100 protein-coding genes, 3 tRNA genes and 1 riboswitch (2 of these 104 only partly in view) are annotated in these 113,543 nt (G+C 71.0%); of the genes, 42 read left to right on the forward strand and 61 right to left on the reverse strand.

Annotation, left to right across the window (positions count from 1 at the left end):
* Positions 1-921, reverse strand: partial view of a peptidoglycan-binding protein gene (locus ACZ4TO_RS14205; protein ID WP_468024268.1) — the 5' portion only. It extends 417 nt beyond the left edge of the window; only the first 921 of its 1,338 coding nucleotides appear in the window; it begins with the start codon at positions 919-921; its stop codon lies off the left edge, out of view.
* 183 nt (positions 922-1,104) lie between these two features.
* Between ACZ4TO_RS14205 and ACZ4TO_RS14210 the strand changes: the two genes are divergently transcribed.
* Positions 1,105-1,178, forward strand: a tRNA-Lys gene (locus tag ACZ4TO_RS14210).
* 430 nt (positions 1,179-1,608) lie between these two features.
* Here the strand turns inward: ACZ4TO_RS14210 and ACZ4TO_RS14215 are convergent.
* The 13 genes from ACZ4TO_RS14215 to ACZ4TO_RS14275 form a co-directional block, all read right to left on the reverse strand.
* Positions 1,609-2,274: a class F sortase gene (locus ACZ4TO_RS14215; protein ID WP_382790010.1), complete on the reverse strand. Its 666-nt coding sequence runs from the start codon at positions 2,272-2,274 to the stop codon at positions 1,609-1,611.
* 1 nt (position 2,275) lies between these two features.
* Positions 2,276-2,833, reverse strand: coding sequence for a hypothetical protein (locus tag ACZ4TO_RS14220; RefSeq protein WP_468024269.1), 558 nt, complete (start codon positions 2,831-2,833; stop codon positions 2,276-2,278).
* Between the two features lie 144 nt (positions 2,834-2,977).
* Entirely contained in the window at positions 2,978-3,757 is a 780-nt protein-coding gene (locus ACZ4TO_RS14225; RefSeq protein WP_355771953.1) for an HAD-IIA family hydrolase, read from the reverse strand.
* A 110-nt stretch (positions 3,758-3,867) separates the two neighbouring features.
* Positions 3,868-5,349: an alkaline phosphatase family protein gene (locus ACZ4TO_RS14230; RefSeq protein WP_385043721.1), complete on the reverse strand. Its 1,482-nt coding sequence runs from the start codon at positions 5,347-5,349 to the stop codon at positions 3,868-3,870.
* A gap of 139 nt (positions 5,350-5,488) precedes the next feature.
* Positions 5,489-6,580 carry a 2-aminoethylphosphonate ABC transporter substrate-binding protein gene (locus ACZ4TO_RS14235; protein WP_385043723.1) on the reverse strand — a complete coding sequence of 364 codons (1,092 nt, stop codon included), beginning with the start codon at positions 6,578-6,580 and terminating at the stop codon, positions 5,489-5,491.
* 56 nt (positions 6,581-6,636) lie between these two features.
* The gene (locus tag ACZ4TO_RS14240; protein WP_385043725.1) at positions 6,637-7,434 is read right to left on the reverse strand and encodes an ABC transporter permease; all 798 of its coding nucleotides are present in this window, start codon (positions 7,432-7,434) and stop codon (positions 6,637-6,639) included.
* Complete coding sequence (locus ACZ4TO_RS14245; RefSeq protein ID WP_468024270.1) at positions 7,421-8,266, reverse strand: 2-aminoethylphosphonate ABC transporter permease subunit; 846 nt, start codon at positions 8,264-8,266, stop codon at positions 7,421-7,423. The genes ACZ4TO_RS14240 and ACZ4TO_RS14245 overlap by 14 nt, the downstream gene beginning before the upstream one ends.
* Before the next feature lie 124 nt (positions 8,267-8,390).
* The gene (locus ACZ4TO_RS14250; protein ID WP_385043727.1) at positions 8,391-9,443 is read right to left on the reverse strand and encodes an ABC transporter ATP-binding protein; all 1,053 of its coding nucleotides are present in this window, start codon (positions 9,441-9,443) and stop codon (positions 8,391-8,393) included.
* The gene (locus ACZ4TO_RS14255; protein WP_468024271.1) at positions 9,440-10,153 is read right to left on the reverse strand and encodes an HAD family hydrolase; all 714 of its coding nucleotides are present in this window, start codon (positions 10,151-10,153) and stop codon (positions 9,440-9,442) included. Before ACZ4TO_RS14255 ends, ACZ4TO_RS14250 begins: the two co-directional genes overlap by 4 nt.
* Positions 10,147-11,271, reverse strand: a complete 1,125-nt coding sequence (locus ACZ4TO_RS14260; RefSeq protein ID WP_382790032.1) for a TIGR03364 family FAD-dependent oxidoreductase — start codon at positions 11,269-11,271, stop codon at positions 10,147-10,149. Before ACZ4TO_RS14260 ends, ACZ4TO_RS14255 begins: the two co-directional genes overlap by 7 nt.
* Before the next feature lie 141 nt (positions 11,272-11,412).
* Entirely contained in the window at positions 11,413-12,171 is a 759-nt protein-coding gene (locus ACZ4TO_RS14265) for a GntR family transcriptional regulator (protein WP_382790034.1), read from the reverse strand.
* Positions 12,172-12,296: 125 nt separating this feature from the next.
* A complete protein-coding gene (locus ACZ4TO_RS14270) occupies positions 12,297-13,184 on the reverse strand; it encodes a hypothetical protein (protein ID WP_468024272.1) in 888 nt (295 codons plus the stop codon).
* Positions 13,185-13,793: 609 nt separating this feature from the next.
* Positions 13,794-14,876 (reverse strand): ROK family transcriptional regulator, encoded by a 1,083-nt coding sequence (locus tag ACZ4TO_RS14275; protein ID WP_382790460.1) that lies wholly within the window; start codon positions 14,874-14,876, stop codon positions 13,794-13,796.
* 294 nt (positions 14,877-15,170) lie between these two features.
* Here ACZ4TO_RS14275 and ACZ4TO_RS14280 point away from each other — a divergent pair, with 294 nt between their 5' ends.
* Positions 15,171-16,262, forward strand: coding sequence for a Gfo/Idh/MocA family oxidoreductase (locus tag ACZ4TO_RS14280; RefSeq protein WP_382790040.1), 1,092 nt, complete (start codon positions 15,171-15,173; stop codon positions 16,260-16,262).
* Positions 16,259-16,732, forward strand: coding sequence for a heme-degrading domain-containing protein (locus tag ACZ4TO_RS14285; RefSeq protein WP_468024273.1), 474 nt, complete (start codon positions 16,259-16,261; stop codon positions 16,730-16,732). Before ACZ4TO_RS14280 ends, ACZ4TO_RS14285 begins: the two co-directional genes overlap by 4 nt.
* Before the next feature lie 279 nt (positions 16,733-17,011).
* Here ACZ4TO_RS14285 and ACZ4TO_RS14290 read toward each other — a convergent pair whose 3' ends face one another.
* The 4 genes from ACZ4TO_RS14290 to ACZ4TO_RS14305 all read right to left on the reverse strand — a co-directional run bounded on the left by ACZ4TO_RS14290 (position 17,012) and on the right by ACZ4TO_RS14305 (position 20,122).
* On the reverse strand, positions 17,012-17,869 hold the full coding sequence (locus ACZ4TO_RS14290; RefSeq protein WP_468024274.1) for a fumarylacetoacetate hydrolase family protein: 858 nt from the start codon (positions 17,867-17,869) through the stop codon (positions 17,012-17,014).
* A gap of 171 nt (positions 17,870-18,040) precedes the next feature.
* Complete coding sequence (locus tag ACZ4TO_RS14295) at positions 18,041-18,817, reverse strand: YidC/Oxa1 family membrane protein insertase (RefSeq protein ID WP_468024376.1); 777 nt, start codon at positions 18,815-18,817, stop codon at positions 18,041-18,043.
* 168 nt (positions 18,818-18,985) lie between these two features.
* Positions 18,986-19,294: a DUF6412 domain-containing protein gene (locus ACZ4TO_RS14300; protein ID WP_382790052.1), complete on the reverse strand. Its 309-nt coding sequence runs from the start codon at positions 19,292-19,294 to the stop codon at positions 18,986-18,988.
* 255 nt (positions 19,295-19,549) lie between these two features.
* The gene (locus ACZ4TO_RS14305; protein WP_468024275.1) at positions 19,550-20,122 is read right to left on the reverse strand and encodes a winged helix-turn-helix transcriptional regulator; all 573 of its coding nucleotides are present in this window, start codon (positions 20,120-20,122) and stop codon (positions 19,550-19,552) included.
* A 266-nt stretch (positions 20,123-20,388) separates the two neighbouring features.
* Here ACZ4TO_RS14305 and ACZ4TO_RS14310 point away from each other — a divergent pair, with 266 nt between their 5' ends.
* Entirely contained in the window at positions 20,389-21,825 is a 1,437-nt protein-coding gene (locus tag ACZ4TO_RS14310) for an MFS transporter (protein ID WP_468024276.1), read from the forward strand.
* Between the two features lie 24 nt (positions 21,826-21,849).
* Here ACZ4TO_RS14310 and ACZ4TO_RS14315 read toward each other — a convergent pair whose 3' ends face one another.
* Positions 21,850-22,680: a class E sortase gene (locus ACZ4TO_RS14315; RefSeq protein ID WP_468024277.1), complete on the reverse strand. Its 831-nt coding sequence runs from the start codon at positions 22,678-22,680 to the stop codon at positions 21,850-21,852.
* 298 nt (positions 22,681-22,978) lie between these two features.
* Here ACZ4TO_RS14315 and ACZ4TO_RS14320 point away from each other — a divergent pair, with 298 nt between their 5' ends.
* From ACZ4TO_RS14320 to ACZ4TO_RS14350, 7 genes are all read left to right on the forward strand, one after another.
* Positions 22,979-24,454 carry a glycoside hydrolase gene (locus ACZ4TO_RS14320; RefSeq protein ID WP_468024278.1) on the forward strand — a complete coding sequence of 492 codons (1,476 nt, stop codon included), beginning with the start codon at positions 22,979-22,981 and terminating at the stop codon, positions 24,452-24,454.
* Positions 24,455-24,693: 239 nt separating this feature from the next.
* Entirely contained in the window at positions 24,694-25,713 is a 1,020-nt protein-coding gene (locus tag ACZ4TO_RS14325) for an SEC-C domain-containing protein (protein ID WP_468024279.1), read from the forward strand.
* Positions 25,714-25,889: 176 nt separating this feature from the next.
* Positions 25,890-27,470: an ATP-binding protein gene (locus ACZ4TO_RS14330; protein ID WP_468024280.1), complete on the forward strand. Its 1,581-nt coding sequence runs from the start codon at positions 25,890-25,892 to the stop codon at positions 27,468-27,470.
* 119 nt (positions 27,471-27,589) lie between these two features.
* Positions 27,590-30,472 carry a Z1 domain-containing protein gene (locus tag ACZ4TO_RS14335; RefSeq protein WP_468024377.1) on the forward strand — a complete coding sequence of 961 codons (2,883 nt, stop codon included), beginning with the start codon at positions 27,590-27,592 and terminating at the stop codon, positions 30,470-30,472.
* A 54-nt stretch (positions 30,473-30,526) separates the two neighbouring features.
* On the forward strand, positions 30,527-30,928 hold the full coding sequence (locus ACZ4TO_RS14340) for a very short patch repair endonuclease (protein WP_468024378.1): 402 nt from the start codon (positions 30,527-30,529) through the stop codon (positions 30,926-30,928).
* Positions 30,925-31,896 (forward strand): DNA cytosine methyltransferase, encoded by a 972-nt coding sequence (locus ACZ4TO_RS14345; protein ID WP_468024281.1) that lies wholly within the window; start codon positions 30,925-30,927, stop codon positions 31,894-31,896. Before ACZ4TO_RS14340 ends, ACZ4TO_RS14345 begins: the two co-directional genes overlap by 4 nt.
* A gap of 97 nt (positions 31,897-31,993) precedes the next feature.
* Entirely contained in the window at positions 31,994-33,235 is a 1,242-nt protein-coding gene (locus tag ACZ4TO_RS14350) for a DNA cytosine methyltransferase (protein ID WP_468024282.1), read from the forward strand.
* A 38-nt stretch (positions 33,236-33,273) separates the two neighbouring features.
* Here ACZ4TO_RS14350 and drmB read toward each other — a convergent pair whose 3' ends face one another.
* From drmB to ACZ4TO_RS14375, 5 genes are all read right to left on the reverse strand, one after another.
* Positions 33,274-35,130: a DrmB family protein gene (drmB, locus tag ACZ4TO_RS14355; RefSeq protein WP_468024283.1), complete on the reverse strand. Its 1,857-nt coding sequence runs from the start codon at positions 35,128-35,130 to the stop codon at positions 33,274-33,276.
* A gap of 3 nt (positions 35,131-35,133) precedes the next feature.
* Positions 35,134-38,388, reverse strand: a complete 3,255-nt coding sequence (locus ACZ4TO_RS14360; protein ID WP_468024284.1) for a helicase-related protein — start codon at positions 38,386-38,388, stop codon at positions 35,134-35,136.
* Positions 38,385-40,301 carry a UvrD-helicase domain-containing protein gene (locus ACZ4TO_RS14365; protein ID WP_468024285.1) on the reverse strand — a complete coding sequence of 639 codons (1,917 nt, stop codon included), beginning with the start codon at positions 40,299-40,301 and terminating at the stop codon, positions 38,385-38,387. The genes ACZ4TO_RS14360 and ACZ4TO_RS14365 overlap by 4 nt, the downstream gene beginning before the upstream one ends.
* The gene (locus tag ACZ4TO_RS14370) at positions 40,298-45,097 is read right to left on the reverse strand and encodes a DEAD/DEAH box helicase (RefSeq protein ID WP_468024286.1); all 4,800 of its coding nucleotides are present in this window, start codon (positions 45,095-45,097) and stop codon (positions 40,298-40,300) included. Before ACZ4TO_RS14370 ends, ACZ4TO_RS14365 begins: the two co-directional genes overlap by 4 nt.
* Before the next feature lie 127 nt (positions 45,098-45,224).
* Positions 45,225-45,608 (reverse strand): hypothetical protein, encoded by a 384-nt coding sequence (locus tag ACZ4TO_RS14375; RefSeq protein WP_468024287.1) that lies wholly within the window; start codon positions 45,606-45,608, stop codon positions 45,225-45,227.
* 322 nt (positions 45,609-45,930) lie between these two features.
* Here ACZ4TO_RS14375 and ACZ4TO_RS14380 point away from each other — a divergent pair, with 322 nt between their 5' ends.
* From ACZ4TO_RS14380 to ACZ4TO_RS14400, 5 genes are all read left to right on the forward strand, one after another.
* On the forward strand, positions 45,931-48,018 hold the full coding sequence (locus ACZ4TO_RS14380; protein WP_468024288.1) for a helix-turn-helix domain-containing protein: 2,088 nt from the start codon (positions 45,931-45,933) through the stop codon (positions 48,016-48,018).
* Positions 48,015-48,989 (forward strand): hypothetical protein, encoded by a 975-nt coding sequence (locus ACZ4TO_RS14385; RefSeq protein WP_468024289.1) that lies wholly within the window; start codon positions 48,015-48,017, stop codon positions 48,987-48,989. Before ACZ4TO_RS14380 ends, ACZ4TO_RS14385 begins: the two co-directional genes overlap by 4 nt.
* The gene (locus ACZ4TO_RS14390; protein WP_468024290.1) at positions 48,986-49,891 is read left to right on the forward strand and encodes a DUF6339 family protein; all 906 of its coding nucleotides are present in this window, start codon (positions 48,986-48,988) and stop codon (positions 49,889-49,891) included. Before ACZ4TO_RS14385 ends, ACZ4TO_RS14390 begins: the two co-directional genes overlap by 4 nt.
* A gap of 181 nt (positions 49,892-50,072) precedes the next feature.
* Positions 50,073-50,501 carry a deaminase gene (locus ACZ4TO_RS14395; RefSeq protein WP_468024291.1) on the forward strand — a complete coding sequence of 143 codons (429 nt, stop codon included), beginning with the start codon at positions 50,073-50,075 and terminating at the stop codon, positions 50,499-50,501.
* Between the two features lie 192 nt (positions 50,502-50,693).
* Complete coding sequence (locus ACZ4TO_RS14400) at positions 50,694-50,996, forward strand: hypothetical protein (RefSeq protein ID WP_385043760.1); 303 nt, start codon at positions 50,694-50,696, stop codon at positions 50,994-50,996.
* Between the two features lie 19 nt (positions 50,997-51,015).
* Here the strand turns inward: ACZ4TO_RS14400 and ACZ4TO_RS14405 are convergent, their stop codons facing one another.
* A complete protein-coding gene (locus ACZ4TO_RS14405) occupies positions 51,016-51,981 on the reverse strand; it encodes a GlxA family transcriptional regulator (protein WP_468024292.1) in 966 nt (321 codons plus the stop codon).
* 225 nt (positions 51,982-52,206) lie between these two features.
* On the opposite strand from ACZ4TO_RS14405, the gene ACZ4TO_RS14410 reads away from it, so the two are divergent.
* Together ACZ4TO_RS14410 and ACZ4TO_RS14415 are read left to right on the forward strand one after the other, a co-directional pair.
* Positions 52,207-52,671 carry a DUF2269 family protein gene (locus ACZ4TO_RS14410; RefSeq protein ID WP_468024293.1) on the forward strand — a complete coding sequence of 155 codons (465 nt, stop codon included), beginning with the start codon at positions 52,207-52,209 and terminating at the stop codon, positions 52,669-52,671.
* 97 nt (positions 52,672-52,768) lie between these two features.
* Positions 52,769-53,278 carry a levansucrase gene (locus ACZ4TO_RS14415; RefSeq protein ID WP_382790083.1) on the forward strand — a complete coding sequence of 170 codons (510 nt, stop codon included), beginning with the start codon at positions 52,769-52,771 and terminating at the stop codon, positions 53,276-53,278.
* Positions 53,279-53,359: 81 nt separating this feature from the next.
* Here ACZ4TO_RS14415 and ACZ4TO_RS14420 read toward each other — a convergent pair whose 3' ends face one another.
* The 3 genes from ACZ4TO_RS14420 to ACZ4TO_RS14430 form a co-directional block, all read right to left on the reverse strand.
* A complete protein-coding gene (locus ACZ4TO_RS14420; RefSeq protein WP_382790086.1) occupies positions 53,360-53,839 on the reverse strand; it encodes a hypothetical protein in 480 nt (159 codons plus the stop codon).
* A 222-nt stretch (positions 53,840-54,061) separates the two neighbouring features.
* Positions 54,062-55,570, reverse strand: a complete 1,509-nt coding sequence (locus ACZ4TO_RS14425; RefSeq protein WP_382790088.1) for an MFS transporter — start codon at positions 55,568-55,570, stop codon at positions 54,062-54,064.
* Between the two features lie 53 nt (positions 55,571-55,623).
* The gene (locus tag ACZ4TO_RS14430) at positions 55,624-57,186 is read right to left on the reverse strand and encodes a DUF445 domain-containing protein (RefSeq protein WP_468024294.1); all 1,563 of its coding nucleotides are present in this window, start codon (positions 57,184-57,186) and stop codon (positions 55,624-55,626) included.
* A gap of 261 nt (positions 57,187-57,447) precedes the next feature.
* Between ACZ4TO_RS14430 and ACZ4TO_RS14435 the strand changes: the two genes are divergently transcribed.
* Positions 57,448-58,776, forward strand: a complete 1,329-nt coding sequence (locus ACZ4TO_RS14435) for an SGNH/GDSL hydrolase family protein (protein ID WP_468024295.1) — start codon at positions 57,448-57,450, stop codon at positions 58,774-58,776.
* 88 nt (positions 58,777-58,864) lie between these two features.
* Here the strand turns inward: ACZ4TO_RS14435 and ACZ4TO_RS14440 are convergent, their stop codons facing one another.
* From ACZ4TO_RS14440 to ACZ4TO_RS14455, 4 genes are all read right to left on the reverse strand, one after another.
* Positions 58,865-59,737 carry a DUF1707 SHOCT-like domain-containing protein gene (locus ACZ4TO_RS14440; RefSeq protein ID WP_382790095.1) on the reverse strand — a complete coding sequence of 291 codons (873 nt, stop codon included), beginning with the start codon at positions 59,735-59,737 and terminating at the stop codon, positions 58,865-58,867.
* 62 nt (positions 59,738-59,799) lie between these two features.
* On the reverse strand, positions 59,800-60,807 hold the full coding sequence (locus ACZ4TO_RS14445) for an ABC transporter ATP-binding protein (protein WP_382790463.1): 1,008 nt from the start codon (positions 60,805-60,807) through the stop codon (positions 59,800-59,802).
* A 19-nt stretch (positions 60,808-60,826) separates the two neighbouring features.
* Entirely contained in the window at positions 60,827-61,681 is an 855-nt protein-coding gene (locus ACZ4TO_RS14450) for an ABC transporter permease (protein ID WP_382790467.1), read from the reverse strand.
* Positions 61,682-61,784: 103 nt separating this feature from the next.
* Complete coding sequence (locus ACZ4TO_RS14455; RefSeq protein WP_382790098.1) at positions 61,785-62,585, reverse strand: ABC transporter permease; 801 nt, start codon at positions 62,583-62,585, stop codon at positions 61,785-61,787.
* Positions 62,586-62,781: 196 nt separating this feature from the next.
* Here ACZ4TO_RS14455 and ACZ4TO_RS14460 point away from each other — a divergent pair, with 196 nt between their 5' ends.
* Positions 62,782-65,421, forward strand: a complete 2,640-nt coding sequence (locus tag ACZ4TO_RS14460; protein ID WP_468024296.1) for a transglycosylase domain-containing protein — start codon at positions 62,782-62,784, stop codon at positions 65,419-65,421.
* Between the two features lie 48 nt (positions 65,422-65,469).
* On the opposite strand, the gene bcp is transcribed toward ACZ4TO_RS14460, so the two are convergent.
* A complete protein-coding gene (gene bcp / locus ACZ4TO_RS14465; protein WP_467842303.1) occupies positions 65,470-65,937 on the reverse strand; it encodes a thioredoxin-dependent thiol peroxidase in 468 nt (155 codons plus the stop codon).
* 129 nt (positions 65,938-66,066) lie between these two features.
* Here bcp and ACZ4TO_RS14470 point away from each other — a divergent pair, with 129 nt between their 5' ends.
* The 6 genes from ACZ4TO_RS14470 (at position 66,067) to ACZ4TO_RS14495 (ending at position 68,805) form a co-directional block, all read left to right on the forward strand.
* The gene (locus ACZ4TO_RS14470; RefSeq protein ID WP_382790107.1) at positions 66,067-66,405 is read left to right on the forward strand and encodes a DUF3618 domain-containing protein; all 339 of its coding nucleotides are present in this window, start codon (positions 66,067-66,069) and stop codon (positions 66,403-66,405) included.
* 97 nt (positions 66,406-66,502) lie between these two features.
* Positions 66,503-66,805, forward strand: coding sequence for a GroES family chaperonin (locus tag ACZ4TO_RS14475; RefSeq protein WP_103554526.1), 303 nt, complete (start codon positions 66,503-66,505; stop codon positions 66,803-66,805).
* A gap of 49 nt (positions 66,806-66,854) precedes the next feature.
* Positions 66,855-66,924: riboswitch (guanidine-III (ykkC-III) riboswitch) on the forward strand.
* Between the two features lie 34 nt (positions 66,925-66,958).
* The gene (locus ACZ4TO_RS14480) at positions 66,959-67,279 is read left to right on the forward strand and encodes a DMT family transporter (protein ID WP_382790110.1); all 321 of its coding nucleotides are present in this window, start codon (positions 66,959-66,961) and stop codon (positions 67,277-67,279) included.
* A gap of 93 nt (positions 67,280-67,372) precedes the next feature.
* Positions 67,373-68,026, forward strand: coding sequence for an HNH endonuclease signature motif containing protein (locus tag ACZ4TO_RS14485; protein ID WP_468024297.1), 654 nt, complete (start codon positions 67,373-67,375; stop codon positions 68,024-68,026).
* A complete protein-coding gene (locus ACZ4TO_RS14490) occupies positions 68,023-68,685 on the forward strand; it encodes an HNH endonuclease signature motif containing protein (protein WP_468024298.1) in 663 nt (220 codons plus the stop codon). The genes ACZ4TO_RS14485 and ACZ4TO_RS14490 overlap by 4 nt, the downstream gene beginning before the upstream one ends.
* Before the next feature lie 35 nt (positions 68,686-68,720).
* Positions 68,721-68,805 (forward strand) — tRNA-Leu (locus ACZ4TO_RS14495).
* Positions 68,806-68,845: 40 nt separating this feature from the next.
* Here ACZ4TO_RS14495 and rdgB read toward each other — a convergent pair.
* The 4 genes from rdgB to ACZ4TO_RS14515 all read right to left on the reverse strand — a co-directional run bounded on the left by rdgB (position 68,846) and on the right by ACZ4TO_RS14515 (position 71,276).
* Positions 68,846-69,448 (reverse strand): RdgB/HAM1 family non-canonical purine NTP pyrophosphatase, encoded by a 603-nt coding sequence (rdgB, locus tag ACZ4TO_RS14500; RefSeq protein ID WP_339129568.1) that lies wholly within the window; start codon positions 69,446-69,448, stop codon positions 68,846-68,848.
* A 95-nt stretch (positions 69,449-69,543) separates the two neighbouring features.
* Positions 69,544-69,942, reverse strand: a complete 399-nt coding sequence (locus ACZ4TO_RS14505; RefSeq protein WP_382790116.1) for a hypothetical protein — start codon at positions 69,940-69,942, stop codon at positions 69,544-69,546.
* Between the two features lie 146 nt (positions 69,943-70,088).
* Positions 70,089-70,835, reverse strand: coding sequence for a ribonuclease PH (gene rph, locus ACZ4TO_RS14510; protein WP_385043779.1), 747 nt, complete (start codon positions 70,833-70,835; stop codon positions 70,089-70,091).
* A 138-nt stretch (positions 70,836-70,973) separates the two neighbouring features.
* Positions 70,974-71,276, reverse strand: a complete 303-nt coding sequence (locus ACZ4TO_RS14515) for a PTS sugar transporter subunit IIB (RefSeq protein ID WP_382790119.1) — start codon at positions 71,274-71,276, stop codon at positions 70,974-70,976.
* A gap of 104 nt (positions 71,277-71,380) precedes the next feature.
* On the opposite strand from ACZ4TO_RS14515, the gene ACZ4TO_RS14520 reads away from it, so the two are divergent.
* Together ACZ4TO_RS14520 and ACZ4TO_RS14525 are read left to right on the forward strand one after the other, a co-directional pair.
* The gene (locus ACZ4TO_RS14520; protein ID WP_382790122.1) at positions 71,381-72,667 is read left to right on the forward strand and encodes a PTS transporter subunit EIIC; all 1,287 of its coding nucleotides are present in this window, start codon (positions 71,381-71,383) and stop codon (positions 72,665-72,667) included.
* Between the two features lie 237 nt (positions 72,668-72,904).
* Positions 72,905-74,152 (forward strand): PTS transporter subunit EIIC, encoded by a 1,248-nt coding sequence (locus tag ACZ4TO_RS14525; protein WP_382790125.1) that lies wholly within the window; start codon positions 72,905-72,907, stop codon positions 74,150-74,152.
* 67 nt (positions 74,153-74,219) lie between these two features.
* Here the strand turns inward: ACZ4TO_RS14525 and ACZ4TO_RS14530 are convergent, their stop codons facing one another.
* On the reverse strand, positions 74,220-74,972 hold the full coding sequence (locus ACZ4TO_RS14530; RefSeq protein ID WP_382790128.1) for an MBL fold metallo-hydrolase: 753 nt from the start codon (positions 74,970-74,972) through the stop codon (positions 74,220-74,222).
* Between the two features lie 253 nt (positions 74,973-75,225).
* Here ACZ4TO_RS14530 and ACZ4TO_RS14535 point away from each other — a divergent pair, with 253 nt between their 5' ends.
* Positions 75,226-75,693, forward strand: coding sequence for a type II toxin-antitoxin system PemK/MazF family toxin (locus ACZ4TO_RS14535; protein WP_382790130.1), 468 nt, complete (start codon positions 75,226-75,228; stop codon positions 75,691-75,693).
* Between the two features lie 315 nt (positions 75,694-76,008).
* Here ACZ4TO_RS14535 and ACZ4TO_RS14540 read toward each other — a convergent pair whose 3' ends face one another.
* The 7 genes from ACZ4TO_RS14540 to clpS form a co-directional block, all read right to left on the reverse strand.
* Complete coding sequence (locus ACZ4TO_RS14540) at positions 76,009-76,959, reverse strand: PLP-dependent cysteine synthase family protein (RefSeq protein ID WP_351861836.1); 951 nt, start codon at positions 76,957-76,959, stop codon at positions 76,009-76,011.
* A gap of 16 nt (positions 76,960-76,975) precedes the next feature.
* A complete protein-coding gene (locus ACZ4TO_RS14545; RefSeq protein ID WP_382790133.1) occupies positions 76,976-77,254 on the reverse strand; it encodes a MoaD/ThiS family protein in 279 nt (92 codons plus the stop codon).
* A 115-nt stretch (positions 77,255-77,369) separates the two neighbouring features.
* Positions 77,370-77,471 carry a putative leader peptide gene (locus tag ACZ4TO_RS14550; RefSeq protein ID WP_339129578.1) on the reverse strand — a complete coding sequence of 34 codons (102 nt, stop codon included), beginning with the start codon at positions 77,469-77,471 and terminating at the stop codon, positions 77,370-77,372.
* A gap of 79 nt (positions 77,472-77,550) precedes the next feature.
* Positions 77,551-77,973, reverse strand: a complete 423-nt coding sequence (locus ACZ4TO_RS14555) for a M67 family metallopeptidase (RefSeq protein WP_382790137.1) — start codon at positions 77,971-77,973, stop codon at positions 77,551-77,553.
* Between the two features lie 109 nt (positions 77,974-78,082).
* Complete coding sequence (locus tag ACZ4TO_RS14560; protein WP_382790140.1) at positions 78,083-79,534, reverse strand: amino acid permease; 1,452 nt, start codon at positions 79,532-79,534, stop codon at positions 78,083-78,085.
* A 343-nt stretch (positions 79,535-79,877) separates the two neighbouring features.
* The gene (locus tag ACZ4TO_RS14565) at positions 79,878-80,483 is read right to left on the reverse strand and encodes a DUF2017 domain-containing protein (protein ID WP_382790143.1); all 606 of its coding nucleotides are present in this window, start codon (positions 80,481-80,483) and stop codon (positions 79,878-79,880) included.
* A gap of 53 nt (positions 80,484-80,536) precedes the next feature.
* Positions 80,537-80,854 carry an ATP-dependent Clp protease adapter ClpS gene (gene clpS, locus ACZ4TO_RS14570; protein WP_037619207.1) on the reverse strand — a complete coding sequence of 106 codons (318 nt, stop codon included), beginning with the start codon at positions 80,852-80,854 and terminating at the stop codon, positions 80,537-80,539.
* Between the two features lie 119 nt (positions 80,855-80,973).
* Here clpS and ACZ4TO_RS14575 point away from each other — a divergent pair, with 119 nt between their 5' ends.
* On the forward strand, positions 80,974-82,302 hold the full coding sequence (locus tag ACZ4TO_RS14575; protein ID WP_468024299.1) for a nicotinate phosphoribosyltransferase: 1,329 nt from the start codon (positions 80,974-80,976) through the stop codon (positions 82,300-82,302).
* A 207-nt stretch (positions 82,303-82,509) separates the two neighbouring features.
* Positions 82,510-83,094 carry an isochorismatase family protein gene (locus ACZ4TO_RS14580; RefSeq protein ID WP_382790149.1) on the forward strand — a complete coding sequence of 195 codons (585 nt, stop codon included), beginning with the start codon at positions 82,510-82,512 and terminating at the stop codon, positions 83,092-83,094.
* A 34-nt stretch (positions 83,095-83,128) separates the two neighbouring features.
* Here ACZ4TO_RS14580 and ACZ4TO_RS14585 read toward each other — a convergent pair whose 3' ends face one another.
* Together ACZ4TO_RS14585 and ACZ4TO_RS14590 are read right to left on the reverse strand one after the other, a co-directional pair.
* Positions 83,129-83,464 (reverse strand): hypothetical protein, encoded by a 336-nt coding sequence (locus ACZ4TO_RS14585; RefSeq protein WP_382790152.1) that lies wholly within the window; start codon positions 83,462-83,464, stop codon positions 83,129-83,131.
* 131 nt (positions 83,465-83,595) lie between these two features.
* Positions 83,596-85,950 (reverse strand): immune inhibitor A domain-containing protein, encoded by a 2,355-nt coding sequence (locus ACZ4TO_RS14590; RefSeq protein WP_385043787.1) that lies wholly within the window; start codon positions 85,948-85,950, stop codon positions 83,596-83,598.
* 438 nt (positions 85,951-86,388) lie between these two features.
* On the opposite strand from ACZ4TO_RS14590, the gene ACZ4TO_RS14595 reads away from it, so the two are divergent.
* Positions 86,389-86,679, forward strand: a complete 291-nt coding sequence (locus tag ACZ4TO_RS14595; protein WP_382790158.1) for a hypothetical protein — start codon at positions 86,389-86,391, stop codon at positions 86,677-86,679.
* Between the two features lie 157 nt (positions 86,680-86,836).
* Here the strand turns inward: ACZ4TO_RS14595 and ACZ4TO_RS14600 are convergent, their stop codons facing one another.
* Entirely contained in the window at positions 86,837-87,556 is a 720-nt protein-coding gene (locus tag ACZ4TO_RS14600) for an RDD family protein (RefSeq protein WP_468024300.1), read from the reverse strand.
* 63 nt (positions 87,557-87,619) lie between these two features.
* Complete coding sequence (locus tag ACZ4TO_RS14605) at positions 87,620-89,734, reverse strand: RDD family protein (RefSeq protein WP_468024301.1); 2,115 nt, start codon at positions 89,732-89,734, stop codon at positions 87,620-87,622.
* 279 nt (positions 89,735-90,013) lie between these two features.
* Between ACZ4TO_RS14605 and ACZ4TO_RS14610 the strand changes: the two genes are divergently transcribed.
* Positions 90,014-90,532, forward strand: coding sequence for an SsgA family sporulation/cell division regulator (locus ACZ4TO_RS14610; RefSeq protein WP_468024302.1), 519 nt, complete (start codon positions 90,014-90,016; stop codon positions 90,530-90,532).
* Between the two features lie 86 nt (positions 90,533-90,618).
* Here ACZ4TO_RS14610 and ACZ4TO_RS14615 read toward each other — a convergent pair whose 3' ends face one another.
* The gene (locus ACZ4TO_RS14615) at positions 90,619-92,034 is read right to left on the reverse strand and encodes an FAD-binding oxidoreductase (RefSeq protein WP_468024303.1); all 1,416 of its coding nucleotides are present in this window, start codon (positions 92,032-92,034) and stop codon (positions 90,619-90,621) included.
* A 92-nt stretch (positions 92,035-92,126) separates the two neighbouring features.
* Between ACZ4TO_RS14615 and ACZ4TO_RS14620 the strand changes: the two genes are divergently transcribed.
* Positions 92,127-93,710, forward strand: a complete 1,584-nt coding sequence (locus ACZ4TO_RS14620) for a tetratricopeptide repeat protein (RefSeq protein WP_468024304.1) — start codon at positions 92,127-92,129, stop codon at positions 93,708-93,710.
* Positions 93,711-94,029: 319 nt separating this feature from the next.
* On the opposite strand, the gene hppD is transcribed toward ACZ4TO_RS14620, so the two are convergent.
* On the reverse strand, positions 94,030-95,175 hold the full coding sequence (gene hppD, locus ACZ4TO_RS14625; RefSeq protein WP_382790176.1) for a 4-hydroxyphenylpyruvate dioxygenase: 1,146 nt from the start codon (positions 95,173-95,175) through the stop codon (positions 94,030-94,032).
* Between the two features lie 122 nt (positions 95,176-95,297).
* On the opposite strand from hppD, the gene ACZ4TO_RS14630 reads away from it, so the two are divergent.
* From ACZ4TO_RS14630 to ACZ4TO_RS14660, 7 genes are all read left to right on the forward strand, one after another.
* Positions 95,298-95,768, forward strand: coding sequence for an Lrp/AsnC family transcriptional regulator (locus ACZ4TO_RS14630; RefSeq protein ID WP_382790470.1), 471 nt, complete (start codon positions 95,298-95,300; stop codon positions 95,766-95,768).
* A gap of 23 nt (positions 95,769-95,791) precedes the next feature.
* Positions 95,792-96,439, forward strand: a complete 648-nt coding sequence (locus ACZ4TO_RS14635; RefSeq protein ID WP_382790179.1) for an ABC transporter permease — start codon at positions 95,792-95,794, stop codon at positions 96,437-96,439.
* Entirely contained in the window at positions 96,432-97,775 is a 1,344-nt protein-coding gene (locus ACZ4TO_RS14640) for a betaine/proline/choline family ABC transporter ATP-binding protein (protein WP_468024305.1), read from the forward strand. Before ACZ4TO_RS14635 ends, ACZ4TO_RS14640 begins: the two co-directional genes overlap by 8 nt.
* 50 nt (positions 97,776-97,825) lie before the next feature.
* Positions 97,826-98,638: an ABC transporter permease gene (locus tag ACZ4TO_RS14645; protein ID WP_382790473.1), complete on the forward strand. Its 813-nt coding sequence runs from the start codon at positions 97,826-97,828 to the stop codon at positions 98,636-98,638.
* Complete coding sequence (locus tag ACZ4TO_RS14650; RefSeq protein ID WP_382790185.1) at positions 98,635-99,603, forward strand: glycine betaine ABC transporter substrate-binding protein; 969 nt, start codon at positions 98,635-98,637, stop codon at positions 99,601-99,603. The genes ACZ4TO_RS14645 and ACZ4TO_RS14650 overlap by 4 nt, the downstream gene beginning before the upstream one ends.
* A 111-nt stretch (positions 99,604-99,714) precedes the next feature.
* Positions 99,715-100,350 (forward strand): ArsR/SmtB family transcription factor, encoded by a 636-nt coding sequence (locus ACZ4TO_RS14655; protein WP_382790188.1) that lies wholly within the window; start codon positions 99,715-99,717, stop codon positions 100,348-100,350.
* Positions 100,351-100,406: 56 nt separating this feature from the next.
* Positions 100,407-100,598 carry a hypothetical protein gene (locus ACZ4TO_RS14660; RefSeq protein WP_382790191.1) on the forward strand — a complete coding sequence of 64 codons (192 nt, stop codon included), beginning with the start codon at positions 100,407-100,409 and terminating at the stop codon, positions 100,596-100,598.
* A gap of 103 nt (positions 100,599-100,701) precedes the next feature.
* Here the strand turns inward: ACZ4TO_RS14660 and ACZ4TO_RS14665 are convergent, their stop codons facing one another.
* The 4 genes from ACZ4TO_RS14665 to ACZ4TO_RS14680 all read right to left on the reverse strand — a co-directional run bounded on the left by ACZ4TO_RS14665 (position 100,702) and on the right by ACZ4TO_RS14680 (position 106,287).
* Entirely contained in the window at positions 100,702-101,490 is a 789-nt protein-coding gene (locus ACZ4TO_RS14665) for a YlbL family protein (protein WP_382790194.1), read from the reverse strand.
* A gap of 138 nt (positions 101,491-101,628) precedes the next feature.
* Entirely contained in the window at positions 101,629-102,270 is a 642-nt protein-coding gene (locus ACZ4TO_RS14670) for an IclR family transcriptional regulator (RefSeq protein WP_361681466.1), read from the reverse strand.
* Positions 102,271-102,743: 473 nt separating this feature from the next.
* On the reverse strand, positions 102,744-104,546 hold the full coding sequence (locus ACZ4TO_RS14675; RefSeq protein ID WP_382790199.1) for a DEAD/DEAH box helicase: 1,803 nt from the start codon (positions 104,544-104,546) through the stop codon (positions 102,744-102,746).
* A 280-nt stretch (positions 104,547-104,826) separates the two neighbouring features.
* Positions 104,827-106,287, reverse strand: coding sequence for an MFS transporter (locus ACZ4TO_RS14680; protein ID WP_382790201.1), 1,461 nt, complete (start codon positions 106,285-106,287; stop codon positions 104,827-104,829).
* A gap of 249 nt (positions 106,288-106,536) precedes the next feature.
* Here ACZ4TO_RS14680 and ACZ4TO_RS14685 point away from each other — a divergent pair.
* A tRNA-Cys gene (locus ACZ4TO_RS14685) sits at positions 106,537-106,608 on the forward strand.
* Between the two features lie 162 nt (positions 106,609-106,770).
* On the opposite strand, the gene ACZ4TO_RS14690 is transcribed toward ACZ4TO_RS14685, so the two are convergent.
* The 6 genes from ACZ4TO_RS14690 to ACZ4TO_RS14715 form a co-directional block, all read right to left on the reverse strand.
* Positions 106,771-107,937 carry an SUKH-4 family immunity protein gene (locus tag ACZ4TO_RS14690; protein WP_382790204.1) on the reverse strand — a complete coding sequence of 389 codons (1,167 nt, stop codon included), beginning with the start codon at positions 107,935-107,937 and terminating at the stop codon, positions 106,771-106,773.
* Positions 107,938-108,243: 306 nt separating this feature from the next.
* Entirely contained in the window at positions 108,244-108,426 is a 183-nt protein-coding gene (locus tag ACZ4TO_RS14695; protein ID WP_382790207.1) for a hypothetical protein, read from the reverse strand.
* Positions 108,423-110,729 carry a xanthine dehydrogenase family protein molybdopterin-binding subunit gene (locus ACZ4TO_RS14700; RefSeq protein WP_468024306.1) on the reverse strand — a complete coding sequence of 769 codons (2,307 nt, stop codon included), beginning with the start codon at positions 110,727-110,729 and terminating at the stop codon, positions 108,423-108,425. The genes ACZ4TO_RS14695 and ACZ4TO_RS14700 overlap by 4 nt, the downstream gene beginning before the upstream one ends.
* A complete protein-coding gene (locus tag ACZ4TO_RS14705) occupies positions 110,726-112,180 on the reverse strand; it encodes a (2Fe-2S)-binding protein (protein ID WP_468024307.1) in 1,455 nt (484 codons plus the stop codon). Before ACZ4TO_RS14705 ends, ACZ4TO_RS14700 begins: the two co-directional genes overlap by 4 nt.
* Positions 112,177-113,070 carry an FAD binding domain-containing protein gene (locus ACZ4TO_RS14710; RefSeq protein ID WP_382790216.1) on the reverse strand — a complete coding sequence of 298 codons (894 nt, stop codon included), beginning with the start codon at positions 113,068-113,070 and terminating at the stop codon, positions 112,177-112,179. The genes ACZ4TO_RS14705 and ACZ4TO_RS14710 overlap by 4 nt, the downstream gene beginning before the upstream one ends.
* Before the next feature lie 281 nt (positions 113,071-113,351).
* A protein-coding gene (locus tag ACZ4TO_RS14715; RefSeq protein WP_468024308.1) for a beta-N-acetylhexosaminidase crosses the window boundary here: on the reverse strand, positions 113,352-113,543 show its end. Its footprint extends 1,461 nt past the window's final position; only the last 192 of its 1,653 coding nucleotides appear in the window; its start codon lies beyond the right edge, outside the window; the stop codon is at positions 113,352-113,354.

Genomic DNA, 113,543 nt, shown 5'->3' on the forward strand with positions numbered 1-113,543 from the left:
TCCCTTCGTGTAGAAGCGCCGCCCGCCCCGGTCCACCAGGAGCCGGCCGAGCTGGGTGACGTACGCGTTGTCCGCGCCGGTCCCGAAGTACGCGGCCCCCGGGTAGCGGGTCGACGTGGACGGCGGCGGACCGCCCGCGCCCTCCGTGATCCCCCGGTAGCGGTAGGGCACGTAGCGGTCCGAGTTCGTCCAGTACGCGTACGGGGTCGACTGCTTCCGGGCACGCGGCGGGGCCTGCTCGTAGGCGACGTACTGCGTGTGCGTGTAGTCCGTCCAGCCGCCGAAGATGACGACGTGCGAGCCCTTCTCGGGGTTGTCGGGGTTGTGGAAGAGCAGGATGTCGCCGGGCTGGAGCCGGTCCCGGGTGATCCGCACCCCGAAGCTGTCGAGGCTGCCGGTCCATTCGTTGCCCGGCAGGTTCCAGGCCATCGAGACGAACCCGGAGCAGTCCTGCCGGTATCCGTCCCGCCAGTAGTCGTCCATGCTGTACGGCACCTGCGCGTCGATCCAGGTCTTGGCCCGGCTGATGATCGCGGTCCGCGTGGTGGTCGGCCCCCTGACCTGCTTGCCCGGCCTGACGGGCAGCGCGGGCTTCCCCGCCGGACCGTGCAGCGGCGCCCGGTGCCCCTGCGGGGTGTCGTCGTGCCCGTCGGCCGGGGGAAGACCGGGCCGGACGGGTGCGTGCACCGCGGCGACCGCCGGCACCGCGCCGAGGACGGCGCTCGCGGAGGCGGCCAGCGCGAGCGCCACGGGGGTCCGCGCCCCCGCGAGGCCGAGGCCATGGGCGCGGGCGGCCGGATGGCCCAGCGGGCCGGACGGCCCGAGCCGCGAGGAAAGGGGCAGCACGCGCCGCCAGTGAACACATCCGGGGCAATCACAGTCACTCGCGGGATCGATGTCCTCGAACACCGGAGTCCTCATGTGGCGCCCCTCACACTCAGATTGAAATGTCCGCAATTCTGCACGTTCGTCAGTTTCTCAACTGGCGTCCGGAGCCGCACGCTGACGGTCCGAATGATGTACGGGAGCGCCCCCACCTGCCCCGCGGCGGCCCACCCGGTCGGAAGCACCCCCGCGGGTCGGGTAGAGTTTTCCCGTCAGCAGGCGCCGCTAGCTCAGTTGGTTAGAGCAGCTGACTCTTAATCAGCGGGTCCGGGGTTCGAGTCCCTGGCGGCGCACCGACCGGAGGGCCTCCTCGTGAGAACGAGGGGGCCCTTCGTCATGTCCGGACGCCGTTCGCCCCGTGAGCCGATCGCCGGAGCCGCCCGATCCGGACTTGGCGTCAAACAGTCTAGGAACGGTGGCGCTCATCGGTTCTAGGGTGGCCTCAGGTGGGCTCGGCCTCCGGTCGGCCACTCCGGCCCGGCCGCGTCACTCCGGTGGGCGGGCCCCGTACCTCCCGTGCCGGCGCCGGGCTACTCCCGCAGCCCGTGCGCGTGCGGTCGAGGACCAGCCCGGTCGGCGGCATCGGGACAGCCGGCCGTCGACCGGGCCCGGTACCGTCACCCGTCGCGGCCCGGCCTCCGCCCTTGCCCCTGCCCCCGCCGGGCACCGGCCGCCCCGCCGGACTCCGGCCGCCTCACCCCGGCCCCGCCCGATGCCCCCGCCCTAGAGCCCGCGCCCCGTGAGATACGCCGAGACGACCACGTTCGCCGTGTAGGTCCCGTCGGCACGGTCGAAGGTCCCGCCGCAGGTGATCAGCCGCAGCTCGGCCCGCCCCGCCTCCCGCACCCCGTAGGCCTGCCGGGCGTCGAAGTGGTCGCGCGGCAGCACCTGGACGTCGTCCACGGTGAACTCGGCGACCGTCCCGTCGTCGCGCGTGACCCGGACGGTGTCGCCGGGCTTGACGGTGCTGAGCCGGTAGAAGACCGCGGGCCGGGTCCTGGTGTCGACGTGGCCGACCATGAGCGCCGTCCCGACGGCCCCCGGCCGGGCCCCCGCCGCGTACCAGCCGACGACACCTGGCTGGTCGAGCGGCGGCGGATCGATGGCGCCCCGGCCGTCCAGCCCGCGGGCCACCACCGGGGCCTGCACTCCCGTCGAGGGAATGTCGACGCGCTGCGGCCGGGCGTCGCCGAGGGGCTTGAGCGCGGGAGGCAGCCGCACCTCCGGCGGCCGGCCGACGGCCGCGATGTCCCCCGTCGTCGGTGCCGACGTCCCCAGCCGTACGTCCGTCACCTCGCGGCCCCACAGCCACAGCCCGAGCAGCAGGACCAGCCAGGCCACACCGGTCAGCAGACGTCCGGTGCCGCCGGAACGCTCCCGTTCGGCCATGTCAGTCGCGGCCGTCGTCGCCCCGGCGCGCGCTGCGGATCGCCACGGCGATCGCGGCCGCGCTCGCGAGGACCAGGCCGACCACGGCCTGCCGGGTACCGGGTCCGGCCGCGTGGGCGTCGTCGTGCGCCGCGGCGAGCCGGGCGGTTCCACCGCCTCCGGCGTTCACGGGCGCGACCGGTGAGGCGGGCGTGACGACACTCGGGGAGGAGCCGGGTGCCGGGACGGTCAGGGTGGCCCCGACCCGGTCGCGGTGGCCGTCGCAGTCGACCTTGATGCCGTAACTGCCGGGGCGCAGGGCCGAACGGACGCGGGTGTCACCGACGAGTCCGCCGCCGCCCCCGCCGGTCAGCCGCGCGTCCGCGACGAAGGCGTCCGACACGGCGGTGCCCGTGCGTCCCGCGCAGCCCATGGCCCGCAGCCGGATGTCGCTGCCGGCGAGCGGGGACGCCGGGTTCACGGACACACCGGCCGGTCCCGTGTCGGCCGCGTACGCGGCGGGAGCGAACCCGGCGGCGACCACCGCCCCGGCGCAGAGAGTGAGACGCATCGAGCGCATCGTGAAACCTCCAGACAACTGGAGACTCCCCCTCCGGACGGCGGCCCGCATCTTCAGCGGGCCGCCACTGCTCCGTACGGGTCCCTGCGCGCCACCAGGGGTTTGGAACCGCCTCCGCCCCGCCCGGGAGGCGAGAGCGCCCGCTCAGACGCGGTCGACGAGGTCCGCGATCGAGTCGACGATCTTCGACGGCCGGTACGGGTAGCGCTCGATCTCCTCCGGGGTGGTCAGCCCGGTCAGTACGAGGAAGGTCTGCATCCCCGCCTCCAGACCGGCCAGCACGTCGGTGTCCATGCGGTCGCCGATCATCGCGCTGGACTCCGAGTGCGCGCCGATGGCGTTCAGACCGGTCCGCATCATCAGCGGGTTGGGCTTGCCCGCGAAGTACGGCTGCTTGCCGGTGGCCTTGGTGATCAGCGCGGCGACCGCTCCGGTGGCCGGCAGCGGGCCCTCGGTGGAGGGGCCGGTCTCGTCCGGGTTGGTCGCGATGAACCGGGCGCCGCCCTTGATCAGCCGGACCGCCTTGGTCATGGCCTCGAAGGAGTACGTGCGGGTCTCCCCGAGGACCACGTAGTCGGGTTCGTGGTCGGTCAGGACGTACCCGATGTCGTGCAGCGCGGTGGTCAGACCCGCCTCGCCGATGACGTACGCCGTGCCGCCGGGCCGCTGGTCGTCCAGGAACTTCGCGGTGGCGAGGGCGGAGGTCCAGATGTTCTCGACCGGCACGTCCAGGCCCATGCGGTTGAGCCGGGCGTGCAGGTCGCGCGCGGTGTAGATGGAGTTGTTCGTCAGGACCAGGAACGGCTTCCCCGACTCCCGCAGCTTCTTGATGAAGGCGTCGGCGCCGGGGATGGGCACACCTTCGTGGATGAGGACACCGTCCATGTCGGTGAGCCACGAATCGATCGGCTTGCGCTCTGACATGTGCTGGGTCTCCTGCCGTCCTGGCGTACGTACGCACTCGATCCGGGGGCGCCGGAACGACACTGTGCCGACGCCCTCAGCCTAGTCAGGACCTCGCGGTGCCGGTCCGGTCAGACCGGTTTCACCGACACTCCGTCGATCACCCAGTACCAGTTGTTGCCGCCCGTGTAGCGGAAGCGCACGCGCGCGGTCGTGGCACCGGCAGGGACCTGGAGGGTCAGCTTCTCCACACGGGAGGACGTGTCGGCGGTGTACGTCTTCACGCCGACGGGCGCGGCACCGTCGTAGGAGACGAGCACCTCGCCCTTCTGCGGGGACTCCTGGCGGTAGTAGGTGGTGTAGGTGAGGGTGGCGGCGGCGCCGCCGGTGACCGGGTACGCGGGGCTGACGAGCGTGGAGTCGAAGGTGCCCGAGAACGCCTTGTCCTGCCACTCGTCGCCGTCGGCGACCGCGAACACGTTGCGCGCGCGGACGTTGCTCTCACGGTTCTGGTCGGCCTGCGCCTTCGTCCAGAACTCGTCCGTGGTGAAGGACCAGCCGCGCCACTCGGTGACCCCGCCCGTGCCCATCGCGGAGTTGTCGACCGACCAGCCGCTCGGCGGGGTGTGCGTGAAGCCGATCACCGAGGCACCGATGCCGGTCTCGTCGACGCGGGGGGCGAGCTGCGGGCGCAGTGTGTCGAAGTCGTCCGGGACGGGCTGCTGCACGGGCCGCCCGTCGAGACCCCAGGCCGGGTCGATCGCGACGCCCAGATGGGCGAGGGCGGAGGCGGCGACGTCGGGCATCTTGACGTCGTGACGCACCGAACCGGCGGACAGGGCCGAGCCGGTCGCGATCATGAAGGTCTGCCGCTCGGGTGTGCTGGAGCCGCCGTGGCCGCCCGCGTCGGTGTGCCCGTGGTCGGCGGTGATCATGATCAGCCAGTCCTCGGAGGCGTACGTGGCGCGGGCCCTGACCGCGGCGACCATCTGACCGACCTGGGTGTCGACGCCGTGGATGGCGTCCAGGTACTGCCGGCTCGCGGCGCCGTAACTGTGGCCCGCGTGGTCGACGTTGTCGAGCTGCACGAACACCGCGTCCGGGTCGGCGTCGCGCAACCGGGCCACCGCGCGCGAGGTGGTGCCGGTGTCGTACTCGGCGCTCGGGGTGGACACACGGGTGTCCACCGTGGAGGAGAAGACCGTGTCGGTCAGGGGTGCCCAGGAGGAGACCGCGTACGTCGACAGCGACGGCCGGGCGGTCTCGATCCGGGTGAGGAAGTCCGGGTACTGCGCGAACTTCTGGCCGGTGAAGGTGTTGTCCTTGACGTTGTGCTTGTCGGGCCAGACACCGGTGATGATCGTGGACCAGCCGGGGCCGGAGAGGGTGGGCGCGAACGGGTTGGCGTAGATGCTGCTGGGCGCGGTGACTCCCGCGGCCATCAGGGCGTCGAGGTTGGGGGCGTCGGCGTCCTTGACGCGGTCCAGCAGGGTGCCGTCGAGACCGATGACGAGGACCTTGGGGGTCTTGGCGGCGGCTCGGGCGACGGAGGCGAGGGGGCCGGCGGCCAGGGCGAGACCGGCCGCGGAGGCGAGCAGGGAGCGACGGGACATGCGTGACGACACGTGATCCTCCGGAAGGGGGACGAGGGTGTGGAGCACGGACGGACAGCGAGGGTGGCGCGGTGGAGCGCGGCGATGCCCCCGGCGGTTCCAGGGGCATCGCGGGTGGCCGCAGTACGGCCGGGGTGGTTCAGCTACCGGTGGCGGACTTCCAGTCCTCGACGTACGTGGTCAGGTTCTTGTCGATGTCGGACCAGTCCGGCTGGAAGACCTCGACGCCGTCCATGAGCGCGGTGAGCGCGATGGCGTTCGCGTCGGTGGCCTTGACGTCCTTGCGGGCGGAGAAGCCGCCGCCGATCTCGCTGACCTGCTGCTGCGCGGCGGCGGACAGCATGAAGTCGAGGAGCTTCCTGCCGTTCCCGGAGTGCGGCGCCTTGGTGACGAGGCCCGCGGCGTAGGGGAGCGCGAAGGTGGTCGGCTTCCCGGCGGCGTCGGCGGCCTCGCCGGTGGCCTGCGGGAACCAGATGCCCAGGTTCGGCATGTCCTTGGACTGCGCGTAGTTCATCTGGACGTCTCCGTTGGCGACCAGCAGTTCGCCCTTGTCGACCTTGGGGGCGAGTTTGCCGGTGGACGCGGACGGGCCGACGTTGTTGGCCTGGAGCTTCTTCAGGTAGGCGAGCGCCGCGTCCTTGCCGCCGAAGTCGTGGATCGCCTTGATGAGCACGGCGGTTCCGTCTCCGGCGACGCCCGGGGTGGAGTACTGGAGCTTGTTCTTGTACGTCCCGTCGAGCAGCTCGTTCCAGGTGGTGGGCGCCTGCTTCAGCTCCTTCTTGTTGTAGACGAAGCCGAAGTAGTTGTTGACGACGGAGGTCCAGGTCGCGTCGGCGGCCTTGTCGGCCCCGTCGACCTGGTCGGAGCCCTTGGGGGAGTACTTCTGGAGCAGCCCCTTGCCGTCGGCCTGCTGGATGAACGGCGGGAGCGTGACGAGGACGTCCGCCTGCGGGTTGGTCTTCTCGCGGACGGCCCGCTGGACCATCTCGCCCGAGCCTCCCTCGACGTATTCGACCTTGATCCCGGTCTGCTTCTCGAAGTCCTTGAAGACCCGGTCGTACCAGCCGTCCCCGTTCTCCCCCTTGAGGCCGTCCGCGCTGTACACGGTGACGACCTTGGCGTCGGAGGCCGCGGAGTCCCCGCCGCAGGCGGTGAGGGAGCCGGCGAGGGCGAGGGCGCCGATGACGGCGGCGATCGGAGTGAGGTGCCGGGAGGGCGCGTGTGCGGGCATGGCGAGATGAACTCCTTGCGTTGTCAGGGCTTTTGGGGGTGGGGCGGGCGGACGGATCAGCGGTAGGAGGCCCTGGTGCGGATCCGGGACACAGCGGACAGGACGAGCACGGTCGCCGTCATGAGGACCACGGCGAGCGCGGACCCGGTGAAGAGGGCGCCGCGGTCGGTGGCCGCGTAGATCTGGACGGGAAGCGGGGTCCAGTCGGGCGGGTAGAGCATCATGGTGGCGCTCAACTCGCCCATGGACAGGGCGAAGCAGAGGCCCGCCGCGGCGGTCAGCGAGGGCAGCAGCAGCGGCAGCCGCACCCGCCACAGCACGGTCGAGGGCCGGGCGCCGAGTGAGGCGGCGGCCTGTTCGTAGGCCGGGTCGAGACGGACGACGGCCGCCGACACCGACTGGTGGGCGAACGCCGTGACGAGAACGGCGTGCGCGAGGAAGACGATCCACCGGGTGCCGTTGAGCAGCATCGGCGGCTGGGAGAAGGCGACCAGGACCGCGAGCCCGACGACGACGGAGGGCACCGCGACCGGCAGCATGAACAGGGTGTCGAGGACACGCCTGCCGCGCCGTCCCAGGGCGTGCCCGGCGAGCGCGGCCCAGGTGCCGACGAGCAGCGCCAGCAGGCTCGCGGTGACCGCGGTGACCAGGCTGGTGGTGAGGGCGTGGAGGGACTCGCCCCGGGTGGCGGCCGCGTAGTGCCCGGTGGTGAGGCCGGAGGGGAGCACGCCGGACCAGTTGGTGGCGAAGGACGCGGCGAGCACGACGAGCAGCGGCAGGGCGAACAGGGGCAGGAAGAGGAGGAGGAAGACGGCCCAGACGGCCCACTTGCCCTTGCGGCTATGCACCAGCACGGCGGCTCACCACCCGGTAGAGACCGTAGAGACCCACGGAGATCAGGACGTTGACGACGGCGACGACGCAGGCTCCGGGATAGTCCGACTCCAGGATCGCCTTGCTGTAGACGAGCATCGGCAGGGTCGTGACCCCCTTCGCCCCGGTGAACAGGACGATCCCGAACTCGTTCAGGCAGAGCACGAGGACGAGGCTGCCGCCGGCCGCGAGCGCGGGCAGCGCCTCGGGCAGGATCACCTGCCGCACGATCCGCGCGGGCCGCGCACCGAGCGAGGAGGCCACTTCGAGCTGCCGGGTGTCGATCCCCGAGAAGGCGGCGAGCAGGGGCCGCATCACGAACGGGGTGAAGTAGGTGACCTCGGCGAGCAGAACCCCCCACGGTGTGGTCAGGAACCGGAAGGGGCCCTCGGCGGCCCCGGTGGCGCCGGTCCAGAGCCCGTTGGCGATGCCGACGGTCCCGTACACGAACAGCAGGGCGAGCGTGATCAGGAAGGACGGGAAGGACAGGAACACGTCGATGAACCGGGCGACCGCCTTGGCTCCGGGGAACGGCACGAAGGCGATGACCAGGGCGAGCGCGAACCCGAGGACCAGACAGCCGGCCGTGGACCCCACCGCCAGCCATACGGTGGTCCCGAGCGCCTCCCGGAACGCCGTGGAGGCGAACACGTCGCCGTAGGCCTGCGCCGAGGTCCCCCCGGTCTCGGGCCGGAACGACTGCCGGACGACGAGGGCGAGCGGGTAGAGGAAGACGAGGCCCAGGACGGCGACGGGCGGCAGGGCCCACAGCGCGGCGGTGGGCCGGCGCCGGGGGCCTCCTCCCCCCTCCACCCGCCGTGGTCCGTCGTTCCGCTCGGCGGCGGGGGTGCCCCCTGTCCGGGCGGAGCCGGGCGCTCCGGGGAGGCCGGGCACGGCCGGCGACGCCGGGTCGTCCGTGATCACGGGCTCACCGGGCCTACCCATCGGTCACCCCCGCGGCGAGCAGGACGGCGTCCTCCGGTGCGAAGTGCAGCTCGACGAGGTCGCCCGGCGCGGGGGCCGTGCGCAGCTCCCGCAGATCGGCCATCACCCGGTGGCCGCCCACGTCGACGTGGAGGCGATGGGTCGCACCGCGCCACTGCACGTCGGCCAGACGCCCGTTGAGGACGTTGGGGCCGGCGCCGAGTCCGACGAGGTGCGGCCGTACGCACAATGTGGCACCCGCGCCTTCGACGGCATCCCCGGTCGGCACCTTCAACTCGGTCCCGGCGAAGGTGACTCCGTCCACCGTCACCCGTACCGGCAGCAGGTTCGCCTCGCCCACGAAGGCCGCGGTGAACTCGGTGCGCGGCGCCCGGTACAGCTCCCGCGGTGTGCCGACGTCCCGCAGCCGCGCCTTGTCCATGACGGCGATTCGGTCGGCCAGCGTCAGCGCCTCGACCTGGTCGTGGGTGACGTAGAGGATCGACATGTCCGGCAGTTCCCGGTGCAGCCGCGCGAGTTCGACGAGCATCCCGGAGCGCAGCCGGGCGTCGAGCGCGGACAGCGGCTCGTCGAGGAGCAGGACCCCGGGCCGGATGGCGAGCGCCCGCGCGATGGCGACGCGCTGCTGCTGCCCGCCGGACAGCTCGCGCGGATGGCGCCGGGCGTACGCGGACATCCCGGTCATCTCCAGCGTCTCGGCCACCCGTTCGCGGATCTCGCCCTTGGAGATCCCGCGCGCCTTGAGGCCGAAGGCGACGTTGTCCTCGACCCGCATGTGCGGGAAGAGCGCGTACTGCTGGACGACCATGCCGATCCCCCGCCGGTGCGGCGGCAGTTCGGTCACGTCGCGGTCGCCGATGAACACGCGCCCGGCGGCGGGCCGCACGAAGCCGGCGACGGCCCGCAGCGCGGTGGTCTTCCCCGAGCCCGACGGTCCGAGCAGGGCCATCACCTCGCCGGGTTCGACGGCCAGGTCGAGGGAGTCGAGCACCGTGGTGCCGTCGTAGGCGACGGAGACCCGGTCGAAGCGGATGCCGCCGCTCATCGCCCGGCTCCGACGGCCGCGTCGGCGAGGAGCGCCGGGAGTTCGGCGACCGAGCCGAGCACGTATCCGGCCCCGGCGCCGCGCAGCGCCTCCTCCCGGTGCGCCCCGGTGAGCACACCGGCCACGACACCCGCCCCGGCGCGTACCCCGCTGAGCATGTCGTACGAGGTGTCGCCGGCGACGGCGATCTGCCGGACCCCCTCCGCGGCCCCGGTGCGCAGGAAGGCCTCCAGCACCATGTCGGGGTACGGGCGTCCGCGGCCTCCGGCGTCCGCCGGGCACAGCGTGAGCGGCACCAGGTCGCTCCAGCCGAGGGCGCCGAGGATCGCGTCCTGGGTGACACGGGCGAACCCGGTGCTCAGGACGACGGTCCGGCCGCCGCCCTGGAGTTCCTCGATCGCCTCGCGGGCCCCGGCGACCGGCGCGATGTGCCCCTCGTCGACGAGTTCCCCGTACGCCTTCTCGAAGGCGGCGTTGGCGCGCCGGGCGAGGGACTCCTCACCGAACAGGTGCCGGAACACGGAGATCTTGGACTCGCCCATGGTGGCCCGTACGTGGTCGAGCTTCGCCGCGTGGTCGGCGGAGCCGGGCTCGACGCCCAGTTCCGCGGCGGCCGCGGCGAAGGCCCGTTCCACGAGGCCGCCGTCGGCGACGGTGGTGCCGGCCATGTCGAGCACCACAAGTCGTATGTCGTTCAACTCGGTCACCATCCCAGCTCGTCGGCGGTGGTCTCCGCGATCGCGGGTGAGCAGGTCATACCGCGCCCGCCGGGCCCGGTGACCAGCCACACCCCGTCCCGCACCTGCTGGCGGTGCACGACCCGGCTCGGGTCGGTGCACTGCGCGTACACCCCGGCCCAGCGGCGCCGGATCCTCGGCAGCGGGCGGCCGAGGAAGGATTCGACGACCTCGGCGAGGTGGTCGTAGGGGTCTTCGAGGGTGTCGAAGGCGAAGGGGTGCTCGTACTCGTGGGTGTCGCCGATGGTGAGCCCGCCGTCGGCGCGCTGCACCATGAGCAACTGCATCCGGTGTTCGGCGGCGGTCGGCGCCTGCGGCTGAAGGGCGTTGAGCTCGTCCAGCGCCGCGCTCCGGTACGCGGGGTAGTAGCGGAAGCTGTCCGCGTCGGCGACGGAGGTGGTCAGCGGCTCGCCCAGCGGGTCGGTCTGCATCATCTGCAGCCGGACGCGCCGCACGGGCAGGTCGGGGCCCGCCAGTTCGCGTACGAGGCCGCCGAGCCAGGCTCCCGTGCACAGCACCACGGCGTCGCCGGTGTGGATGTCCCCGTGGTCGTCGCGCACCGCGTTCTCGCCGATCACCTCGCGGACCTCCCGGCCCGGCCTGAAGGTGTAGTTCGGTGACTTCAGCAGTGCTTCCCGCAGGGCCAGTTGGGCGGTGCGCGGCTCGACGGCCGCGTCCCGCTCGCAGTACAGGGCCGCTTCGAAGGTGCCGCGCAGCGCGGGGTTGACGGCTCGCGCCTCGTCCGCGGTGAGCAGTTCGTAGCCCCGGGCCGCGGCGTCGTCCCGGGCCAGGGCGGCCTCGGCGACGGCGAGTTCGCCCGGGTTGCGCACGGGGGTCAGCGACCCGCACGCCCGGAAGCCGAGGCCGGGGACGCTCGCCCCGATCTCCTCCCACAACCGCCGTGCCCTGAGGGCGGTTTCCAGCTCCTCTCCTCCGGCGCGTCCACTGACCCAGATCTGTCCGAAGTTGCGCAGCGAGGCCCCGCGGGCCTCCGCCTCACGCTCGATCTGGACGACCTCGTGGCCGCGCTCCACCGCATGCCAGGCGTGCAGGGTTCCCACCACGCCGGCTCCGACGACTATCACTCTCACGACGGCAACGCTCCTCGGGACGGGGGAATCGGGAGGGTCCGTCCGGCAACCGAATGATGAACTGCCCATCACGTTTGGGCTAGACCCGTTATCTCCACGTTATAAAAAGAGGCGGGCCGGAGCCCGCCTCACCGACGAGGTTCAGCCACCGAGACGCGCGGTGAAGGAGAACCGGTCGCCCCGGTACAGCGTCCGCACTCGCTCCAGCGGCAGCCCCCGGGTGTCCCGCGAGATCCGGTGGATCAGCAGCATCGGCAGCGCGGGAGGGGTCCCGATCAGCAGCGCCTCGCGCGGAGTGGCCAGTACGGTCTCGATCCGCTCGTCGGCGTCGCCGAACGCGACTCCGAGCCGGTCGTGGAGGTACGCGTAGAACGAGGAGTCGGGGTCGAAGTCGCGGTCGAGGTCCGGGACCCGGCCGACCGCGACGTAGGTGCTCTCCAGCCCGACCCGTTCGTCGTCCGCGAGCAGCACCCGCTCCATGTGCCAGACCGGCTCACCGCGTCTCAGCCCGGCCTCGGCGGCGAGGGGCTCCGGACAGGGGAAGCGGTCGAGGGAGACCAGCGTGCGACCGGGGGTGCGTCCCTGCCGTCGTACGCCCTCGGTGTAGCTCGCCAGCGACAGCGGCTGCTCCAGCTTGGGACCCGCGACCACCGTGCCACGGCCCTGCCGGCGCAGCTTCCCTTCGAGCAGCAGCTCACGGAGCGCCTGGCGCACCGTCTCGCGGGCGACCTCGTACTTCTCGGAGAGGTCGCGCTCGGTGGGCAGGAGCCCTCCCTCGCCCAGCTCCTCGACGAGCCGGGCGATGTGCGCCTTGACCGCGTAGTACTTGGGGATGCGGCCGTGCTCCGGAATGCCGGAGCGGACGGGGGCGCCGGGGTCCTGGTCGTTCGGATAGTCCACGGAAACGATCGTCGCAGACGGCGCGTCGGGCACCGCCGCCAGGTGCGGCGCCCCCGGACGCCGGCGCCGGACACCACCGCCGGGCGGGTCGGCTTCCGGCGTCGGCACCGGGATCGCTCCGGGTGTCAGCGCCGGCGCGGGCGCATCCAGCGGGCCAGGGCGAACAGTCCGGTGCCGAGGGCGACGAGGGCGAGGGCCAGCGCGGCCAGCGCCGGCCGGTTCGGTCTGCCCGGTCCCGTGCTGGCCAGCACGTCGGCGGACGGCGCGGTCGTAGCGGTCCCGGCGGTGGTCCCGCTGTCCGTGCCCGTACGAGCCGCGGCTCCGGGGTCCTCGCTCGCGCCGGGACTCGCGCCGGCGTCGGTCCCGGTGTCCCCGGTACCGCCCAGGTCCTCCCCCGTGCCGGTCTCCTTGCCCGCCTCGGGATCCCGGTCCCCGACGGCGCCCTCGATCCGGAAGCGGTAGGCGTTCGACTCCCCCACCCAGTCACCGTCGTCGTCGTGCTTCTGCACCACGGCCGCGTTCGCGACGACGGCGTTCGGGGCGCTCGCGCCGGAGGCCAGGGAGAGCCGTACCTTCACCGTCAGGGTGCGGCCGGGGGCGACGGTGAACCCGGGGAAGCCGTCGTCGAACGGTCCGACGTTCTCCTCCTGGTCGCTCCGTTCGAACCGCACCGCGTGGGCCCGCTCGCCCTCGTAGAACTCCAGCCGCGCCTGATCCGGCCGCAGGGTCCGCTTCTCGTCCACGAGGACGACGACCGGGTGGATCGCGCCGCAGGGGTGCGCCGTGGTGTTGGTGAGGTCGATGTACCAGGTCCCGGAGCCGCCGCCCGCCTGGTAGGCGTCGGGGCCGCCGTGGATCCGGGTCTTGATCGGGAAGTCGTGGGTGTCGGAGGAGACACAGTCCGGGCGGGCCTCCAGGGCCTGCGCGGGGGCGGACGTGAGCGTCACGAACAGCGCGAGAGCGGTCGGGGCTAGGGCGGTCGGAGCGAGCGGATGAGAGGTACGCAGTCGCATGAGGAGCCTTTGGCCGATCGGGAGGGGGCGTGGATCGGGAGGATCGAATGCGTCGGTCGGTCACCGGCAATGGCCCCGTGACCCTGCCACGCCGCACCCCTTCCATCGGACCGCCGAACGGGGAGTCACCCCCGTTCGGCCCCACAAGTCCCACCGTCCGGCGGCACCGCGCGGCGAGGGGTCCCGGGTACGGGGCCGGCGAAGGATCCCGGGTAGTACGGGGCCGGCGAAGGATCCCGGGTACGGGCCTGAGGAAGGTCCCGGGTACGGGCCGGACGAAGGGTCCCGGGTCCGGGCCTGAGGAAGGGTCCCGGGTCCGGGCCCGGCAAAGGAGCCCGGGTACGGGCCCGGCCGCCCCGGGACCGGCCCGTCCGCCACTCCAGGGACGACCTGTCCGCCCCCTCGGGGGCGACCCGCGTGACCGCGAACCGAGGCCCGGGCCCATGAGCCGAGGCCTGGGCCCATGAACCGGGGCCTGGGCCCGCGAACACCGCGGGGCACCGACCCGCTCAGCCGCTTCCCTCCGCCCGGCGCCAAGCCGCCCGGCGCGACAGGAACGACGCCCCGCTCGGCCCACGCGGGCGCGGCGCCCCGCCGGACGCGACCCGCTCAGCCCTCCCCGCGCCCGAACAGCGGAGCCAGGAGCAGTTGGGCCGCGCCCTCGGCCACCCCTCGTGCCCCGCCCGGAGCCACCCGGACCGGCACCGCCGCGCCGCCCCCCTCACGCCGGGCCCGTTCCTCCAGCACGGCCCCGACACCCCGGAGGAAGACCTCCTCGTGGGCCGCCACCGTGCGGCCGCCCAGCAGTACGAGGTCGATGTCGAGCAGCCCCACCAGGTTCGCCGCTCCGGCGCCCAGCACCCGGGCCGCCTCGGCCACGGTCCCCCGCCCCACCGCGTCCAGGCACAGCACCTCGATGCACCCGCGGTTCCCGCACTCGCACAGCGGCCCGTCGAGCTGGATGACCTGGTGCCCGAACTCCCCGGCCCCGGTACGGGCGCCCCGGTGCACGGCCCCGCCGATCACGAGCCCGGCACCCAGACCCGTACCGAGATGCAGATACGCGAAGGACCCGCCGCCCGCGAGGCCGGAGCCGGACCGGGCCCCGGTGCCCACCGCGACCCCGAGCGCCGCCGCGTTGGTGTCCTTGTCCACGACCACCGGCAGCCCGAGCCGCCCGGCCAGCGCGTCCCGCAGGGCGAACCCGTCCCACTCGGGGAATCCCGTCACCCGGTGCAGCACCCCGAGGGTGTGGTCGAGCGGCCCCGGCAGGGCGACCCCCACACCCAGCGGCGACACCCCGCCGAGCAGGGCCGAGACCTCCCCGGCCGCGCCCTCGACCACCGCTGCGGCTCCGGCCCCCAGGTCCAGCGGGGCGCGCCGCTCGGCCACCACCGCCCCGGTGAGGTCGCAGAGCACCGCGGTCAGCTCGTCACGGTCGAGATGCAGCCCGACCGCGTGCCCGGCCTCGGGCACGAGCCGCAGCACCGTACGGGGCTTGCCGCCCGTGGACGCGAGGCGCCCCGCCTCCGTCGCGAGGCCGTCGGCCCGCAGCCGCGCGGTGATCTTGCTGACCGCCTGCGGGGTCAGCCCGGTCCGTTCGGCGAGCTCAAGACGGCTGATGCCGGAGGCTCCCGCCGTGCGCAGCAGGTCGAGCACCAGCGCGGCGTTGTGACTGCGCAAGGCAGGCAGGTTGACCCCGACGGCCCCGGCGCCCGCCCCGACACCGCCGCCACCTCCGCCGCCGCCCCGGCTCCCGGGGACACCCGGGTTCGCGAAGACACCGGAGGTCCCGCCCCCGCCCTGGTCCGCGAAGACACCGGGAGCCGCACTCCCGCCCTGGTCCGCGAAAACTCCGGAAGTCCGGGGTACACCTGGATTCCCGGGGCTCCCCTGCTTCCCCGCCCCACCCGCATCGGTCCTGTTCACATCACCCATTGTCCCCCGCGCTTGCACTTTGGCAACAGCGTTGCGAAAGTAGAAGGCATGACAGGCATGACTGGTACTGGTACGCCCCTTCGCGTGGGTCTCGTCGGCTACGGCCTCGCGGGTTCCGTCTTCCACGCCCCGCTGATCGCCACGACCGAGGGGCTCACCCTCGACACCGTCGTCACCTCGAACCCGGAGCGCCAGGCACAGGCCCGCGCCGAGTTCGGCGACGATCTCCGCTTCGCCGCCACCCCCGAAGACCTGCTGGCACGCGCCGACGAACTCGACCTGGTCGTCATCGCGTCCCCGAACAAGACCCACGTCCCGATCGCGACCGCCGCCCTGAAGGCCGGCCTCCCCGTGGTCGTCGACAAGCCCATCGCCGGCACGGCGGCGGAGGCCCGCGAGCTGGCCGCCCTGGCCGACGAGCGCGGACTGCTGCTCTCCGTCTTCCAGAACCGCCGCTGGGACAACGACTTCCTGACCCTGCGCAAGCTGTTCGCCGACGGCGAGCTGGGTGACATCTGGCGCTTCGAGTCGCGCTTCGAGCGCTGGCGCCCGCAGCCGAAGGGTGGCTGGCGCGAGTCCGGCGACCCCGCGGAGATCGGGGGCCTGCTCTACGACCTCGGCAGCCACCTCGTCGACCAGGCGCTCGTCCTCTTCGGCCCCGCCGCCTCGGTGTACGCGGAGTCGGACGTCCGCCGTCCGGGCGCGCTGACCGACGACGACACGTTCATCGCGATCACGCACGAGAACGGGGTCCGCTCCCACCTCTACGTCACCGCGACGACCGCCCAGCTCGGCCCGCGCTTCCGGGTCCTCGGCTCGCAGGCGGGGTACGTCAAGTACGGCCTCGACCCGCAGGAGGCCGACCTGCGTGAGGGCAAGCGCCCCGGCGCCGGTGCCGCGTGGGGCGTCGAGCCGGAGGCCCTGTGGGGGCGCGTCGGCTCCGGCGAGTCCCCGCTGACCGGTGGCGGCCGTCCCGAGCCGACGGTCCCGGGCACGTACCCGGCGTACTACGCGGCCGTCGCCGCCGCCATCCGTGACGGCGCCCCGAACCCGGTCACCGCCCACGAGGCCGCCGCCGCGCTCGACGTCCTGGAGGCGGCCCGCCGCTCCGCCCGCGAGTCCGTGGTGGTGTCCCTGTGAACGCGCCCGTCGCACCGGAGATCGCCGAGCTCGAGGAGCAGGAGCGCCGGCTGACGCTCCCGCGTTTCACCCACGACGACGCCTGGGCCCTCGGCACCCTGCTCGTCGAACTCGCCCGCGAGCGCCAGGCGCCGGCCGCCATCGACATCCGCCGTGGCGGCCAGCAGCTCTTCCACGCGGCGCTGCCGGGTTCGACCCCGGACAACGACGCCTGGATCGACCGCAAGCGGCGCGTCGTCGAGCGGTACGGGTGCTCCTCGCTGCTGGTCGGCTCGCGCTTCCGCGCCAAGGGCACGACCTTCGAGGACTCCTCGCGCCTGGACCCCGACACGTACGCGGCACACGGCGGCGCGTTCCCGATCGCGGTGACGGACGCGGGCGTCATCGGCACCGTGGTCGTCTCGGGCCTCCCCCAGGTCGAGGACCACAGGATGGTCGTAGAGGCCCTGGAGAAGTTCCTGACGGCCTGACTCACGGTTCCCCGCGCCCGTCAGGGGCGCGGGGAAACTCCGTGAGGCGCGCGGGTCAGGGGCGCGGGAAAGCCCCGTGAGGCGCGCGGGTCAGGGACGCGGGAAAGCCCCGTGAGGCGCGCGGGGAACTGCGCGAGCAACCACGACGCACGCGCGGAGAACAGCGCACAGCAGACCCCCGTCAGGGGCGCGGGGAACTGCGCGACCAACCACGACGCACGCGCACGCGAAACGGCACCCGGGCCGAAGCGAACCCACCCGGCGAACCCAGCGGAGCGCTCACGCGTCGGCGAGCACCTGCCGCTGCCGCCCCAGCCCGTCGATCTCCAGCTCCACGACGTCCCCCGCCCGCAGGTACGGCTTCGGCTCGGGCCGGCCGAGCGCCACCCCGGCGGGCGTACCGGTGTTGATCACGTCCCCCGGGTACAGGGTCATGAACTGGCTCACGTACCGGACGACCTCCGCGACCGGAAAGATCTGCTCGGCCGTCGTACCGTCCTGCTTGAGCTCCCCGTTCACCCAGAGCCGCAGCGACAGCGCCTGCGGGTCCGGGATCTCGTCCGCCGTCACCAGCCACGGCCCCAGCGGGTTGAACGTCTCGCAGTTCTTGCCCTTGTCCCAGGTGCCGCCGCGCTCGATCTGGAACGCCCGCTCGGAGACGTCGTGCGCCACCGCGTACCCGGCGACATGCGCGAGCGCCTGCTCCCCGGACTCCAGGTAGCGGGCGGTACGGCCGATGACGACGGCCAGTTCGACCTCCCAGTCCGTCTTCACCGACCCGCGCGGCACGAGCACCGTGTCGTTCGGGCCGACCACGGTGTCCGCCGCCTTGAAGAAGATCACCGGCTCGGCGGGCGGCTCGGCCCCGGTCTCCTTGGCGTGGTCGTGGTAGTTCAGCCCGATGCACACGACCTTGCCGATCCGGGCCAGCGGCGGTCCCACGCGCAGTCCGTCCGCGTCCAGCGCGGGCAGCTCACCGGCCGCCGCCGCGGACCGGATCCGGCCGAGCGCCGCGTCGTCGGCGAGCAGCGCCCCGTCGATGTCGGCGACGAGGCCCGACAGGTCCCGCAGGGTCCCCTCGGCGTCGAGCAGCGCGGGCCGCTCCGATCCGGACGTACCGACTCGCAGCAGCTTCATGGTCACCATCTCCCTCGGTCGCGGGCCGTCCGGCCGACGGGTGCGGCCGTCGGAGGGACCGTGCGATCCTCCAAGCTCGCCGTCCAGTCCGCAAGACCCCGTTCACGGACCGGACCCGATCCCGGCCCCGGCCCCGGACCCGACCCGGCGACGGCCTCAGACCCGGCAGCGTCAGGCGAGCGCCGCGGCCGCGGGCGCCGCCCCCGGCATGTCCCGGTAGAGCACCGCGCGCTCCACGGCGCTCCAGGTCGCGCTGGTCACGACGTACAGGGCGGCGGCCAGCGGCACCACGGCCACGGTGAACAGCGTGAAGAAGGACATGAACGGCATGATCTTGCCGACCGAGGCGAGGGCCGAGGCGGCCGCCTGCTCGCTCTCGCTGCGGCCCTCGCTCTGGCCGTCGCCCGCCGGATTCGATGCGGCCGTCATCCGCTTCGTACGCACGTAGTTGAACGCGGCCACGGCCGTGACGACGGCGAAGAGGCCCAGGTAGACGAGACCGGCCGGGCCGAAGAGCCCGCCGTCGCCGAGCGCGTCCGCCCACCGGTCCCCGAGCGGCGCGGCGAAGAGCTTGTGCCCGAGCAGGGTGTTGGCCTCGCCGCCGATCGTCGAGCTGGAGAACAGGTGGTAGAGGAGGAAGAAGGCCGGCATCTGGAACAGGCTGGGCAGACATCCGGAGAGCGGCGACACCTTCTCCTCGGCGTGCAGTTCCATCAGCGCCTTCTGGAACTTCTCGCGGTCCTTCCCGTGCTCCTTCTTCAGCTCGGCGATCCGCGGCTGGAGCGCCGCCCGCGCCCGCTGTCCGCGCGCCGAGGCCCGCGACAGGGGATGCACGAGCAGGCGTACGAGCGCGGTGAACAGGACGATCGCGGCGGCGGCGGCCGAGGCGTGGAACAGCGGCTGGAGCAGATCGGCGAGGTGCTCGACCAGGTGCGCGAAAACGGACATGAACGTGGACATGCGTGAGCCCTCCGGGGGTCTCGTCGTGCCGGGAGTACGGATTGCGGCATGACGACCAGCGCGGGGTCACCCGTGACGGAGTGCCACTCGGGGTGGATCACCGGGAGTGGAGAGCCACCCCGGCAAACGGTCACCCGGGGCGGAGAAAGGGGTGCCCTACGCGGTCGCCTGGAGGGCGTGTCCGGGGGCCCGGGGGCGCGGCCGTCCGCTGGCGTCGGGATCGCGCTGCGGCAGGAAGGCCGTGCGGCGGTCGCGGTCGCGGATGGCCGTACGGACCCGGGTGGGCGTCACGACGGGCGCGCAGCGCGCCACGATGAGGGAGCACGCGGCGAAGGCGGACCCGGCGGCGGCCGTCGCGGCGATCGCGACGGTGGCGGTGAGGGAGCCCGTGTCGAGCAGCGCGACCTCGAGGAGCAGGAGCAGCAGTACGGCGGCGGGACGGGCGTCGGCCCAGGTCCGGATCATCGACCGCTCCTCCTCTCATACGCGGTGCGCGTGTCTCTCCGTTCGTTATACAGGATGGTTCCGGACCAACCGCCCCGGATCGACTGCGGAATCGGTCACTGGATCCGGCTCGGGGGCGGTACGCACGGGCGCGCGGGTCGGTGCGTACGGGACCAGTTGATCGGTGCGTACGGGACCAACGGGTCGGTGCGTACGAGGCGACCGGAGCGGTGCGTACCCACAGGTCAGGCGAGCGGGTCGGCGCATACGTACGGGTCAGGCGTCCGGTGCGGCCGGTCCCCCGGACATGGCAGCCGCCGGGTTCCGCGGGTCCGTGTCGAGCGGCTCCAACAGCCGCCTCGGCGCGACCAGGGCGCGGCTGACCGGATCCGCCGGGTCCCGGTCGAGTCCGGGCCCCGGTGTCATCTCGACGTCCGGGACGGGCACGACCATCGCGCAGCGGGGGCATTCGCCGTACGGGCCGAGCTCCGTGCCGCAGGCGGCGTGCCGGAAGTACCGCAGCCGGCTCTCGCCGAAGTGCTCGCGGCCCCACAGGCCGAGCGAGCGCAGGGTGGGCCACAGGGCGACACCGCGTTCGGTCAGGACGTACTCGTCACGCGGCGGCGACTCCTGATAGCGGCGCTTCTCCAGGATCCCTTCGGCGGTGAGCGCCTGGAGGCGGGCCGCGAGCACGGCCCGCGGGATGCCGAGGTGCACGAGGAAGTCGTTGTAGCGCCGTACGCCGTAGAGCGCGTCGCGGACGACGAGAAGCGTCCAGCGCTCGCCGACGACCTCCAGCGCGCGGGCGATCGAGCACTCCTGCGTCGCGTAGTCCTTGCCCAGAGCCATGCCCCCACTGTAGCCACTTTTCGACATGTTGGTTCATTGAACGAACCTAGGTGTTACGGTCTACGCATGCACAAGGTTCAATGACCGAACCTAATGACCGAACCTGATGGCCGGACCCAGGGGACGCGGACGGGTCGACCAGAACCGCCACCCGTCCACCCGTCCACCCGTCCACCCGTCCACCCGTCCACACGTCCACACGTCCATCCGTCCATCCGTCCACCCGATGAACCGACCTACCCGACCCAGGGAAGTGAAGGCAGGCCATGACCCGGCTCGACCGGCCCGACACCAGCACGCAGCCCGCGCACGCCACCGGCGTCGTCTCCCCGGCCTCCCCGGCCACCTCGGTCTCCCCGGCGGACAGCGGTCCGCGGGCCACCCCGACCCTCGCCCTCACCAGTGCCGCCACCGCCGTGGCCCTGATGACGTACACGGCCCCGATGGTCACGCTCCCCGACACCGCGGCCGCTCTGCACACCTCCGTCTCCGCCCAGGCCTGGCTACTCAACGGCACCCCGCTGGGCCTGGCCGCGCTGCTCCTGGTCGCGGGCAGCCTCGCCGACGACTACGGCCGCCGCCGGATCTTCCTGGCCGGCACCGTCGCCCTCGGTCTCACCACGGCCCTGGGCGCGCTCGCGAACTCCACCTGGCTGTTCACCCTGGCCCGCATCGCGCAGGGAGCGGCGAGCGCGGCGATCCTCGCGAGCAGCCTGGGGCTGATCGTGCACGCCTTCCCGACCCCGCGCGGACGGCTGCACGCGACGGGGGTGTGGGGCGCGTTCGTCAGCGGCGGCATCGCGGCGGGCCCGCTCCTCGCCGGCGCGATAGCGGGCTGGGACTGGCGGATGGCGTACGCCGTCCTGGGCGCCGCCGCGCTGCTCGTCGCCCTCCTGGGGACCCGCGCCCTGACCGAGTCCCGCGCGCCGCGCGGCGGCCGGCCCGACCTCGCCGGAGCACTGACCTTCGGCCTCGCGCTGGTGTCGCTGGTGGCGGCGCTGACGCTCGGCCGCGACGGCTGGCTGCGCGCGCCGGTCGGCCTGCTGCTGGCCGCGTTCCTCGTCCTGATGGCCGTGTTCGTCGCCGTCGAACGCCGCAGCGGCACGCCCATGATCGACCTGGGCCTGCTCCGGCACCGCCGCTTTCTCGCCTCGTCGGCCGGCGGCCTCTTCACGGGCCTCGCGGTGATCGGCCTGTTCAGCTTCCTGCCGGCGCTGCTCCAGCGGACGCTCGGGATGTCCGCCATGGACACGGCGTGGCTGTTCCTGCTGTGGTCCGGGCTCTCCTTCACCGTCGCCCTCCAGGCCCGCCGTCTCGCCGGCCGGGTCTCGCACCGCCATCAGCTCGCCCTCGGTTTCGCGCTGCACGCCGTCGGCGTCCTGACGATGCTCGGCGCGATCGGCTCCGGTTCCTGGACCCACCTGCTGCCGGGCTTCGTGCTCTCCGGGGTGGGCAGCGGCCTGCTGAACGCCGCGCTGCCCCTGCTGGCCGTCGAGTCCGTGCCCGCGACCCGCGCGGCGATGGGCTCGGGCGCCCAGCAGACCTTCCGTTACATCGGCTCGTGCGCCGGGGTCGCCCTCACGATCGCCCTGGTCACCTCCACCGGCGGACCGGCGCACGGCGCGGACGTCGCGATCGCCGTGTCGGCGGGACTGGCCGCCGTGGCCGCGGCGAGCGTCCTGGTCCTGCGGGACCGGACGTGACCCCTGATCGTCAGCCCCCGATCGTCAGCGGGGCCGCATGGAGGTGAGCTTTCCCCACACCGCCATGCGGTACCGGGAGGTGTACTCGGGGGTGCACGTGGTGAGCGTGATGTAGTACCCGGGCCGCGTGTACCCGTACGACGGCCGGACGGTGCTGCGCGGCACGGGGCGGATCACCCCGACGTCCCGGGCGGAGGTCTGTGACAGCGTCCGGTCGACGGTGTACGTGTACACGGCGGTCTTCGTCTCCACGGTGATCGTGTCGCCGCGCCGGAGCCTCGGGAGGTACCGGAACGGCTCCCCGTGGGTGTTCCGGTGCCCGGCGAGCGCGAAGTTCCCCGGCCGGCCCGGCTGCTGGGTGCCCTTGTAGTGACCGACGTACCCCTTGTTCAGGACATTCGCCTTGCTGACGCCCTCGGCGACCGGCACCCGCAGGGAGAGCCGTGGGATGCCGAGGACGGCGTAAGCCTGCGACCAACGGGGCTGCTGCCGGCCGCCGTCGGCCGCCGCCCCCGACAGGGCGTCGCGTCCCGCCGACCGTCCCGCGGACTCGCCGCCCCCACTTCCCCCGGCCCCTCCGGCCTTCCCTGCCCCCGTCGCGTCCGCGTCGGACCCCGAGACCCCCGAGGTCCCCGAGGCCTCCGGGTCCGGGGTCCCCCACTCCCGCTTCAGCGCCTGCACCTTGCGCTCGGCGCCGTGCCGCGCCTGCCGGTTGGTCCACCACAGTTGGTGCGCCACCAGGAGGAGCAGCACCACTCCGACGGTGACGAGCACCTCGGCCCCGCTCCACGCCGCTCGCCGGAGCGCGGCCCGCCGCCGTCGCGTGCCGTGGTGCACGACCCCCGGAGCCCGCATCCGTCCGCCCCCTTCGCCGGGCGCACGATAGGCGTCACCCCGCCAACTCTCCAGCCCCGCGCGGCTCCTGTCCGGTCCGGTGCTTCCTCCACCGGTTTTAGAAAGGGCTGTCGCAACCCTCGACAACCTCAGCCGCCACACCCGATGCTTCCTGATGGCATCAGCGGGACGGCATCAGTGGGACGGGCAAGCGCCGGCGGGACCAACCGGCGACCGAGTTCGAAGTCGAGTCGACAGCCATGGCCGACTCCGTCCGCGAAGGACGTGAGTCGCGCTGAGACGGACGGAGAAGCCAGCCATGATCCGACGCAGAACACTCCTGGGCGCCGCGGGCGGTGCGGTCCTCGGCGGGGCCCTGGCGACCGGCACGGCCCGCGCCGACGCGACGATCGCGGTGAACCCGGCGACGACGTACGGGAAGTGGGAGGGGTGGGGCACCTCACTGGCCTGGTGGGCGGGCGTCTTCGGCGCCCGCGACGACTTCGCCGACCTCTTCTTCACCACCAGGTCGACGACGTACAACGGCGTTTCCCGCCCGGGCCTGGGCCTGACCATCGCCCGCTACAACCTGGGCGCGTGCTCCTGGAACAGCGTGGGCGGCGAGACGATGACGGCCTCCGCGAACATCCCCTCCTTCAAGCAGATCGAGGGCTACTGGCAGGACTGGAACAACGAGGACCCGACGTCCTCGGCCTGGAAGTGGACGGCGGACGCCACCCAGCGCGCCGCCCTGACCAAGGCGACGGCCCGCGGCGCGACGAGTGAACTGTTCGCCAACTCCCCGATGTGGTGGATGTGTCTGAACCACAACCCCTCGGGCGCGTCCGGGGGCGGCAACAACCTCCAGTCCTGGAACTACCGCCAGCACGCCTCCCACCTCGCGGCGGTCGCGCTCTACGCGAAGACGAACTGGGGGGTGAACTTCGCCACCGTGGAGGCGTTCAACGAGCCCTCCTCCGCCTGGTGGACGTCCACCGGCACCCAGGAGGGCTGCCACATGGACGCGACCGTCCAGTCGGCCGTACTCCCCTACCTGCGCAGCGAGTTGGACAAGCGGGGCCTGACGGGCACGAGGATCTCCGCGTCGGACGAGACGAGCTACGACCTGGCCCGTACGACATGGGGTTCCTTCAACTCGACGACCAAGGCCCTGGTCGACCGGGTCAACGTGCACGGCTACCAGGGGTCGGGCGGCCGCCGTGACCTCCTCTACGCGGACGCCGTGACGACCTCCCGCAAGGTCCTGTGGAACTCCGAGTACGGCGACGGGGACGGCACCGGCCTGACCCTGGCGAGCAACCTCCTCCTCGACTTCCGCTGGCTGCACCCGACCGCCTGGGTCTACTGGCAGGTGATGGACCCCACGGCGGGCTGGGGCATGATCAAGTACGACGCGAGCACCCTGACGGCCGGCGCGGTGGAGACGAAGCTGTACGTGATGGCCCAGTTCAGCCGCCACATCCGGCCCGGCATGACGATCGTGGACACGGGCGTGGACTACGCGGTGGCGGCGTACGACGCGACGGCGAAGCGCCTGGTGATCGTCGCGGCGAACAAGGCCACGTCCGCCCAGACCCTGACCTTCGACCTCTCCCGCTTCACCACGGTCTCCGGCGGCACGGGCGGCCTGGTCCCCCGCTGGACCACCCTGACCTCCGGCACCGGCGACCTCTACACCGCCCACGCGGACACCTACCTGACCGGCAAGTCCGTGGCGCTCCCGTTCCCGGCGGGGGCGGTGCAGACGCTGCAGGTGGACGGGGTGACGGCGTGATCCGGGGCTGACCGGACCCGGCACCGGGGACCACGACCCGCCCACGGACGAACCGACGGCCGGGCTGGGCGCCCGCACGACGCACGACGCACGACGCGTCGAACCAGCGAAGCGCTGAAGCAGTGAACCAGCGAAGCGCTGAAGCGGTGAAGCGGCGTGGAATATGCCGTCGGGGACTCCCGTGTCTCTGGCCTGCAGGTCTCTCTCCTTGACGGCCCGGCGGCAGTACGGTGTCCCCCATGCGCCCCGACACGCCTGCCGAGAACGTCGACCACACCGCCGAAGCGGCTCGCCTGGAGCGGACCGCCGGCCTGTACCCGGAGGACGCCGAGCACCTGCTCCTGCAGGCCGCGGCCCACCTCGAACTGGCCGGCGACCGCCCCGGCGCCACCACCCTCTACGACCGCCTCCTCTCCTCGGACACCCCCCTGGAGAAGCCGTATCTGGTCCGCGCCCTCAAGGCCTCGAACCTGTGGGAGTACGACCACGAGGCCGAGGCCCGCGCGATCATCGACGGAGTCCGGGCGGCGGCCCCCCGCGACCCGGCCCCCTGGGTGATCGTCGCGGAGGCCCTGGAGTCGCACGACGAACTGGAAGCGGCACAGGACACCTTCACCGAGGGAACGACCCTGCTCCTGACGGACGTTCCGGAACCCCCGTACTCCACGCTCCCCCTCCTGTTCGGCCGTCACCGGGTGCGCCGCATGCTGGGCGCGGCGCACGACGAGTGGGACGCGCTGGCCGACACCCTGCACTCGTCCCCGATCTCCCTGGACGAGCTCCACGACCCCAAGCGGGTCTGGTCACTCGGCTCGGACAACCCGGCGGAACTCCAGGCCGAGATCAGCCGCCTCCAGGCCGAACTGGGCGCCTACCGCGAGGCCCTGTCGCGCCCGTTCCCGGTGGCGGTCCTGCACTGGTCGGCCCCCGAACTCACGGAACTGACCACCGCGTACCCGGACCTCACCACCGAGTACCCGACGCACGACGAGCACCTCGCGACGATAGAGGCGTCCCTGCGCGAACTGGCCCTCTCCGGCACCCCGAACCTGGGCATCGTCACCGCCACGGTCCCGTCCTACGAGGCCTTCGCCGCCTCGGAGGCCGCCTCCCCCTCGGACACGACCCTGCTCCCCCAGTACGCGACGACCCTGGCGGCCCGCGGCCTGGCAGTGGCGTGGCCCCCGCAGCGGGGGTCGGAGTGCTGGTGCGGGTCGGGGGTTGCCTATGGGGAGTGTCACGGGGCCCAGGTCGCCTGAGACCGGCGGCGGCACACCCCTCGAAACGCGGTCCCCGAAGGACCCGGGGGCCGCGTTCGTATTTGTGTCGGCCCCGTTACTCCTCCACAACTCGTTCACGCTAACGTCACACCTGATCTGCTGAACCGGCATGCCCGCACGCACTTCGGGCGTGTCCCTGCTCGCGAGGACCACGTATGGCGCCCTACCAGCCGTCTTCCGACTGGCAGTTCGACGTACCCACGAGCGGAAGCAAGCGGCTTCCCCCGGCGGCCAGGTCGTTCGAATCACTCGCCCACCAGGGCTACGGCTTCGAAGCGGCCATCGCCGACCTGATCGACAACTCGATCGACGCGGGAGCCCGCAACGTCGTCGTGAGCTTCCTGAGGGACACGGGCGACCGCGGCGGACGCGACCGCCTCGTCGGTCTGCTCGTCATCGACGACGGTCACGGCATGGACGAGACGGGCCTGGACACGGCCATGACCGTCGGCGGGCGCGAGAACTACGCCGCCGGGGCCCTCGGGCACTTCGGCGCCGGGCTGAAGGCCGCCTCCCTCTCGCACGCCGACGCGCTCACCGTCATCAGCCGGACCAAGCGCAGCCCGTCGACCGGCCGTCGCTGGCTCACCGCCCGCGCGCAGGCCGACTTCACCTGCGACATCGTCGACGCGACGTACTGCCAGGACCTGGTCGACCGCTATGACGGGATCATCGGCTGGCACGGCACGATCGTGCGCTGGGACCAGGTCCGCCCGTTCGAGACCATCACCGACGGCCAGACCGACCGCTACCTCAACGACGCGATCGACCGGCTCGAGACCCACCTCGGCCTCTACCTCCACCGCTTCCTCGCCCGCGACGGCTTCCACATCGACATCGTCGTCGAGGACGTCCACACCCGGGAGGAGCTGGACCATCGGGGCGTCGAGCCCATCGACCCGTTCGGGTACCGGATCCCCGGCCGTCCCGGCTATCCCCGTACGTACACCGCCCCTGTGGAAGGCCTCGGAGACGTCTCGTTCACGGCGCACATATGGCCGCCGAAGTCTCCACTGGTCGCCTACCGCGGCATCGGCCCGCTCGCCGAACGCCAGGGCTTCTACCTCTACCGCAACGACCGCCTCGTCCAGGCCGGCGGCTGGAACGACACCCGCAGCCCGGAGAGCCACCTCGCCCTCGCCCGGATCGCCCTGGACCTGCCGTCCGAGCCCAACGACGTGTTCTCCCTGACCGTCAAGAAGGACGGCGTGCAGGTCACCCCGGCGTTCGCCCGCGGTCTGGAGAGGGCGGCGAACTCCGGCACCGGTCACACGTTCACCGAATACGTCCGTGACGCGGAGACGGCCTACCGCGAAGCCGCCAAGCGGCGTACCGAGGTCAGACGCATGGCCGTCATCCCGCCCGGCAAGGGGATCGATCCCAAGCTGAAGCGGACGCTGCGGGACGAACTGCCCCAGCTCGAGGGCGACGACCCCATCACGTTCGTCTGGGCCGGACTTGAGGTGCCGGCCGGTGTGGACTCCGCCGACCTCCTCTTCACGATCGACCACAAGGAGCGCCTGGTCGTCCTCAACAGGGACTACCGGCATGCCTTCAACGGCGGCCGCCGAGGGGGCTCCAACGACGCTCCGGTCCTCAAGAGCCTTCTCTACCTGATGCTCAACGAGATCTTCCAGAAGGAGCGGGTCTGGGCCAACCAGACCGACAAGGTCGCCCTCTGGAACAGCGTGCTCGTCGCCGCCGTACAGGCCGAACTCGCCCGCGCCGAGGACTAGTCCACCCCGCTCCCCCGCGTCTTCCCGCACACCAGAGAGGCCACCCGACCACCGTGACCGCCGAGAACGCGCCCGCTCCCGACCGCCTCACCGACCTGCACGGCGAGGTGCTCGACGCGATGAGCCGGCGCGGCCCCAAGCACTTCGCCAAGCTCGCCTTCGCGCTCGCCGACGAGGAAGAGCCGGGGGACACGGACGTGGCCGGATTCCACGAGCGCATCCTCGCTGCGGCACCCGGGGACGACCTGCTCTCCGTCTGGCGCCGCAAGCTCACCGCCTGGGACTTCGAGCAGACCCCGTCGTGGTCGGCGACGACGGCGCGTACCCCCGAGCGCCGCGCCGAGGTCTACGACAAACTCGCGCTGGACGCGGATCTCCGCAAGGCGTTCGACACCGCGGTCCCCGTCCACACCGAACCCGGACCCGTCACCATCAGCCGGGAGTTCCAGCCCTGGTACACCCGGCAGCAGGCGGCGAACCGCTCCTTCTACTGGACGTCGTACGAGCGACTGCTGCGCCGCAAGGGCTGGGGCGACGCGGCCGTCTCCGGCCTGGACGAGGCCGCCCACGCGGTCGTGGAGCGGCTGGCCGACCCCACCCGTGACGACCCGTACGGCGCGCGCGGACTGGTCGTCGGCTACGTGCAGTCCGGCAAGACCGCCAACTTCACCGGAGTCACGGCCAAGGCCATCGACGCCGGCTACCGGCTGGTCATCGTGCTCGGCGGCACACTGAACCTGCTGCGCGGCCAGACCCAGCGCCGGCTCGACATGGAACTGATCGGCCAGGAGAACATTCTCGGGGCCGCCGACCCGAACGACCCGGACGCTCTTGTCGGCATCGACTACCAGGACGACGAGGACTGGCCCGCCAAGTTCGTCTCCTTCGGCGCCCGCCCCTCCGACCTCGGCGCCTTCGACATCGAGCGGCTCACCTCCCGCGACCGTGACTACATGTCCCTGGAACGCGGCATCAGCGCGCTGGAGTTCGAGAAGCCCGACCGCACCCGCCCCTTGCACGATCCGGCGAACCTGCACGCGGCCCGCGCACGAATCATGGTGGTGAAGAAGAACAAGTCGGTGCTGGAGAAGCTGGTCAAGGACCTCAAGAAGATGGGTCCGATCCTCGGCGAGATCCCGGCCCTGATCATCGACGACGAGTCGGACCAGGCGTCCGTGAACACCACGGACCCCAAGAAGTGGGAGGACGGCAAGGTCACCCGCACCGCGATCAACGGCCAGATCAGCAAGCTCCTGAAGCTGCTGCCTCGCGCCCAGTACGTCGGCTACACCGCGACCCCGTTCGCCAACGTGTTCGTCGACCCGGGCGACGAGGAAGATCTCTTCCCGCGCGACTTCCTGATCTCGCTGCCCCGGCCCACCGACTACATGGGCGTCCAGGACTTCCATGACCTGGACACGATCGACGACGAGGGCGAGGCCGAGAAGAAGCACGTCCGGGGCATCTACGACTGCACCGGCGACCGCCTCCAGGAGGCCCTGGACGCCTTCGTCCTCACGGGCGCACTGAAGATCTACCGCGCGGAGCACGGCGTTTCCTCCGACCCGTTCCGGCACCACACGATGCTGGTGCACGAGTCGGTCCGCATGGCGGAGCACGCGGTGCTCGCCGAGCGCATCAAGACGATGTGGCGCAACGCCGCGTACAAGGGACAGGGCCACGCACGCCTGGCGGCTCTCTTCGAGAGAGACATCCGCACCTTCGCGGACAGTTCATTGCCCACTCCCGAGACGTATGCGGAACTCAAGCCGTTCGTCTCCGGATCCTGCCAGCTGATCGAGCGGGGAGGCAGCCCCGTCATCGTCGTCAACGGCGAGAGCGAGGGCGACTACGCCCAGCCGGACCTGGACTTCGACCGCACCCCCAACGTCTGGAAGATCCTCGTCGGCGGCACCAAGCTGTCCCGCGGCTTCACCGTCGAGGGCCTGACGATCACGTACTACCGCCGGACGACCCAGCAGGCCGACACCCTGATGCAGATGGGCCGCTGGTTCGGCTTCCGCCCCGGCTACCGGGACCTGGTGCGGCTGTACATCGGCCGCGAGGAACGACTCGGCAAGGGCCGCAACGCCAAGACCGTCGACCTGTACGAGGCCTTCGAGGCGATCTGCCGGGACGAGGAGCTCTTCCGCGCCGAACTGGCCCGCTACGCCCCTCTGGTGGACGGCCGCCCCCAGGTCACCCCCGCCCAGATCCCGCCCCTGGTGAGCCAGCACCTCCCGTGGGTGAAGCCGTCGGCCCGGAACAAGATGTTCAACGCGGAGCTGGTGGAGGTGCGGTCGCCGGGGTCGTGGGTGGAGCCGACCGCCCATCCGGACACCTCGGCGGGCCTGGCCGAGAACACCGAATGCTGGGAGCCCGTACTCGCCGCATTGGGTGAGGACCCGGTGCGCCTTTCGGTCAGGGACGGCCCCGCGTACGAGGCACGTGTAGGAACGGTGTCGCACGACACGCTGACCAAGGTGCTGTGCGACCTGCGATGGTCCATACCGAGCCAGTTCTCTCCGCACCTGGAATTCCTGCTGGAAGCGGGACGGCGACCGGCCGCGATCGACGACTGGCTCGTGATCACGCCGATGCAGACGTCGGCCGACCGCGTGGAAGCTCGCATCCTGGGCCACGGTCCGTTCACGCCGGCCCGCCGTGGTCGCCGGCGCGGCTCGCTCTTCGGCGCCCTGAGCGAGCCCAAGCATCGTGCTCCCGCCCTGCGGGTCGCGGGTGCCGTCGACACGGTCGGGAACGCGTCGGTCGAGCAGTTCGTCCGCCCGCGTCGTGGCGCGGTCCTGCTCTATCCGGTCGTCGAGTCCGAGCCGCGTCTCGCCGCCGGCAGGACCCTGAACCCCGGTGACGTCGTGATGGCCTTCTCGTTCGTCGCGCCGAGATCGTCGGCGGACACCGACGGCCCTCTGATCCGATTCCGTGCGATCGACTCGAGCCGGCAGGATGCCGTCGTCATCGCCCGAGACGACCTTCACTCCTGAGGCGCGACACCATTGGACGACATGAGGCCCTCCTCCCCCGGCGTCTCCGCGCGCATGTCCCGTCAGGCCCGCAAGGACACGGGCGCCGAGCTGGCTGTGCGACGTCTGCTGCACGCGGCCGGCCTGCGCTACCGCGTGGAGTACCCGGTCCCGGGCATGGCGCGGCGGCGCATCGACGTGGCGTTCACCCGAGCCAAGGTGGCCGTTCTGATCGACGGATGCTTCTGGCACGGGTGCCCCCAGCACGCGACGCGACCGAAGGCGAACGCGGAGTGGTGGCGGCAGAAGCTGGACCGGAACATGGCCCGTGACGCGGAGACAGCCGAGCACCTCGTGGCCGCCGGGTGGGAGGTCCTGCGGTTCTGGGAGCATGAAGCGCCAGAGGATGTGGCCCTGCGCGTCGCGGCGGCTGTGACGCGACGCAGAACCCAACAGGGACGGGGGACGAATCGATGAACGGGCTGACCTTTGTGGACGTGTGCTCCGGGGCGGGTGGACTGGCCCTGGGGCTGGAGCAGGCCGGCTTCGAGCCGACACTGCTCCTGGACGAGGACGCTGATGCCTGCCGGACCCTACGGGCCAACAGACCACACTGGAACGTGCTTCAAGGGGACCTTCTGGACCTCGACCCGAGCGAGCACCCGGAGAGCTATGACGTGGACCTGCTGTCCGCGGGACTGCCGCGGGTGAAATCCAATGCGACTGCCGCACGGACCGAGTCGGGAGAGGAGGAGCGGCTGCTGAAGGCCGCCGTCTACCTCGCCCACGCGGTCAAGCCTCGGGCCATGGTCGTCGAGAACGTGCCCGCCCTCGCGGACTCCGACAGGTTCCACGACTTCCGCGAGTTCGCCCGCGCCGAACTGGATCATCTCGGTTACGAGCTCAGCTGGTTCGTCCTCAACGCCGCCGACTTCGGAGTGCCGCAGGATCGCAAGCAGGGAGTGCTGGTGGCGCTCAAGAAGCGGTGGTTCCCGGCCTTTCGGCCGCCCTCTCGGACCGTGACGGATCATGTGTCGGCCGGCGAGGCCCTGGCACCCTCCATGCGGTCGCGTGGCTGGAAAGACGCCGACCGATGGGCGGCCCAGGCGGCCACCGTGGCTCCGACGCTGGTCGGCGGGTCGAAGAATCGCGGCGGGGCCGACCTGGGCCCGGCCGGAACCAAGCGGAAGTGGGAGAAAATGGGGGTGAACGGCCACTCGCTGGGCGATGAGATCCCCGGACGGGACTTCACGTGGACGCCGGAACTCGGCAAGGACCACATGGTGCGGCTCACGGTGGACCAGACAGCCCAGCTCCAGAGCTTCCCGAAGGACTGGGAGATCACCGGGAAGAAGACGGCCCGCTACCGGCAGATCGGCCACGCCTCCCCGCCGCCGGTGGGCGAGGCACTGGGCTTGGCCATTGCCCACGCGCTCCGTTCCTGAACGAAGATTTTCCTGGTCAGGGCAGAAATGGCGGGCGCCAGAAGGTCTGACTGATACCCGCAAACGCACGACGCCCGGCCGGCTACACTTGCACCCCATGACCCGAGCACCACATCCGGACGCGGACGCGTTCATGAACGCGAACCAGGATCCACCCGTGATCGTCGATCTCTTCGCGGGGCCGGGTGGCCTGGACATCGCAGCCGAGATGCTCGGAGTACGCGCTATCGGTGTGGAGTGGGAGAAATCGACCCGCGCGACCCGGCACGCCGCCGGTCTACGCACCACCGAGGTGGGCGACGTGGCGAAGCTGAACCCACTCGACCCCGAGGTTCGCTCTGCCCGCGTCCTCACCGGAGGCCCGCCCTGCCAGACCTACTCGGTGGCGGGTAACCGAGAGGGACACAAAGCCCTCGACGAGGTGCTGGACCTGGCCCAGCTCGTGGGAGACAGCACGACCGTCGGGAAGCTGGAGAAGGCATGGGCGGAGGTGGAACGGAGAGCCGTCGACCTGGAATGGGCCGACGAGCGCACCGGACTCGTGCTCCAACCGCTTCGGTGGATCGTCGAGAAGAAGCTCAAGTCCGATCCCTATGAGGTTGTGGTACTGGAGCAGGTCCCAACCGTCCTCCCCGTCTGGAAGAAGTACCGCGAGATCCTTCGCGAGCTGGGGTACGACGCGGATTGCGAGATGCTGCACACCGAGGAATACGGGGTGCCACAGACACGTCGTCGCGCGGTGCTGATCGCCCGTTACCGGGGGGCCGGCAGAGGCCTCGGTGTCGAGTTCCCGCCGTTGACGCATCAGCGCTATCGCAAGGGAGCGAAGCGCCTCTCCGCGGTGGAGGAACCCGAGGTGCAGACACCTGCCCTCCAGCAGAGCCCGCTCTTCGGTGCCCCGGCCTCCTACCCGGTGAAGCCATGGGTCTCCATGAGTGACGCGCTCAAGGACTCGCGTTCAACGGACTTCGTCGTCCGCTCCAACTACGGGTCGGGGGGTGATCCCAAGAAGCGAGGACTCCGCGCCTCCGACGCGCCGGCGGCCACGGTCACCGGCAAGGTGCGCCGAAACACAGTGCACGACCTCAAGGGCTACAACGCGGACGGTGAGCCCGAACTGGGTCCGGAACAGGAGCGGTTCACGTTCCGCGAGGCCGGACTGCTGCAGACCTTTCCGGCCGAGTACCCCTGGCGAGGCACCGACGTCGCGCAGCAGATCGGCAACGCGATCCCGCCGCTCCTGGCCGTGCACGTCCTGTGCACGGCACTGGAGCTGGACGAGAGCCGCAAGGCACGAGCCATCGAGGCACTGAAGTCCTGGAGCCCTCCCCACCTGTAGGACTGGAACGAAGGGCGGATCACTCCTCCTCCGGGGCGTCAGCGAGTGAAGAAGCCTGGCACTCGACCGTCCGGTGTCCCGACGAGGGCTGCCCGGTCGAGCAGGATGTTGTTGTTCTCGCAGCTCGTCTCGGGCAGCAGTAGACAGGCATGGCAGGCGGCCACGTTCAGGCTGTCCGCGCCGCTCGACTCGGACTCCATGCACAGGGGGTCGTTCGAGCACCAGCTCGCTCTGTGCAGGGCAGCCCGGAGCGAGGCTTCGAGACGGTCCGGTTCACCCTGGGCGACGACGCCGCCGAGGCTGCCGGCGGAGTCGCTTGTGGCCGTGTAGACGAGTACGCCTGCCATGCCCTCCTCGCCGTAGATCCGCTCGCGAAGGGAAGCTGCCGGGTAACCGCCGTCCAGACTCCATTCGTTGATCAATATGTGTGCCAGGGCATGCAGAAGGAGAAACCGGGGCGTGGCGGGTGAGGGCGGAACCGGCTTGTCCGAGTCGCCGATACGTGCTGCCAGCAGCCTCTCGTGATTTTCCCGGATCAGGGTGGCGCGAGCGACTTGCCCCGGTTCCTGCTCCCAGACTCGCAGCCGCTCAGGGTCGAGACGAACGAACACCCCTTCACCGCTCACTTCGAAAGCCGGCAGCCAACTCGGCTGATCCAGTGAGATCGCGGCCTCGCGCAGTGGGGAGTCCGCCGGACTCGGTTCCTCCACGCGCCGGAACGACTGCAGCGCCCGCACCTCGCGCAGCCGCTTGACCAGCATCACCTGAGCCAAGCCATGGGACGAGAGCGGAGCGCCGATCGGGGCGGTGGGGGGCTCGCAGACAAACTCTTGCTCCTGGTCCGCGACTTCGGGGTGCGGCGTGGACAGGCTCTGGTACTCGCCCTCGTAGATCTCCTGCCGGTAGTTGCGTGCGCGCTTGGCAATCTCCGTTCCATCGGCCGGCTCCGTCGAGGCGGCCTCGGCCGTGCGCCGCCGCTCGACCTCGGCCACCACATCGTTACCGGTGTACTCCGGGTGGTGACGCAGCAGTTTCTGCATGCGCACGTACGCCTGGATCGAGGCGGCATCCTCGTGTTTGAAGACTTCGTAGTACGGCGCGACGAGCTTGGCGATGCCCTGGCTCCACGGGGGGATGGACAGAGCCGAGTACATGACCGGGAACCACACCGAGGAGGAACCGCGCTGGAGGGTGCGCGGTGGCTCCTGGCAGCTCACGGCTGGAGCGTCCTTGAGCCAGGGGCTACGGCCGGCGCACCGGATGCCGAGGTCCTTGAGGGCCTGCCGTCGGAACGACCCCTCCATGGACACCTCCTCCACCCCGCAACTGCAACCGATCAACACGGCACGCAGCGATGCGGTCGAGCCGTCGGCCCGGAACGTCAGTTGTCCCCCGCAGGCCCCGGATGTCGTCCGGTTGCCCCGATGGACCCACTTCCAGTAGGGGAAGTCCTCCAGATGGCCGTGCGTGCACGCCATCACGAAGCGGGACGGGACCAGGTGCTCCTGGCAGGTCGAACACTCGGCCCGACCGGCGGGCGAGTTGAACTTACGGAACGGCTGTAGTTGATGGCAGTTGGGGCACGAGTACATCTCCGGGAAGCGCACTGCCCGTACGCCATCCCGGGCCTTGTCGGGATCGGGGGCCGGTGGCATCCGGAAGCCGGAGACACCCAACTGTCGGGCCAGACGGGGCTCCGAGATGGCGGGAGCTTCGGAGATGTCCCACGAGTCGATGCCGCGGACGAGGAAGGACTCGTTCTCCACCGCGATCATGGCTCCGACGCCGTACGTCGTGATGAGCTGGGCCCGGCGGATTTCCCCGAGCTTGCGGGCGGTACGGGCCGGGGTCGACGGGAGGCCGCGGCGACGGGTGCGGGGCGGGGCGGGGCTCATGGTTCAGCGCTCCTCGAAGAAGGTGGACGAGGCGTCGACGTCGCGCAGACTCCACAGTGTCTTCCACGGCGAGGCGTCGGGCGACTCGTCGTCGTAGTTGGCCAACAGGGCGGGCACGCGGGAGCCACGCGGAGCCTCGTACACGAGGTTCGGGCTGGCCAGCGCTTCGTCCTGCCACCATCCGACGAAGTCCTCGAAGGCCGCTGTGGTGGACTCGAGCTCGGCCGGCTCGACCGCCGCCACCCGGTCGAGCAGGAGGGCACCGACGGTCTCGCGGAGGTCCATCACGAAGTCCTCCACGCGTGATGCGGCGTCGTTGTCCCGTGCGGCCGGCAGCATCAACCGGGCCAGAGCCACCACCACGGCATGCAGTCCTCGGTCGCGGGCCCGGGCGGAGAAGGGGGTCACACTGGTGGACTCCACCTCGCGGTACAGGGCCGAGTGGAAGCTCTGGAAGTCCTCGTAGTGCGAACGGTCCCGTGAGCGAGCGGAGTTGAGCATGATCGCGACGAGACCGGGATGTTGTCGGCCGACCCGGCTCGTCGCCTGGATGTACTCCGCTGTGGTCTGCGGTTGACCCATCACTGCCATCAGCCCCAGTCGGTCCACGTCGACTCCCACGGAGATCATGTTGGTGGCGAGCAGCACGTCGAGTACGTCCGGCATCGGGAGCTGTCGTTCCACGGCCTTGAGCCGGCGGGAGATGTCGCTGGAATTCGCCCGGCTGCTCAACTCCGTGAGGGCGTCGGCGCGGCGTACCTTGACTCCGTCACGCAGTGCGAGGTGTCCCAGACGCTCCTGGACGTCGTCGAGGACCTGGAGCTCCGCCGCCGAAAGCAGTCGCAGGCTGTTGAAGTAGCCGATCAGGGTCCAATACGCGTCCTTCACCTCAGGCGGAGCATCATGGGTGTGGGCCCGATGGAGCAGCGACGCGTACACCCGGATCAGCAAGGTGGCCTGGCTGGTGCTGGAGGTCAGCAGGCCGACGTAGCGGCGGGCCGCCTTCCGCTCCCGTGGCGTCTCCACGGCGAACCAGGAATCCCGGGAGTCGAGGCCCGAGGGCGGAAACTGCTCCACCGAACGGGCGAACAGTCGGGTGCCCTGCTCGTCAGCGCGTCGAATGGTCGCGGTCGAGGCGACGACTTTGGGACGATCCGCCAAGGCGTCCACGGCCGTCTCGTACAGGCCGGTCAGCGTGCCGAGCGGGCCCGAGATCAGATGGAGCTCGTCCTGGACGATGAGCTCGGGCGGTCGCACTCCGTCCACGTCCCGGTTGAACAGGGCCGCCGACGCGGGTCGCCACGGCATCGAGGCGAACTTGTCGACCGTTGCGATGACCAAGGTCGGTCGATGGGCGTAGATGGCTTCGTCGATGAGGTGTACCGGCAGTCCTCCCCAGTGGAAGTCGCACGTGCCGGAGGGGCAGTTGACGGTCATGCGTACGGCGTCGTCATCGACCGAGTAGTCCGTCGCCCGCAACGATTCGCCGCACCAAGGGCAGTTGCGTAGTTGGACCGGGTTCTCGGTCTCCAACTGGAAATTTTCGTTGCGCGTGAGATCGGCCAGCTTGCTCGTGGCGACGGCCAGCGTGTTGGGAGTCGCCGAACGACCCACCCACATGCCGATGGAGATCTCCTCATGCCCGAGGCTCGCCGGATCGGCTGTCCGCAGTAGTTCCATCGCGCAGATGAGCGCCGCTGCGCGCTCGAATTGTTGGAGGGTGAGTAGTCGGAGCGTGTACCGCATGAGCACCGTGACGCCGGCCCCGTCCTCCCCGTCCCGCAGGCGCCTCAGGAAGGTGGTGAAGGCGATCAGGCCGAGGTACGCCTCCGTCTTGCCACCACCTGTGGGGAACCACAGCAGGTCGGAGACCTTTCGGTCGTCGTGGTCCGGAGCGACGATCCCGGCCAGGCAGAGCAGGATGAAGGAGATTTGGAAGGGGCGCCACCGCCCGGCCTGGCTATCCGGTTCGCCCGACCTGCCGCCCTTGATCCACGCGGTACGTGCCCGCTGGTCGGCCATCGCGAGGTTCGCCAGCCGGAACGCGCGCAGAATGTTCGGCTGCTCCGTGTCCTCCAGCAGATCCACGCCTTCACGCATGCGGCGCAGTGCTCGTCGGCAGAGCTGGACCTGTTCGGCCGCGATTTTGCCGTGTTCCGTGTCGTGCAGCAGGCGGGCCTGAACCTCTTGGGTCTCGATCCACCGCTCGTATCCGCTCAGCAAGGTGCGAAGGGCCGAGACGACCTCGTGGGCCGGGTCGGTTCCCAGCCGGTACATGGTCAGCGCCTTGTCGTCGATCTCCGGGTTGGAGTCCGTCAGCAACACCTCCTGAGAGGGGACGAACTCGGTCCGCAGGGTGGTGACGGTCGGACGATCGATCGATACGGATCCCACCGGAGGTGGCGGCCAGTCCCAATGCGCCGCACAGCCATGGCCGGTGGCGAAGCTCGGCGCATGGCGGTACAGGAGGCGGCTCAGCGCGTGTTCCGAGTCGACCGCGTCCAGAGCGGTCGGCCGGGCCACAAACACCGGGCTGCTGCCGTCCTCAGCGGTGACGATCAGCTCCGGTTGGTAGAAGCAGTGCGCGTCCCGGAGGTCGAACTGGCCGACCTTCAGACTGTTGACGACCGTGGCCGTCACGGTCACCGTCCGGTCCGACTCGGACCGGGGGCGGACCAGCACACGCAGTTCCAGTCCGGGATGGAGGTCGAAGGGCTTGAGCAGGCCGGGCTGTGTGACGTCCACGTCGACGGGCTCGATCCGAAGGGCGGAACGGCGCCAATGTTCCCGCTGGGCCTTCGTGCTTCGTGCTTCGGTCCGCTTGGCGGACACCGGATTCCCGTCGGCGTCCTCGGGACTGTAGACGGCAGCGTGTACGGTCAACCGAATCCGTGCGGACACCCTCGGGTCCACGGCGAATGTCAGGCCGATGGACGACGGCGTCCGGACGTTCGCGAGCGAGACGCCCAGATCGCCGGGGCCTTCCTCGACGTCCCGACGAGTGCCGAGTGGCACCACGTCGAGCCCGTCCCGCTCGGACTCCAGATCCCCCTGTTCGGCCGGACCACTCTGGGGCGAGATACCGGACCGGTCCGCCTGCGAGCGCGGGAAGAGCACACCGACCGGGTACATGGTGATCGGCGCATCGTCCGTGAGAACCTCGTCCGGACCACCCACGGGGCCGAGCAGGTCTTGCCGCAGGGCGCCGACGAGCGAGTCGCGCACCTCGTAATGTGCTTGGTGAGTCGACCTGCTCATCCTTCGTTCCCTTCCCGTCCGTCCGCGTACCACTGGAAGCGCCCCAGACCGCACAACCGGGGTGCGACCCACGCGCCGTGCGTACCCAGCCCGGCGGCCTCGGTCGCCGCAGGAATGCCCGCCACGCTCTCCACGCATTCGACCCGGAGACCGGTGATCAGCGGCGGCCAGCGATCGACCTCGGAGTGCGCGGTGCGGCGCAGCATTCGGTGCAGGTCGGTGCGGAAGCGCTCCGACACCACCGCGATCTGTCGGCCGCCGACCACCACTGCGTACGGTGGGGACTGATCGGCGGCGACGGGGATGCCGTGCAGCAGCACGAGCTCCGCCTCTGCACCGGCGGTGACGTCGGCAAGGAGGTACCGCGACACCTCCGCAGCGTCCTGGTGAATTCCCTCCGTGCCCGGAGGCTGCTCATGGGAAACGTCCGAGCCGATCATCTCGATGCCGTTGCGGGCCCAGGTGCTGCGACCACCCAGGTACCAACGGTCGATCCTCTTGTCCTTACGGAGGAGCCACGAGTTGGGGGCGTCCAGGACGTACAGATCATCCCGGGTCCGGGTCATGGCCACATACAGCAGCCGGGCTTCTGCCGCCGGGTCGTAGTCGTGCTTCTTCTTCCGGACTTGGGCCGGCTCCTTCAGCACGCGTGGTTCGACGATCAGGACCCGGTCGAACTCCAGGCCCTTGGCACGGTGCACGGTCGAGATCACGAGCGAGGACGACTGTGCCGCGGTGAGCTCGTCGGGCAGTCGGCCCTCGGCGAGCGCCCGGTGCAGCCCGACGACATCGACGGTGCCGCGACCACTGCCCCGTGCCACCTTGCGCACCGATCTCCACAGCGCCTCCGATGTGCTGCCGACCGGGATCTGCAGGTCGACCAGCAGTTCTTCGAAGCGCTCCCGGCTCAGAGTGGACGCGCCGGTCGAGGCGAGGAGTTCGGCTATCCACACCGGAGCCGAGCGTTCGCGCGCCGACCGCTGCAGGGTGTGGGGGACATCGGCGTCGGCCAACATGCCGGACAACGTCAGTGCCTGGCCGTTGTCGCGGCACAGGATGGTGGTGGTGTCGGGATAGTCGCGCAGGGCTGCCCGCACGAACTCGTCCTCCAGGCTCCCGAAGTTCGGTGCCGAGAGCAGCAGAGCACGCAGATCGCCGTGGATACGCTCGGCCTCGGCGGCGGACTCGGCCCGATCGCGGGGCAGTCGCTGCAACTGGGCACCGTAGGGCAGGGCCATCCGAGCAGCCTCGCTGCGGGCCCGGAAGTTGTCGCCCAGATGGATTTCCACCAGGTCCTCACCGAAGGTGGCACGCACCCAGGTCAGGAAGCGGTCGGTCTCCTCGGCCCGCTGATCCGGATCGGACACCTGGAATCCGTACACCGCCTGAGCCGAATCACCCACCACGGTGAAGCCGCTGTTCTCCTGGAACCGGTCGAGCAGCGCCTCGACCATCTCCCGACGGACACCCACGAGGTCCTGAACCTCATCGATCACCACATGTGCGGGCAAGTACTCGCCGCCCTCGACCGCCCCTTTGTCGATCGCCTCGGTGGCGGCCTCGATGCGCTCGTCGAAGGTGTACGTCCCCCAGTCCGTGTCCGGGTAGGCGCGGTTGAGCAGGGCTGCAGCCCAGGCATCGAAGGTCTGCACACGAATCCGCTGCGCGGCGGCGGCGTGCCGCTCGATCCGCTCGGTGAGTTCGCGCACGGCGGCACGGGAGAAGCTGAGCACCAGGATCTCCCCGGCCTCCAGTTCCTCCCGCTCCACCAACACGTCGAGCCGCCGCACGAGGGTGTGCGTCTTGCCGGCGCCGGCTCCGGCCGTGACCAGCACCCGGGCGTCCCAGGGCTGGTCAACCACGGCTTGCTGCGCGTCGGTGAGTCGATGCTCGGTGAGCGGGGTGACGGTCACTGGCCCTCGCTCCACAGGTACTCGAACTCGGTGAAGGCGAGTTCCTCGCCGAAGTTCGTGATGTTGTCCCGCACGTTCAGAATCAGGCAGCTCTCCTTGCCACCGTTCTTCGGGCCGCGCAGACCGCGTCCGATCATCTGCTGATAGATGTTCGGGCTGTACGTCGGGCGAGCCACGACCACGACGCGAGTGGCCGGTGCGTCGAAGCCCTGGGTGAGCACGCCGTAGTTGGTCAGGACCTGGATCCTGCCCTTGCGGAAGTCGTCGATCCGCTTGCGTCGTTCGTTGGGGGGCGTGGTCGAGTCGATCGCGGCGGCCCTGATGTCCCGGTCACCGAGCTTGGCGGCCAGTAGCTTGGCGTGGGCCACAGAGGTGGCGAACACCAGCACCGGCCAGTCGGAGGGCATGGCGGCGATCTCGTCGACGATGCGCTGGCTGCGTCCGTGGTCCTCGGCCAACCGCTGCTCGGCGCCCTTGGGCAAGGTGGAGAACTTCTCGGACTGTGCACGCTCGTCCGCCGTCAGCGCGATGTCGGCGCCCACCAGTTCTCGGTGCTTGACCTGGGCCAAGACACCGATCTGCTGCAACCCCTTGATGGCGACGGACAGATCGCCGTCGAAGACGCCGGTGTCGAGGCGGCTGCCGAACCGCTGCACCAGCAGCCGGGTCAGTTCCTCGTTGTTCCGGTACGGGGTCGCGGTGAGTCCGATCAGGTGACGACTGGTGCGGCGGTGCGTGAGGTCGAGCTGTTCGAGCAGCCGGGTGTAGCGCGGGGACATCGCGGTGTGCGCCTCGTCGATGATGACGAGTTCGGCAGCCTCCCTCAGCCAGGCGTAGTCCTCTTTCTCCAGGCAGCTGTCCAGTTTGGCGTCGGTGGCGACGACCAGGTGCGGACGTCCGTCGACGGGGGTCGCCTCGTTCGAGGCCCAGAGCCGGCTGATGACCAGGGGAAGCTCGGGACCGACCTTCGACCAGACGAACTTCCAGCTCTGCACGGCCTGCTCGCACAGCTCTTCGGTCTGGGCGATCCACAGGACCGGCCCGGGTAGATCCTTCCGATCACGGATCCACCGGATCACTCCCTCCGCTGTGACACGCGTCTTGCCGGATCCGGTCGGCAGGCTGAGCATGCCGCGCTGGGGCATCGAGTTCTCCAGCAGAGCGAGCAGCGCCTGCGCGAGTTCCTCCTGGTACGGGTGCAGGGAAGGGAACTCGGACGGACCGTCGACCTCGAGGCGGGGATCCAGCGAGGGCACCTGGGCGCCCGCGAAGGAGTCCGGGAACCCGAGGTCGGTGACGAATCGCAAGGCCTTCGTGTTCCCGGTGAAGGAGCTGGGGGCACGGGTGGGGAAGTCCAGAGCGAGATCCCGGGAGTGGACCCGAAGGATCGCTTCGCCGTGGGCGTTGAAGGCCATCTCGGCGACGCGCCGAGGGTTCGGTTCGGCGCCCTGCTCCTGGATCTCGCTCTCCATGAGGCCGGGCGGAAGTTCGCCACGTAGGGCCTCCTCACCGATCAGCAGAGCGATCTTGTCGATGACGCTCTCGCTTTCCCGCACAGCGCGCAGCCGCCCCTGTAGAGCCTGGTCGTGTTCCTGCCTGTCCTGGAGGGCGAGAGCCTGGCTGCAGCCGGCCACGCCGAAGCCCCACTTGAACTCCTCATCGGCGGCCTGCAGAACCTGCAGCCGGTCGAGGGAGTCCAGTACGAACAGGGTCTGGCCCTTCCTCGCGAACTTGAGCGGCTTCCGCTTGCTGCCCATGGGCGTGCGCACCACCTGCTCGAGCTCGGAGCAGCGCTGGATCTTGTAGCTGCTGCCTGCTTGACCGAGGCGCGCCTTGACCGTCGTGAACTCCTCGAACAGGGACACGGCCCGCCCGGTCTTGATGGGCTCGATCTCTCTGCTGATGACGTCGGAGACCTTGAGCATCCCCCATTCCTCGATCATCTCCTTCGCCGTGGCCACGTCCGCCTTGTCGGTGACCAGGAGCGCGGGGAGGCGCTCACGGACGAGCTCCTTGAACTCCACTTCGTTCAGCGCGACGGCGATCTCGTTGTCAGGGCGTCCTTCCCAGGAGGATCCCACCCGGCAGCGGGTGGGCACGCCTTCCGGGAACTCGAAGCCGACCCTGTGCAGCAGGGCGTACGCACGACCGATGAAAGCGTCGTCCTCGCTCTTGAGTACGAGGTCCAACAGCTTGCCCCAGCGCCGGGTGGGCACCTCGTCGGAGGTCGTGGGCATGTTCAGCTTCCGCGCCGTCTCCTCCGCGATCTCGGCGACCGGGAGCACGGTGCGGAAAGCCTTGAGCTGAGGACCGACGGCCTCGGACACCCGGGTCAGTCCCAAGGAAGTCTTCACGAGGCCATGCTTGGAGATCATCCAGCGCAGCGGGGACATCACGGCCTTGCGGGTGTTGGCGGTGGTTCCGTACTGCATCTGCCAGTGCTGCGAGATGTCGGACGCCGGCAGAGCCGCCACGAAGGCGGCGCGGCCCTCCTCGGACAGCGCGGGCAGCAGATGCAGCGGTCCCAACGTCGCAGCCCCCTCGACGGAGAGGCGGGAGATGTTGGGCCGGGGGGCGGTGCTCGGCAGACTACGGAGGTGCGAGTCGTGAACGACCTGCCGGTACTCCTCGAACCATGCTTCCTCGTGGGGCCTGTACCCGCCGGTAGGGCGATCGAACAGCCCTAGGTCGCGGAAGACCGGTCTGTCGCTCTCGTGGAAATCCAGGTCGACGACGATGGCCTTGTCGCGGTTTCCGTCGCGGGGCACCACCGGTCCGGGCAGGAGACAGTCGCGCATCAGCCTGTAACGACCGTCCATGGTACGGACGCGCAGGGTCTTCAGCGGCCTGGGCACCTTGGCACGAATGCGATCGACGTTCGCGCTACCGCCGGCGCTGCGCAGCAGGATCCAGAAGTTCGACCACGCATTGTCGTCGTAGTTGTCGAACCCCTGATCGAGGACGCCCTCGAACCGTCCCTGTGCATCGGCGACCCGGATGCCGATGTTGTGCAGATGCCGGGCCATTTCGGGGCGCTCGGAAATCGACGGGTGGACGTAGACCATGTCATCGCGGAGCGTGTCGGCGGAGGTTCGGTGGAAGATCTCACCGGCTACCGGGGCGACGACGCCGTGCTCCTCGGTCAACACGATCCGGGCTGTGCGCGCCTCGGCAGTGAGTGGAGAGTCCCCGCGCAAGCGGCCGGCCTGATCCTTGAGCACCATCAGCGACAGGATCTCGATGGCGTGGCACGAGGCCTCCACGGAGCCGTCGGCGACGAGTGCCTCGAGCCAGTCCTTGACGCTCTCGGGCGTCTTCCCGGCCGCGTCCAGGATCTGCTTCATCTTGCCGCGGCGGAGGGCGGTGTCGGAGGCGTCGACGGATGCGTGCACCCAGTTGGTGGGGCGGCCGCTGCACTCCGACCAGATCCGGACCCATTCCTTGTCAAGATCCGACGGCGTGATGAACAGGTCGCGAGGGACCTGGAGCTCACCGTTCTGGTCGGGCAGGGAGGGACGCTGGGCAGCCATTTCCCACACTTGCCGGAGGAAGTAGTCGTCGGCCCAGTTGAGCTTCTCCTTGGTGCGGCCCGGCAGCAGGGGAAGGTATGCGGCGGGGTCCTCGGCAGGCACGAGCCGGGGCAGGGTATCGACCACCAACCGGGCCGCGACCTGCAGCAGTTCCCGATTGAAAGGGCTCCCGTCGAGAAGGTGCTGTCGATCCTCGTTTGTCTTCCACGGGGCGTTCAGGATGCCGGTCAGCGACACCTCGTACTTGGTCGGGAAGAACGCCCAGAACGCCCCCCTGCCGACGGGTGTGGTGTACAGGCCATTGCGGACCGTGTATTCGGGCACGGCCCAGGAGATCTCGAGCACCGGCCGGTTGTGCAGCTCTCCGGCGCTGTCCGAGACCTTGTCGGTGGGGGAATGAGCGACTGAGAACACCTTCCACTGCTCGGTGGTCTGCTTGGCGCCGCGTGCCACCTCCTTGAGCGTGCGGTGGATGCCCTTGGGTTCGACCGAGATCTCCCTGCGCGCGGGGGGCATGGTGCGCTCGTCGTGCAGGAGCACCTGGCCGACGTGGGAGGAGAACAACTGGAAGTGGGCAGGGAAGGCTTCGGTTTCCCGCCCAGTGCGACTCCTGTACCCGCTGATGTCCCGTCCGAGACGCTCGGCGGCACCGCGCATCAGGGGCAGGCGGACGACGGTGGTGGCCCAGCGCAAGAGCTTGTCCAGTACGTTGTCGTCGGCACGCTCCTGTTCGACATCGAGGGGCCGGGCCATGCGGAGTACCGGGGTTTCCAGTTCGAGGTCGCCCTGCCGGCCGATGGCCTTGGCGATCTCGGCGGCGGACCAGTCCCGGTCGAAGCCGAAACCGAAGGCACCGTTACCGCTGAAGAACTGGGGAGAGTCACTCACGGAGAGCACGGACTTGACGCCGACGCCGAAGCGGCCGATCTGCCCGCCGCGCTTGCGCGAGACACTCATGCGCAGGATCGTCTCGGCGCCCTCCGGCGTGACCGGGGTTCCTTCGTTCGCGCAGTAGAGGTGGTTTTCGGTCAGGACGACGTGCAGCTTGCCGCCGGGTGACGCCGCGATCTCGTCCGCCGCGTTCTGGACGAGTTCGAGCAGCTGCCTTTCGCCGTAGCCGCCCTGGGTGATACGACGCTCACCGTTGGCGTGCTCCTGTATCAGCCCCGGGTCGACCTGATACGTCTTCAGGACGGTCGAGGACTGTCGGATCACGGTGTCGATCACGGGCGGGAGCGAAGGGTCGGCCAACTGCCGGTCGGTCATGAAGCACCTGTCTCGAATGAGAGAAACGAACCGAGGACACGTGGGGGAGTACGGGGATGCCGGTGCATGAGGCCGGCACCCCCGGTGAAACGAATCAGGACAGCCTATGAGGAAAAGCAGAGGGGGATCAGCTGTTGATGGTGGTGACCGTGGTGACGGTCGTGACCGTGGTGACGGTCGTCGTCACGGTCACAACGGTCGCGGTTCCCTTGGCCGTGCGGATCCTCTTGGTGCGGGTGACCTTGACCTGGTAGGTGCGGGGGCTACCGGCGCGCCGAGGGGTGGTGGGGCGGCGGGTGGCACGGGACGTGCGGGGCACGGGCGGGACGAAGGGGGTGGTCGTCTGCTCCGTGGGCTGACTCTGCGCGCGGCGGGCGAGACGCCGCCGCTCCGACGCCAGGACCTGGGGGTGGATGCCGTGACACGTCAGAAGCTCTGCGCGGAGATCAGGGTCCTCGGTGTTGTCGTACTCCTTGATGAACCACGCCATCCAGGCCTCATCGTCGTTCATGTGGGTCCCCTCCCTGTGGGCGCGCGCCAATGAGCGCCCGCGACTGGATGACGCATGCAAAGAAAGCTGTGCAACTGGTCTGAGGACAGAGCTCTCCGTCCCCCCGGAGCAAGCGCATCCTCAACGGCCTTGACCGCGTGGGGAGTTGCCCAAGAGAACCGTAGCATGCGGCTCATCTGTCGATCTGAAGATCAGAAGAAAATTCCATCCGCTCCGCTGGCGCTCGAATCGATCACACACGTCTATTGAAATTTGACAGTGTCGGCGCCGTCAATCGGGGTGCTACCGTGACGATGCCCGGAACCGATGGGGAAGTGGGGCTATGGAGGACACCGAGGACTTCGGCCTGTGGCTTGGGCGCCAGCTGCGTCGCAGCGGGATGTCACAGGCGGAGTTTGCCAAGCAGCTGGACCTGACGCGCGCGGCGGTGTCGGCGTGGGTCACCGGCAGGGCGCAGCCGCGGGCGGAGATGATGGTCAGGATCGCCGAGATCCTGGAGACGGACGTCGCCACCCTGGTCACCAGGGACGCCGATGCCGGATCGGCCCGACCGATCAGCTGGTATCACCGGATCGCCCATCACGACGGCGGTCGGGAGTACGGCAACGCGGCGGCCTTCGCCTTCGACGCGAACCTGGCCGTACTGGCCAGGGAGGTCACGCAGAACTCCCTGGACGAGCGGCTGGACCCGCGGCGTCCGGTGCGGGTGCGCTTCACCCTGCACGAGCTGACCGGTGAGCACCTGCACTCCTTCCTCTCCGCGCTGAAGTGGGACGAGCTGGAGCCCCACTACACAGCGGCGGCACGGTCCCAGCAGAAGGTCGGCCGGGTCCTCGCCGAGGGGCTTCGGGCGTTGCGCGAGGGTTCCTCTCTTCTGCTTCTTCGCGTGGACGACTACAACGCCTCAGGGCTGACTGGACCCGAGTATGGAGACGGCCGGTACGCCGCTGTGGTCCGCCGGCAGCTCGACAGTCACAAAAGCAACGAACGGGCCGGTGGTTCATACGGGCTGGGGAAGGCCACCCTGTGGGCAGCCAGTCGGCTCGGGTTGGTGCTGATCAACAGCACCCTGTCCGAGACGTATGAGGGGCGGACGGCCCGCCGGGTGGTCGGACGTCTCGACCTTCCCTGGCGGGAGGTCGACGGAGTCGCCTACGCCGGGCCTGCCTGGCTCGGCGAGTCGGACACGGAGAAGGAGCACGAAGGTGTCTCCCGCTCCTGGTGGGCGGACGAGAGTGTGGTCGCCGATCTGCGACTCGATCGGGACAGTGACGATCCGGGGACTTCCTTCCTCGTCGTCGGTGTTCACGACGCGGCCGGCAACAACGACACCCTGGAGGACCTGCATGGGGCCCTCAGTCGGGCGCTGGCCGACAATTTCTGGGCCGCCATGACCTCCGGCCGTTCGACGTCGGCCATGCTGGAAGCCTCGGTCCGTGCTCTTCGCAATGGTGAATTCGTGGTTCCGGAGCAGCGGGTCGATCCGCTCGATCGGCACCCCGCGCTGGCCCACGCGCTCCGGGCGTACATCGACGGCGAGACGGTCGACGAGCTCACGGCCACCGGGCAGGTCGCCGCCGTGGAGGTCGCCCTTGTCGTCCCGCCGCTGCGGACCGCCGGGCGCAGGGCTGAAGGACACAGCCACCGTGCCGTGCTCCTGGTCACTCCTGCCGCCGACAACGACGAGGTGCACAGCCGTATCACCTGCATGCGCGGCACCCGGATGACTGTCACGGCCCGACGCCCTCGCGGCCTGCGGCCGGGAGTGGACCCGTTCCAGGCTGTCCTGCTCGCCGGTTTCGCCACTGGCGACGACGGCGCGGAGACCCACGCCGCCGAGGCGTTCCTACGAGCTGCCGAGCCCCCGGAGCACGACAGATGGGGAGCGACGGAGGAACTTACCGCCGCCTATGCCAACGCGCCTCGGCGATTGACCGAGTTCAACGCGGCCATGGACGCAGCGTTGCGGGGCGTGATCGGCCGCCGGACTGCCGGTCAGGGTTCGACCGGCCCTGAGGTCCTCCGTAAGCTGCTACGCCTGGATGCGCCCGCCGCAGTGAGCGGTCGTCGTGGCCAGGGACACCCGCTCGTGGACCGGGTCGTCGGGAAGGTGGACAGAGACGGGGCCTGGACCTTGGACGTGACGCTGACCGTCCCGCAGCGCGACGACCGCTGGCAGCTACTGCCGGTGGTCAAGTTCGATGTGCGATCAGGGGGGCGTCCTTCATTGGAGTGGGCGGAGCTGTCCGCGAAGGAGAACTGCGAGATCGTCGACGGCAGGCTGCTCGTCGATCCGGACGTACGATCGGCGCGCTTCGGTGGCGTCACGGCTGTCGGCAGCCACCCGGTGGCCGCCGCCATGGCCGGAGTGATCGTGGACATCCAGCAGGCACGGGAGGCTTCGGCGTGAGCACCGTGTACGCGTACCCGACCTTGGTGGGGAAGATCGAGGTCACCGTCCGAGGGGCGAGCATAGACGGGAAGCCTTTGCAGCTCTCGTTGATCTCCCAGCGCGATCAGGTCGTCGCGCTCCATCAGATCGAGCGTGACGACTGGACTGAAGGCGTCCTCGATCTCGAAGTCTCGCTACCCATGGACGAATTGGCCGACGGGCCCTGGTCCGGGGTCGCCTGCGTCGCCGTACTGTCCGAGGGAGCCACCAACACCCGCAGGGTGAGTCGTCTGGAACGCCGTCGTGACGACACCCACTGGCGAGGCGAGGTCCGAGTGCGCCGCTCCACTCACGTGGCGCGCGCCGTCCTCGACGTCAGCGTCGTCGGCAGTCACGGTGGAGTCGACGGGCGTGTTCTCGGTACCACTGACACGCCCTGGATCGTGGACCTCCTTGCCCGCACTCCCACGAGACAACGCGATCTGGAGATCCTGGAGGAGGATTTCCGAGACGGGCCGCAGGATTGGCTGCGTCCGTTCATGGATGCGCCTTGGTTGATCGACACCACCGGAGACGTGCCGGCCGTCCTGCTCAACACGTCCTTCGAGGGGCTTCCCGAGCTTCTGTCCGGTGCTCGTGGCCCGTTGGAGAAGGCGACCGCGGGACTGGTGGCCGCGCAGATCGCGGGAGAGGCCTGGGCGACAATGTTCCACTCCGCGCTGAGCGACCTCGAATTCGATGAGGACGGCACCCCGCGCTTTCCTGGTGGATGGCGGGAGTCGGTGCTGCGCTCCATGCTTCCCGAGGTGTTTCCCGGGCTGCCCCTCTCGGAGGCCTTGGGCGAGGCCCACAGCCGTCGAAGTGACGGCCGAGGATGGGCCGAGGTCCAGTCGCGGATTCAGTTCGCCGCCGGAAGACGCGGCCAGGTACCCAAGAATCTGACGGCAGCCATCCGTGCCGTAACCCGTGCCCAGGAAGTGAGCCGATGAGCCGACACCGCACCGAGCCCCCCGAACGGCTCGCGCTGCTCCCCGGTCACCTCGCCACGGCCTTCCTCACTCATGGGGTACGGGCGGGACAGGACGGCCTACCGCAGGTGGCGATTCTCCGGGCGAGCGTGCCGATCGAGAGCGACTCCGCCCGTTGGAGCGCCGCCCCGGTGCGGGAGATCGTCGAGGAGGCGATGCACAGGTTCGATGCGGCGCGGACCGACGCCGACGCCTGGCTGGCGCCTCGGCTGCACGCGACCCTGCGGATGACTCGAGCCGAGGCGGCGAACCCCGGTCTGTGGAACTTCCTGGCCCTGGCCGTCGCGCCGGACTTCGTCCTGTGGCGGCACATGCCGTCCGGAGAGTCCGGCGACGGCGCGCTCAGGAAGGTCAACAGCGCCAGGTTCGTAGGTCCTCACTACAACCAAGCCTTCGCCCGACTGTGGTGGGCCGCCGAGATGTTCCGTGACGGGCCCGATTACACCCCCGCGGAGATCGCCTGCCGCAATCAGGACATGACCAATACAGCGCTCCGGCTCGCTGTCATCGATCACAAACCCACCGCACTGGCCCTGGTGCGGGTCCTGAAAGGGCTGGCCGACGAGGGAGCCACACGGCTCGGCGATCGGGTCAACGCGCTCTGTACGGCAGTCAATACGGCCGGCAGCACGCTCATGTACGAGGTGATCGCTCCGGACGAGGCGCCCGACCACCACGCGCTCACCGACTGGATCGACGATGCGGAATCGGCCCCGGCTGTTCCGTGGGACCGGCTTCCCGAAGGGCCGGACGACGGCACTGCCCGGCGTTCCTCCTGCGAGGTCCTGTCGCGGATGTTCGAGCGATTCGCCGCAGAGGCGCCATTGCGTGACCGGGCTCGGTCCGGGGCGGCGCACGCTTAGCTTGATCTTTGACCAGTGACTGTCGAACGAGTCTCGTACACGTTCACCTGGCTGGATAATCACCGCATGTCAGAGCGACCTTCGCCTGATCCTGTGTTCCGGATCAAGAAGAACACCGGACCAGCACGAAGGCCGTGGATATGAGTGCGGAACAACAAGACGCTGAACGGGACGCGTTCGCGTGGGCGTCACACTGTCGACGGGAGTCATAGCCGCCGGCACCAGCTCAGTCGTCGAACTCCGGGATCCCACCGCTCACGCCGAAGTCACGGCTCTCCGCGCGGCCGGTACGGAACTCGGCCGCCATCTCATGGAAGACGCCGTGATGTACGCCGGCAGCGAGCCGTACCCCATGTGCCTGGTCGCCTACTACTGGGCCCGTATCCCCCGCCTGGTCTACGCCGCCAACAGCCATGATGTCGCAGTAAACGGATTCGAAGATCTCCAGTTCTATCGTCAGCTCGCCGCTCCCAACGCAGAACGGACCCTGCTCGCGGAAACAGTTGCCGAGGCGAGGCGCGTGAGACCGCGGTCGCGGCCCTCGCTGGCTGGGCCGGCACACATCCCTTTCCGTCGAACCCAAGCTCTGAGACACAAAACGCGGATCTGATCCCTCTCCGCTCCGCCGTCAGTAGCGGTGACGTCCCCGGTTGCGTGAACCCCGCCGCCCTGGGCTTCGCTCTCGGCGGTGCCTGTTGCGCCATCTCCGCGGGCTATGGCCAGGGGGCAGGTCCGCCGGGCCGAGCCGGGGCGTTAGCCTCAGGAGGAACCCTGGACGAGTGCACGGCAGCAGGAGGCAGCAATGGCGAAGGTTCCGGCCGCGGTGGTGGCCGCCGGGGGGCTTGTCGGTGGGTACGGCGTCGCCCGGTGGACGAGGAAGCGGCAGCTCGGCGGGGTCGTACTCGCCGTCGCCGGGGTCGCCGCCGCCCGGCAGTGGAAGCAGGACGCCGGCGGGGCCGCCGCCGGGGTGCTGACCGCCGGGTACGTGGCCGCGTTCGCCGGGTCGCACCCGCTGGCCAAGAAGGTCGGCGCCTGGCCCGCCGTCTTCGGTGTCGCCGGTGCCATGGCCCTCGCCTCCTGGGCCGTGGCCGACCGACGCGCCTGAGCGGGACCGGGCCCGAACCTCAGGACGCCCGCTCCTCCGCCCCCCGGAACGCCCGCCTGTACGCGTACGGGCTCGTCCCCACCACCCGCTTGAAGCGGTCCCGGAACGCCGTCGGAGAGCCGAAGCCCGCCTGGGCGGCGATGCGTTCGACCGGGTACGTGGTCGTCTCCAGGAGGTACTGGGCGCGGCGCACCCTGGCCCGGTGCAGCCACTGGAGCGGTGTCGTGCCCGTCTGTTCGCGGAAGCGGCGGTTGAGGGTACGGGTGCTCGTCCCGGCCTGAACCGCGATGTCCTCCAGGGTCAGCTCGCGGCCGGCGTTCTCCTCCAGCCAGTCGAGCAGCGGCTCCATGGTCGTGCCCGCGGGGGCCGGAGGCTGGGTGTGGACGATGAACTGGGCCTGGCCTCCCTCCCGTTCGAGAGGCATCACCGACAGCCGGGCGGCATGCGCGGCGACCGCCGAACCGTGGTCCTTGCGGATCATGTGCAGGCACATGTCCAGCGCCGCCGACGCCCCCGCCGAGGTCAGGAACTGGCCGTTGTCGACGTAGAGCACGTTCGGGTCGACCGTCACCGCCGGGTGCCTGGCCGCCAGTTCCGCGGACGCGACCCAGTGCGTCGTCGCGCGCAGTCCGTCCAGCAGGCCCGTGGCGGCGAACACGAACGCTCCGACGCAGATCGAGGCGATCCGGGTGCCGTTCGCCGCCGCCGCGCGCAGCGCCTCCGCGACGCCCGGCGGGAGCGGGGCGGACGGGTCGGCCACGCCCGGCAGGATGATCGTGTCCGCTTCGGCCAGCGCCTCCAGGCCGTACGGGGCACGCAGCGTGAACGCGCCCGCGCTCACCTCCGCGCCCGCGGTCACCGAGCACACCCGGGTCCGGTACGCCGGGCGGCCGTCGGGCAGCCGGGCCCAGCCGAACGTGTCGATCGGGGCCGCGAGATCGAACGGGATGACCTGGTCCAGCGCCAGTACGGCCACGGTGTGCATGACCAGAGCCTATGCCTGCGCCGGGTTCTCGCCACACGGATTCGGCTGGCAGGGCTCGCCACGGGGACACCCCTGTGGGGTCTCGTCACGCGGGCGCCCAATGCCGGTCGCAGCCCGTACATGCACAGGGTTCACCGCCCTGGTCAGAATCCGTTGACCAGAATCCGTTGACCCCTGGCAAAAGTGCCACTTCTCCATGATCCGTGCGGCCTCTACCGTCACCCCGTGACCAAGTTCCTCCTCGCCGTCCACGTCATCGCCGCGATCGTCGCCATCGGGCCCGTCACGGTCGCCGCGAGCATGTTCCCGCCTGCCGCGCGCAAGGTTCTCGAAGGGTCCGACGACTCGAGCGCCCTCGCCACCACCCGGCTGCTGCACCGCATCTGCCAGGTGTACGCCGTGGTGGGTGTCGTCGTTCCCGTCTTCGGGTTCGCCACCGCGAGCGACATGGGCGTCCTCGGCGACACCTGGCTGATCGTCTCGATCGTGCTGACCGCGCTGGCTGCCGTGGTCCTCGCCGCGCTGGTCCTGCCCCGGCAGAGCGCGATCCTGGAGGGAGCCGACCAGGGCGGGACCGTCGACCGCGCGGCGACCGTGCGGCTCGCCATGTTCACCGGGATCTTCAACCTGCTGTGGGCCACCGTCACCGTCCTGATGATCATCCGTCCGGGGTCCACGACGGGCGCCTAGACGTTCCGGCTGCCGGTCGGGCCGACGGCCGGAACGGGTGCCAGTCGATCGACCGGCACCCGTTCCGGCCGTCGGCCCCGGGCCCTAGGATCCCGCCATGGACGCAAACCAGCAGCAATCCGCGCCGGGCACCTACCTGACGTTCGTGGAGCGGCAGTTGACCGCCGACGGATGTGCCACGCGGTGGGAGGAATGGGCCGGGGTGCCCGTACTCGTGGGGCGGCGGGCCGAGTTCCGGATGCGCTGGATGGGGACGAAGCTGCACCTGTTCACGGTGGCCGCGGTCGTTCCGGAGATAACCGTGCAGGCCATCTCCGGCTTCACCGACCAGGTGATGAAGTACGCCAAGGACACCAAGGGCGGTCTGCCCGTCGGCTTCCAGAACGGCATCGGCGCCTTCCCGCTGCTCGTCAGCGACCGGGTCGATCCGGCGGCCGTGCAGTGGGCCGAGGCGCAGCAGCGGGTCAAGTTCGCCTGCATGACACGGCCCGTCGTGGTCGACAGTTCGCGCCAGTACGTGGGCATGTACCGGGGCAAGCCGGTCCTCGGGCGCGTCTACGCCTCGTACTTCAACGAGAAGAGCTCGCAGTACTTCTACGGGCAGTAGGCGGGCCGGGGCGCGCTGCGGGCGCCCCGGGTCACCGGGGCGGTCAGCGGGCGGACCCGGGTCACCGGGCGCCCGCCCGTCTCACCGGCACCACTGGCCGGCCAGCACCCACTCCTCCTCCAGGGCGTCCGCCAGGTCCGTCCTGAACTGGCGTGCCACCGCGCTCACGACCAGCACGGAGGCGGCCCCGAGCAGCGTGACGGCCGCCCAGGTCAGCGGCCACACCCCGGCCAGGCCGTCCGGGGGTCCGGGGTGGGTCCGCAGCGACACGTGCAGCAGGATCGCCGGGGGTGCCGCGACCAGCAGCAACGGCCAGGCCAGCGCGTCCCGGAGCCCGAAGTGGACGGCCAGGAGCAGCAGCACCGCGGCGAGGGCGAGGACGGCCGTGCCGGTCACCGGGGTGGTCTCCACGGTCGAACCCGGCGTCTCCGGGCGGCTGCGCAGGTCCCAGGGCAGACAGATCAGGTACGCCGCGCAGGAGAGGGCGGCGCCGAGCACACGCGTCAGCCAGCGTTCCGGCCAAGGGCGCGTTCGCAAAGGGCGGAGCAGTTTCTCGGTCATGCGTACGAGGGTCACGTGCCCGGCGGGGCCGCGACAGAGTACGCGTACTCAGAACCGTGGACGAGCTACGCCGTGTCGCGGGGCCCGGGAGCCGGAAGGGATCGCCCGCCCGGTCCGGCTCCCGGCTCCCGGTCCCCGGTCCGGCTCCCGCTCCCGCTCCCGGTCCCGCTCCCTGCGCGACGGGAGCCGCTGATCAGGGCCCTGTGCGGTGAACGCCGCTGATCAGCTCGCCCGCGCGCTGGACGTCGGCGAGGCGTCGGCCGTGGAGGGTGCCGTCGACAGGGGCGCGGCGATGTCCTCCAGGGAGCGCCGCTCGGCCTTGACCGCGAGGAACACCGCGACCAGGCCCGCGGCGCACATCAGGGAGGCGCCGATCTGGAACGCGATCACCGTGTCGGCGACGACGCCGGACTTGGTGAGGTCGGCGAAGACCAGCGGGCCGCTGATGCCGCCGGCCGCGGTGCCGATGGCGTAGAAGAAGGCGATGGCCATCGCGCGGGTCTCCATGGGGAAGACCTCGGAGACGGTCAGATACGCGCTGGAGGCGCCCGCCGAGGCGAAGAAGAGCACCACGCACCAGCAGGCCGTCATCGTCACGGCGTTCAGCGCGCCCTGGTCGAAGAGCCAGGCCGTGACGAAGAGCAGCAGGCCGGAGAGCAGGTAGGTCGAGGAGATCATCACGCGGCGGCCGAGGGTGTCGAAGAGCTTGCCGAGCAGCAGCGGGCCGAGGAGGTTGCCGGCCGCGATGACGGCGAAGTAGTAGCCGGTGCTGCCCGTGGGCACGTCGAAGAACGTGGTCAGGATGGAGCCGAAGCCGAAGGTGATCGCGTTGTAGAGGAAGGCCTGGCCGACGAAGAGGGCGAGGCCGAGCACGGCCCGTTTCGGGTACCTGCCGAAGACCGTCTTCGCGATGACGCCGAAGCCGACGCTCTTGCGCTGCTCGATGGTGATCTCGCCCTGCGGCGCCGGCAGCGGTTCACCCCGTTCCTCCTCGATCTCCTCCTCGACCGAGGCGACCAGTTCCTCCGCCTGTTCACCGCGGCCGTGGATGAACTGCCAGCGCGGGCTCTCCGGCACGTGTCGCCTGACCAGCAGGATCACCAGACCGAGGACCACGCCGAGTCCGAAGGTCAGCCGCCAGCCGAGGTCCTTGGGGAAGATGTCCGTGTTCAGCATGACGATCGACAGCAGCGCGCCGCCGATCGCGCCGAGCCAGTAGGTGCCGTTGATGATCAGGTCGACCCGGCCGCGGAACCTGGCGGGGATGAGTTCGTCGATCGCCGAGTTGATGGCCGCGTACTCGCCGCCGATGCCGAAGCCGGTGAGGAAGCGGAAGGTGAAGAACCACCAGGCGTCGAAGGAGAAGGCGGTGAGCGCGGTCGCCGCGAGATAGACGGCGAGCGTGATCATGAAGAGCTTCTTGCGGCCGTACCGGTCGGTCAGCCAGCCGAAGAACAGGGCGCCCGCACAGGCACCGGCCACGTAGAGCGCCGCCGCGATACCGGTGACCTGCGCCGAGGTGATGGACAGGCCGCTCCCCTCCTCGGAGAGCCGGCCCGCGATGTTGCCGACGGTCGTGACCTCCAGGCCGTCCAGGATCCAGACGGTTCCCAGGCCGATCACGATCATCCAGTGCCAGCGGGACCACGGCAGCCGGTCCAGACGGGACGGCACGTTCGTGGTGACCGTGCCGTCGGCGGCGGGGGGTGCCGGTGAGGCGGGGACTGGCATGGGGTTCCCTCTCCGTCGGGTGAACCCCCGCCGGGTTCCCGCCCTTTGGGCGGTTAAGCCCCCAGTCCTCGTGACACCACGTAGATCAGCAGTCCGGCCAGCGAGCCGACCACTGTGCCGTTGATCCGGATGAACTGCAGGTCACGGCCGATGTTTGCCTCGATCTTCCTGGTCGTGTGCTCGGCGTCCCAGCCGGCGACCGTGTCCGTGATGAGCGAGGTGATCTCCTTGCGGTACGTCGTGACGACGTACACGGCCGCCCCCTCGACCCAGCCGTCCACCTTGGCCTGGAGCTTGGGCTCCGTCGCCATCCGGGCGCCGAGCGACAGCAGGGAGGCCCGCACGCGCAGCCGCAGCTCACTGCGCTCGTCCTCCGCCGCGGACACGATCATCGACCGTACGGCCGTCCAGGCGGACGCGATGAGGTCCTGGACCTCGCCGCGGCCCAGCACCTCGCCCTTGAGCCGCTCCACCCTCGCGCGGGTGTCCGTGTCGGACTGCAGATCGGACGCGAAGTCGGTGAGGAACCGGTCGAGGGCTCCGCGGGCCGGGTGGGTCGGGGAGTCGCGCATCTCGGTGACGAAGCGCAGCAGTTCCTTGTAGACCCGTTCGCCGACCTTCTTGTCGACGAAACGGGGGGTCCAGCCCGGCGCGCCGCCCTGGACGGCGTCCATCACCTGCGTGTCGTGGAACACCAGCCAGTCGTGCGCGCGGACCACCACCAGGTCGACGACCCGCTTGTGGCCGCCGTCCAGGACGATCTTCTCCAGCATCTTCCCTATGCCGGGCGCGATCTCCTGGGCGTCGGCGCGGCGGGTGATCGCCTCCCCGACGACCGCCTGGACGTCGGAGTCGCGCAGCACGGTCAGGGCGCCCCTGAGCGCGGCGGCCAGTTCGGCCGTGACCCTGTCCGCGTGCTCGGGATCGGCGAGCCAGGCGCCGAGTCGGCTGCCGATGCCCACCGCGCGCAGCCGCTGGCGGACGACCTCCTCGGAGAGGAAGTTCTCGCCGACGAACTCGCCCAGGGAGACGCCGAGCTGGTCCTTCTTGGTGGGGATGATCGCGGTGTGCGGGATGGGCAGGCCGAGCGGGTGCCGGAAGAGGGCCGTGACCGCGAACCAGTCGGCCAGCGCGCCGACCATGCCCGCCTCGGCTGCCGCCGCGACGTAGCCGGCCCAGGCGCCCGCGCCTTCGTTCGAGGCCCACTTCGCCAGTACGTAGACGAGGGCGACGAAGAGCAGCAGGCCGGTGGCGGTCGCCTTCATGCGGCGCACCCCGCGGCGTTTCTCCTCGTCGGCGGGGCTGAAGGTGTTCATCGCCCGCCCCGGCACGGTGGCCGTCCGCCCGCCCGCGCTCCCGGCGGCCCCGGCGGCCTTCCCGGCACCGGCACCGGCACCTTCACCATCGTCCGGGGATGGCCCGACCCCGGCGGTCTCACCGGCGTCAGATGCCTGCCCGACTCCCCCAGCCGCGCCCGCGTCCCCGGCCTCAACGGCCTCGGCCGTACCGGCGGCGCCCGCGGAACCGGCCTCCGCCGCCCCGGTCTCCCCGGCCTCGGCACCGTTCGCGGTCCCGTCGGCGTTCGCGGCCCCGCCGGGTCGGGCATGCTGCTCCATGCCGTCCCCTTCACCCGAATTCGTGCGTCCCATTCACTCCACCCGTTCGCAGGCCACGTCACGCCTCGTACACATTGTCCCTTTCTCGCTCTCTTCTCACCGACTCCTGGAACGCTTCAGGAGTTCCCGGCGTCTGTTCGGATGGGGAATCGACCAGGGGGTCCCGCAGGGGGCGCGTCGTCACTCCCCTTACCCATGACGCATCATGGAGTGATCACATCCGGAGCCTCGGGCTCCCTCGTCCGAGGAGACACGCACCGCATGACCAAGCGTCACGGTTATGCCCTGCTCGCCGCGATCCTTTCCGTGGTCGTGGTCCTTTCCGCCGCCATATACATCGGCGTCGGCGCTGACGACGGCACCAGCGCCAAGGCCGCCGTGGCCGGCGGCCACACGTCGCACGACGCCGCTCCCGCCTCCACCGGCACCTGGGTCGGCGCCTGGTCCGCGTCCCCGGCCGGAGCCGAGCCCGGCACGGAGCCCGACGGACTGGCGGGCCGCTCCGTGCGCAACGTCGTGCACACGGCCGCCGGGGGTACGAGTGCCCGCATCACGCTGTCCAATCTCTACGGGCAACAGCCGTTGCTGATCGCGCACGCGACGATCGCCGTCGCCGCGACCGCGAACAGTGCCGCCGCCACCGCCGACACCATGCGCCGCCTCACGTTCGGCGGTGCCACGGGCGTCGAGATCCCGGCCGGCCGGCAGGTGACGAGCGACGCCGTACGCGTGCTCGTCCCGCACGGCGCGGACGTCCTCGTCACGACGTACTCGCCGACCCCGTCCGGCCCGGTCACCTACCACCCGCACGCCCAGCAGATCTCGTACGTGGCCGACGGCGACCGCACGGAGGACGTGAGCGCCGCCCCGTACGCCGAACAGAGCCCGTACTGGCGCTACCTGACCGCGCTCGACGTGCTCAGCGACGACGCCACCGGCACCGTCGTCGTCCTCGGCGACTCCCTGACCGACGGCATCACCTCCACCGTGGGGGCCAACCGCCGCTGGACGGACGTCCTTTCGGAGCGGCTGCACGCCGCGGCCGGGTCCGGCGACACGCCCCGCTACAGCGTCGTCAACCAAGGCATCAGCGGCAACCAGGTCCTCGCCGCGGGGTTCGGCCGGCCGGCCGACAACCCCAGCGGGCTGAGCCGGTTCGGCCGCGACGTGCTCGACCGTACGAACGTCAAGGCCGTCGTCATCGACCTCGGCGTCAACGACATCCTGCGCAACCCGAACCAGGTCGATCCGGCCACCGTGACCGACGGCCTGCGGACCCTGGTGCGCCAGGCCCACGCCCGCGGACTACGGGTCGTCGGCGCCACCCTGATGCCCTTCCAGGGGCACCGCGGATACACCGACGCCCGCGAGGCCGTACGCCAGGCCGTGAACGCGGAGATCCGGGCCGGGAAGGTGTACGACGCCGTCGTCGACTTCGACGCCGCGCTGCGCGACCCGTACAACCCGCGCCGGCTGCGGACCGACTACGACTCGGGCGACCATCTGCACCCCAGCGACAAGGGGTTCCGGCGGATGGCCGAGGTGTTCGACCTGAAGGAACTGAAGGGCCCGGTGCCCGCGGAGCTGTGATCCGCCTCGGGCGGCCGAGCTCCGATCGGCCGCCGAAGGCGCCGTCCGGCCGGACGGCCTCGGCCGGTGCCCGGACGGCGCCCGGACTTCAGTAGTCCCCGTCGTGCCGCCGCCGGCGGTCCTCGCGGCGCTCCCGGTGGCGGTCCCTGCGCTCCTCGTGGCGCAGACGGCGCTCCTCGTGACGCTCACGGCGTTCCTCGTGGCGCTCGCGTATCAGGTCGCGGGCCTCGTCGAGCGCGTCGAACATGTCGTCCAGGCCACCGTCCCGGGAGCCCTGAAGCTCCTTGCGGGCCTCCCGGCGCTCCAGCTTCTCCTGCCGGCGCTCCTCCTTCAGGCGCTGGCGCTCGGCACGGGTGAGCTTGCGCTCCACGCCGACCCCGCCCCAGAACGCGAAGCCGGTGACGACCACCCGGGGCGCGCCCGGGTCGCCCGACCGGCCCTCCTCACGGTGGTCGAAGCCGCCCATGATGCCGATACCGCGGACCACGACCTCGACGCCCGGCGGCACGATGACGTTCAACCCGCCCATGACCGCGACACAGTTGACGACGACCTCACGGTCCGCGAAGTTCGCCTCGCGCAGGTCGATCTCGCCGCCGCCCATGAAGGCGAAGCAGTTGAAACGCCTCGGCACCGTCCAGCGGCCCTTGCGCTCGAACCCGGACAGCACCGCCACGGCCCACGAGGACGAGCCCTCGCCGCCGACGATCCGCGAACCCCAACTGCCGTCGTCCACGGGCTGCTTGACCATGGAGATCCGAGGGGCCGACCCCGCCGCCCCCGGCAGGTCACGGGTGATCGGCGCCAACTCCCCGTACGTACGGGCCGCGTACGTCGCCTCCAGCCGCTCCTCGAACTCCTCCATGTCGAGGCGGCCCTCCGCGAGGGCGTCCCTGAGCTGTTCGGCGACACGTTCACGATCGGCGTCGGAGGCACGCAGCTCCGGGAGTTCGTCGGTCATGGCAGCAGCCTACGAGTTCCCCCGCCCGCGGGCCATCCACCCCACCCGGGCGGCAGCCACCGCTAGGCCCCCGCCTTCCCGGCGTACATGCGGCTGATGACCGCCTCGATGTCCGGCTCGCGTACCGAAAGGTCCACCAGCGGATATTCCGCCGCGATCCGTGCCACCAGCGGGGCGGCCGACGTCGCGGCGGGGAACGCCAGCCACTGGCGCGGGCCCTCCACCTTCACCACCCGCGCCGACTCCAGCTCGATCGGCGGCAGTTCGCGCTCCAGGTCCACCACCAGGGTCCGCTCGCTCTCCCCCACCTCGTGCAGCCCGCTCAGCGCGCCGTCGTACATCAGCCGCCCGTGGTCGATGACCATCACACGGCGGCACAACTGCTCGATGTCGGTGAGGTCGTGGGTGGTGAGCAGGACCGTCGTGCCGCGTTCGGCGTTCAGATCCCGCAGGAACTCCCGGACCCGCACCTTGCTCACGACGTCGAGCCCGATCGTCGGCTCGTCGAGGTAGAGCACCTCGGGGTCGTGCAGCAGGGCCGCCGCGATGTCGCCGCGCATCCGCTGCCCCAGCGACAACTGCCGCACCGGCACCTCCAACAGGGCCCCGAGTTCCAGGAGTTCGACACAGCGGTCGAGGTTCTCCCGGAACCGCGCGTCCGGCACCCGGTACATCCGGTGCATGAGCCGGTACGAGTCGATCAGCGGAAGGTCCCACCACAGCGTCGTACGCTGCCCGAACACGACCCCGATCCGGCGCGCCACCCGGGTGCGCTCGCGGGAGGGATCGAGACCGGCGACCCGCAGCCGGCCGCCGGACGGGGTGAGGATGCCGGTGAGCATCTTGATCGTGGTCGACTTCCCGGCGCCGTTCGGACCGATGTAGCCGACCATCTCCCCGCGCTCCACGGTGAACGAGATCGAGTCGACCGCCCGCACCTGCCGCCGCTCGCCGCGCAGGAACCCCGTCCTCCTGCGCACGTCGAAGACCTTCTCGACCCCGTCGAGCTCGATGAACCCGGTCCGCGCACCCGATTCCCGGCCCGGATCCGCCGGCTCCCTGTCCGCCACGATGGCCACGCCCGTTCCCCTAACTTCCCGTACTCCGGTAGGCGCGCAGCCCCGCGCGCCAGGCGATCCCGGCCAGCGCGCAGCACAGCGCCGCCACGGCCGGTGGTGCGAACGCGACCCACGCCGGCAGGTCGAGCGGATAGGGCCGCCCCAGCACGTACAGCGCGGGCAGCCAGTTGACGAAGGCGAGCGGGAGGACGAACGTCACCCCGCGCAGCAGGTCCTTGGCGAACACGGTCGGCGGGTACTGCAGGAGTGTGTTGCCGCCGTAGGTGAAGGAGTTCTGCACCTCGGAGGCGTCCTGCGCGACGAACTGGAACGCGCCGCCCGCCACGAACACCGCCGAGAAGATCGCCGCGCCGCTGAGCAGCATCATCGGCATCATCAGCACCTTGACCGGCGTCCAGTGGATGTCGAGGACGAGGAGGGCGTACCCGAGGACGAGGAGCCCCTGGGTGATCCGGCCGAGGCGGCGCAGCGCGAAACGGTCCGCGGCGACCTGCGCGAGCACCGGCGCCGGACGCACCAGCAGGGTGTCCAGCGTGCCGTCGCGCACCCGGCGCCCCAGCCGGTCCATCGAGCCGAGCGCGAGGTCCGCGAACCCGAACGCGGTACCGGAGACCCCGTAGAGCAGGGCGACCTCGGGCAGGCTGTAGCCGCCGAGCCGGTCGACCCGCGAGAACATGAGCAGGATCGCCACGAAGTCGAGGGCGGTCGCCGCGAAGTTCCCGAACGCGGTCATCGCGAAGGAGGCCCGGTAGGCCATCGTCGAACGGATCCACATCGCGGTGATCAGCCGGTAGGCCCGCAGCCCGTCCCGCAGTCGCGCGTACGCGCCCTGCCGCTCGAACGGCCGGAACTCCACCGCCCGCACCGCCGCCGCGCCGGCCTGCCCGGCCGCCCCCGGCTCGGACGCCACACCCGGCTCCCGTTCCCGCGCCGGGCCCGCCACGACCCCCGTCCCCCGCTCCACCGGATCAGCCACCCTGCACCACCACCCTCCGTGTCGCCACCGACTGCACCAGGCGCCCGGCCGCCAGCAGGACGACCGCCCAGGCACCCTGCACCGCGTACGTGCCCAGCGGATCCGCCGTGCCGAGCAGGACGTCCACGGGCGCCTGGATCAGCGACGACCAGGGCAGCGCCCGTACGACCTCGCCCAGCGCGCCCGGGAAGACGTTCAGCGGCAGCAGCATCCCCGAGCAGAAGATCCCCGCGATGGAGGTGAGCTGCGCCACCCCCGCCCCGTCCATCAGCCAGAACGCGGACAGCGCCACCAGGAAGCGGATCGCGAACCCGACGACCACCCCGAGCGCGACCGCGACCAGGAAGGCGAGCCAGGTCAGCGGATCCGAGGGCAGCGCCAGGTCGAAGACCAGCGCGCCGAACAGGAGGGGCACCACGCCGCGGCCCAGCAGATGGAACAGCGCCCGGCCCATGTCCTGGGCGAGCCACCACATCTGGAGGTCGGCCGGCCGGTACAGGTCGATCGCGATGTCACCCGTACGGATGCGCTCGATCAGTTCGTCCTCGAAGCCGCCGCCCATCATCGCGACCACCATCAGCAGCCCCTGGCTGAGCCAGACGTAGCTGAGCGCCTGCGCCTGGTCGTAGCCGCCGAGGTGCGGCTTGCTGTCCCACAGGGCGATGAACAGGTACGCCAGGATCAGCCCGAAGACGGTGTTGGTGAAGACCCCGGCGGCGGTCGCGACCCGATAGGTGGCGTACCGCCGGAACCCGCTGCCCGCGACAGCCGCGTACAACCGCGCCGTGCCCACAACCCGTCCCTTTCCCCAGCGTTGAGCCAAAGCGCAGGAGCCTAGTCCCGGCCCGGCGTGGGCCGCCAGGCATTTTCCGGCGCGACGCGTGCCGGGATCGGCGAACGGACACATGGTGCGAGAGGCTTCATACGGGGCGCACCAGGCGTACGAGGGCGTACGGCGACGTACGACGCGAAACAGGAGTCCGGCGAAGATGAGCGACGAGCCGCAGCAGCGCAGCCAGGGCTGGGCACCGAGGGAACCGGAAGCGGGCCCCCGCCCGAACCCGGCCCCCGCGGCGGGACCGCGGACGGGCCGACGGTCGGGACCGGGAACGGGAGCGGGCGCGCAGGGAGCGGGACCGGCCGGACCCGGACCGGGCGCGGCCGGGCCAGAAGCGAGCGGGCCGGGCGCGGGCGGGCCAGGAGCGAGCAGGCCGGGCGCGCGGCCGGATCAGGGGCGGACCGCGCCGCAGACGCCGAGACAGCAACCGAAGCGCAAGCAGCGGCCGAAGCGGACCGGCCTGCGCAGACTCGTCCCGACCTGGCGCATGGTGCTCGGCACCGTCCTCGGCACGGCCCTGCTCCTGGTCGGCCTCTTCGCGCTCGGCTACTTCCTCGTCCGGATCCCCTCCGCGAACGCCGCCGCGGTCAAGCAGAGCAACGTCTTCCTGTACGCCGACGGCAGCCAGCTCGCCCGCGACGGAGACGTCAACCGCGAGAACGTCGCACTCGAGCACATCTCCAAGGCCGCCCAGCACGCCACCCTCGCCGCCGAGGACCGCGACTTCTACAGCGAGTCCGCCATCGACCCGAAGGCGATGCTCCGCGCCGGCTGGAACACCGTCACCGGCAAGGGCCGCCAGTCCGGCTCGACCATCACGCAGCAGTACGTCAAGAACTACTACCTGGGCCAGGAACAGACCGTCACCCGGAAGGTGAAGGAGTTCTTCATCTCGGTCAAGCTCGACCGGGAGAAGAGCAAGGACGACATCCTGGAGGGCTACCTCAACACCAGCTACTACGGCCGCAACGCCTACGGCATCCAGGCCGCGGCCCAGGCCTACTACGGCGTGAACGCCCGGGACCTCACCGTCGGCCAGGGCGCCTACCTCGCCGCCCTGCTCAACGCGCCCAGCGAGTACGACGTGATCGCGCACCCCGAGAACAGGGCCGGGGCCCTCGCCCGCTGGAACTACGTCCTCGACGGCATGGTCAAGCAGAAGTGGCTGACCCGCGCCGCCCGCGACCGCGTCTCCTTCCCGGTCCCCCGGCAGGCCAGGGGCTCGGCGGGCCTGTCGGGCCAGCGCGGCTACCTCGTCCAGGCCGTGACCGCCTATCTGACCTCCAACGGCATCCTCGACGAGGACACCCTCACCCGCGGCGGCTACCGCATCACCACCACCCTCCAGAAGTCCAAGCAGAACGCCTTCGTGGAGGCCGTGAACGACCAGGTGACGGACCGGCTCGACAAGAAGAACCGCAAGGTGGACACCTACGTCCGCGCCGGCGGCGTCGCCATCGACCCCTCCAGCGGCAAGGTCCTCGCGATGTACGGCGGCATCGACTACACCAAGCAGTACGTCAACAACGCCACCCGCCGCGACTACCAGGTCGGCTCCACCTTCAAGCCGTTCGTCTTCGCCTCGGCCGTCCAGAACGGCGCACAGACCCAGGACGGCCGCGACATCACCCCGAACACCGTCTACGACGGCACCGACCAGCGCCCCGTACGGGGCTGGAACGGCACCGTGTACGCGCCGGAGAACGAGGACGGCGAGTCGTACGGGGACATCTCCGTGCGCACCGCCACCGACAGGTCGGTCAACTCCGTGTACGCGCAGATGGCCGTCGACGTCGGCCCCACGAACGTGCGGAAGACCGCCGTCGCCCTCGGCCTGCCCGCCGACACCCCCGACCTGACCGCCTCCCCCTCCATCGCGCTCGGCCCCGCCACCGCCAGCGTCCTCGACATGGCGGAGGCCTACGCCACGCTCGCCAACCACGGCAGGCACGGCGCGTACACCCTCGTGGAGAAGATCACCAAGGACGGATCGCAGGACGTGAGGCTGCCGGCCCGGGACGACGACCGGTCGGCCGAACGCCAGGCCGTGAGCCGCGAGGCCGCCGACACGACCACCTCCATGCTCCAGAGCGTCGTCGACGGCGGCACCGGACAGGCCGCGCAGAACGCCGGCCGGCCCGCCGCGGGCAAGACCGGCACGGCCGAGGAGGACACCGCCGCGTGGTTCGCGGGCTACACCCCCGACCTCGCCACCGTCGTCGCCGTCATGGGCCAGGACCCCGACACCGGCGCCCACAAGTCCCTCTACGGCGCCCTCGGACAGGCCCGCATCAACGGCGGCGGCTACCCCGCACAGATCTGGGCCCAGTTCACCCGGAACGCCCTGGAGGGGGACGAGGCCGCGGACTTCGACCTCGAACTCCAGCCGGGCGCCGAGGAGATGTACGACCCCGGCGACGACACCGAGGACCCGGACGCCACCGGCGGACAGAACGACGGCGGCACGGACGGCGGCGAGGAGGTGGGCGGGGCGGGCGGCAGCGCACCGGCCACGACGAACGGCCGGACCCCGGGACAGAGCCACACCCCCGGCCGGACCGACGGCCACACACCGGGCCACACCCCGGGCCACACCGACGGCGGCACCGGCACCTCGGGCGGGACCACCGGCGGCACCCCCACGGACGGAGGCACCACCGGAACCACCGCGACGGCCGGCACCACGGCCGGCACCACGACGGGCGGAGGCCCGACGGACACCGGCACCACGGGCTCGACGGCCGGCCAGGGACCGCTGAGCGGGCTCACGCCCAGGAGGGAGAGGCGCTGAGCGGGGCGGACGTGTCGCCGAGGGGGCCGGCCGTGTCAGGAACGGCGGTCAGATCCCCAGGTCCTTGATGATCTTCGCTACATGCCCGGTCGCCTTCACGTTGTACAGCGCCCGCTCGACCTTGCCCTCCTCGTCCACGACGATCGTGGAGCGGATGACACCGACGACCGTCTTGCCGTACAGCTTCTTCTCGCCGAACGCCCCGTACGCCTCCAGCACCGTCTTGTCGGGGTCCCCGACCAGGGTGACCTTCAGCGACTCCTTCTCACGGAACTTCGCCAGCTTCTCGGGCTTGTCCGGGGAGACACCGATCACGTCGTAACCGGCGCCCGCCAGCAGGTCCAGGTTGTCCGTGAAGTCGCAGGCCTGCTTCGTGCAGCCGGGGGTGAGCGCGGCCGGGTAGAAGTAGACGATGACCTTGCGGCCCTTGTGGTCGGCGAGGGAGACCTCGTTGCCGTCGGCGTCGGGCAGGGTGAAGGCGGGGGCGGTGTCGCCGGGCTGCAGTCGCTCGCTCATCGGAACCTCACATGGCCGGGGGAATGGATACGGAACGAGCGTAATGGGGGGTGCCGAGGGGTGCGGTCCGGTACGAACTGACAGACTGTCCGAATCAGGGAGTCACTACACGACCACGGAGGCAGCGCGGTGTCGGATACGTCGAGAACGCCGGATACCAGGACTCCGGCGCAGATCGAGGCGGACATCAAGCACCGCCGCACAACCCTCGCCGACACGCTCGACGAGATCGGCGTACGGGTGCACCCCAAGACCATCGTCGGAGACGCCAAGGCGAAGGTCGCCTCGAACATCGACCACACCCTCGGGCGCGCCTACGTCGGCGTCAACCGCGTCGTGGGCGATGTGAAGGGCCAGTTCGTCTCGGAGGACGGGGCGCCCCGGCTGGAGCGCATCGTGCCGGTGGCGCTGGTCGCGGTGGGGCTCGTCGGGCTGCTCGTCATGGGCACGCGGCGGCGCAAGGGCTGACCCGCCCGCGTACGAAACCGGCCGGGACAGGTAGGTTCAGGGCGTGAGCGCCAACCGTGAAACGCACAGCACCCATGACGACAAGCTGCCCATCCGGATGCTGCACGACCGCGTGCTGGTACGGCAGGACGCCGCCGAGGGCGAGCGGCGCTCCGGCGGCGGGATCCTGATCCCCGCGACGGCGGCCGTCGGCCGTCGTCTCGCCTGGGCCGACGTCGTCGCGGTCGGGCAGAACGTCCGGACGGTGGAGCCCGGCGACCGGGTCCTGTACGACCCCGAGGACCGGGCCGAGGTCGAGGTGCGCGGGATCGCGTACGTGCTGATGCGCGAGCGGGATCTGCACGCCGTGGCCGCGGACCGCTTCGAGGGGTCCGAGGACTCGACCGGCCTTTACTTGTAGGGCATACGCACCCCGGAGGGGCTGGTGACCATGGTCACCAGCCCCTTTCGCCATTCCTTGCTACGGTGGAGGGACCCCGACGAGACGCGCCGTACCGGGCTCAGCAAAGACGACGCAGCCCTGCCCGGCCGTCGTCTCCCGGAGGTACCCGTCATGGCCTGGATCCTGCTGATCATCGCCGGAATGCTCGAAGTCGGCTGGTCGATCGGGATGAAGTACACCGACGGCTTCACGCGCCCGGTCCCGAGCGTCCTGACGGGCGCGGGAATCATCGCGAGCATGCTGCTCCTGTCCTACGCCGCCCGGTCCCTCCCCATCGGCACCGCCTACGGCGTCTGGGTCGGCATCGGCGCGGCCGGCGCCGCGATCCTGGGAATGACCCTCCTGGGCGAACCCGCGACAGCGGCCCGCATCTTCTTCATCTGCCTGCTCCTGGCCTCGGTGGTAGGCCTGAAGGCCACATCGGGCCACTGATCCCGACCAATCCCTCACAGGGCGTAACCGTCCGATAAGCGGTTCGTTGATCCGTTCGAGGTCGCGAACGCGCGATCGGATACGGAGGGGACGATGCCGGCCAGCCCGTACACCAAGGAGCGCCTGGCTGAGGCAGCTCGGACGTCGCGGACGTTGTCGGAGGCGTTGACCAAACTCGGTGTGGATCCGAGGAGTCCGACACGGCGGTACCTACAGGAACGCATGAAGAAGCTGGGTGTGGACATCACGCACTTCGAGCGCGAAGGGGTGCGGTGGACGAGGGATGTTCTCGCGGCAGCGGTTGCGGCCTCGACGAACATGTGTGAGGTGCTCCGCCATCTGGGGCTTGAGGTCATCGGTGGGCAGCACACGCACATCAGCCGTCGAGTCGACGCGTACGGCATCGACACTTCGCATTTCCGGGTGCCGAATCAGCGCGGGAAGACCAGACGGCCCCGGACGCCGGAGAACTTGCTCGTCGAGCAACCTGCTGGCCATGCCCGGCGCGTTCCGAGTGGCCTGCTCAAACAGGCGATGACAAGCCTGGGCGTGGCCGAGCGCTGCGCCCGCTGCGGCGTAGAGGCACTCTGGCTGGGACGACCACTCCCCCTGGAGGTTGACCACATCGACGGCAACTGGCGGAACAACCGCATCGGCAATCTCCGATTCCTCTGCCCCAACTGCCATTCTACGACCGACAGTTACCGCGGCCGCGCGAAGCGGCGTCGCAGGGGAAGCACCTCATGAGCAACGGGGTGCAGTACACCCGCGAGCGGATGGCAGAGGCCGCCGATCAGTGCTCGAACATCGACGAGGTCATCGCCTTCTTCGGCACCCGCCCGTACGGGAATCTCCGTCGGCACCTCTATCGACGCTTCGCCCACTTCGACATCGACATCTCACATTTTCCCCGCAAGGGCCGGCGCGGGGCACAGGGTCCGCCGGGCGAGGCCGAGTTGCGGCAGGCGGTCGCCCAGGCACTCTCCCTGGCAGGGGTGCTCCGGTTCCTGGGGCGCCCGGACAACTCGCGGCAGCGTGCGCTGATCTCCCGATCGGCCGCCTCTCATGGCATTGACACCTCGCATTTCCTGGGGCAGGCGCATCAGCGAGGTAAGCCGGGCCCGACACCGCTGAGGAGTCCGGCGGATCTGCTGGTCAAACACAGCGGCAACCGTCGCACACGGACGGCATTGCTTCGGCGGGCACTCCGCGCAATCGGCGTGCCGGAAGAGTGCGCCTCGTGCGGGACCGGCCCTGAATGGCTGGGAGCTCCGATGACCCTGGAGGTCGATCACATCAACGGGGACTGGAAGGACGACCGGCGTGAAAATCTGCGGTTGCTGTGCCCGAACTGTCACGCGGTCACCAGCACCTGGTGCCGCGGAGGTCGTCGCCACACCAGCTAGGCAACCTTCATCAGCCCGGTACGATGGCGGCGTACGCGGCCGTGGCGAAATTGGCAGCACGCGCGGGCCTTAGGAGCCCGTGGGCGAAAGCCCGTGTGGGTTCGAGTCCCACCGGCCGCACACACGGAGGGGCCGCCCAGTTGCGGCCCCTCCTCGCATCTCAGCCCAACAGCTCCCGCACCACCGGCACCAGTGCCCGGAACGCCTTGCCCCTGTGGCTGATCGCGTTCTTTTCTGCGGGGGTCAGTTCCGCGCAGGTTCGGGTGTCGCCCTCCGGCTGGAGGATCGGGTCGTAGCCGAAGCCGTTCGTGCCGGCGGGGGTGTGGCGGAGGGTGCCGAGCAACTGGCCCTCGACCACGCGTTCCGTGCCGTCCGGCAGGGCCAGGGCCGCCGCGCAGGCGAAGTGGGCGCCGCGGTGCGGGGCGTCGATGTCGGAGAGCTGGGCGAGGAGCAGGTCCAGGTTGGCCTGGTCGTCGCCGTGGCGGCCGGCCCAGCGGGCGGAGAAGATGCCGGGGGCGCCGTTGAGGACGTCGACGCACAGGCCCGAGTCGTCGGCGACGGCCGGCAGTCCGGTCGCCTGGGCCAGTGCGTGCGCCTTCAGCAGGGCGTTCTCGGCGAAGGTGACGCCGGTTTCCTTGACGTCGGGGATATCCGGGTAGGCGTCCGCGCCGACGAGGTCGTGGGTGAGTCCTGCGTCGGCGAGGATCGCCTTCAACTCGGTGAGCTTTCCGGCATTACGGGTGGCGAGGATCAGGCGGGTCATGCCCGCCAGTATCGCCGAGTCCGCCCTTCGAGCCGGGCTCGGGCCGCCCTTGAGCCGGGCCAGGGTCGGCGCGTGTGCCGGGCCCGGCGGGGGCGCTACGGCGTGCACACCTTCGTCAGTTCGCCCGCCGCGGCCGTGACGGGGCTGATGTCGGGGGTCGCGTCGCCGTTCTTGACGGCCGTGCGGACGTTCGCGACGGCCTTGTTCAGCTCGTCGACCGCCTTGTTGACGTCGGCGTTGTCGGTCTGGTCGCCGATCTTGTCGAGGTTGTTCTCGATGGCGTTGAGGGACGCGTCGGTCTGCGACGGGTCGTTCGCCGCGTTCTCGACCGCCTGTTGGAGGTCGGTGACGCTGTCGGCTATCGAGTCGGCGGTCTGCACACAGTCGAGCGCCTTGCTGACGGCGTCGCAGCCGACGGCCGCCGGCAGGACGACGAGTGCGGCGACGGCGGCGAGTGCGGCGGTACGGCGACGATTGCGGTGGCGCGCGGCCATGGAACGGTCCCTCCCCGTGGGCGTGGTGTGGTGCGGCCACACCGACCGCATCGCACCGGTCCGCTGCGCGGTCGGCCCGATCCGCCCGAGGGGGCCGGCGGGCGCACGGCAGGACCGTACGCCCGTACCCATAAGAACGCTAAGGGTTAACCCGCGGTTGCCTGTGAGGCCTCTTCGAGTACCGCGCGCTGGACGGCGGCGAGTTCGTCGCAGCCCGCGACGGCGAGGTCGAGGAGGGCGTTGAGTTCCTTGCGGTCGAAGGGCTCGGCCTCGGCGGTGCCCTGGACCTCGACGAAGCGGCCGTCCCCGGTGCACACGACGTTCATGTCGGTGTCGGCCCTGACGTCCTCCTCGTAGCAGAGGTCGAGGAGGGGGACGCCGCCGACGATGCCGACGGAGACGGCGGAGACGGTGCCGGTGAGGGGCTTGCGGCCGGGCTTGACGAGCTTCTTGCCCTGGGCCCAGGTGACGGCGTCGGCGAGGGCGACGTAGGCGCCGGTGATGGCGGCGGTGCGGGTGCCGCCGTCGGCCTGGAGGACGTCGCAGTCGAGGACGATGGTGTTCTCGCCGAGTGCCTTGTAGTCGATGACGGCGCGCAGGGAGCGGCCGATGAGGCGGCTGATCTCGTGGGTGCGGCCGCCGATCTTGCCGCGGACGGATTCGCGGTCGCCGCGGGTGTTGGTGGCGCGGGGGAGCATGGAGTATTCGGCGGTGACCCAGCCCTCGCCGCTGCCCTTGCGCCAGCGCGGGACGCCTTCGGTGACGGAGGCCGTGCAGAAGACCTTGGTGTCGCCGAAGGAGACGAGGACGGAGCCCTCGGCATGCTTGCTCCAGCCACGCTGGATGGTGATGGGGCGAAGCTGTTCGGGGGTGCGGCCGTCGATTCGAGACATGGTGTCGAGCCTATCCGCACGCGCGTGAGGGGCTGTCCGCCGGTGGCGGATTCAGCCCCTCACGGGTGAGCCGGTGCGGCTCCTGAAGCGGTGTGCGGCGCGCGCGTGGGGCCGGGTGGCTTCAGTGGGTCCCGGTGGTCACATCATGTCTTCGATCTCGGCGGCGATGGGGTCCGCGTCGGTGCCGATGACGACCTGGATGGCGGTGCCCATCTTGACGACGCCGTGGGCGCCCGCGGCCTTCAGGGCGGCCTCGTCGACGAGCGAGGCGTCGTTGACCTCGGTGCGCAGGCGGGTGATGCAGCCTTCGACCTCTTCGATGTTGTCGATGCCGCCCAGCCCGGCGACGATCTTCTCAGCCTTGGTGGCCATGTCCTTCTCCCTGATCCGAACCGCTTTGTCGCAGTAACCCACAGTTGGCCCAACTTCGCGAGCGGTCATGTCGTAGGTGCCGAAGGATGGCGATCACGACAGAGCGACCCGTCGCAACTGGTCTACACCAGTGGGCGGGCAGTCGCCAAACCGGCCCGCCCTAAGGACCGCCCATGAGTGCCGTAAGTGACGTTTCGCCAGCGCGCGTCCGTTGGCAGAAGGCCTTCCAGGGACTGCAGAAGATGGGCCGCAGCCTGCAGTTGCCGATCGCGGTGCTGCCGGCGGCCGGCATTCTCAACCGGCTCGGTCAGCCGGACGTGTTCGGCGCGGACGGGCTCGGCTGGGACAACCTGTCCAAGGTGATCGGCGCGGCGGGCGGCGCACTGCTGGACGGCAACCTCGGGCTGCCGATGCTGTTCTGCGTCGGTGTGGCCATCGGCATGGCGAAGAAGGCGGACGGCTCGACGGCGCTGGCGGCGGTCGCGGGCTTTCTCGTCTACTACAACGTGCTGCGCGCGTTCCCTGAGACGTGTCCGGGCGGGAGCGTCAAGATCAAGCTGGGCTGCCAACTGGAGGACAACTCGGTCGTCGAGTTCACGTACCAGAACCCCGGGGTGTTCGGCGGTATCGCCATCGGGCTGATGTCGGCGTACTTCTGGCAGCGTTACCACAGGACGAAGCTGGTGGACTGGCTCGGCTTCTTCAACGGGCGTCGTCTGGTGCCGATCATCATGGCGTTCGTGGCCATGCTGTTCGCCTCGCTGTGCCTGTGGGTGTGGCCGCCGATCGGTGACGCGCTGGAGAACTTCAGCGACTGGCTGGTGGGGCTGGGGGCGTGGGGCTCGGGTGTGTTCGGTCTGGCCAACCGGGCGCTGCTGGTGATCGGTCTGCACCAGTTCCTGAACGTGCCCATCTGGTTCCAGTTCGGCAGTTACACCAAGCCCGACGGTCAGGTCGTGCACGGGGACATCAACATGTTCCTGGCGGGCGACCCGAACGCGGGGCAGTTCCTCACGGGCTTCTTCCCGATCATGATGTTCGCGCTGCCGGCGGCCGCCCTGGCGATCACGCACACCGCGAAACCACATCGGCGCAAGGAGATCGGCGGCCTGATGCTCTCGGTGGCGCTGACCTCGTTCGTCACCGGCATCACCGAGCCGATCGAGTACTCGTTCCTGTTCATCGCACCCCTGCTGTACGCGGTGCACGCGGTGCTGACGGGTGTGTCGATGGCGGTGAGCTGGGGGCTCGGCGTGCACGACGGCTTCAGCTTCTCCGCGGGTCTGATCGACTACATCATCAACTGGAACCTGGCGACGAAACCGTGGCTGATCATTCCGATCGGGCTGTGTTTCGCCGCGGTCTACTACGCGATCTTCCGGTTCGCGATCACTAAGTTCGATCTGAAGACTCCGGGGCGCGAGCCGGAGGAGGACGTCGAGGACACCACGAAGGCGTAGCCCTCCGCGCCTCCCGCTCGCGACGAAGACCCCCTGACCTGCCGGTCCGGGGGTCTTCGGCATGAGCGGAACCGGTTGCTCCTGTTATGGCCGAGGCCACAAAATTCGCACCTTCCTTATCCGGCCTTCACCGTGCTAGAAACAGGTCTACACCACTGGTGGTGTAGACCACATGGTCGCTGCCGACCCCTGTCGTACCTTCCCGTCCCCCGGCAGCGCCCAGCGCATGGAGGAACTATGAGCACCGCCACCGTCTCGGCGGCACCCGCGAAGAAGCGGGGATCCGGCCTGTTCCAGGGCCTGCAGAAGGTCGGCCGCAGCCTGCAGCTGCCGATCGCCGTGCTTCCGGCGGCGGGCATCCTGCTGCGTCTGGGAGTACCGGACATCGCGCAGAAGCTGCACCTGCCCGACAAGGTCACCGAGGTGTTCGCCACCGCCGGTCACGCGATCTTCGACAACCTGCCGATGCTCTTCTGCATCGGTGTCGCGATCGGCTTCGCCAAGAAGGCGGACGGCTCCACCGCCCTCGCCGCCCTGGTCGGCTTCCTGGTCTACAGCAAGGTGCTCGAGGCCTTCCCCGTCACCGAGGCGAAGATCCAGAAGGGCGCGGACATAGCCGCGACCTACAACAACCCCGGTGTCCTCGGCGGCATCATCATGGGTCTGCTGTCCGCCGTGCTGTGGCAGCGCTACCACCGCAAGAAGCTGGTGGACTGGCTCGGCTTCTTCAACGGCCGCCGTCTGGTGCCGATCATCATGGCGTTCGTCGGCACGCTCATGGGCGTCTTCTTCGGCCTGGTGTGGGAGCCCATCGGCACCGGCATCTCCAACTTCGGTGAGTGGATCACCGGTCTCGGCACCGTCGGCGCGGGTCTCTTCGGTCTCATCAACCGCGCGCTCATCCCGGTCGGCATGCACCAGTTCGTGAACGCCGTCTCCTGGTTCCAGATCGGCGACTTCAAGGACGCCACGGGCGCCGTGGTCCACGGTGACCTCAACCGGTTCTTCGCCGGTGACCCGTCCGCCGGAATGTTCATGTCGGGCTTCTTCCCGATCATGATGTTCGGCCTCCCGGCCGCCGCGATCGCCATCGCGCACTCCGCCCGCCCCGAGCGCCGCAAGGCCGTGATGGGCATGATGATCTCGCTGGCGCTGACCTCGTTCGTGACGGGCGTGACCGAGCCGATCGAGTTCTCGTTCATGTTCATCGCCCCGCTGCTCTACGCGATCCACGCGGTGCTCACCGCCCTGTCCCTGGCGGTCACCTGGGCGCTCGGTGTCCACGCGGGCTTCACGTTCTCCGCGGGCTTCATCGACTACGCGCTCAACTGGAACCTGGCCACCAAGCCCTGGCTGATCATCCCGATCGGCCTGGTGTTCGCGGCCATCTACTACGTGGTCTTCCGCTTCGCCATCACCAAGTTCAACCTCCCCACCCCGGGCCGTGAGCCCGACGAGGAGATCGAGGACCTCACGAAGGCGTGAGCCCTCCCCCTACGACGAAGGCCCCCGGAACCGTCTGGTTCCGGGGGCCTTCGCGTACGCCGGGGCGTCAGATCTCGTACGTCGCCCCCGGTACCGCCAGGTCCACCGGGCCCCGGTACGCCGAGCGGGCGTCCGTCAGGTTGGTGGCGGCGTCCGTCCACGGGGGGATGTGGGTGAGGACCAGGCGGCGGGCGCCCGCGCGGGCGGCGGTCTCGCCGGCCTCGAGGCCGTTGAGGTGCAGGCCGGGGATGTTCTCCTTGCCGTGGGTGAACGCCGCCTCGCACAGGAACAGGTCCGTGTCGCGGGCGAGTTCGTCCAGGGCCTCGGTCACCCCGGTGTCACCGGAGTACGTCAACGAACGTCCACCGTGTTCCACCCGGATGCCGTACGCCTCCACGGGGTGCGCCACCCGTTCGGTGTGCACGGTGAAGGGGCCGATCTCGAACGTGGACGGCTTGACCGTGTGGAAGTCGAAGACCTCGCTCATCGACGAGGCGGTGGGGGTGTCGGCGTAGGCCGTGGTGAGCCGGTGCTCGGTGCCTTCGGGGCCGTAGACCGGGAGCGGGGCGCAGCGGCCGCCGTCGTGCCGGTAGTAGCGCGCGACGAAGTAGGCGCACATGTCGATGCAGTGGTCGGCGTGCAGATGGCTCAGGAAGATCGCGTCGAGGTCGTAGAGACCGCAGTGGCGCTGCAGCTCGCCCAGGGCACCGTTGCCCATGTCGAGAAGCAGCCGGAAGCCGTCGGCCTCTACGAGGTAGCTCGAACAGGCCGATTCCGCGGACGGGAACGACCCCGAGCAGCCGACGACGGTGAGCTTCATAAAGCAGAAACCTCCGCTGGCGGGTGACTACTGGAAGGGGGAGGACGGGGGTCGTGCGGTCCGTCGAGCGTAAGGCGCAAAAGGGTTGGTCGCTCCTCCGCCAGGGGCTGTTGTGGGCGAACTCACCTGTGGTGTCACCGGTTCGGATGGACGTGGGTGGGTGGTGTTTGGATCGGTTCGGACACTCCTCCGCGGGTGCCCGGGGTGCGGGCAGGGCGGGCGGGGGCGGCGGCGCGCCGGTACCTTCTGTGCTGTGGACACGTCCTGGTGGCTCGCGTTGGCGGCGGTGGTTCTGCTCGCGCTGGTCGCGACGCTGGTGGACGGCTGGGGGCGCCGCGGGCGCCGGCCGGCCGGTCGGACGCGTCCGCCGGGCCGGGGGCCCCGCCGGGGCGGCACGCTGCGCGGCGGGCCGTTGCCGCGGGCGGCGGAGATCTGGTGGGCGAACGTTCCCTACGAGGACGGGCCGGGGGCCAAGGACCGGCCGTGTCTGGTGCTGGTGGTGCGCGGCAAGCGGGTGACCGTCGCGAAGATCACCAGCAAGTACCACGACGAGCGGCCCGGGGTGATCCCGCTGCCCCCCGGGGCCGTCGGGGACTCGCAGGGGCGGCCGAGTTTCCTGGAGACGGACGAGTTGCGGGAGGTGCCGGTGGGGGACTTCCGGCGCCGGGTGGGTGTGGTGGATCCGGTCCTGTGGGACCAGGTCCGCTATCTGGCGGGGTGAGCCGCTTTCCGCATCCGGCGGGGTGAGTCGCTTTCCCGTGTCCGGCGCGCTGAGCCGCCTTCCCGTGTCCGGCGCGCTGAGCCGCCTTCCCGTGTCCGGCGCGCTGAGCCGCCTTCCGGTGTCCAGCGGGGCGAGCCGCTTTCCCGGTATCCGGCGCGGTGAGCCACTTTCCCGTGTCCGGCGCGGTGAGGCCGCTCCCCCGCAGGCCAGCAGGCCCGCAGGCGCACAGGCGCACAGGCGCACAGGCGCGGATACGCGGAAGGGCGCGGGAACCGTCGTCCGGTCCGCGCGCCCCTCGGTGATGCCGGTGCGTCGCTACGCCCAGAGCTGGCCCTGGAGCGTCTCGATGGCCTCTTCCGTCGTCGCCGCCGTGTAGACGCCCGTCGACAGATACTTCCAGCCGCCGTCCGCAACGACGAAGGCGATGTCGGCCGGCTCTCCGGCCTTGACGGCCTTGTTGCCGACGCCGATCGCGGCGTGCAGCGCGGCTCCCGTGGAGACGCCGGCGAAGATGCCCTCCTGCTGGAGGAGTTCCCGGGTACGGGTGACCGCGTCGGCCGAGCCCACGGAGAAGCGGGTGGTGAGGACGGAGGCGTCGTACAGCTCGGGTACGAAGCCCTCGTCCAGGTTCCTGAGGCCGTAGACCAGGTCGTCGTAGCGCGGCTCCGCGGCGACGATCTTGACGTCCGGCTTGTGTTCGCGCAGGAAGCGGCCGACGCCCATGAGGGTGCCGGTGGTGCCGAGGCCCGCCACGAAGTGGGTGATGGAGGGGAGGTCGGCGAGGATCTCCGGGCCCGTCGTGGCGTAGTGGGCGCCGGCGTTGTCCGGGTTGCCGTACTGGTAGAGCATCACCCAGTCCGGGTGCTGCGCGGAGAGTTCCTTGGCGACGCGCACGGCGGTGTTGGAGCCGCCGGCGGCCGGGCTGGGGATGATCTCGGCGCCCCACATGCCGAGCAGGTCACGGCGTTCCTGCGAGGTGTTCTCGGGCATCACGCAGACCATGCGGTAGCCCTTGAGTTTGGCCGCCATGGCCAGGGAGATGCCGGTGTTGCCGCTGGTGGGCTCCAGGATCGTGCAGCCCGGAGTCAGCCGGCCGTCCTTCTCCGCCTGCTCGATCATGTGGAGGGCCGGCCGGTCCTTGACGGATCCGGTCGGGTTGCGGTCCTCGAGCTTCGCCCAGATCCGGACGTCCGCGGACGGCGACAGCCGCGGCAGGCGCACCAGAGGGGTGTTGCCCACCGCGGCGAGCGGGGAGTCGTAGCGCATCGGGACCCGTGTCCGATCAGACCATGCCGCCGGCGACGGCCGGCAGGATGGTGACGTTGTCGCCGTCGGTGAGCTTGGTGTTGATGCCGTCGAGGAAGCGGACGTCCTCGTCGTTGAGGTAGACGTTGACGAAGCGGCGCAGCTCGCCGCCGTCCACGATCCGGGCCCGGATGCCCGCGTGACGGGTGTCGAGGTCGGTGAACAGCTCGGCAAGGGTCGCCCCGCCGCCCTCGACGGCCTTCTCGCCGTTCGTGTAGGTGCGGAGGATGGTGGGGATGCGGACCTCGATGGCCATGGTTGCGGGCTCCTGTCGGAAGGAAGTCAGGTCGGACGACGCGCGGCAGCGCGGGCGGGGCATGGGGTACGCGGGTCGCGGAGCCGCGGCCCTTCGGCCGTGCGGCGGCGGCAGGTCAGTGCGTACAGATGGCGCTCTGCAGCCTGCAGAGGTCGACGTGCAGGCGCGCCACGAGCAGCATGCCCGGCGTCTTGTCGCTCACGTCGTTCAGAACCATGGGCTCATCGTATCGATTCCCGGTACGGGCCCCGGAGTGTGATCTCGCATTCCGGACGCTTTTTGGTCGATGGGTGAGATCAGTAGCTCTCCACGACCTTGACCTCCTCCTCCGTGACCTCGCCGTCCACGATCCGGTAGGAGCGGAACTGGAAGGGGCCGGCGTTCTCGGTGTCCGCCGTGGAGACCAGGACGTAGTGGGCTCCGGGCTCGTTGGCGTAGGCGAGGTCGGTGCGGGAGGGGTAGGCCTCGGTCGCGGTGTGCGAGTGGTAGATGACGACGGGTTCCTCGTCGCGGTCGTCCATCTCGCGGTAGAGCTTGAGCAGATCGCCGGAGTCGAACTCGTAGAACGTGGGCGAGCGGGCCGCGTTGAGCATGGGGATGAAGCGCTCGGGGCGGCCGGTGCCGGCGGGGCCCGCGACGACGCCGCACGCCTCGTCGGGGTGGTCCTGGCGCGCGTGGGCGACGATCTGGTCGAACAGGGCCTCGGTGATGGTCAGCATGCTGGTCAGGATAGACAGAAGGGCCGTCCCGTACCGAGGCGTGGTACGGGACGGCCCGTATGCCGGACGTCCTGAGCGGTGGCCGGTGGGCCGGGCGTCCGTGGGGCGGTCAGCCGATCTTCTCGAGCTGCGGCTCGCGGCGTTCGGTGACCTGGGGGTTGCGTGCCTTGAGGATCGCCCAGCCGACGGCCAGGGCGGCGGCCCAGACGGCCATCACGTACAGGCAGATGCGGGAGTCGGCGTCGTACGCGATCAGGCCGGTGACGAAGAGGAGGAACGCGACGGCGACGTAGCTGCACTTGGCGCCGCCCGGGGCGGGGAAGGACGAGGCCGGGAGGCGGCCCGCCTCGACCGCGCGGCGGTAGAGGATGTGGCTGACCAGGATCATCAGCCAGGTCCAGATGCCGGCTCCGGTGGCCACCGAGGTGACGTACCCGAAGGCCTTCGCGGGGACGACGTAGTTGAGGACCACGCCGATGCCCATGAAGAGCACGGAGACGGTGATGCCGAGCGCGGGCGTCTTGGTCGAGGACAGCTTGGCGAAGACCTTCGGGGCCTCGCCGTTGTCGGCCAGGTTCCGCAGCATGCGGCCCGTTGAGTACATGCCCGAGTTGCAGGAGGACAGGGCGGCGGTGAGGACCACGAAGTTGACGATGCCGGCGCCTGCCGGGATGCCGATCACGGCGAACGCCTTCACGAAGGGGCTCACCCCCGGCACGAACTCGGTCCACTTCACGACGCAGAGGATGACGGTGAGGGCGCCGACGTAGAAGAGGGCGATGCGCCAGGGGAGGGTGTTGATGGCCTTCGGGAGGGTCTTCTCGGGGTTCTCGGACTCGCCCGCGGTGACGCCGACGAGCTCGACGGCGAGGTAGGCGAACATGACGCCCTGGAGGGTCATCAGGGAGGAGCCGATGCCGTTGGGGAAGAAGCCGTCGAACTGCCACAGGTTGCCGACGGAGGCGGTGTCACCGGCGGAGCTGAAGCCGAAGGTGAGGACGCCGAGGCCGATCACGATCATGCCGATCAGGGCGGTGACCTTGACCATCGAGGCCCAGAACTCGATCTCGCCGAAGACCTTCACGGAGATCAGGTTGGCCACGAAGAGGATGATCAGGAAGACCAGCGCCGACACCCATTGGTGGATCGACGGGAACCAGTAGTTGATGTAGATGGCGGCGGCGGTGAGCTCGGCCATGCCGGTGACCACCCACATCAGCCAGTACGTCCAGGCCGTGAAGTAGCCGAAGAAGGGGCCGAGGAACTCGCGGGAGTACTCCGCGAAGGAGCCCGAGACCGGGCGGTAGAGCAGGAGCTCGCCGAGCGCCCGCATGATGAAGAAGATGATCACGCCCGCGAGGGCGTACATCACGATGAGGCTGGGGCCGGCCTTGGCGATGTTCGCCCCGGCGTTCAGGAAGAGGCCGACGCCGATGGCGCCGCCGATCGCGATCATCTGGACCTGACGGCTGCCGAGCCCGCGCTCGTACCCCTCTTCGGGGGCGTCGCCGCCCACGGCCTCACTGCCGTCGTACTGCTTGCCGACCTGCGATGAGGTCATGTCTGGTGCGCCTTTCTCCATACCGGAACGAGCCAGTCCCTTGGCTTCGAATCGGCTTCCGATCCCCCCGGACAGGTGGAGCTTGTGCCTGGCCGGCGATCCGCCGGCTCGGTGGCGCACCCGGCGGGACATGGGTGGTGTCCTGCCGGGCGGTCGTGAAGATTTATCACGGGGGCGGCGTTGATCGGTTGAGGCCGATGTTGCGCAGACCACAGGAAGAACCGGACAAATCGTCGAACCGCGCCCCAAAGGACGCGGTTACGGTGACGTGATCGTTATCCGGATTTGAGCGTCCTCTGAGCGAACACTCACGGGAGCGTGCCGGGTGACAGGCCGGGACGGATCAGGGCATAAGGGTGGCGACCAGGGTCTCCTGGAGCCCGCCCAGCCAGAGGTACGCCATCACCATCGGCTTGCGCGGGTCCTCGTCGGGGAGGCGGTAGAGGAGGTCGGTGTCCTCCTCGTCGACGACGTCGAGCCGCGAACCGATGGCGAGGCGCAGGTCGTTCAGGGCGCGCAGCCACTGCTCGGACTGGGCGGCGGTCAGCTCCAGGACCGCTCCGCCGTCGCCGCCGGGCGTCAGCGCGTCCAGCGAGCGGATCACCGCGAGGGCGTTCTCGCGCTTGCCCGCGCGCAGGTCGTTCTCGGTGAAGCGGCGGAACTCGGCGGAGTGGGCGCGCTGCTCCTCGGCCTGCTCGGGGGTTCCGGCCTCGACGCCGGGTCCGCTGTAGGCGTCGGGGAACAGACGCAGGAGCACCGGGTCGCTCGGCGGCTCGCTGGGGCCCTCGGCGAACAGCTCGGCGAGCGGGTCGGCGGAGTCGTCCTCCGCGGGGCCGGGACCGATGAGCTCCAGGAGCTGGACGGCGAGGGAGCGGATGATGGAGATCTCGACCTCGTCGAGCGCGACGGCCGCGCCGCCGCCGGGGAGCGGTTCGAAGTGTCCGGGCATGGAGTGAGTTCGCTACTTCCGGTCCTGCGGGCGGTCGGTTGACAGGGGGCCGGCTACTTCCGGTCCTGCTGAAGGGTGGCCCACAGACCGTAGCCGTGCATGGCCTGCACGTCGCGTTCCATCTCCTCGCGCGTGCCGCTGGAGACGACGGCCCGGCCCTTGTGGTGGACGTCCATCATCAGCTTGGTGGCCTTGTCCTTGGAGTAGCCGAAGTACGTCTGGAAGACATACGTCACGTAGCTCATGAGGTTGACCGGGTCGTTGTGGACGATCGTGACCCAGGGGACGTCCGGCTCGGGTACGGCGAAGACCTCCTCCGCCGACTCGGTCTTCTCGATCTCTAGAGGTGCGGGAGCCGTCACATCGCCCATGCTCCCACCAGAGGGGGTCACCCGCATAAACGGGCCCCTGAACAGGGGTTCCAGGGCCCGGGAATCGCCGGTCGCGCGAGAAATCGTCAAACTGACGAAATGGGGGTACGATCCCTGCCATGAACACAGCGGACCTTGGGCTGCCGGTGGATGTTCCCTCTACGGCGCTCTTCACTGACCAGTACGAGCTGACGATGCTGCAGGCGGCGCTCGCGGCCGGGACCGCCGAGCGGCGCTCGGTCTTCGAGGTCTTCACCCGCCGGCTGCCGGAAGGCCGGCGCTACGGAGTCCTCGCGGGCACCGGACGCGTCCTGGACGCCGTCGAGAACTTCCGGTTCGACCCGGACGTCATCGGCTTCCTGCGCGAGCGCGGGATCGTGGACGAGCCGACCCTGGAGTGGCTCGCCTCCTACCGCTTCGGCGGGGACATCTGGGGCTACCCGGAGGGCGAGGTGTACTTCCCGGGCTCGCCCGTCCTGCGGGTCGAGGGCAGCTTCGCGGAGTGCGTGCTCCTGGAGACGGTGATCCTCTCGATCCTCAACCACGACTCCGCCATCGCGGCGGCCGCCTCCCGCATGTCCTCCGCGGCCGGAACCCGCCCGCTGATCGAGATGGGCGCCCGGCGCACCCACGAGCTGGCCGCGGTGGCCGCCTCGCGCGCCGCGTACGTCGGCGGGTTCACCAGCACCTCCGACCTGGCCGCCGGTTTCCGCTACGGCATCCCGACCGTGGGCACGTCCGCGCACGCCTTCACCCTGCTGCACGACCACGAACGGGACGCCTTCCGGGCCCAGGTGGACTCGCTGGGCCGCGGCACCACGCTGCTCGTGGACACCTACGACGTCGCCGAGGCCGTCCGCACGGCCGTCGAGGTCGCCGGGACCGGACTCGGCGCGGTGCGCATCGACTCCGGTGACCTGCTGCTCGTGGCCCACCGGGTGCGGCGCCAGCTCGACGAGCTGGGCGCGACGGAGACGAAGATCGTCGTGACCTCCGACCTCGACGAGTACGCCATCGCCTCGCTCGCGGCGGCACCCGTGGACGCGTACGGCGTCGGCACCCAGCTCGTGACGGGATCCGGCCATCCGACGTGCTCGATGGTCTACAAGCTCGTCGCCCGCGCCGAGTCGGCCGACCCGGAGGCGCCGCTGGAGCCGGTGGCCAAGAAGTCCACGGGCGGCAAGACGTCCATCGGCGGCCGCAAGTGGGCCGCGCGGCGCGTGGACGGACAGGGGGTCGCCGAAGCCGAGGTGATCGGCGTCGGGCCGGTGCCCGCCGAGCTGGCCGACCGGCAGCTCCTGGTCCAGTTGGTCAAGGGCGGACAGATCCTGTCCCGCGAGCCGCTCGACGTCGTACGCGACCGGCACGCGGCGGCCCGCGCCAGGCTGCCGCTGTCGGCGACCCAGCTCTCGCGCGGCGAGCCGGTGATCCCCACCGAATACGTCTGAGACGCCAGTGACGGGTGGTGCGGCCGTTACCGGGGTGACACCGCGCATGAACCCTCGGTGAGCGGGAATGCAACGGCAGTGTGCCCGCGCGGGCCGCAGAAGCCGAACGCCCCCTTCCCGCACCACCCCGGAACTCTCTAGGCTCGGAAGTTCAACGGCCGGGCCCGCACCCTTGTCTGCCGCCCCCATAGCCGAAGGACACAGCCCATGCGCCGCGCCTTGATCGTCGTAGACGTGCAGAACGACTTCTGCGAGGGAGGCAGCCTCGCCGTGGCCGGGGGCGCCGACGTGGCCGCCGCCGTCACGGAGCTGATCGGGCAGGCCCCCGCCGGCTACCGGCACGTGGTCGCCACCCGCGACCTGCACATCGCTCCCGGGGGCCACTTCGCCGACAACCCCGACTACGTGCACTCCTGGCCCGCGCACTGCGTGGCCGGCACCGAGGGGGTGGGCTTCCACCCCAACTTCGCCCCGGCCGTCGCCTCCGGAGCGATCGACGCGGTCTTCGACAAGGGCGCCTACGCGGCGGCCTACAGCGGCTTCGAGGGCGCCGACGAGAACGGGCTGCCGCTGGGCGACTGGCTGCGCGCCCGCGGGATCGGCGAGGTGGACGTGGTCGGCATCGCGACCGACCACTGCGTGAAGGCCACCGCGCTGGACGCGGCACGGCAGGGCTTCCGTACGACCGTCCTGCTGGACCTGACGGCCGGCGTGGCGGAGGAGACGACGCAGCGGGCGCTGGAGGAGATGGGCGCCGCCGGGATCGAGCTCACGGGCAAGCCGGTGGTCTAGGTCGCGGACACGGCCCAGGGCGCGTCCGTGCAGGTCAGGGCTGGGGTGCCGGGCGTCTGAGCAGGGTTCTGACCGGGTGCCACAGCTCCTGGGTGAGCTCCGTGCAGCCGGTCTCGGGGGCCGTGCGCCATATGAGCCCGTCGGGGTGGTGCAGGACCGCGGTGATCTCGTCGGGGGTCGGCGGGGCCGCGTTGCCCCGGAGGTAGACGGCACGCAGCCCCAGGTTGCGGAGCCTGGTCAGGGCACGGGCGCGGTTCGGCGCGACGACCAGGAAGCGCACGCAGCCGCCCGCCGGACCTGCCGGGCTGGGCAGGTTCAGCGCCACGACGACGCTGCCGTTCGGCAGTCTGCAGAAGCCTCCTGCGGCCATGCGGTCACACCCCCGTGCGAGTCGATGTCGATGTCGGTGTCAATAAGCCAGGCACAGGAGGCACCTAAACACGATCGGCGGCAACCCGCCAGGGGTTGCCGCCGATACGCTTCTGACCTGCAGAAATGCTGTTACTTCACCGCGGGGCCGACCTTGAGGGAGATCGTCGAGCCATCCTTGGCCTGCTTGACGATCTCGATCTTGGTGTTGGTGTCAGTGACCTTGACACCGCCGGTCGGGTTCCGGTTGTCGTAGTAGTCGCTGGTGTGGTCGTTGAAGACCGACACCCCCTTCGACGACGGAATCTTCGTGGCGACGTCCGCGCTGTGCAGCGTGATCCCACCCGTGCGGTACAGGCTGAACGGCGAGTCGTAGGCCTGGATGCGGTTGCGCATCAGCGTGCCGTTGTCCCACCACAGCGCCTTCGGGTGCGAGTCGACCGGAAGCGCGAGGCCGACACCCGGGTGCTGGCTGGTGTTGTTGTCCGCCTGCGAGGTGTCCCACTTCCAGATCAACAGGCCGGTCTGGTACGGGTAGTGCTCCACCCAGTCCGGACGGGTCGTCGAGAAGCCGAAGTTGTACGGGCCGACCTTGAGGGTCTTGTCGTACGACACGTACTGACGGTTCTCCGCGAGGTAGTACTGCGCGTAGTTCTTGGTGAACGAGGCGCCGATGCGGGAGAAGCCGGCGGCGGTCCAAGCGGCGTCCGCCGTCTCGGCGTTGTCCGAGAAGAGCGCGGTGCCGTCGGCGGTGACGCTGATCTCGTCGGCCGCGAAGCCCTTGAGGGCCACGCCGCCGTCGCTCTGGTAGCGGAAGCGGAGGTCGATCTTCTTGCCCGCGTAGGCGTCGAGCGGGTAGACGAGCTTCTTGTACGCGTCGACCGTGCCGGTGAGGGCGGGCTTGTCGCTGCCGTCGCGCGGGATGGCGGCGCCGTCCACCGTGCCGTCCAGGGCGGTCCAGTTGGCGCCGCCGTCGGTCGAGACCTCGGTGTAGAGGTAGTCGTAGTTCGCCTCGATGTCGTACCAGCCGTCGAGGGTCAGCTTCGCCGACGACTTGCCCGTGAGGTCCACGGACCGGGTCAGCGTGTTCTTCAGGTTGTCACCACTGCCGCTCCACCACTGGGACGAGCCCTGGGCGGGGTTGACGACCGTGGTCGTGACCGCCTTCTCCGGCAGCGAGACGACGAGCGCCTGCTTGTCGAAGGTGTTGTACTCGGCGACGCCCAGCTTGTGCGTGGACTGCTTGCCGGCCTTGGCGGTGTCGTAGTTCAGCCAGCCGAGCTGCAGCTTGTCCCAGGCGTTGAAGTCGCCGGGGAGGTCACCGATGGACTGCTTGCCGGTGCCGAGCCAGGAACCCGAGGACATCAGGGTCCAGAAACCGGTGGAGTTGTCGCCGCCGGCGGTGTCGTAGTGGTCCGGCAGACCGAGGTCGTGGCCGTACTCGTGGGCGAAGACGCCGAGTCCGCCGTTCTCCGGCTGGATGGTGTAGTCGCCGACCCAGATGCCGGTGTCACCGATCTGGGCGCCGCCGAGCTTGTTGTCCGCGGGACCCGTGGCACCCGCGTCGGTGCCGAAGGCGTACCAGCGGTGGGCCCAGATCGCGTCCTTGCCCTGGACGCCGCCACCGGCGGACTCGTCCTCACCGGCGTGCACGATCTGGAAGTGGTCGATGTAACCGTCGGGCTCGTTGAAGTTGCCGTCGCCGTCGTAGTCGTAGCGGTCCCACTGGTCGAACTGCGCCAGGTCCGCCTTGATGGCCGCGTCGGTCTTGCCGGCCGCCTTCTGCTGCGCGACCCAGGCGGTGACGCCGTCGCTGACGACGTTCCACACGCTCGGGCAGTTCGTGCTGCCGCAGGCGTTGTTGCCGTAACGGGCCTCGTTGTAGGGCACCTTGACCCAGTCGGCGACTTCGCCGTCCACCGAGTAGCGGCCCGAGGACTGCGTCTCGTAGAACTTCTTCATCGACTCGACGTTCTTGCCGGTGCCGAAGTAGAGGTTCTGGAAGTGCTTCTGGTTGTAGTCCGCCTGCCAGGCCGTGCTGTTGTCCTTCGCACGGTCCGGCGCGGCGATCTGGTTGTGCCCGGGTCCGGCGGTGCCGCCGAACTTGGGGTCCGTCTTGTCGCCGAACTCCACCAGGATCGTGAAGATCTTGTCGGTCTTCTCCCGGCCGAGCTCGACGTACTTGCTGTCGCCCTTCTTGCTCTTGAGCTGGACGACCTGCGAGCCGTTGCGCTTCTGCACCTTGGCGTCGCCGGATATCACCTGGTTCAGCGCCTCCTGGCGCTGGGCGTCCTGGGTCTTGCTCAGCGGGCCGTCGAGGTCGTGGTCGACCGTGTTCTTGACCGGCTGGGGGTCGTGGCGGTCCACGACCGGTGACGCGGCGGCCGAGTCGGCCTGCGCCACGGCGTACGTAGAGAACGTGGCGGTGGCCGCCGCGAGGGCCACTCCCACCGCGGCCGCTCTGAACGTCCATGGTCTGTTGGTCACTTGATGTCCTCCCCCGCGCACGTTCGCGCGGAGGGGGTTCCGGGTCATGGAGGTCCGCGCGCGCTACGCGATTCAAGTGACGACATTTGACCGGAGTTACCAAAGAAAAAACAGATCTTGACTTGAACCTGGCAAGTGCATTATGCGGAGCCCCCGTTCGGTATCCGGACGGCCTCGAACGCCTCCAACGGGCGCGCTTTCCGGCCCACTTGGAGGACGTGATGAATCCGTGCGCCCCCTGTGCACCGGCACCGTGGGTAAGGTCACGCTTACCGGACGTTCCCCTCGGGCATGCAGGCGAATAGAGTCGATTGGCGGCCGTCGGAAGCTGGCGGACAGCCACGTCGACACCGTTGTCCCACCCCCGACATCTATCCGCACCCTCCCCCATCGCGAGAGGCACCGGGGGGAGAACCCCCATCCGAGGACACGATTGCCATGCCTCGTCCGACCGCCGCACAGCTCGCCTACGGTTCCTGCACCGTGATCTTCTCGACCCTCGCCATGCTGCTGCTGTCACAGACGAGTTCGAGCCTGGGGATCGTGCTGATCACCCTCTCGGCGCTCGCTCTCGGACTGCTGGTGGCCATGACGGTCCCGCTGCCGAAGCCGGCGCCCGCCGCCTCGGCCGTCGTCCACGAGCGAGTACCGGCGCAGCGCGAGACGGCGTCCGTGTCCGCCTCCGCGTCCTCCGCGCCCGAGCCCGTGCGCGAACCCGCGGGGCCCTGAGACCGCGTACGCGCCGGCACCCCGGACGCCGCGAGCTCACACCGGAACGGCGGGCCCGTCGACCACGGGCCCGCCGTTCCGGTGTGTACTCCCGCCGCGCCACGCGTCGCCCGGCCCTTCGCCCGGCCGCCCGGTGCCGCGATGTCGCCGAGGGGCCTCAGCCCGTGTCGACCACCACCGTCTTGGCCGCCTTGTCGTGCAGGCCCTGCTTGTAGGGCTTGTCGAAGAAGCTCCAGCCGCCCGCGATCGCCGTCCAGATGCAGGCGCAGCAGAACGCGAACGGGATCCACAGCACCAGGGCGCGGACCAGGGAGGTCTGCACCGAGGGCGTGGAGCCGTTGTCGAGGTTGGCGACCCGGTGGTTGAACAGCCGCTTGCCGAGGGTCTGGCCCGTCCTGCTGATCATCACGGTGTCGTACGACACGTAGAGCACCGCGGCCACCAGGGACTGCCCGAGCGACTTGCTGTACTCGATCTTGTTCGAGTCCACGTCGTACTCGGTGACCCCGAACGCCCAGGACAGCAGCCACACCACGACGCCCACCAGGATCATGTCCAGGATCCTGGCCAGCACCCGCTTCCCGCTGTCCGCGAGCGGCGGCATGCCGGCCAGCGGGTCGCCGCCGTAGGGGCCGCCGCCTCCGTAGGGGTCGGCGCCGCCCGGGTGCGGACCCCCTCCGGGGTACGGGCCGCCGCCTCCCGGGTACGGGCCGCCGCCCTCGCCGTAGGGACCACCGCCGCCGTACGGCGGGGTCCGGTCGCCGGGAGGCGGCGGGTCGTACGGGGAGCCCGTGCCCTCACCGGGCGGGGGCTGCTTCTTGAACGGGTCCTCGTCCGGTGGCCGGCCGGAGTCCGGGGGCGGCGGTTCGCTGCTCATGGCCCGAGTCGACCGCGAACCCCCCGGCTCCGCATCCGGCGAAGGGCCGTCCGGGGGACGGGTTTACCGGGCCGGACCCGCCACGAACGTGTGCGCCGCCTTGTCGTGCCAGCACTGGCTCCAGGGCTTGTCGAACAGACCCCACACGACGCCCACGAGACCGACGACCAGCAGGGACGGCACGCTGAGGACGAGCCAGCGGCCAAGTGCCCTGCCGAAGGTGGGCGGTTCGTGACCCTCTATGTCGCGCACCTCGATGCCGCACAGCTTCTTGCCGAGGGTGCGGCCCCATTTCGCGGTGGGCAGGACCTCGTAGAGGACACCGAAGACGAGCAGGACGGCGAGGACGGCGCCGAGGCAGGAGGCGGTCGTGGCGTCGAGGAGCCAGACGGTGACCTTCTCGCCGGACAGCTTGGCCGCGTCGATCTTCTCGTCGATGTGGTCGGCCGCTCTGGTGCCCAGCGGGACGGCTGCCGCCGCGGTGACACCGGCGATGACGAGGGTGTCCAGCAGCCGTGCGGCCAGCCGTCGGCCGAGACCGGCCGGGCGGGCCGCCGCCTGGCGCCGGGCGGCCGCCTGGAACACGTCGTCGACCGGGGGCTTCCACGGCGCGACCCGCTGCCCCTCGTCGGCCGGGTCGCCCGCGAGCTGATGCACCTGCTGGGCCCAGGAGGGCTGTCCTCCGCCGGCCCCGGAGGCCATGGGGGTGGCCCCGACCGGCTGTTGCGGCACGCCGGGACCGGAGGCGACCTGCCCGGCGCCGGGGGCGACGGCACCCGGGGTGCCCGGGCCGAAGCCGCCTCCGGGCGCCGCGGACGTGCCGGACGCGGCCGTCGTGCCCGCCGCGGGGGCGGGCGCGGCGGGTGTGCCCGCCCCGACCGACCCGGCGGGGGCGGTTGCTGCGCCGGACGCGGCGGCCCCCGCGGCCGGCCCGGAGCCGGCGGCCGCCGGGAACTGCCCTGCCCCGGCAGGGGCGCTGGAGGTGCCGGACCCGGCAGGCACGGCCGCTGGGCCGGACCCGGCGGGAGCGGCGAGCGGCCCCGCACCGGCAGGGGCGCCGGACGGGGCGGACCCGGCCGATGCGGCGGCCGCATGGGCCTGCCCCGAGCCCGCGGGCGCCGTGAAGGGCCCTGCCCCGGCGGGGGCGCTGGAGGGAGCCGCCCCGGCAGGCGGGCCGAACCCCGCAGGCGCGGCCGACCCGGCAGGCGCGGTGGCCGGCCCGGAGCCGGCGGCCGCAGGGAACTGCCCTGCCCCGGCAGGGGCGCTGGAGGCGCCCGACGCGGCCGCCGGGCCGGAACCGGTGGGCACACCCGGCGCACTCGACGGTGGCGTGCCCCCGTCCTGCCGCTCCGTACGCGGGGAGGGCGCACGGTAGGCCGTGTCGCCCGCGGCGGGCACGGGGTCCGCGACGGCTCCGCCCGAACTCGCCGAGCCCGTACGGCTCGTACCACCCGCGCCCGGCTCGCCCTCCGGCCCCGTGGACGGCACCGGACCGGTGGGACGGCGGAAGACCACCGGGCTCGGGGACGCCGGAGTCCGCGTGGCGGCGCCGGAGTCGGCGGGCGGAATCGTCGTCGTGCCGTCCGTTCGGGCCGACGCCCCGTCGGGCCCGCTCACCGCGTCGGTGAACCCCGCGGAGCGCGGGTCGCGCGCGCCGGACGGCTTCGGCGCGCCCCAGGACACCCGGCGGTCCTGGCCGCCGCCGAAGCCGGACTGCTGCGAGCGGTCGGCACCCCACGAGGCGGCCGGCTCGGGCCGACTGCCGTGCTGGGACTCGGCGGAGGCGGCGCGACGGCCCTCGCCGGTGCCGACGCCGTGGGGCTGTTCGGGGACGGCACCGTGCGGCTCGGCGGGGACGGAGCCGTGCGGCTCGGCGGGGGCCGGGGAGGGCGGCTCCGGGTCCTCGTCGAAGAAGTGCGGGCCCGTCTCCTCCACCGCGGGAGCGCCCGACTGCCCGCGCGCGGCGGAGAATTCGGGCGACGACGCCGGAGCGGGCACCTGCGCGGGACGCGCGGCCGCCGGCGGGGAAAGCGCCTCGCCGCCCGACGGCGCCGGGCGGCTCGTGCCCGGCACCCAGGCGGCGCCGTTCCAGTACCGGACGTATCCAGGGATGGAGGGGTCCGGGTAATACCCTTCGCGGGGCCTGTCGTCACCGGGGGCCGGGGTTGGGGCGCTCATGTCCGTCGTCCCGTATCTGCTCGGGGGTCGTGTGGGACGTCCACATCTACCAGACCGGCGCACGCGTCACGGCCGGTCCCGCCGTACCCACTCCTTTAGGGCGAGGTTCCGCCCCATCCCGCGGCCGGGCCCCCGAGGCTGTGGACGGTGTGCCCGGACAGGGGCCGCGGCCGGCCCGAAAGTTTTCTCCGAACCCGCGTAATGGTCGCGGCGCCAGGCCCTCTCCACTCGTACGGGCCCGTCCGCAGGAGCCCGTACGACGAAAGGGAGGGCATCGACATGCACACCGTGGTGGAACGCGAGCTCGAGCTTCATCTCGTCCTGTCGCCGGAACACAGCATCCCGGTGCCGGCGCGCCTGAGTTACCGCGCCGACGACCCGTACGCCGTGCGCATCACCTTCCACATCGGCTCCGATCATCCCGTCAACTGGACATTCGCCCGTGAACTGCTGGTCGAGGGGGTGTTCCGGCCGTGCGGTCACGGCGATGTGCGGGTGTGGCCCACCAAGGTCGGCGGCCGGAGCGTCGTGCTGATGGCGCTGAGCTCGCCGGACGGCGACGCGCTGCTCGAAGCGCCCGCCGCGCAGATCACCGCCTGGCTGGAGCGCACGCTCAGGGCGGTTCCCCCGGGCACGGAGGCCGGGCAGCTCGGCCTGGACGCCGGTCTGGCCGAGCTGCTCGCGCCCTCCCCCAGGCTCTCGGCCTCACTCGACCCGGCGGGAGGGCCGTCCCCGGACGATCTGTGGCTGCGCGACCCCTGGCCGTCGGACGAGTCGGGTGAGGAAGACCCGTCCTGACGGGCCGACGGACGAAACCCGGTCCGCCGGGGCGACGGACGACGGTGCGCGGCGGTGACGGGCCGGCGGACGGCCGGTCCCGGATGTCAGAACAGCTTGCCCGGGTTGAGCAGGCCCAGCGGGTCGAACGCCGTCTTGATCGCCCGCTGCATCTCCACGCCCACCGGACCGATCTCGCGGGCCAGCCACTCCTTCTTCAGCACACCCACGCCGTGCTCGCCGGTGATCGTGCCGCCGAGCTCCAGTCCGAGGGCCATGATCTCGTCGAAGGACTCGCGGGCGCGCCGGGACTCGTCGGGATCGGTCGCGTCGAAGCAGACGGTGGGGTGTGTGTTGCCGTCGCCCGCGTGGGCGCAGACGCCGATGGTCAGGGCGTACTTCTCGGCGACGCGTTCGATGCCGTCGAGCATGTCGCCGAGCCGGGAGCGCGGCACGCACACGTCGTCGATCATCGTGGTGCCCTTGACCGCTTCGAGCGCGGTGAGCGACAACCGCCGCGCCTGGAGCAGGAGTTCGGACTCGGCGGCGTCCTCGGCGGGCACCACCTGGGTCGCTCCGGCGACCTCGCAGAGGGCGCCCACCAGGGCGAGGTCGGCCGCCGGGTCGTGGGTGTCGAAGGCGGCGAGCAGCAGCGCCTCGGTGGTCTCCGGGAGACCCATGTGCGCCAGGTCGTTGACGGCCTTGACGGTCGTACGGTCCATCAGTTCGAGCAGGGACGGGACATGGCCGCCCTCCATGATCCTGCAGACGGCGTCGCAGGCGGCCCGCGCCGACCCGAACTCGGCGGCCAGGACGAGCTGTCGGGGCGGCTGCGGCTTCAGCGCGAGGACGGCCCGTACGACGATGCCGAGCGAGCCCTCGGAGCCCACGAACAGGCGGGTGAGGTCGTACCCGGCGACGCCCTTGGCGGTCCTGCGCCCGGTGGACATCAGCCGTCCGTCGGCGAGGACGACGTCCAGGCCGAGGACGTACTCGGCCGTCACCCCGTACTTCACGCAGCACAGGCCGCCGGATGCCGTGCCGATGTTGCCGCCGATGGTGCAGGTCTCCCAGCTCGACGGGTCCGGCGGGTAGTACAGGCCGTGTTCGCCGACGGCGCGGGAGAGGGTGGCGTTGACGACACCGGGTTCGACGACGGCGATGCGGTCGACCGGGCTGATCTCCAGGATGCGGTCCATCTTCACCAGGGAGAGCACCACGCAGCCGTCGGTGGCGTTGGCCGCTCCGGACAGGCCGGTGCGGGCGCCCTGCGGGACGACGGGGACGCGCAGTTCGGTCGCGACGCGCATGACGTGCTGGACCTGCTCGACCGTGCGCGGCAGGACGACCACGGCGGGCGTGCCCGCCTCGCAGAAGCTCGCCATGTCGTTGGCGTAGGAGGCCGTGACGTCCGGGTCGGTGAGCACGGCCTCGGCCGGCAGACCGCTCAGCAGACGGTCGAGGAGGCCGCCGGTCGCCGTCGTGTCCTCATCGCGCGGGGCTTCGATACGGCTCATGATCACAGGGTCGCACCCGGGGCCATCGGTGTGAACCCCATTCGCGGGAGGCTTCGCATGCCGGGGTGCGGTCTTCGTATTGACGCACAGTGAACCGCATGGAGATCGAAGAGCGACAGCCGGTGCCCGCCGGGTCCGGGCGCGCGGTGCCCGCCGGACCGCGGTCCGGGGAGCCCGTCGGCGAGCGGTCCCCGGAGGCCTCCGCCGCGTCCTCCCCCGGGCCCTCCGGTCCGCGCCGGTCCCCGTTCACCCGGCGCGCGCTGATCGCGGGGGTGGCCGGCTGTGCCGTGCTAGGCGGGGTGGTGGTGCTGCTGCCCTCCCTGGACGGGCGCGAGGCGCCGCGGCCGGCCCCGGGTCCGGTGGCGCGGGCGGTGAGCGCGGTGGGTGCCGGGGTGCCCGCGGCGCTGCCCGATCTCACCGCGCTCATCCACGACCGTGAGGCCCGGGTGCGGGCCCGTCCGCGCGACGACGTGTCGTGGGCGGTGCTGGGCGCCGCGTACACGGAGCGGGCGCGGCGGACGGCGGCGGCCGCCTCCTACCCGAAGGCCGAGAAGGCGCTGCGCACGTCGCTGCACCTGCGGCCCGAGGACAACGTGGCGGCGCTGGAGGGACTCGCCTCCCTCGCGGACGCGCGGGGCGACTTCCGGGCCGCGCGCCAGTGGGGCGAGTCGGCGGCGGAGCTGGCGCCGAGGCGGTGGACCACGTATCCGGCGCTCATCGACGCGTACTCCGGGCTCGGGGACCACAAGGCCGTGGACGGGGCCCTCGACAAGCTGCTCGCGCTGCGGTCCGGGCCGGCGGCCCAGGCCGTCGCCGCGCGGGTGTACCGGGACCGCGGCCGGCGCGAGGACGCGGCGGCGGCGGTCTCGGACGCGGCGGCGGGTGCGGCCACCGGGCCCGAGCAGGCGGCCTTCCTCACGGATGCCGGGGACCTCGCCTGGGAACGCGGGGACCGCCAGGAGTCCCTGGACCACTACCGGGCCGCGGTGCGCACCGACGCCCACGCCTACGAGGCGCTGGCCGGGCAGGGGCGTGCGCTGGCGGCGCTGGGGCGCACGTCGGAGGCGCTGCGCGCGTACCGGGCGGCGCTCGCGGGGCGGCCCGTGCCGCGGTACGCGCTGGAGCTGGGCGAGCTGTACGACCAGCTCGGGCGCGGCGCGGAGGCGCGCACGCAGTACGACCTGCTGCGGGACCTGGTGCGGCGGGACGGCGCCGCGGGCGTGGACGACCAACCGGTCCTCGGGCTCTTCGAGGCGGACCACGGCGACCCGCAGGCCGCGGTGCGGGAACTGCGCGCCGAGTGGCGGCGGCAGCCGGCCATCGCGGTGGCGGACGCGCTGGGCTGGGCGCTGCACCGCGCCGGGAGCGACGAGGAGGCGCTCGGCTTCGCCGTGCGGGCCATGGACACGGAGCACGGGGGCGGGGTGCGCAGCGCGCTGTACGCGTACCACCGCGGGCAGATCGAGCGTGATCTGGGGCTGTCCGGTCCGGCCCGCCGGCACCTCACCGAGGCGTTGCGGATCAATCCGTACTTCTCGCCGCTGCTGGCACCGGCGGCCCGGGAGGCTCTGACGGCGCTGGGCGAGCCGCCGGCCGGGGGCCCGCCGGAGGAGTCGGGAGAGACGGCGGACGAGGAGCAGCCGGCCCCGCAGGCCGCCCCGGGAGCGCCCGCCGCACGCTGACACCGGACCGGAACCCGGAACCCCACCCGGGCGCCGCTGCCCGGCCGCCCAGGCACCGCCGCCCCGGCACCGCCGCCCCGGCACCGCCGCCCCGGCACCGCCGTCCAGGCACCGCCGTCCAGGCACCGCCGTCCAGGCACCGCCGTCCGGCCGCAGGGCGGCCGGACGCCCGGGCACCGGGCGGCCGGACACCGACCGCCGGACAACCGTCGCAGCCGGGCGGAAAGGCAGGAAAAAACCTGCCCGGCAGCCGCCGATTTGGGGCGTCCGCCGGGCAGATGGGGTCCGGGCGGCCCTCAAAAAGGGCCGGTTCCACGGATCAGAGGTTGCCGCGCTTCTCCTGCTCGCGCTCGATCGCCTCGAACAGGGCCTTGAAGTTGCCCTTGCCGAAGCCCATCGAGCCGTGCCGCTCGATCATCTCGAAGAAGACGGTCGGACGGTCCTGGACCGGCTTGGTGAAGATCTGGAGCAGGTAGCCGTCCTCGTCGCGGTCGACGAGGATCTTCAGCTCGCGCAGGGTGTCGACGGGGACGCGGGTGTCGCCGGCCCACTCGCCGAGCGTGTCGTAGTACGAGTCCGGGGTGTCGAGGAACTGGACACCGGCCGCCCGCATGGCCCGCACGGTCGCGACGATGTCGTTCGTGTTCAGCGCGATGTGCTGGACACCGGCACCGCCGTAGAACTCCAGGTACTCGTCGATCTGGGACTTCTTCTTGGCGATGGCGGGCTCGTTGATCGGGAACTTGACCTTGAGCGTGCCGTCGGCGACGACCTTCGACATCAGGGCGCTGTACTCGGTCGCGATGTCGTCGCCCACGAACTCCTTCATGTTCGTGAAGCCCATGACCTTGTTGTAGAAGGCGACCCATTCGTTCATCCGGCCGAGCTCGACGTTGCCGACGCAGTGGTCGATGGCCTGGAAGGTGCGCTTGGCGGGCGGCTCGACGATCGGCGCGGCGGCCACGTACCCGGGCAGGTAGGGGCCGTCGTAGCCGCGGCGCTCGACGAGCGTGTGGCGGGTCTTGCCGTACGTGGCGATGGCGGCGAGGACGACCGTGCCGTTCTCGTCCTTCATCTCGTACGGCTCGGCGATCGAGCGGGCGCCGTGCTCGACGGCGTACGCGTGGGCGGCGCGCGCGTCCGGGACCTCGATGGCGAGGTCGACGACGCCGTCGCCGTGCTCCGCCACGTGTTCGGCCAGGAAGTGGCCCCAGGTGGTGGCGGGCTTGATCACCGAGGTGAACACGAAGCGCGCCGAGCCGTTCTCGAGGACGTACGACGCCGTCTCGCGGCTGCCGTTCTCCGGTCCGGAGTACGCGACGAGCCGCATGCCGAAGGCCGTGGAGTAGTAGTGGGCGGCCTGCTTGGCGTTGCCGACGGCGAAGACGACCGCGTCCATTCCCTTGACCGGGAAGGGATCGGCCTGCCGGGCGGTGTCGGGAGTGTCGTGTGTGGTCTGCGTCATGGCCGCAGGCTCTCTCCGTTCCGCAAGGTGCGCAATAGTTCGCCTGTCGGCTGAGCAATATGTTCAGTGAAGGGTCCGTACCGTCGGGCTTTCTGTACATCATGACCATCTCGGAGGCACCCATGGCGATCGATCATCTTGACGGGCGGCTGCTCGTGCTGCTGGCCGAGGAGCCGCGCATCGGGGTCCTGGAGATGTCCCGGCGGCTGGGGGTCGCGCGGGGGACGGTGCAGGCCCGGCTGGACCGTCTTCAGTCGAACGGAGTCATCCGGGGTTTCGGTCCTCAGGTCGACCCGGCCGCGCTCGGCTATCCGGTCACGGCGTTCGCCACGCTCCAGATCCGGCAGGGACAAGGCGCGGACGTACGGGCCCACTTGACGACCGTGCCCGAGGTGCTGGAGCTGCACACGACGACCGGCAGCGGGGACATGCTGTGCCGGCTGGTGGCCCGCTCCAACGCCGATCTCCAACGTGTGATCGACCGGGTTGTCGGTTTTGATGGCATCGTCCGGGCCTCCACGGCGATCGTCATGGAGAACCCGGTCCCACTGCGGATCATCCCGCTCGTGGAGCAGGCGGCGACCGAGCGCTGAACCGAGGAGCGAGGTGATCCGGGGTGACCTTCTGGCAGTACCTGAGCAGCCGCCACGAACAGCTCCTCACCGACGCCTACCAACACGCCAGCGCGGTCTTCCAGTGCATGGTCGTGGCGACCGTCATCGGCGTGCTGATCGGTGTCGTCACCTATCGCAGCGACTGGGCGGGCAACCTCGCCACCACGACGACCTCCGCGATCCTCACGATCCCCTCGCTGGCGATGATCGGTCTGCTGATCCCGATCGTGGGCCTGGGCGTCCCGCCGACGGTGATCGCCCTGACGCTGTACGGGCTGCTGCCGATCGTGCGCAACTCGATCGTCGGTCTGCGCGGCGTCGATCCCTCCCTGGTGGACGCGGCCCGGGGTATCGGCATGTCGCGGACGACCCGCCTGATGCGGGTCGAACTGCCGCTGGCCTGGCCGCCGATCCTGACCGGCATCCGGATCTCCACCCAGATGCTGATGGGCATCGCGGCCATCGCCGCCTACGCCTCCGGGCCCGGCCTCGGCAACGAGATCTTCCGCGGCATCAGCTCGCTGGGCAGCAAGAACGCGCTCAACCAGGTACTCGCGGGCACGGTCGGGATCATCATCCTGGCGCTGCTCTTCGACGCGGCCTACGTCCTGCTGGGCCGGCTGACCATTCCGAGGGGGATCCGTGCCTGAGACAGCGGAGACCGCCGAAGGCCCCGCGGACGCCGAGGGTCCCACCGGTGCGACGGGCGGCGCGCGCGACGGGAGCGGCGCGGGCGGGGACGGCGGGGGCACGTCGTCCACCACGGGTGCCACGATCGAGCTGGAGAACCTCACCAAGCGCTACCCGGGCAGCAGGGACGCGGCCGTCGACAGCGTCAACATGGAGATCAAGGCGGGTGAGCTCGTCGTCTTCGTCGGCCCGTCCGGCTGCGGCAAGTCGACCACCCTGAAGATGATCAACCGGCTGATCGAGCCGAGCGGCGGCCGCATCCGGATCGGCGGCGAGGACGTCACCGACATGGACCCGGTGAAGCTGCGCCGCAAGGTCGGGTACGCGATCCAGTCGTCCGGGCTCTTCCCGCACATGACGGTCGCCCAGAACATCGCGCTCGTACCGAGGATGGTGGGCTGGCCGAAGGCGCGGATCAAGGCGCGGGTCGAGGAGATGCTGGACCTGGTGGGGCTGGACCCCGGCGAGTTCCAGGGCCGCTATCCGCGCCAGCTCTCCGGCGGCCAGCAGCAGCGCGTCGGTGTGGCGCGGGCCCTGGCGGCCGACCCGCCCGTCCTGCTCATGGACGAGCCGTTCGGGGCGGTGGACCCCATCACCCGCGACCACCTCCAGGACGAGCTGATCCGGCTCCAGTACGAGCTGCACAAGACGATCGTGTTCGTGACGCACGACTTCGACGAGGCCATCAAGCTGGGCGACCGGATCGCGGTGCTGCGCGAGCACTCGCACATCGCGCAGTTCGACACCCCCGAGGCGATCCTCACCAACCCGGCCGACGACTTCGTGTCGGGGTTCGTGGGCGCGGGCGCCGCGTTGAAGCGGCTCAATCTCAGCCGCGTACGGGATGTCGAGATCAGCGGCTGTCCGACGGTCACCGTGGACGATCCGCTCCAGGAGATCTTCGGCAAGCTGCGCTCCAGCGGTACGAACGAGATCCTGCTGCTCGACAAGCGGGGCCGCCCCTACAAGTGGCTGCGGCGCGGCGATCTGATGCGGGCCAAGGGCTCGCTCGCGCGGGCGGGCACGCTGATCCACGACACGGTGACCAGGGACGCCACCCTGCGCGACGCCCTGGAGGCGGTGCTCACGGACAACTCCGGCCGGGTCCCGGTGACCGGGCGGCGCGGCGAGTACACCGGGGTGGTCGACATGGAGACCCTGATGAACTCCGTGCACGAACTCCTGGAGGCCGACCGGCTGGAGGCCATGGAGCACCAGCACGAGCTGGAGGAGGCGCGCGCCCATCAGACCCAGTTCGAGCAGGAGGGTGTCGACGGCGGGGAGGCGAAGGCGTGAGCACACCGCCCACCGATCGGCGTCCCGAGGGCGAACACGAGGTCAAGGGCGTGGCCTTCCGCGACGACAGCGAGGGCGAGGGCACGGAGCGGGAGGTGCCACCACCGGCACCCACGGCCCCGAGGCGGCGGATCAGCTGGCAGAAGCTGACCTTCCTGCCCGCGGTGCTGATCGCCCTGCTGCTGGGCACCTGGATCTGGTTCCAGCAGGCGGACCTCGACGCGATCTCCCGGAACGCGCTGTCGAACGGCCAGGTGTCCAAAGCCCTCTGGCAGCACATCCAATTGACGGTGATCTCCACGTTCTTCGTGCTGATCATCGCGATCCCGCTGGGGATCCTGCTGACGCGCAAGGCGTTCCGCAAGCTGACCCCGGTCGCGATGACGGTCGCCAACATGGGGCAGGCGACCCCGGCGATCGGTCTGCTGGCCCTCCTCGTGATCTGGCTCGGCACCGGCGAGAAGTCCGCCCTGATCGGCATCACGATCTACGCGATCCTGCCCGTCCTGTCCAACACGATCACCGGTCTGAAGGGCAACGACCCGACCCTGCTGGAGGCGGCGCGCGGCATCGGCATGTCTCCGCCGGGGGTGCTCACCCGGGTCGAACTGCCGCTGGCCGTACCGCTGATCCTCGCCGGCGTCCGTACGGCGCTGGTCCTGAACGTGGGCACAGCGACGCTGGCCACGTTCGGCGGCGGCGGTGGTCTCGGTGTCCTGATCACCACGGGCATCACCACCCAGCGCATGCCGGTCCTGGTCCTGGGCGCCATCCTCACCGTCGCCCTCGCCCTCCTCGTCGACTGGCTGGCGTCGCTGGCGGAACTGCTGCTGCGGCCGCGCGGTCTCGAGGTGGGGGCATGAGGAGAGCGCGCGCCCACGCGGCCCTGGCCACCGTCCTCGTCCTGGCGTCCGCGTGCGGGCTGACCAGCGGCTCCCCCATGACCGACAACGTCCAGCCGGGGACCATCGGACGGGGCGAGCCGCTGAAGGGCGCGACCCTCACGGTGGCGTCGAAGGAGTTCACGGAGCAGTTGATCCTCGGCGCGATCATGGGCATCGCGTTCCAGGCGGCGGGCGCGAAGGTGATCGACCGCACGGGCATCCAGGGCTCGATCGGCGCGCGCGAGGCCATCAAGAACGGTGACGCGGACGCCATGTACGAGTACACGGGCACCGCGTGGATCACGTATCTCGGCAACAGCGAGCCGATCCCGGACCCGCAGAAGCAGTGGCAGGCCGTGCACGACGCCGACCCGAAGAACGGGGTCACGTGGCTGCCGCCGTCCGCCCTCAACAACACCTACGCGCTCGCCATGAATCAGGCCAACTTCAAGAAGTACGGCACGACCACGCTGTCCGACGTGGCGGCGCTGTCGAAATCCGACCCGAGCGCTGTCACGCTGTGCGTGGAGAGCGAGTTCGCCAACCGGGCCGACGGACTGCCGGGCATGGAGAAGGCGTACGGGATGCACATCCCCGCGAAGAACATCACCCAGATGGACACCGGGATCATCTACACCCAGGTGGAGAAGGGGAGTTGTACGTACGGGGAGGTGTTCACCACCGACGGGCGCATCAAGTCGATGAACCTGGTGGTGATGAAGGACGACAAGAAGTTCTTCCCCAACTACAACGCCGCTCCCGTGATCAACACCAAGGCCCTGAAGAAGTATCCGCAGATCGCCGAGGTCATCGAGCCGGTGACGAAGAGGCTGAACAACACGGTGGCCCAGGACCTGAACGCGAAGGTGGACGTCCAGGGCCAGGACCCGCACGAGGTGGCGCTGGACTGGATGACGTCGGAGGGATTCGTGAAGCAGGACTGAACAGGCTTACGGGGCCGACGACTTCGGGGATTCGGTCGGCGGGCGGGACCCGGCGGCAAAGTTACAAAGAACCCGTTGCAAGGACTTCTTTGCAACGCTATCTTTGTACACATGACGGAGCAGCCACCGCTTCCCCCGGAAGCACCCCTCCCCCCGCAGCCACCCCTGCCGCCCGAACCCCCGCAGCACCGCCGCCTTGACGCCCGCTCCCTGCGCGGGATCGCCCACCCCCTGCGCATGGAACTGCTGAGCAGCCTGCGCCAGAAGGGGCCGGCCACCGCGTCGATGCTCGCCGAGCGGCTGGGCGAGTCCAGCGGGGCCACCAGCTACCACCTGCGACAGCTCGCCGCGCACGGCTTCGTCGAGGACGCCCCCGAGCGGGGCAAGGGGCGCGAGCGGTGGTGGCAGGCGGTCCACCAGGGCCTGGACTTCGGCGAGGACCTGCTCAGCGACCCGGACCCGGCGGTGCGCGGAGCGGCCGACATGTTCCTGCACGAGGTCGCGAGCACGCACGCCCGTGAGCTGTCGACCTGGCTCGGCACCCGCGAGGACTGGGGGGACGAGTGGACCCCCGCCACGGACATGAGCGACTTCACGATGCGGCTGACCCCGGCGCAGTCCAAGGAGCTCATCAAGAAGATGCACGACCTGCTCGACAGCTACTGCGCCCTCGAACGACCCGAGGACGACCCCGAGGCGGAGCAGGTGCGCTTCCACACGCACGTCTTCCCTCAGGCCTCCGGCTGATCCACCCGGTCGGACACCGCGCACGACTCGATCACACCGACAGAGAGGACACTGCCATGCATCCCGAGACCCACCTCCAGTTGCAGCACGTGCGCGCCGCCGACCTGCGTGCCGAGGCGGACGCCTACCGGCTCACGACCGAGGCGAAGAACCCCGGCCGGCTGCGCGCCCGCGTCGGCTGGACGCTCGTGGAGGTCGGCCTGCGGCTGGCCTCCGCGCCGAAGGCGACCGTCGCCGTCGCCTGCTGACGGACCGCGCGCCGGGCCGGGACCGCGCGCCGGTCACCGTCGGGAGGCCGTCACGCCGGGCGGCGGTCACCGTCGAGAGGCGGTCACCGTCGGAAGGCTGTTCCTAGCAGCTCGGGACCGAGCCCTTGTTCTTCTCCAGGGCCACCAGGGAGTTCACCGCTCCGTCGAGGTCGGTCACCGGGATCAGCCGGAGCCCCTTCGGCAGCTCCGCCTTCGCGTCCGAGCACTCCGCCTTCGGAACCAGGAACACGGTCGCGCCGTCGCGGCGGGCCGCCTGGGTCTTGAGACTGACACCGCCGACCGCGCCGACCTTCCCGTCGGCGTCGATCGTCCCCGTACCCGCGACGACCCGGCCGCCCGTGAGGTCGCCGCCGCTGCCGTCGCCGTCCAGCTTGTCGATGATCCCGAGCGAGAAGAGCAGACCCGCGCTCGGTCCGCCGACATCGGCGAGCTTGAGCGTGACCTTCACATCGCCCTTCTCGTGCAGGTAGCCCAGGGCCGCCTCGGTGGCGCTGTCCTGGGACTCCTTCATCTCGTTCGCGTTGTGCTGCTCGATCTCCTTGACGCTGCCGCCGCTCGGGTAGACCGAGTCGCGGGGCATCACGGCCTTGTCCGTGGCGAACCAGGCGCTGAGCACGTCGCCCAGGGAGACACTCGCGTCCGGGCCGGTGGCCTCGATCGTGGTCATCCGGAGCTGGCCGCTGGTCCTGCGGGTGGGCGCCCCGCTGATGGTGATCACCGGTTCGCCCTTGTTCTCGCCGAGGACGTTCGCCGTCAGACCGGGCTGCGCCAGGGAGAACGGCAGCGGCGCGAACACCGCCGTGGCGAGCAGGGCCACGACGGGAAGGGCGCAGACGGCGACGGCCTGGGGGCGCGTGAGGCGAGAGAGCACGGGGTCAATCTAACGTCACCACCCGGCACGCCGACCGCACAGGTCCCACGGTCCCGATCCCCCCGTACGGTCCCGATCCCCCGTACCCGCCCGCCGGTCCGCGCACGGGCCACGGTCCCTGCGGATCCCCCGGCGCGGTCAGCGCAGGGCGTCGGCCACCTCTCGGGCCGCGTCGACCACGCGCGGGCCGACCCGCTCCGGCACGGCGTCGGCCAGCATGACCACGCCCACACTGCCCTCGACCCCCGTCACCCCGATCAGCGGCGCCGCGGCCCCGCACGCGCCGGCCTCGAGCTCGCCGTGGGTGAGCGTGTAACCGGGCTCGCCCACCGGCGCCTGCCGGGCGGAGAGGATCGCGCGACCCGCGGCCCCCCGGTCCAGCGCGTGCCGGAAACCGGCGCGGTAGGCGACGTGATAGTCCGTCCAGGTCGGCTCGACGACCGCGACGGCGAGCGCCTCCGTCCCGTCGACCAGGGTCAGATGCGCCGTCGCGCCTATGTCCTCGGCCAGCGCCCGCAGCGCGGGCAGCGCGGCCTCCCGGACCAGCGGATGCACCTGGCGGCCCAGCCGCAGCACACCGAGTCCGACCCGGGCACGGCCGCCCAGATCACGGCGTACGAGTGCGTGCTGCTCCAGAGTGGCCAGCAACCGGTACACCACGGTCCGGTTGACGCCCAGTTTGTTCGAGAGCTCGGTGACGGTCAGCCCGTGATCCGTGTCGGCGAGCAGCTTGAGGACCCGCAGTCCCCGGTCGAGCGTCTGGGAGGTCTCCGCGGTCACGACGCCCACTCCTTAGTGGTGAGGTCGACGGCCCTCGTACGGCGGATGCGGCACCGAGTCCCGTCGGCGACGCGCTTCAGAGGCCGCCGGTCGGCCGGCGTCCCGGGCTGTTCCCGGGCCGCTGTCGCTTCACGGCTGCGCTCCGCGGCGGCGCTGCCACGGGGCGTGTGCGTAGCCGGACAGTAGCGAGCCGGTCCGCTGAGCGGAAGCCTCCGTCCAGAATCCGGGCATCCTCCGGTGCGAAGTGATTCCGTTTGTCCCGGAACGCGGGGCGCGCGCCACGCGGCGTGCACCGCTCGCGTACGCAGCGCACAGGCCGCCGTGCACGCCTCGCCCGACAGCACACGCCCCCTCGGTACCACCGCGGCAGCAGGTGTCACGGGTTCCGGTTACCGCCGTGTCCGGAGGTAACCGGTTCCCCATGTCCCCCCGGTCAGGGACGCCCCGGGCGTCACGCCGGTTCCCGGGGGACGTCACCGCATGCGGGTGGCCCACTCCTGGACCTTGGCGATGCGCTGCCGGAGCTGTCCGGCCGTCGCCTCCGCGCTCGGCGGACCGCCGCAGACGCGGCGCAGCTCGGTGTGGATCACGCCGTGCGGCTTGCCGCTCTGGTGGACGTACGCGCCGACCATGGTGTTGAGCTGCTTGCGCAGTTCCAGCATCTCCTTGTGGGAGACGACGGGGCGCCGCTCTGCGGGGATCTCCAGGAGGTCGGCCTCGGAGTCCGGCTTCTTGCGGCTGTGCGCGATCTGCCGGGCCTGCCGCTTCTGGAGCAGCAGTTGGACCTGGTCGGGTTCGAGGAGCCCGGGGATGCCGAGGTAGTCCTGCTCCTCCGCGCTGCCCGGGTGGGCCTGCATGCCGAACTCGGCGCCGTCGTAGAGGACCCGGTCGAAGACGGCCTCGGACTCCAGCGCCTCGAAGGAGAACTGCTCCTGCTCGCCGGTGTCCTCGTCCTGCTCCTTGTTCGCCTCCTCCATCTCCTTCTCGGACTCGGCGTACGGGTCCTCCTCGCCCTCCTTCTTCGGCTTGTCGAGGGCGTGGTCGCGCTCGACCTCCATCTCGTTGGCGAAGGTGAGGAGGTCGGGGACCGTCGGCAGGAACACGGACGCCGTCTCGCCGCGCCTGCGGGACCGTACGAAACGGCCGACGGCCTGGGCGAAGAAGAGGGGGGTCGAGATGGTGGTGGCGTACACGCCGACGGCCAGGCGGGGCACGTCGACGCCCTCGGACACCATGCGGACCGCGACCATCCACCGGTCGTCGCTCGCCGAGAAGTCGTCGATCCGCTTCGAGGCGCCGGTGTCGTCGGAGAGGACGAGGGTCGCCTTGGTGCCGGTGATCTCGCGGATCAGCTTGGCGTAGGCGCGCGCGGACTCCTGGTCCGAGGCGATGACGAGCGCCCCGGCGTCCGGGATGCCCTTGCGCACCTCGGTGAGGCGCTGGTCGGCGGCGCGCAGCACGCTCGGCATCCACTCGCCGCGCGGGTCGAGCGCGGTGCGCCAGGCCTGGCTGATGGCGTCCTTGGTCATCGGCTCGCCGAGCCGCGCGGCGATCTCGTCGCCCGCCTTGGTGCGCCAGCGCATGTTGCCGCTGTAGGAGAGGAAGATGACGGGCCGCACGACGTGGTCGGCCAGCGCGTTGCCGTAGCCGTAGGTGTAGTCGGCCGAGGACCGCCGGATCCCGTCGTTGCCCTCCTCGTACGTGACGAAGGGGATGGGGTTGGTGTCGGAGCGGAAGGGCGTACCCGTGAGGGCGAGCCGGCGGGTGGCGGGCTCGAACGCCTCCAGGCAGGCCTCGCCCCAGGACTTGCTGTCACCGGCGTGGTGGATCTCGTCGAGGATGACGAGGGTCTTGCGCTGCTCGGAGCGGTTGCGGTGGAGCATCGGCCGCACCCCGACACCGGCGTACGTGACGGCGACGCCCTGGTACTCCTTGCTGAGGGGTCCGGCGCTGTACTCGGGATCGAGCTTGATCCCTATCCGCGCGGCCGCCTCGGCCCACTGCTTCTTCAGGTGCTCGGTCGGCGCGACGACCGTCACCTGCTGCACCACGTGGTGGTGCAGCAGCCAGGACGCGAGCGTCAGCGCGAACGTCGTCTTGCCTGCACCGGGGGTGGCCACGGCGAGGAAGTCGCGCGGCTGCTCCTGGATGTACCGCTCCATCGCCCCCTGCTGCCAGGCACGCAGCTTGTTGGCTGTGCCCCAGGGGGCTCGTCCGGGGAAGGCGGGCGAGAGGTGGTGGGTGTGCGAGGAGGCGCTGGCGGCGGTGGTAGTCACGGTCTCCGGTCTGGGTGTCGATTGGGAGCGTCCGGGTCCGGGCGCGGCACGTCGGATGAGGCGTGACGGGAGGCGCGCGGACGGCTCGGCTACGTATGACAACCGGGCCACCCTACCGGCGCCCGCCGCGCGACGAGGTGCGGACGAGGCCGGGGCGGCGGTGGATGGGACTGACGTCACAGATCACCCGCCCGCACCACCGGCACCCCGGGCGGCCCTCCGCACCCGTCGCCGCGCGGGCCGTCTCCGCCGGTCCCCTCGGCCCGCCTTCGCCGTCCGGTCAGCCCGCTTTCGCCGGTTCCCGCAGGCGTGTGGTCACCCAGGCGCCCAGCAGCGCCACCCCGGCCATGGGCAGGAACACTGCGGCGAAGGCGGCCGGGTGGGAGGTGTGGGCGCCGGAGGTCGCGGCCGTGGCCGTGCCGGCGACCGCGCCGCCGCCCAGGGCCGCGAAGGCGGCTCCCCCGAGGGCGAGCAGCAGCACGTTGGACAGGGCGTCGGAGATCTGCAGGGCGGCCGAGTGGGCGCCGGCCTCCTCGGGGGCCGAGAGGTGGAGCAGCAGCACGCTGGTCGAGGCGATCACCAGGCCCATCCCGAAGCAGCCGAACGCCCAGGCGACGGCGACGGTCCACACCGGCACGGCGGGGATCAGCACGGCGGGCGCGGCGGCGACGGCCGCGGCGACCAGCAGCATGCCGAGGAACATCAGACGTTCCCGGTACGGCTCCACGCGGGGCCTCGCCTGTACCCAGGAGCCCAGCGCCCAGGTCCCGCCGCCGGCCGCGAGCGAGAGTCCGGCGAGCGTCGGCGACAGCCCCCGCTGGGTGACCAGCATCAGCGGCACGAAGGACTCGGCGGCGATGAAGGCGCCCGCGGACACTCCGCGCAGCAGCACCACGGACGGCAGTCCGCGGGCCGCCCGCCAGGTGCCGCGGGGCAGCAGGCCGCGCACGGCGGGGACGATCAGTGCGGCACCGGCCGCGGCGGGGAGCAGGGAGAGCGGGCGCAGATCCTGGGCGGCGTACTGGAACAGCCCGGCGCCCAGCGCGATCCCGAACGCGAGCCGGATGCGCCGCCGGTCCAGCGGCGCGCGGTCGGCGGTTCCGGCGGGCCCGGAGGCGCGCCGCCGTATCTGCGGCAGCGCGAGCGCGAGCGGGACGCCGACCAGCGCCGGAATCCCGATGAACACCCAGCGCCAGCCGAGGTGCTCGGTGACCGCGCCCGCGGCGAGCGGTCCGACCACGGAGGGCACCACCCAGGCCGCCGCGAACGCCGCCATGATCGCGGGCCGCAGCCGTTGCGGGTAGGCCCGCCCGACGACGACGTACAGGGCGACGATGACGAGCCCGCCGCCGAGTCCCTGGACGGCCCGTCCGAGGATGAACATCCACATCCCGCCGGCGGTCCCGGAGAGCAGCAGTCCCGCGGCGAAGGCGCCGATGCCCGAGGCCAGCGAGGCCAGCGGCCCGTCGCGGTCGGACCACTGGCCGGCGAGCACCATGCCGAACAGGCTCGTGGTGAAGTAGGCGGAGAACGCGAACGCGTACAGGGCGACCCCGTCGAGTTCCCGCGCGGCCACGGGCATCGCCGTCCCCACGGCCGTCGCCTCGAACGCGATCACCAGGACCACGGAGACGATCCCGATGGTGAGCGCCCGGTGGGCCCGGCCGAGCACTCCGCGGTCGTCCTCGCCCTCGCCCCCGGACGGAATCGTCGCGGACCCGCTCACTTCCACTGCTGTCATGCCGGTCAGCGTAAGGTGCGCAGCTTTGGGTGACTCCTGTCGGTGGTCGGTGATCAGGCAGGTCTTTGGACCTAGGACCACTCCCCCGGGCCGTGACGCGACCCCGTTCCCGGCGGGCCGCCCGCCGTTCGTGAACGGCGTGTGGCAGTCGCGTTGCAGCCGCCCCGGAACCCTTGAGCGCCCTCGGGCACCCCGCCTACGGTCTTCCCATCAGGTTCGGAACGAGTGAGCCGTGCCGCACCTGAGAACGACCGTGTGCCCGAGTGGTTCAGGGGCTCGACTGCAACTCGAGTTACGTGGGTTCGAATCCCGCCACGGTCTCCGCGCGGAGGTCGGCCGTCCCGTTCAGGGGCGGCCGTTCTGCTTTGGACAGCCACACTCCTTCGAGGCGGCCGTTCTCCTTCGAGGCGGCACGGTCCCTCCGGGCGGTCGGGACCGCACGGGTCTCCGAGGCCACCGCGGTCGCTGCGGCCGCCGGAGCCGTCAGGCGTACAGCATGCCGGCCGAGCGGTCCTCGAACATCTCCGGCCAGCGGCGGCGGCCGTCGTCGCCGGGGAGGGCCGGGGTCCGGTCGCAGGCGCCGGGATCGACGGTGGCGAGGGTCTCGGTCAGGGTGGCGGCGAGCTGTTCGTAGGAGTCGCTCAGGTGGTGGACCGCGTCCACCGTCTTCTCGCGGTGGAGGAGCCACAGGGTGAACGCCAGCGTGGAGATGTCCGCGTTGAGCGGGCGCAGGGTGAGGTCCGGCTCGCTCCAGGCGAGCACCGCGCCCGTGGTGCCGTCCAGCACCAGGCTCGTGTCCTCCAGGAGGTGGCCCAGGCGTATGAGGCTCCCGGCCGCGACCGGGAGCAGGGCGGCGGAGAACGCGTCCGGGCCCTCGTCCGCGTAGTACTCGCTGAGGGCCGCCAGGGGCATCTCGGTGTCGAGCTGGAACAGGAAGCCGTCCTCGGGCAGGCCCGACTCCCGCAGGAAGCGGCGGGTCGGCTCGTGCGTCAGGGCGGGCGGGAAGTCGACGTCCTCGAAGCGCATGATCCCGCCCGCGCCGAACTCCTCGTCCAGCAGCCGCTTCGGCAGGCCGAGGACGAGTCCGTCGCCGGGTCCGGCGATCCGGGCGAGCGGGCGGATCAGGGCGGCCATCCGCCAGTACGGCGGGACGTCCTCACCGGTGGCGTCCGCGAAGACGGCGCTCAGCCGGTCCGACACCTGCGCGACCGCCTTCGGGCCGAACGGGCCGGAACGGCCCCGCGACAGGGTCAGTTCCTCGGTGGCCGCCGCGAAGCGCAGCAGGGCGTCCAGGGAGGGCGCCAGGGGCGCGAGATCCAGGTGGGCGGGGTTCGGCCGGACGTACGCCGAGGACACCGCGCCCGTCGTCCCGTCGAGCAGGATCGACTCCAGGTCCCGGTCGAGGCTGCGCAGCGCTCCGACGACGAGCTGGTCGCGCAGTTCCTCCGCGAGTTTGTCGGCGTCGCCCGCGAGGTCCGCGACCGTGCGCAGGCCGTGCTCGCGAAGGGCGCCGAACGCGAGCAGCGCGTCGTCCCGCGGCAGTCCGGGGCCGGTGAGCCGGTCCCGGGTGGCCGCGTGCGTGACGAACGGATCCAGCTCGTCCTCGGACAGTGTGATCGTGCCGCCGACCTCGATGTCAGTCGTACTCATGGCTCCCCCGCGCATGTGAACGCTCCGTGCTTCCCCCGAGGGGAACGGCCGTTCGTGCCACGGCAGTTCCCCCACGAGCCAGAACGATACGCCGCCCCACTGACAACGCCAGGGACGCGCCGGGACGGACCGAAGCCGGTCGGGAAAACGTCGACGGGACGCCACGACGGACGGCTTGAGAAGCCGTGGCCGCAGGACGAAGCCCGTGGGCGCAGGATGAATCCTTGGCCGCAGATGAAGCCGTGGGCACGGGGTGAAGCCGTGGGCACGGGGTGAAGCCGTGGCCGCGGGGTGAAGCCCTGGGCGTCAGGTGAAGTAGACGCCGCCGAGGACGACGGCCAGGGCCGCCAGTACGAACAGCAGCACCCAGAGCAGCAGTTTGCCCACGCCGGGCGCGGGTTCATAGCGCGGCCCGGCGTCGGCGCCGGGGAGCGGCGGGGCGGAGCCGTCCGGCGAGGGCTCGCCGGACGCGTGCTCCCGCTCGGTCACGAGGCCGTCACCACGGCCGCCTGCGGGCGGATCGGCAGCCGGTTGACCGGCCGCCCGGTGGCCGCGCGGACGGCGGAGGCGATGGCCGCGGGCGAGGTCACGACCGGCACCGCGCTGGCCGCCTTGGCACCGAAGGGGGCGACGACGTCGCGCTCCTCCACGAGCTTGACGATGCGGATGTCGGGCGCGTCCAGGGCGGTCGGCAGGGCGTAGCCGGTGAGGTCGGGGTGGCGGACCAGACCGCGGTTGGTCCGGAGGTTCTCGGTCAGCGCCGCGCCCACGCCCTGGGTGACGCCGGCTTCGATGCGGGCCTTGAGCTGCGCCGGGTTGAGGATCCGGCCGACGTCCTGGGCGAGCGCCAGCTCCACGACCCGTACCGAGCCGAGCTCGATGTCGACGTCGACCACCGCGCGGACGGCGCAGAACGCGAGGCCCACGAAGGCGTCGCCCTGGCCGTTCTCGTCCAGCGGTTCGGTCGGGTGCGGGCGGCACTGCGCGGTCGCCCACAGCTCCTTGCCGTCCATCGCCTCGGTGACCGTGGTCGACAGCACCCCGTCGTACGAGGTGATCTTGCCGTCGGTGATCTGGAGCAGCTCGGTGGACATGCCGAACTTGTGCGCCAGGGGCTGCAGCAACTGCGTGCGGACCATCTTGGCCGCGCGCTCCACCGCTCCGCCGGACACCCAGGTGTGCCGGCCGCGGGAGCTCGGGCCGGCCGGGGGCTGGTCGGTGTCGACGGGAGCCACGTGCACCTCGTCGATGCCGAGGGTCTCCTGGACGATCTGGCGGGCCAGCGTGGTGAAGCCCTGGCCGGTCTCCACGGCCGCGCAGAGCACGGTGGCCACGCCGTCGTGGACCTTGACGGTGGCGGTCGAGACCTCGTCGGCGCCCTCGGCGCCGAGCATGTGCACCATGCCCAGTCCGTAGCCGACACCGCGGCGTACGGCACCGGGTTCGCCCGCGCCCTCGGGGCCGCCGGGCAGCAGCCACTCGTCCTCGGGCGTGTCCTTGGGCAGGGCGGGCAGCGGGTAGTCGCGTACGGCCTGGAGGAGCTCGGCGACGGGCGCGGGGCAGGTCACCGTCTGGCCGGTGGGCAGGACGTCGCCGGTGGCCAGGACGTTGCGCAGGCGCAGTTCGGCGGGGTCGACGCCGAGCTTCTTCGCCAGCTTGTCCATCTGGGCCTCGTAGGCGGCGCACACCTGGAGGGCGCCCTCGCCGCGGACGTGGCCCGAGGGCGGGTTGTTGGTGCGGACGGCCCAGCCCTCGATGAAGGCGTTCGGGACGACGTACGGGCCACAGGCGAAGGAGACGGCGGCGGCCAGCGACTCGCCGGAGGTGTCGGCGTAGGCGCCCGCGTCGAGCAGGATCTGCGCCTCGACCTTGACGAGGTTGCCCTCGGCGTCGGCGTGGTGGCGGTAGCGCAGCAGGGTCGGGTGACGGTGGGCGTGGCCGAGGAAGGACTCCTCGCGCGTGGCGGTGAGTTTCACCGGGCAGCCGGTCGCCAGGGCGAGGAGGCCGAGGGCGAGCTGGAAGCCCTGGTCCTCGCGGTCGGCGGTGGCCCCGGGGACACCGGTGACGACGACCTTCACGCGCGCGGGTTCGAGGCCGTAGCAGGCGGCGGCCGCGTCGCGGTCGCTGTGCGGGTCGGTGGAGGCGATGTAGAGCTCGACGCCGCCGTCGGGGCGGGGCACGGCGAGTCCGGCCTCGGCGCCGATGGGGGCGGGGTCCTGGCGGCCGATGCGGTACAGGCCCTCGACGACGACCTCGCCGACCGCGTCCGGGTCGCCGTGGCTCAGCGGGATGTGCCGGATCAGGTTGCCGTCGGGGTGCAGCGGTTCGGCCTCGAAGGCGTGCTCCGGGTCGGTGACCGGTTCGAGCACCTCGTACTCGACGATGACGGCGGCGGCGGCCATCCGGGCGGTGTCCGGGTGGTCGGCGGCGACGGCCGCGATGGGCTCGCCGTGGTGGCGTACGACGTCGGAGGCGAACACCGGGCGGTCGGCTCTGCCGCGGCCGTGGATCGGGGTGCCGGGCACGTCCTCGTGCGTGATGACCGCGCGCACGCCGGGCATCTCGCGCGCGTGGCTGGTGTCGATGGACAGGATGCGGGCGTGCGGGTGCGGCGAGCGGAGCACGGCGGCCCACAGCAGGCCCTCGGCCCACAGGTCGGCGGCGTAGGGGAACGTGCCCTCGGTCTTGGCGCGGTCGTCCGCGGCGGGCAGCGAGACGCCGAGCCCGTGCGGCACGGGCTCGGGGCCCGTCTCGGGCACCGCTGGTGTCGCGGTCGCGGCTTGGTTGGTCACGCCTGGCCTCCGTCCTGGCCGTACGGCTGGTCGTGCTGTGCCGGTACTCCGTAGGCGGCGCCGTCCTCGTAGGCGGAGGGGTGGATGCCGCCGGCGCCGGGGCCGGCCTGGTGCGGGATGCGGGCCTCGTCCGCCTCGGGGGCGGCCTCGGCCTCGGCCGCGGCGGCGGAGTGCGCCTCGCGTTCGGCGACGACCTCGCGCACGGCGTCCAGGACACCGCGGTAGCCGGAGCAGCGGCACAGGTTGCCGCACAGGGCCTGGCGGGTCTCCAGTTCGCTCGGCGCGGGGTTGCCCTCCAGCAGGTCGTGCAGGGTCATCGCCATGCCGGGGACGCAGAAGCCGCACTGCACGGCACCGCACCTGGCCAGCGCCCGCTGGACGTCGGAGGGCTGTCCGTCGGCGGCCAGGCCCTCGACGGTGCGCACCTCGCTGCCGGCGGCGGTGACGCCGGGCACCAGGCAGGAGGCGACGAGCCGGCCGTCCACCTGGACGTTGCAGGCACCGCACTCGCCCTGCGAGCAGCCGTCCTTGGCGCCCGCGAGGCCCAGCCGCTCGCGCAGCACGTAGAGCAGCGACTCGCCGACCCAGGCGTCGGTGACCGGCCGGTCGGCGCCGTTGACGCGCAGGACGTAGGAGGCCAGGGGGTGATCGTCGTGTCCGGTCGGGGCCGGGAGGTCCGCGTCCGGGGTCTCGTCGGCCGTCGCGGCGGCCTCGTGCGCCGGATCCGGCTCGGCCGCCTCGGGCGTCCCTGCGGTCACCGGACGGGGGTCGGCGGCGGGCTCGGCGGCCTCGTGAGCGGCCTGTGCGGCCTCCTGGGCGGCTCGCGCGGGCGATTCGACTCCGGGATGCCCCGCGGGTCCGGCGGGGGCCTCAGCGGCCGTTTCGTGGGCCTCGGCGGTCCAGGGCTGTCCGATCTCGCCGGCCCAGGGCGCGGCCGCGCCGCCGGGGAGCGTGGCGGGCGGGGTGCCGCCCCACTGCTCGACGAGTGCCGAGGTGGTGAACTCGCCCGATTCGTCCGGGAGGTCGCCTCCGGCCACCGGGATCGACCACTGCCCGGTCACGTCGTGCCCGGGTCCCTGCGCCTGGCCGGAGCCGTCGTCGAACTGCCACTGTCCGGTGGAACCGGGGTGGTACGTGAAGCGGTCGTCGTGGGCGCCGGCCTGCCGCGCGGTGTCGGGATCCGGCCACTGCTCGTCGCCGCCCCGACCGGCCCAGGTGCCGCCGGCGGCCGGGTCGGCGGACTCGGCGGGGGCGGGCGTCACGTCGATCTGCGGGGGCACGTAGCCGTGTCCGGGCGCGGCGAGGGGCTCCCGGCTGGCGAGCAGTGCCTCTATGCCGCCCTCGGGGAGCTTGACGAAGGCGGTGGCTCCGTCGTCGTAGTCGCCCTGGGGCAGCGGGTCCCAGCGGCTCCCGCCGCGCGAAGCGCCCTCTTCGTGCTGGTCGTCGGTCACGACAGTGCCCTTCCAAGTGCTCGTCGGGCCAGCGCGGCGACGGTGCGCCGCAGGTGCAGTACGGCGGGCGGAAGCGGTGTGAGGGTTCCGTCCTCGGCGGGGACGGGATCCGGGATGCAGGCCGCGGCCACGTACTCGCCGAACGCGCTCAGCGCCTCGGGGACGATCGCGCGGTTGTTGTCCCAGTCGATGAGCTGGGCGACCCAGGCCTCGGCGTCCAGCGGCCGCAGCGGCATCGGCGCTATGGCGCCGACGGCGCAGCGCACGCCGCGCCTGGCCGGGTCGAGGACGACGGCGACGGAGGCGATGGCGCGCCCGGGTCCGGTGCGGCCGGTGGCCTTCAGGAAGACCTGCGGCGCGTGCAGCAGCGGCACGCGGACGTAGCCGATGAGCTCTCCGCCGCGGAGCATGTCCACGCCGGCGAGCAGATGCGACACGGGGATCTCGCGCCGGGTGCCGCCCGGCCCCGCGATGATCAGCGTGGCTTCCAGTGCGGCCAGTACGGGCAGCGCGTCCCCGGTGGGGGCGGCCGTGGCGATGTTGCCGCCGAGGGTGCCGGCGTTGCGGATCTGCGGCGGTCCGGCCGCCCGCGCCGCGGCCGCGAGCGCCGGGATGAGGGCGGCGAAGTCGGGGCGGCCCATGCGGGCGTGCGTGAGGCCCGCGCCGAGCAGCGCGTGGCCGTCCTGGTACTGCCAGCCGCGGATCTCGGTGATCCGGCCGAGGCCGACGAGCGCGGCCGGCCTGAGCTGTCCGGAGTTGACCGCGGCCATGAGGTCCGTGCCGCCTGCCACCGGAACGGCCGTGGGCATGGCGGACAGCGCCGCCACCGCCTCGTCCAGCGAGACGGGCAGCGTCACGGCCTGCGCCGTCTGCGGTGCGTGCGTGGTCAAACCGGTTGCCCCTTCCCGCTGCCCCACCTGGTCCCACCTGTGCTGCCGTACGGTACGTGCTGACAGGGCGGACGTGGCAACTCTGGCACATCTTCCCGGGCCCTCGACGCGGGGGTCCGCTAGGAGGCATTCGCCCGTCTCACCAGGGAGATGGCCTGTTTTCGCACGGCATCACCGGTGGAAGCCGATTATCACTCTTCGGTGACCCTTGGGGGCCATTTTTCCTTGTGGTGCAACGGCTCCGGGACACGGGCACCGGAGCCGGGCGACCGTGAGCGGTCTCACACGTTCGGGGGCGCCCCCTCGATCGGGCGTCCGAGCACGCCCGGCCGCCGCTGCCAGGGCCGCGGACCCGAGGGCGCGCGGTAGGCCACGCCGAGGGCGTCGAGCCGCCCGTAGTGGGCGTTCATCCGCCGCTCGAAGCCGGCGAAGTCCCGATCCCCGGGGGCCGGCAGACGGCTCCAGGCGACCTC

This window comes from Streptomyces sp. NPDC028298 (assembly GCF_055565895.1).

What these genes read in the sequence shown, in the direction of transcription:
- drmB (WP_468024283.1), bottom strand. Translation starts at nt 35,130, where the DNA reads ATGAGCCCCGCCCCGCCCCGCACCCGTCGCCGCGGCCTCCCGTCGACC.
- ACZ4TO_RS14325 (WP_468024279.1), top strand. Translation starts at nt 24,694, where the DNA reads ATGCGCCCCGACACGCCTGCCGAGAACGTCGACCACACCGCCGAAGCG.
- ACZ4TO_RS14610 (WP_468024302.1), top strand. Translation starts at nt 90,014, where the DNA reads ATGCACACCGTGGTGGAACGCGAGCTCGAGCTTCATCTCGTCCTGTCG.
- clpS (WP_037619207.1), bottom strand. Translation starts at nt 80,854, where the DNA reads ATGGGCGATGTGACGGCTCCCGCACCTCTAGAGATCGAGAAGACCGAG.
- ACZ4TO_RS14390 (WP_468024290.1), top strand. Translation starts at nt 48,986, where the DNA reads ATGAGCCGACACCGCACCGAGCCCCCCGAACGGCTCGCGCTGCTCCCC.
- ACZ4TO_RS14225 (WP_355771953.1), bottom strand. Translation starts at nt 3,757, where the DNA reads ATGTCAGAGCGCAAGCCGATCGATTCGTGGCTCACCGACATGGACGGT.
- ACZ4TO_RS14575 (WP_468024299.1), top strand. Translation starts at nt 80,974, where the DNA reads ATGAACACAGCGGACCTTGGGCTGCCGGTGGATGTTCCCTCTACGGCG.
- ACZ4TO_RS14415 (WP_382790083.1), top strand. Translation starts at nt 52,769, where the DNA reads ATGGACGCAAACCAGCAGCAATCCGCGCCGGGCACCTACCTGACGTTC.
- ACZ4TO_RS14375 (WP_468024287.1), bottom strand. Translation starts at nt 45,608, where the DNA reads ATGAACGACGATGAGGCCTGGATGGCGTGGTTCATCAAGGAGTACGAC.
- ACZ4TO_RS14525 (WP_382790125.1), top strand. Translation starts at nt 72,905, where the DNA reads ATGAGCACCGCCACCGTCTCGGCGGCACCCGCGAAGAAGCGGGGATCC.
- ACZ4TO_RS14315 (WP_468024277.1), bottom strand. Translation starts at nt 22,680, where the DNA reads ATGCGGGCTCCGGGGGTCGTGCACCACGGCACGCGACGGCGGCGGGCC.
- ACZ4TO_RS14565 (WP_382790143.1), bottom strand. Translation starts at nt 80,483, where the DNA reads ATGCCCGGACACTTCGAACCGCTCCCCGGCGGCGGCGCGGCCGTCGCG.
- ACZ4TO_RS14460 (WP_468024296.1), top strand. Translation starts at nt 62,782, where the DNA reads ATGAGCGACGAGCCGCAGCAGCGCAGCCAGGGCTGGGCACCGAGGGAA.
- ACZ4TO_RS14600 (WP_468024300.1), bottom strand. Translation starts at nt 87,556, where the DNA reads ATGAGCAGCGAACCGCCGCCCCCGGACTCCGGCCGGCCACCGGACGAG.
- ACZ4TO_RS14405 (WP_468024292.1), bottom strand. Translation starts at nt 51,981, where the DNA reads ATGCACACCGTGGCCGTACTGGCGCTGGACCAGGTCATCCCGTTCGAT.
- ACZ4TO_RS14520 (WP_382790122.1), top strand. Translation starts at nt 71,381, where the DNA reads ATGAGTGCCGTAAGTGACGTTTCGCCAGCGCGCGTCCGTTGGCAGAAG.
- ACZ4TO_RS14440 (WP_382790095.1), bottom strand. Translation starts at nt 59,737, where the DNA reads ATGACCGACGAACTCCCGGAGCTGCGTGCCTCCGACGCCGATCGTGAA.
- ACZ4TO_RS14400 (WP_385043760.1), top strand. Translation starts at nt 50,694, where the DNA reads ATGGCGAAGGTTCCGGCCGCGGTGGTGGCCGCCGGGGGGCTTGTCGGT.
- ACZ4TO_RS14220 (WP_468024269.1), bottom strand. Translation starts at nt 2,833, where the DNA reads ATGCGCTCGATGCGTCTCACTCTCTGCGCCGGGGCGGTGGTCGCCGCC.
- ACZ4TO_RS14320 (WP_468024278.1), top strand. Translation starts at nt 22,979, where the DNA reads ATGATCCGACGCAGAACACTCCTGGGCGCCGCGGGCGGTGCGGTCCTC.
- ACZ4TO_RS14555 (WP_382790137.1), bottom strand. Translation starts at nt 77,973, where the DNA reads ATGCTGACCATCACCGAGGCCCTGTTCGACCAGATCGTCGCCCACGCG.
- ACZ4TO_RS14255 (WP_468024271.1), bottom strand. Translation starts at nt 10,153, where the DNA reads ATGGTGACCGAGTTGAACGACATACGACTTGTGGTGCTCGACATGGCC.
- ACZ4TO_RS14370 (WP_468024286.1), bottom strand. Translation starts at nt 45,097, where the DNA reads ATGACCGACCGGCAGTTGGCCGACCCTTCGCTCCCGCCCGTGATCGAC.
- ACZ4TO_RS14295 (WP_468024376.1), bottom strand. Translation starts at nt 18,817, where the DNA reads ATGTCCGTTTTCGCGCACCTGGTCGAGCACCTCGCCGATCTGCTCCAG.
- rph (WP_385043779.1), bottom strand. Translation starts at nt 70,835, where the DNA reads ATGTCTCGAATCGACGGCCGCACCCCCGAACAGCTTCGCCCCATCACC.
- ACZ4TO_RS14605 (WP_468024301.1), bottom strand. Translation starts at nt 89,734, where the DNA reads ATGAGCGCCCCAACCCCGGCCCCCGGTGACGACAGGCCCCGCGAAGGG.
- ACZ4TO_RS14305 (WP_468024275.1), bottom strand. Translation starts at nt 20,122, where the DNA reads ATGGCTCTGGGCAAGGACTACGCGACGCAGGAGTGCTCGATCGCCCGC.
- ACZ4TO_RS14330 (WP_468024280.1), top strand. Translation starts at nt 25,890, where the DNA reads ATGGCGCCCTACCAGCCGTCTTCCGACTGGCAGTTCGACGTACCCACG.
- ACZ4TO_RS14585 (WP_382790152.1), bottom strand. Translation starts at nt 83,464, where the DNA reads ATGGCCGCAGGAGGCTTCTGCAGACTGCCGAACGGCAGCGTCGTCGTG.
- ACZ4TO_RS14475 (WP_103554526.1), top strand. Translation starts at nt 66,503, where the DNA reads ATGCTGCACGACCGCGTGCTGGTACGGCAGGACGCCGCCGAGGGCGAG.
- ACZ4TO_RS14560 (WP_382790140.1), bottom strand. Translation starts at nt 79,534, where the DNA reads ATGACCTCATCGCAGGTCGGCAAGCAGTACGACGGCAGTGAGGCCGTG.
- ACZ4TO_RS14630 (WP_382790470.1), top strand. Translation starts at nt 95,298, where the DNA reads ATGGCGATCGATCATCTTGACGGGCGGCTGCTCGTGCTGCTGGCCGAG.
- ACZ4TO_RS14425 (WP_382790088.1), bottom strand. Translation starts at nt 55,570, where the DNA reads ATGCCAGTCCCCGCCTCACCGGCACCCCCCGCCGCCGACGGCACGGTC.
- ACZ4TO_RS14530 (WP_382790128.1), bottom strand. Translation starts at nt 74,972, where the DNA reads ATGAAGCTCACCGTCGTCGGCTGCTCGGGGTCGTTCCCGTCCGCGGAA.
- ACZ4TO_RS14290 (WP_468024274.1), bottom strand. Translation starts at nt 17,869, where the DNA reads ATGAAGCTGCTGCGAGTCGGTACGTCCGGATCGGAGCGGCCCGCGCTG.
- hppD (WP_382790176.1), bottom strand. Translation starts at nt 95,175, where the DNA reads ATGACGCAGACCACACACGACACTCCCGACACCGCCCGGCAGGCCGAT.
- ACZ4TO_RS14655 (WP_382790188.1), top strand. Translation starts at nt 99,715, where the DNA reads ATGACGGAGCAGCCACCGCTTCCCCCGGAAGCACCCCTCCCCCCGCAG.
- ACZ4TO_RS14215 (WP_382790010.1), bottom strand. Translation starts at nt 2,274, where the DNA reads ATGGCCGAACGGGAGCGTTCCGGCGGCACCGGACGTCTGCTGACCGGT.
- rdgB (WP_339129568.1), bottom strand. Translation starts at nt 69,448, where the DNA reads ATGACCCGCCTGATCCTCGCCACCCGTAATGCCGGAAAGCTCACCGAG.
- ACZ4TO_RS14345 (WP_468024281.1), top strand. Translation starts at nt 30,925, where the DNA reads ATGAACGGGCTGACCTTTGTGGACGTGTGCTCCGGGGCGGGTGGACTG.
- ACZ4TO_RS14660 (WP_382790191.1), top strand. Translation starts at nt 100,407, where the DNA reads ATGCATCCCGAGACCCACCTCCAGTTGCAGCACGTGCGCGCCGCCGAC.
- ACZ4TO_RS14340 (WP_468024378.1), top strand. Translation starts at nt 30,527, where the DNA reads ATGTCCCGTCAGGCCCGCAAGGACACGGGCGCCGAGCTGGCTGTGCGA.
- ACZ4TO_RS14485 (WP_468024297.1), top strand. Translation starts at nt 67,373, where the DNA reads ATGCCGGCCAGCCCGTACACCAAGGAGCGCCTGGCTGAGGCAGCTCGG.
- ACZ4TO_RS14545 (WP_382790133.1), bottom strand. Translation starts at nt 77,254, where the DNA reads ATGGCCATCGAGGTCCGCATCCCCACCATCCTCCGCACCTACACGAAC.
- ACZ4TO_RS14620 (WP_468024304.1), top strand. Translation starts at nt 92,127, where the DNA reads ATGGAGATCGAAGAGCGACAGCCGGTGCCCGCCGGGTCCGGGCGCGCG.
- ACZ4TO_RS14230 (WP_385043721.1), bottom strand. Translation starts at nt 5,349, where the DNA reads ATGTCCCGTCGCTCCCTGCTCGCCTCCGCGGCCGGTCTCGCCCTGGCC.
- ACZ4TO_RS14690 (WP_382790204.1), bottom strand. Translation starts at nt 107,937, where the DNA reads ATGAGTACGACTGACATCGAGGTCGGCGGCACGATCACACTGTCCGAG.
- ACZ4TO_RS14420 (WP_382790086.1), bottom strand. Translation starts at nt 53,839, where the DNA reads ATGACCGAGAAACTGCTCCGCCCTTTGCGAACGCGCCCTTGGCCGGAA.
- ACZ4TO_RS14300 (WP_382790052.1), bottom strand. Translation starts at nt 19,294, where the DNA reads ATGATCCGGACCTGGGCCGACGCCCGTCCCGCCGCCGTACTGCTGCTC.
- ACZ4TO_RS14360 (WP_468024284.1), bottom strand. Translation starts at nt 38,388, where the DNA reads ATGAGCAGGTCGACTCACCAAGCACATTACGAGGTGCGCGACTCGCTC.
- ACZ4TO_RS14515 (WP_382790119.1), bottom strand. Translation starts at nt 71,276, where the DNA reads ATGACCGCTCGCGAAGTTGGGCCAACTGTGGGTTACTGCGACAAAGCG.
- ACZ4TO_RS14680 (WP_382790201.1), bottom strand. Translation starts at nt 106,287, where the DNA reads ATGACAGCAGTGGAAGTGAGCGGGTCCGCGACGATTCCGTCCGGGGGC.
- ACZ4TO_RS14580 (WP_382790149.1), top strand. Translation starts at nt 82,510, where the DNA reads ATGCGCCGCGCCTTGATCGTCGTAGACGTGCAGAACGACTTCTGCGAG.
- ACZ4TO_RS14380 (WP_468024288.1), top strand. Translation starts at nt 45,931, where the DNA reads ATGGAGGACACCGAGGACTTCGGCCTGTGGCTTGGGCGCCAGCTGCGT.
- ACZ4TO_RS14505 (WP_382790116.1), bottom strand. Translation starts at nt 69,942, where the DNA reads ATGGCCGCGCGCCACCGCAATCGTCGCCGTACCGCCGCACTCGCCGCC.
- bcp (WP_467842303.1), bottom strand. Translation starts at nt 65,937, where the DNA reads ATGAGCGAGCGACTGCAGCCCGGCGACACCGCCCCCGCCTTCACCCTG.
- ACZ4TO_RS14550 (WP_339129578.1), bottom strand. Translation starts at nt 77,471, where the DNA reads ATGGTTCTGAACGACGTGAGCGACAAGACGCCGGGCATGCTGCTCGTG.
- ACZ4TO_RS14430 (WP_468024294.1), bottom strand. Translation starts at nt 57,186, where the DNA reads ATGGAGCAGCATGCCCGACCCGGCGGGGCCGCGAACGCCGACGGGACC.
- ACZ4TO_RS14310 (WP_468024276.1), top strand. Translation starts at nt 20,389, where the DNA reads ATGACCCGGCTCGACCGGCCCGACACCAGCACGCAGCCCGCGCACGCC.
- ACZ4TO_RS14480 (WP_382790110.1), top strand. Translation starts at nt 66,959, where the DNA reads ATGGCCTGGATCCTGCTGATCATCGCCGGAATGCTCGAAGTCGGCTGG.
- ACZ4TO_RS14250 (WP_385043727.1), bottom strand. Translation starts at nt 9,443, where the DNA reads ATGAGCGGCGGCATCCGCTTCGACCGGGTCTCCGTCGCCTACGACGGC.
- ACZ4TO_RS14335 (WP_468024377.1), top strand. Translation starts at nt 27,590, where the DNA reads ATGAGCCGGCGCGGCCCCAAGCACTTCGCCAAGCTCGCCTTCGCGCTC.
- ACZ4TO_RS14270 (WP_468024272.1), bottom strand. Translation starts at nt 13,184, where the DNA reads ATGCGACTGCGTACCTCTCATCCGCTCGCTCCGACCGCCCTAGCCCCG.
- ACZ4TO_RS14435 (WP_468024295.1), top strand. Translation starts at nt 57,448, where the DNA reads ATGACCAAGCGTCACGGTTATGCCCTGCTCGCCGCGATCCTTTCCGTG.
- ACZ4TO_RS14540 (WP_351861836.1), bottom strand. Translation starts at nt 76,959, where the DNA reads ATGCGCTACGACTCCCCGCTCGCCGCGGTGGGCAACACCCCTCTGGTG.
- ACZ4TO_RS14235 (WP_385043723.1), bottom strand. Translation starts at nt 6,580, where the DNA reads ATGCCCGCACACGCGCCCTCCCGGCACCTCACTCCGATCGCCGCCGTC.
- ACZ4TO_RS14280 (WP_382790040.1), top strand. Translation starts at nt 15,171, where the DNA reads ATGACAGGCATGACTGGTACTGGTACGCCCCTTCGCGTGGGTCTCGTC.
- ACZ4TO_RS14650 (WP_382790185.1), top strand. Translation starts at nt 98,635, where the DNA reads ATGAGGAGAGCGCGCGCCCACGCGGCCCTGGCCACCGTCCTCGTCCTG.
- ACZ4TO_RS14490 (WP_468024298.1), top strand. Translation starts at nt 68,023, where the DNA reads ATGAGCAACGGGGTGCAGTACACCCGCGAGCGGATGGCAGAGGCCGCC.
- ACZ4TO_RS14595 (WP_382790158.1), top strand. Translation starts at nt 86,389, where the DNA reads ATGCCTCGTCCGACCGCCGCACAGCTCGCCTACGGTTCCTGCACCGTG.
- ACZ4TO_RS14350 (WP_468024282.1), top strand. Translation starts at nt 31,994, where the DNA reads ATGACCCGAGCACCACATCCGGACGCGGACGCGTTCATGAACGCGAAC.